Here is a 115,343-nt window from a genome sequence, read left to right as displayed (position 1 = left end):
ATCTTACCACCAGCGTAGGCAATCAACTTATGATCATTTTCTAACGTCACACGATAACGCGAATCTGGTAACACCTCTGTTACCACACCATTCATCTCAATTAATTCTTCTTTAGCCAAATAACTCTCCGAAATCTTTCAAATTGCTTATAATTAGGGACGAAGTATAGGCTTAGATGCCATGTTTAGCAACAAAAACACCAAAAAAGCGGCTTTTTTATGCTTTTTTTGCAAAAAAATGCAATTTCCACTTGTTTTTATTCTTATTTGCGTGTACAAAGCGTACTAAGGCGTTGGATTTTTCAATTTTAAGTCAGTAGGCATTAGATTTTAAAACCCAAGTTTTCAGGGTGCCTCCCTATTTAAAGTATGAAAGATATAAGACATGGCAACAGGAACAGTAAAATGGTTTAATGATTCAAAAGGTTTTGGGTTTATTACGCCAGATGAAGGTGGTGACGATTTATTCGCTCACTTTTCAGCAATCGTTGATAGCGGTTACAAAAGTTTGAAAGAAAACGAAAAAGTAACATTCGACGTTACTGATGGTCCAAAAGGTAAACAAGCTTCTAACATTCAAAAAGCTTAAGTTTGCAATAAAACCTGAGGTGTAAAAACCTCAATTAAAATGACCCATTAATTGGGTCATTTTTTTTGCTTCAGATTAACGATGGTATTGTAGACTGTGTTTGCGCACAGCCTCCAAAAAAGCAGCGGCATTTTCTGGGGGCGTCCATTGCGTAATGCCATGACCTAGATTAAAAACATGTCCGTTACCATGACCATAGCTAGATAAGATATTAATCACTTCTTTTTCTATCGCTTGTGGTGTTGATAATAAAACTGCAGGGTCTAAATTACCTTGCAGTGCTACTTGCTTACCCACGCGCACTCTCGCTTGACCAATATCTATCGTCCAGTCTAGTCCTAATGCATCGGCACCAGACTCGGCTTGTGCTTCTAACCACAGGCCACCACCTTTGGTAAACATCACAGCAGGCACTTTTCGACCATCTGCATATTTGGTTAAACCAGCAATAATCTTTTTCATATAATGCAGCGAAAATTCAATATAAGCATGGTGTGAAAGTGCACCACCCCATGAATCAAAAATCATCACGGCTTGCGCGCCAGCATCAATTTGTGCATTCAAATATTGAATGACGGTTTGTGCCGTTGTTTCTAAAATGTGATGCAATAAATCTGGGCGTGCATACGCCATTTTTTTTGTTGTTAAGAAGTCAGTACCGCCTTTTCCTTCAATCATATAGGTGGCTAGGGTCCAAGGGCTACCAGAAAAACCAATCAAAGGCACGCGCCCATTTAATGCTTTACGAATGCTAGATACCGCATTAAATACATACTGCAGATCAGCCATATCTGGCACAGTCAGCTTTCTAATATCGGCTTCTTGTTGTAACGTTTTCTCAAACCTTGGGCCTTCACCTGCCTCAAATGATAAACCCAAACCCATAGCATCAGGAACAGTTAAAATATCTGAAAATAAAATAGCCGCATCTAGCAATGGATATCGATCTAATGGTTGTAATGTCACATCTGTCGCAAATTGTGCGTTTCGACACAAATCCATAAAACTACCTGCATCTTGCCGCGTTGCTTTATATTCAGGTAAATAGCGTCCAGCCTGACGCATCATCCAAACGGGCGTGTAGTTAGTTGACTCACACATGAGTGCTTTTAAAAATGTATCGTTTTGTAATGCTTGCATATTGACTCTTTTCAAAAAAATTGGGGATACCGCTTTCGTATCCCCATTATCGTACCGCTATTATTTTTTGTTGCGTAATTTGGTTATTTAGCGTGGTAACACTGATGAGCCCATTAAATACTCATCTACCGCTCGCGCGCACTGTCTGCCTTCACGAATAGCCCATACAACGAGTGATTGACCACGACGCATATCGCCAGCAGCAAATACTTTATCTTGACTGGTGTGATAGCAACCATCACCATCAGTTGTTGCTTTTGCGTTACCGCGATTGTCTTTTTCTACACCAAATGCATCAAGCACATTTTGTAACGGTGAAACGAAGCCCATTGCCAATAAAACTAAATCTGCTTTGATGATAAATTCTGAGCCTGGTACTTCAGCCATTTCGCGACCTTCCCACGCTAGCTTGACACCTTTTAGACCAGTTACTTTGCCGTTTTTACCAATTAATGCTTTTGTGCCCACAGACCAATCACGCTCTGCACCTTCTTCATGCGAGCTTGATGTGCGCATTTTAAGCGGCCAATTTGGCCATGTTAATGCACGATTTTCTTGAACTGGCGGTTGTGGCATCAATTCAAACTGGGTCACACTCGCTGCACCATGACGGTTAGAGGTGCCCACGCAATCAGAGCCGGTATCACCGCCGCCAATCACCACAACATGCTTGCCCGTGGCTTTTATTTGGTTGGGAATATGATCGCCAGCGACGACTTTATTATTAGGTGCTAGAAAATCCATGGCAAAATGCACACCGTCTAAATCGCGCCCAGGCACAGGCAAATCTCGGGGGTATTCTGCACCACCAGCCAATATAACAGCATCATAGTCGTTCAATACATCACTTGCTTTAACGTTTTCACCTACGTATTGATTTGTTTTAAAAGTGACGCCTTCTGCTTGCATTTGTGCCATACGGCGGTCAATATGCAACTTTTCCATCTTAAAGTCAGGAATACCGTAACGCAATAATCCACCTATACGATCATTCTTTTCAAGCACTGTAACATCATGACCAACACGCGCTAATTGTTGTGCGGCAGCTAATCCAGCAGGGCCTGACCCTACTACGGCTACTTTTTTACCCGTTTTATGAGGGTTGATTTGTGGAATAACCCAATCGTTTTCCCATGCTTTATCAATAATGGCATGTTCGATGGATTTAATACCAACTGCATCATCATTAATATTTAAGGTGCAAGCTGCCTCGCAAGGCGCGGGACAGATGCGTCCTGTAAACTCTGGAAAGTTGTTTGTGGAATGCAAGACATCAATCGCTTGCTTCCAGTCTTGCTGATAAACCAAGTCATTGAAATCGGGGATAATATTGTTGACTGGGCAGCCAGATGTACAAAATGGAATACCGCAATCCATACAGCGTGCGCCTTGTACTTTTGCTTCTTCATCACTCAAATGCAGCACAAACTCTTTGTAATTTTTTACGCGCTCTTGAACGGGAATATTAGCTTCCGCTAGTCGCTCAAACTCTTTAAATCCTGTTACTTTACCCATTATGCGGCTTCCTTACTGGCTAGTGCAGCTAACTCGGTTAGTGCACGTTTATATTCAATTGGCATTACTTTAACAAATTGCGCTCTTTGCTTATCCCAATCTGCCAAAATAGCTTTAGCACGTTGGCTACCTGTTAATTCTGCATGATGCTGAATTAAGCGTTTTAAGATGTTCTCATCAGGCTGACCTAAGTGTTGTACCTTGCCAATATCAGCATCAGCCGACTCAACCTTTTCTAATGCCACCATGCTCATGTTGCAACGTTTAGCAAATTGACCATCTACATCATAAACATAGGCCACTCCACCACTCATGCCAGCTGCAAAATTTTGTCCTGTCAAACCAAGGACAACAACTGTACCACCAGTCATATATTCACAGCCATGATTACCAACACCCTCAACAACGGTTGATGCGCCTGAATTACGGACACAGAAACGCTCACCTGCTACACCGCTAAAATAGGTTTCACCCGCTGTAGCGCCGTACATGACCGTGTTGCCAACAATAATATTTTCATGTGAAATACCGCGGAATGCAGCAGGTGGTTTAATAATAATGCGACCGCCGCTCAAGCCTTTTCCGACGTAATCATTACCCTCACCTATTAAAGTAAACGTAATACCTTTGGCTAAAAATGCAGCAAAGCTTTGACCTGAAGTACCCGTAAAATTAATATTAATGGTGTTGTCAGGCAGTCCAGCGTTACCATATTTGCTTGCAATTTGATTGGACAGCATGGTACCTACTGTGCGATTGGTATTCACTATTGGTGTATCAATCACGACTTTTTCGCCGTTTTCAATGGCTGGTTTTGCTTTTTCAATTAGACGATTATCGAGTGCATTAATTAATCCATGATCTTGATCATCAACATGGTGTCTGGCTACACTGGCTGGCATATCTGGTAGATGGAAGATTTTGCTAAAATCCAAACCATTAATTTTCCAATGATCAATACCAGCTTGCATATCAAGCAAATCTGCACGTCCAATTAAATCGCTGAATTTAGCAATGCCGATGCTTGCCATTAATTCGCGAATCTCTTCAGCGACGAAAAAGAAATAATTAACAACATGTTCTGGCTGGCCGGTAAACTTCTTGCGCAACTCTGGATCTTGTGTTGCAACACCCACTGGACAAGTATTTAAATGACACTTGCGCATCATAATACAACCTTCAACAACCAACGGCGCTGTTGCAAAGCCAAACTCATCAGCACCTAATAAAGCGCCAACCACTACATCGCGCCCTGTTTTCATTTGACCATCGGCTTGGACAATTACACGTCCACGTAATTGGTTTAAGACCAAGGTTTGTTGTGTCTCAGCAAGGCCTAGCTCCCATGGTGTACCCGCATGCTTCACCGAAGTGAGTGGCGAGGCGCCTGTTCCACCATCATGGCCAGCGACCACAATGTGGTCTGATTTTGCTTTTGCTACACCAGCTGCTACAGTACCGATACCCGTTTCAGAGACCAACTTAGTCGAGATAGTTGCATTTGGATTTGCATTTTTTAAGTCATGAATCAATTGCGCCAAATCTTCAATCGAATAAATATCATGATGTGGTGGCGGAGAAATCAACCCAACGCCCGGCACACTAAAACGTAACATCGCAATATACTGGCTCACTTTATGGCCTGGTAATTGACCACCTTCACCTGGTTTTGCGCCTTGCGCCATTTTAATTTGAATTTGATCAGCACTTGCTAAATATTCAGCCGTCACACCAAAGCGACCACTAGCGACTTGTTTAATGCGAGAACGCATTGAATCGCCTGCTTTTAATTTAACATCAGCTTCAATAAATTCTTGACCAAATACTGCAGACATGGTGGTGTCTGTCGCAACAGGAATATAGCGCTTTTTATCCTCACCACCCTCACCAGTATTGGATTTACCACCAATACGATTCATTGCGATAGCCAATGTTGCATGTGCTTCTGTTGAAATTGAACCCATTGACATTGCACCGGTTGCGAAACGTTTAACAATTTCTTTGGCTGATTCAACCTGCTCTAAAGGTATCGCTTTTCCTGCAGGTTTAATCTCAAACAAACCACGCAACGTCATATGACGACGTGTTTGATCGTTAATTAATTTTGCATATTCTTTATAGGTTTCATATTGGTTGGTGCGTGTCGCATGTTGCAATTTAGCGACCGATTGCGGCGTCCACATATGCTCTTCGCCACGCACACGATAAGCATACTCACCGCCTGCATCTAACGCGTTGCTAAGAACGGGATCATTACCAAAAGCGGCCTGATGTAAACGCAACGCTTCTTCCGCAACTTGCTCTAGGCCTATCCCTTCTATTTGTGTTGTCGTGCCTTTAAAGTATCTATTAATAAATTGTGAATTTAAACCAATCGCTTCAAAGATATGCGCGCCACAATATGACTGGTAGGTAGAAATACCCATTTTTGACATCACTTTATATAAGCCTTTGCCAATGGCTTTAATAAACTTCTCGCAGCTTTCTACTGGTTGATCAGCAATACTCGCAATGGTTTTATACGTTAACCATGGGAATACTGCTTCCGCGCCATAACCTGCTAGCAAAGCAAAATGATGTACTTCACGTGCAGATCCTGTTGAAACGACTAATCCTGTTTGCGTACGCAAACCAGCTTCTACCAAATGCATATGCACTGCCGACGTCGCTAATAAAGCAGGAATAGCCACCATATCGGCATCCATATTCATGTCATTCAACACGATGATATTAAAACCATTTGCTACTGATTGCTCGGCTTTTGCACACAACGCACTCAACGCAGCCGACATGCCAGCAACGCCTTGCGAAACTGGATAACAGATATCCAATGAGATTGCGTTGTAATCGCCGTTCGTAATGGATTTAATCGCCATAATTTTGGCAAATGCGTCTTCGCTTAATATCGGCTGACTACCTTCTAAGCGCGGATCTGGCTTGGTTTCATTCATCTCCAGCAAGTTGGGTTTTGGCCCTAAGAATGTCACTAAAGACATCACCATTTCTTCACGAATCGGATCGATTGGTGGGTTAGTGACTTGTGCGAATAATTGCTTAAAGTAGTTGTATAACACTTTAGGTTTGCTTGATAACACCGGCAGCGCTGCATCATTACCCATAGAGCCAGCAGCCTCTTCACCGTTTTTAATCATCGGCTCGAGCAAGAATTTAATATCTTCTTGCGTCATGCCAAATGCTTGTTGCGTATCTAACAAGCTTGCTTTCAAATCAAACTTTGCTTCCACTTTTGGCAAATCAGCAATATTGTAACGGGTTGCGTCTATCCATTGACGATAAGGCTTGGCTGTTGTTAATGTACTTTTGACTTCTTCATCGTCAATGATACGGCCCTGTTCCATGTCAATCATCAACATCTTGCCTGGCTGTAATCGCCATTTTTTGACGATTTTTTCTTCTGGGAAAGTTAACACTCCCATTTCAGAAGCCATCATCACGATATCATCATCTGTCACTAAATAACGCGCTGGTCGTAAGCCATTGCGATCGAGTGTGGCACCAATGATTTTGCCATCGGTAAATGCTACTGCCGCTGGCCCATCCCATGGTTCCATAATCGCAGCATGGTATTCATAGAAAGCACGCCTATCATCATCCATAATGGTTTTTTCACTCCAAGCTTCTGGAATCATCATCATCATGGCATGCGGCACACTATAGCCGCCTGCAACTAATAACTCTAAACAGTTATCAAAACAAGCAGAATCTGAACGACCTGGCACAATTAATGGCCACACTTTTTCTAAATCTTCACCCAATAACTCAGAATGCATTGCCGCATGGCGTGCAGTCATCCAATTCACATTGCCTTGCACAGTATTAATTTCACCATTGTGCGCAATCATGCGGAAAGGGTGTGCCAAATGCCATGATGGAAAAGTATTTGTTGAGAAACGTTGGTGCACTAACGCCAATGCAGATACCACACGCTCATCTGTCAAATCTTGGTAATACACACCCACTTCATTGGCTAATAACATGCCTTTATAAACGATGGTACGCGAAGAAAGAGAAGGCACATAAAAATAAGCATTGTCTTGGATATTCAATGCACGTACTGCATGTTCGATACGCTTACGCATCACATAGCATTTACGTTCAAATGCATTTTGATCATCAAAACTACTACCAATAAATAATTGACGCATCATCGGTTCAACATCGCGCGCTGCTTGTGCAATGTTGCTATTGTCTACAGGCACGTCACGCCAACCGATCAGTTGCTGCCCTTCTTCTTGCAGAATATTCTCAATCACGCCTTCGCATTGCGCTCTATTGCTTGATACTTGCGGCAAAAATAAATTACCAACAGCATATTGCCCAACGGGTGGCAACGTAATGTTTAATTTCGCCATTTCATCGCGCAAAAATGCATCTGGAATTTGCATTAACAAGCCAGCACCATCACCTAACTTAGGGTCATAACCTGTTGCACCACGGTGTGTTAAGTTTGTGAGTAGCTCCAAACCCTGTTGAACAATTTGATGACTCTTTTTGCCTTTAATGTGTGCAACAAAACCTACGCCACAGGCGTCGTGTTCATTATTCGGGCTATATAAGCCTTGTTTTGCTGGTGCTAATTTAGCGATTGCTGGTCTTGTCAATTTAGAATCCTGCTGATTAATTGAATTGTTTATATCCATACTCTATTCTCAAGCATTACTGTACATTTAGCGGAACCTTCAATAATACCGTTAAATACGCTTGCTATCAATCACATAGCGCACGTTAAGACTGTTTTGTCGCTAAAATAGTTTGAAAAGCTTTTTCTGCTGCTGCTAACGTTGTTGCAATGTCGGTATCTGTATGCGCTGCAGAAACAAACCCAGCCTCAAAAGCAGACGGCCCGAGATAAATACCACTCTCTAGCATGCTGTGAAAAAAAACATTAAAAGCGGCTTTATCTGATTTCATTACTTCATCAAAGCAGGTTGGACAGACCTCACTAAAATATAACCCAAACATACCGCCAACGCTTTGCGCACTGAAAGTAACACCTACTTTTTTAGCTGTTGTCATTAATCCATCAACCAATTTTTGTGTCTGTGCTGCCAGCCGTTGATGAAAATGAGGTACTTGAATTAATTCTAATGTTTTAAGCCCCGCTGTTACTGCCACTGGATTGCCGGACAAGGTACCAGCTTGATACACCTTACCTAATGGAGCTAAACCAGACATAATATCTTTGCGTCCGCCAAAAGCGCCAACAGGCAGGCCACCGCCAATTACTTTACCTAATGTTGTCATATCAGGCTTAATGCCATATAGCGCTTGGGCGCCGCCAAGATGTACGCGAAAACCTGTCATGACCTCATCAAAAATCAGTACTGATCCGTACTTGGTGCATAAATCACGCAAGGCTTTTAAAAATGCTTCTTTTGGTTTAACCAAATTCATATTGCCAACAACGGGCTCAATAATGACGCATGCAATTGCATCACCCGACTGCTTGAATAAGGCTTCTAACTGCTCAATATCGTTATAAGGTAATGTTAATGTATTTGCTGCCACTTCGGCTGGCACACCCGCTGAATCTGGCTCACCGAACGTCAGCAAGCCAGAACCCGCTTTAACCAATAGCGAATCCGCATGGCCATGATAACAACCTTCAAATTTGACGAGTTTGCTGCGTCCGGTAAATCCTCGCGCAACACGTATGGCGCTCATGGTGGCCTCAGTGCCTGAGCTCACCAAGCGTATTTGCTCCATACTAGGCACTAATTTGTTAATGGTTTCTGCCATTTCCAACTCTAAGCCTGTAGGCGCGCCGAACGATAAACTATTCGCAGCCACTGCTTGTACGGCTGCGATGACTTCAGGATGGGCATGACCAAGTATCATCGGCCCCCAAGAGTTAATATAGTCGATGTATTCTTTGCCATCCACATCCCAGAGTTTAGCCCCTAACCCTTTTTTAAAGAAAATAGGGGTGCCGCCCACACTACGAAAAGCGCGGACTGGCGAATTAACGCCACCTGGAATGAGACGTTGTGATTGTTCAAAAAGTATTTGATTTTGTGAATTCATGGTATTGATTATATCGTTATTGCTTAAAAGTTAAATGAAATTGTTGACTGGTTTCAGTAATCGAATCTGCATTAAAAACTGCGCTAATAACAGCGATTACGTCCGCCCCAGCTTGCTTTACTTGTTGGGCATTTTTTAGCGTAATACCCCCTATAGCAACAATAGGTATGTGTAATTCTTGCTTTGCTTGAGCAAACAAGCTTAGTGGTGCGATTGGTGCCTTGGGCTTGGTGCTAGATGCAAAACATGCACCAAAAGCAACATAATCTGCACCATCAGCTTGCGCTTTTTTTGCTAACACTAATTGGTTGTAGCATGAAACGCCAATGATCTTATGCTGACCAAGCAATTTTCGCGCCTCTATCAATTGATCATCATCAGCACCAAGATGCAAACCATCTGCATCAATTTCTGCACACAAAGCGACATGATCATTAATAATCAAAGGCACGCTATACGAATGGCAAAGTCTCAGCAATGCGTTGGCTTGTTGCAGTCTTAGCGCCGCGTCAGCAAGTTTATTACGGTATTGCAACAAACAAACACCACCTTCTAATACACTTTGTACTTTTGCGATTAAGTGTTCGGTATCAAGCGTATCTGGTGTAATGGCATATAACCCTTTAATGTTGGATAGGGGATGGCTTTTCAACATCTTTTGCTAGCGCTTCCGCTTCTTCTCTCGCCCAAAAAAAACGATCTGGAATAAATTGTCCCATACCTGGTCTGAAGGCGTTTTTAAGTGTTTGCCAGGTATATTCTTGTGCTTCTTGTAGTGCTTCTTCTAGGGTTAAACCATGTGCCATACAAGCAGCAATCGCACTTGTTAACGTACAGCCAGAGCCGTGATAACTGCCGATTAACCGCTCCCAATGGTACTCTCTAATTAAGCCTTCTGATCCATATAATACGTTTGCAACATCTAGCGATCGTTCATGTGTGCCCGTAATTAGCACGTATTCTGTGCCCATGCTCAATAAACGCTGGGCAGACTCTTCTAATGATGTATGTTTAATCTCATCACCTTCATCATAAAAGGCTAAACGACGTGCTTCTATACTATTTGGGGTAATCAGCGTTGCTTGTGGAAACAACAATTCGCACATTGCCGCTTGCATTTCTTCGTTGGTTAAATCATCCCCTCTACCCGAAGTTAAGATAGGGTCAATCAACAATGGTACATCAGGGTAATCCGCCATAATTTCTGCTATGACAGCAATATTTTCCACACTACCAAGCAAGCCCAATTTAAAGGCAGCCACTTCCACATCTTCTAAAATTGTTCGCGCTTGATCATTAATCCAATCTGCATCTAACGCCATCACGCCTTCTACCCCTACGGTATCTTGTACCGTCACCCCTGTCACAACGGAAAGGGGGTGGCAACCGATGCTTACCAAAGTCAACATGTCCGCTTGTAAACCAGCGCCGCCGCTAGGATCAGTCGCAGCAAATGTCATCACACAAGGTGGTGTTTTTGTCATATTCTCTCTATATTCTGGGTAAGGCTTTAAGCAATTTTATACTGATTTAAGTAAAACAGATAAATTAAGCGTTAACCAAGTCTTGATGACAACTGAAATAAACTCAACCGTGTTATTGGTTTTCATCATATCGCTTACCCAATTAAATAAATAAATTACATTCTGTAGACAACGATATAACGCAATTGTTACTTTTTAATTCGTTAAAACTCAATTGGATCAATATCCACAACCCATCTCACTTTATTAGCCAGTTTATGACTACGCAGCATAGGTATCCATTGTGTTAATAATCGATGTAACACGCCTCGGTTGTTAGCTTGTAGCAGTAATTGACCACGTTCCATGTTGTTCAATCGTGCCATTTGCGGTCTGAGTGGGTCATAAATCATCACATCATTAGGTATTTGCTTTGCTAGCACAACGGCTTCATTTAAAAAAAGCAAAACCTGTTTGTAAGTACTTGCTTCTGCTTTTAGCAAAGCAAAATATGTGATTGGTGGAAATTGCATGACGCTACGCTCATCAAGCAGTGTATCAGCGTATGTTGCATAATCTTGGGCACGCAAAGCATGAAACAATGCATGTTGGGGAAATGTGGTTTGTATCAACACTTCACCCGCTTTTTCTGCACGACCTGCTCGACCAGACACTTGCATTAGCTGCGAAAAATGCCGCTCGCTTGCACGGAAATCTGGGCTAAACAATGCTGTATCAGTATCAATCACACCAACTAAAGTTAAATGTGGAAAATCATGCCCTTTTGCCAACATTTGGGTGCCAACTAAAATATCGACTTCTTTGCGTTGCACTTTTTTTAATAAATCGGTCAGTGCATCTTTATTAGGCACGCTATCGCGATCAACTCTAGCAATATTTGCTGTGGGAAATAAATCCATTAAAGTCTGTTGCAAACGCTGGGTAGCTTGTCCAACAGGGCTTAAATCTGGATTCCCACAATCTGGACATTGTAGTGGGATGGGTTGCTCATGCCCACAATGATGGCATTTCAGTTGACGTTGACCCAAATGCACAACCAGCCTTGCAGAACAACGTACACAAGGCGCAATCCATTGACAGACATTGCAATGTAATACTGGTGCATAACCACGCCGATTAAGAAATAACAAACTCTGCTCACCACGCTTTAATCGCTCTTGCATCGCATCAATCAATAAAGGCGACAGGCCTTTTTCTGTTGGTGATTTACCAACATCAATACAATGAATCTTAGGCAATTGTGCCTGCTCAACTGCGCGGCGCTTAAGTGTCAGTAAGCCATATTGTTGCTTCTTCGCCAAATACCAAGTTTCTAATGAGGGCGTTGCGCTACCCATGACAATCGGAATATTCAGTTGTTTTGCTCGCATAATAGCAATGTCACGTGCGTGATAACGCATACCATCTTGCTGTTTATAAGAACCATCATGCTCTTCATCAATCACGATCAACTTCAAGGTTGGCATTGCACTGAAGACACTTAATCGTGTACCAATGACAATTTTGGCAGCACCAGAGCTAGCTGCTAGCCACGATTGCAAGCGCTCACTTTCGCTCAAATGGCTATGTAAAGTCACTAATGGATATTGATTTAAGCGAGTTCTAAATCGTGCTTCTAATTGTGGCGTTAAATTAATCTCTGGGACTAAAATGAGCGCTTGTGCATCTTTTTCTGCCAATACTGATTGTAATAGTTGAATATACACTTCTGTTTTACCACTGCCGGTAATGCCATATAACAGCCACGTTTTAAAATGGTTTATTTCAGCTAACACAGCTTGAATCACTTGCTGCTGTTCTTCGTTTAGGGTTGGTATGATGGCAGAGGATTGTAAACCAGGTTTGATAGCCACCACTTCTGTTTGTTGTAGACAATCCATGGTTTTTAACGTCGCTATCGCTTTGCGCCAACTGGGTGCAATTGCCGATAATTGTATTTCACTCAGGCGATCGTTTTGCTCTAAGGCTTGCACAATGCGTTTCAACACGATTTGTCGATTTGATATTGCCGCCATATCAATTGACCCATTGAGCCTGTACACATAATGTTTACGTGCAACAGCAGGTTTAATTTGACGCAAGCGTAACGGCAACGCTGCAATCATGGTTTGTCCGAGCGGATAGTGATAATAGTCAGCACAAAATTTTAGCAATTTAAACAACTGTGCATCAAATACGACATCATCAAACACATGTTGCACGGGTTTCAATTTGTCGAATGGCACATCCGAGTCGTTCACAATATCGACTATCACCCCAATCAAACGCCTACCAGCAAAAGGAACCACAACACGCGCACCAATCTGTGCCGTAAATCCCGCATTGATATAATCAAATAAACGATTTAACGGTACATCAAGTCCAACTCTGAGGATTTGCATTGCCATCGTAATTTTGTTTTGTGTCTTCTGTTTTGTCACTGTAAATAGATAATTTTAGTGTAATCGTTTATTGGGTTAAAATACTGGCTTCGCAAAATTAATGCAATCTATTCACAATAAGCAGCTTATTTTTAAGAAACGACCTTGAAAGATATTATCTCAGACCTACTCTTGCATGCGGCTAAAACCTTGGTTGCCGATACTGCTGGTATCAATATTATTTTAGAACGCCCAAAATCCGCGGCTCATGGCGATTTTTCATGTAATCTGGCGATGATATTAGCAAAACCATTGCGCCAAAATCCGCGCGCGATTGCTGAGCAATTGATTGCAGCATTACCAGAAAATAAGCAGATTGAGAAAGTGGAAGTCGCTGGTGCAGGTTTTATTAATTTCTATTTAGCCGCCAACACTAAGCACGATATTGTTAAAACAATTTTACTAGCTGGTGAGCAGTATGGATATAATCAAACTGGTAAAGGTGAACAAGTACAAGTCGAGTTTGTTTCTGCTAATCCAACAGGACCGCTGCATGTGGGTCATGGCCGAGGTGCCGCTGTTGGTGATTGTTTGTCACGTTTACTAACAGCAAATGGCTGGAATGTCACTCGGGAGTTTTATTATAACGATGCTGGCGCGCAAATTGATAATCTAACAAAATCGGTTTTGGCTCGCGCCCAAGGCATTGCACCAAATGATGATCAGTTTCCAGAAAATGGTTATCACGGTGAATATATTGCAGATATTGCAAAAGCCTATTTAGCCAAAGAAACAGTCGTGGCAGATGATATTAAAGTGACGGCAAAAGGTGATTTATCAGATCTAGAATCTATTCGCCATTTTAGTGTGGCTTATTTGCGCCATGAGCAGGATTTAGATTTGCGTGCATTTCAAATCCAATTCGATGTATTTTCACTAGAAAGCGCATTGTATGCTTCTGGCAAGGTAGAGGAAACCGTTCAAGCATTAATCAACAGCGGCCATACTTATGAAGAAGAGGGTGCGCTTTGGTTGCGCACGACCGATTTTGATGATGACAAAGACCGTGTGATGCGCAAACAAGAGGGTGGCTATACTTACTTTGTCCCCGATGTTACTTATCATGTCGATAAATGGAATCGTGGATTTACAAAAGTGATTAATGAGCAAGGCGCTGACCACCATAGTACAATTACTAGAGTGCGAGCTGGGTTGCAAGCGTTGGACATTGGTATTCCAAAAGGTTGGCCGGATTATGTGTTACATCAGATGGTCACCGTGATGCGTGGTGGTGAAGAAGTCAAACTCTCTAAGCGTGCGGGTAGCTACGTCACTTTGCGTGACTTAATCGAAGAAGTCGGTTGTGACGCAACGCGCTACTTTCTGGCAGCGCGCCGTGCTGATTCACAATTGGTGTTTGATATTGATCTTGCCCGTGCACAAACCAATGATAATCCAGTGTATTACATTCAATATGCACATGCACGTATTTGTAGTGTGCTCGCTCAGTGGGATGGCGATACTGCAACACTTGCATCTGTCGATTTAAGCATATTGACTGCAGCACGCGAAACTATCCTTATGCAAAAGTTAAGTGAATTTCCAGATATTGTGCTTAGCGCTGCGCATGAGTTAGCACCGCACATGGTGGCTAACTATTTAAAAGAGTGTGCAAGTGAGCTACATGGTTATTACAATGATACGAAATTCTTAGTTGATGATGCGTCAACTAAACTTGCACGACTGGCATTAATCACTGCAACTAGGCATGTGTTAAAAAATGGATTAGATTTACTTGGCGTTAGTGCCCCCATACAGATGTAAGCGCGTTTAGACATCACCTCAGTAAAGTGTAATTATTAATGGATCAATATCATGAGTAAAGACTATAAACCCAGATCAAGTAATACCAATAATGGCAATCCCTTTTTAACAGGGTTTCTTGTCGGATTTTTATTCGGCATTATGATTACAGTGGCCTTAACAATGTATATTCAAGGTGATACTAGCCCTTTTCGTGATAGTAAGACCTCGACATCCATTAAACCGTTAATTGAGCCAGTTGAAGACGAAGAGAGTACAGAGAAGGCAGATTCTAAAGATAAGCTTGATTTTTATACCATCTTGCCTAAAACAGAAAGTACCGTAACAGAGCAAGAGATAAAACAAACCAATGTGACAACTAAAAAAGAAGATTATTTCTTACAAGTTGGCTCTTTTCAAAATGAAGATGATGCAGACAACCTTAAAGCAAAACTAGCTTTACAAGGTTTTGAGGCAATTGTACAAACAGCAACAATAGCAGAACAAGGCACATGGCATCGCGTGCGCGTTGGTCCTTTAAGCGATATTGAAGCCATTAATAATGTTCGTAAAGAATTGTTAGCCAATGGCTTTGGCGCTGATCTCATTAAGGTAGAAACTGAAATGAATGCAGACTAGTTAACATGATGACGGAATTAATCGTCATCTTTTATTGTCTGTTATACGTTATTTGAATAAATCATTTACTCAACCAAAAAATTAGGATAAAAAATGAAAAAGTTATGGCTTGCTTTCGCCCTATTGCTCAGCACGATGAGTATTAGCACCCCCTTGTTAGCTGCACCACAAATTGGACAAGATTTCGATGCTGTAGCACAAACAGTAGCAACAGAAAACAATAACAAAATCGAAGTGATGGAAATTTTTTGGTATGGCTGCTCACATTGCTATCATATGGAACAGCCTTTACATGCTTGGCTCAAACAGTTACCAGATGATGTGCAGTTTAAGCGTATGCCTGGCCTGCCTAATCCAAGTTGGACACCGATGGCGCAAACGTATTTCACCATGGAAGCTTTGGGTATTGTTGATCAATTACACAATAAACTTTTTGAAGCCATCCATAAGCAAAAATCTCTGAATCCTACTGATCAAAAAGCAGCCCTTAACTGGCTTACCAGCAATAGTGGCTTAGATCGTAAAAAAGTAGAAGATACGTTCAATTCGTTTACAGTCAGCACTAATCTTAAACGCGCAGCGCAAGTGTTTCGGTCTTCAGGAGCTACAGGCGTGCCTAGCTTAATGATAGATGGTAAATACATCACTTCTGGCACTATGGCTGGCGGTAATACAAAAGCACTAGAAGTTGTCGACTATATTGTGAGCAATATTCGCGCAACTAAGCAGAAATCACCTACAAAAAAGTAATCAAGGCAACTAATAAAATTGCGTTGCCTTCTAGACTCAAATAACTTTACCCGCTATAGCAATTGCTTAGCGGGTTTTTAGTTACATGAAAACAATATTTATTACTGGCGCATCAAGTGGCATTGGCCTGGCATTAGCTCGCCAATATGCTATTCGCTATGCTAACGATAGGCTGGTGCTTGGTTTAGTCGGTCGACAATTATCAGCCTTGCAAGCAATAGCAAAAGAGCTTGAATCTGTCCATCATACAACTTGTACTATTTATGCGCTTGATGTGCGAGATAGCAATGCGCTTAATTCAGCCGCAAAAGATTTTATGCTGCAATACGGCGCACCCCACGTTGTGATTGCAAGCGCTGGCGTTAGTCGCGGCACACTGACTGAATATGAAGCAGATATCACTGCTTTTCAAGCGATTATCGATATCAATCTAATGGGCATGGTCCACACATTTAGCCCTTTTATCACCGCGATGCAAAATTCAAAAGCTAGGCAAACACAGCTTGTCGGGATTGCTAGTGTTGCTGGCATTCGTGGCTTACCCGGTGCAGGTGCTTATAGCGCTAGTAAGGCTGCTGTAATCACTTATCTAGAAAGCTTGCGAGTTGAGATGCAAAAGTATGGCATTAACGTCACTACAATAGCGCCGGGCTATATACGCACCCCGATGACTAGTATCAATACATATAAAATGCCATTTTTGATGGAGGCTGATTGCTTTGCCAAACAATGTATCGCAGCCATTGCGCATAAACGTCGCTTTATTGTCATTCCCTGGCAAATGGGTTGGTTAGCGAAATTACTACGCTTTATTCCGCCTGTTGTTTGGGATTGGCTGATGCGCAACGCACCACATAAAGAAAGAACAGATTGGGATTGGCTGTAACTATTCTACGGTCACGCTCTTAGCTAAGTTTCTAGGCTTATCAACATCTGTGCCTTTTAACAAAGCAACATGATAAGCCAATAACTGCACAGGCACAGTATGTAATATTGGTGAAAGTACACCAACATGCCGTGGCGTTCGAATAACGTGTACGCCCTCAGATTCAGTGAAGTGGCTATCGGCATCTGCAAACACGAACAACACGCCACCGCGCGCTTTCACTTCTTGCATATTAGATTTTACTTTTTCTAACAAAGTATCGTTGGGTGCAATCACCACTACCGGCATATTACTATCAACCAATGCCAATGGGCCATGCTTTAACTCACCAGCAGGGTAGGCTTCTGCGTGAATATAGGAAATTTCTTTTAGTTTTAGCGCGCCTTCCAATGCGATTGGATAATGGACGCCACGACCCAAAAATAAAGCATGTTCTTTATCGCCAAAAGCCTTTGCCCACTCTCTAATTTGCGGCTCTAAATTCAAGGCATACTGCACACTGACAGGTAGGTGACGTAGCGCATCTAAGTAGGCCGCTTCTTGCTGTTTATCGATTAAACCACGTTGTTTTCCGAGCACAGTCGCTAATGTAAATAATGCAACCAGTTGTGTTGTGAACGCTTTGGTTGAGGCAACGCCTATTTCTGCACCTGCTCTCGTGTAAAAGACCAATGTTGAAGCACGTGGAAGTGCACTTTCTTGTACATTGCAAATAGACAATGTCAGTTGCTGCCCTAAACTTTGCGCGTGTTTAAGGGCTTCCATTGTATCTAGTGTTTCTCCAGACTGCGAAATGGTCACAATCAATTGCTTGGGATTAGGCACTGATACGCGATAGCGATATTCACTAGCAATTTCTACATTGGTTGGTAAGCCTGCAATACTTTCTAGCCAATATTTAGCGGTTAGGCCAGCGTAATAACTAGTACCCGCTGCCAGTATTAACACACTGTCTATTTGCTCAAAAACCGCTTTAGCACCATCGCCAAATAAGGCAGGTGAGAAACTTGCATCATCAATTAATGCTTCTATGGTATCCGTTAATGCACGTGGTTGCTCATAGATTTCTTTTTGCATAAAATGTGCATACGGACCTAGCTCCAAGCTGGCTAATGAAACATCGCTTACATGCACTTCACGTTTGACTATTACATCTGTTTTATCCCAGATTACAACGCCGTTTGCTTTTACTTGGGCCACATCACCATCTTCTAAATAGATCACTTGGCGCGTTTGTGATAAAACAGCTGAAACATCCGATGCAATATAGTTTGCCTCTTCACTTAATCCAATCAGTAATGGGCATCCTTGTCGAGCGGTAATCATGCTATCCGATTCTTTTACTGAAATAACACTAATCGCAAAAGCACCCGATAACTCTTTAATGGCGAGTTTTACAGACGATAGTAAGCACTCACCTTTTTCATGATAATAGTGAATTAAATGGGCAATGACTTCGGTATCTGTTTGCGAAGTAAAGGTATAACCTAAGGCGATTAAACGTTCACGTTGCTCATCATGATTCTCAATAATACCGTTATGCACAACCGCAATTTGATCTCTTGAAACATGTGGATGTGCATTACTTTCAGTTACACCGCCATGGGTTGCCCATCGTGTATGTCCAATACCTACCAAGCCAGATAAGTGTTCACTTTCTGCTTTCGCTTGCATCTCACTGACGCGACCAACTGCACGTACGCGTTTAATGTTGCCATCTAAAATAGCAATGCCTGCAGAATCATAACCACGATATTCAAGTCGGCTTAACCCTTCTATTAACGTTGAAACGACGTTCTTTTTTGCAACAGCGCCTACTATGCCGCACATATTATTCTTTCTTTGCTTTAACTGGTCGCTTCCAACCAGCAATTGATTTTTGTTCTCTGGCACGACATAAAGTCAGTGCCTCAGCTGGCGTATTTTTGGTAATCGTTGAACCAGCGGCTATGGTGCCACCTTGACCAATAGTGACTGGTGCTACTAATTGACTATCCGAGCCAACAAATACATTGTCTTCAATCACTGTTCTAAATTTATTAGCGCCATCATAGTTACAAGTAATTGTACCAGCACCTATATTGACTTGTTTGCCAACGGTTGCATCACCCACATAGCTTAAATGATTAATTTTGCTACCGGTATCCACTTGGGTATTTTTAAGCTCAACAAAATTACCTACATGGGTATCGTCACTTAATATAGTGCCTGGGCGTAATCTTGCATAAGGCCCGATTTTATTATTCTGGCCAATTGTTGTGCCTACAATATGCGTAAACGGTGCAATTACCGTTCCAGCACCAATCGTGGCATCCTTGATCACACAATACGCACCAACTTTTACACCTTCGCCTAAGCTTACATCACCTTCAAATAGACAACCAACATCAATTTCCACTTCTTTAGCTGTTTCTAAATGTCCGCGTATATCTATACGCAATGGGTCAAATAACGTAACACCTTTTTGCAATAATGCCGTAGCTTGCCGTTGTTGATAGACACGTTCAATCAATGCCAAATCTTGTTTGCTATTAATCCCTGTTACTGACCACTCGTCTTCAATGACAGTTGCATTTACTTGTACATGGTCTGCGACTGCAAATCCTACAATATCCGTTAGATAATATTCTTGTTGTGCATTATGGTTAGTTAATCGACCCAACCAATTTTTTAAATGCTTAGTCGGCATGGCCATAATGCCAGTATTGACTTCATTAATCGCTAATTGTGCTGGCGTTGCATCTTTATGTTCAACAATAGCATTCACCAATCCAGCAGCATTACGCACAATTCGGCCATAACCAGAAGGGTCTGATTTTTTGAATGATTGTATGATGAGTCGATTATCTGCTTGTTCAAGCAATGTTTGACAAGCCGTGACACTGATTAACGGTACGTCGCCTAATAGTATCAACGTGTTTGATTCAGCATCTAAATACGGTAGCGCTTGCTGAACTGCATGGCCGGTTCCCAGCTGTTCTTTTTGTTCTGCCCAGATAATGTTTTGTTGGTGGATGGCTTTTTGTACCTGGTCGCCACCATAACCAAACACAACAATAATCTTGGTGGGTTTTAACTGATTAGCACCATTAATCACGTGCCATAAAATAGGCTGTCCACCAATTTCATGCAATACTTTTGGCCGACTGGAATGCATACGCGTCCCTTTACCAGCAGCAAGAATCAGAATATTTAATGGTTTTTTTTGCATAAGTAATCTATTTTACTACTATTTTTAATAGTGCTTACTGCACTTTACGTTAGGCAACAAATACTAATAAAAAAAGCGACTTAAAAGCCGCTTTTTGTTATTTTGATATTACTTAGTTTTTCGTAATTTATTGATGGCTTGAATTTGTGCAACCGCTTCTGCTAACTCTGCTTGCGCCTTTGCATAATCCATATCTGAAGCTTTATTTTTCATGGCTTCTTCTGCTGCTGCTTTTGCGGCTAACGCTTTTGCTTCATCTAAATCATGACCACGTATTGCTGTATCTGCTAACACAGTTACCAAACCAGGTTGCACTTCTAACATACCACCCGATATAAAGATTAAATTTTCTTCTGCCGTGTCAGGTAACTTAATACGTAATGCGCCTGGTTTAATTGTTGTTATCATTGGCGCATGATGTGGGTAAATACCCACTTCACCTGCCGATGCCGGAGCTGCAATAAACTCAGCCTGACCAGAAAAAATTTCCTCTTCAGCGCTTACTACGTCAACACGAACTGTATTTGCCATTATTAACTCTCTATTAAACTTAGTTTAAAGTTTTGGCTTTTTCAACAGCCTCTTCGATACCACCAACCATGTAGAAAGCTTGCTCTGGCAAATGATCATATTCACCTGACACAATCGCTTTAAAACCTTTGATTGTTTCTTTTAATGGCACGTATTTACCAGGCGCACCTGTAAAGACTTCCGCCACGTGGAATGGTTGTGACAAGAAACGTTGAATCTTACGTGCACGCCCCACCGCTAATTTATCTTCTGGTGATAATTCATCCATACCCAAAATAGCAATAATATCGCGTAGTTCTTTATAGCGTTGTAATGTTTGTTGCACGCTACGTGCTACCTCGTAATGTTCTTCACCAACAATTAATGGATCTAACTGACGTGATGATGAATCTAGCGGATCTACCGCAGGATAAATACCTAAAGAAGCAATATCACGTGACAGCACAACAGTTGAATCCAAATGTTGGAATGTTGTCGCTGGCGATGGATCGGTCAAGTCATCCGCTGGCACATAAACCGCTTGGATAGATGTAATAGAACCTGTTTTAGTTGAGGTAATACGCTCTTGTAGTTTACCCATTTCATCAGCTAATGTTGGTTGGTAACCCACCGCTGATGGCATACGACCTAACAACGCTGATACCTCAGTACCTGCCAATGTGTAACGGTAGATATTATCAACGAAGAACAACACATCACGACCTTCATCACGGAATTTTTCCGCCATGGTTAAACCTGATAACGCAACACGTAGGCGGTTACCTGGTGGTTCATTCATTTGACCAAATACCATCGCTACTTTTGATTCTTTCATGTCATCAAGTTTAATGACGCCAGCTTCTGCCATTTCATGATAGAAGTCATTACCTTCACGCGTACGCTCACCCACACCGGCAAATACAGATAAACCTGAGTGCTGTTTAGCAATATTGTTAATTAACTCAAGCATGTTAACGGTTTTACCAACACCCGCACCACCAAATAAACCAACTTTACCGCCTTTAGCAAACGGGCAAACGAGGTCAATCACTTTAATGCCTGTTTCTAACAAATCAACAGATGGAGACAACTCTTCAAAAGCAGGTGCTTTTTGGTGAATAGAACGACGTTCTTTAGAATCAATTGGACCAGCTTCATCAATAGGACGACCCAATACGTCCATAATACGGCCTAATGTGCCTGTACCAACTGGCACAGTAATTTGTGAGCCTGTTGTTTTAAACGCTGTGCCACGTGCTAAACCATCGGATGAACCCATGGCAATGGTACGAACAATGCCATCACCCAACTGTTGTTGCACTTCTAAGGTTAAGCCTTTTTCAGCTTGTGAGTCTTTATCATCAATAATCAATGCATCATATACTTTTGGCATTTGATCACGTGGAAACTCAACGTCTACAACCGCGCCAATACATTGAACTACTTTACCTACTACTGCTTGATTTGCTTTTGCCATCTTTTTTCCTAACTCAATATTTAGTCAGATACTTTTTAATATAAATAAAATCTTAATTTGAAACCGCTGCTGCACCGCCAACAATTTCTGAAATCTCTTTAGTAATTGCAGCTTGACGCGCCTTGTTATATACCAATTTTAAATCGCCAATGACTGTTTTCGCATTATCGGATGCAGACTTCATCGCAACCATTCGCGATGATTGTTCTGATGCCATATTTTCTGCCACGGCGCTATAAATTAATGATTCGATATATCGTGTCATTAATTCGTCAATCACTGATTCTGCATCAGGCTCGTAGATATAGCCCCAATTGCCTTCTGGGCTACCCATTTTTTCACCCGATAATGGCAACAATTGTTCCATAACGGGCTCTTGCTTCATGGTATTAATAAACTTGGTATAACAGATGAATAGCTGGTCAATTTCACCTGCCTCATAGGCGTTCAGCATCACTTTGATTGAACCAATTAATGTTTCAAGATGTGGAACATCACCTAAACCCGTTGCGTGAGATTGAATATCTGCACCCACACGCGTCATAAAGCTTAAGCCTTTGTTACCAAACGCAGTCACTTTAATGCCTTTACCTTCTGTTTCCCACGTTTTCATTTGGTTAACAGATAATCGCAACATATTAGTATTTAAACCGCCACACAAACCTTTGTCTGAACTGACAATAATTAAACCCACATTGTTTACTAAATCACGCTTAATTAAAAATGGATGCTTGTAATCCGGTTGTGTATAGGAAAGATGTGCAGCAACATTTCGGATTTTCTCTGCATATGGGCGGGCAGCGCGCATTCTATCCTGCGCTTTACGCATTTTAGAAGCGGCAACCATTTCCATTGCTTTGGTGATTTTGCGGGTATTTTCTACCGACTTAATCTTGGTTCTAATCTCTTTACTACCAGCCATTGTTTTATCCTAAAGTCTTATACTTATTTTAGAGATTAATATGCGCTTGTTGCTTTAAAATCTTTAATCGCATCTTCAACTGCTGCTTCTTCTTCAGCGGTCATTGCTTTATTTTTCTCTACCGCATCCATTAGTTTTTTGTATTTAGATTTCATGTGGCCATGCAAACCACTTTCAAAAGCCAATACTTTTGCTGTTGGTACGTCATCGAAGTAGCCTTTATTAGCCGCTAATAAAGTGACTGCCATGTTGGAAACACTTAAAGGTGCATATTGTGCCTGTTTCATTAACTCAGTAAACATACGACCGCGGTCTAGTTGTTGGCGTGTCGCTTCATCCAAATCAGAAGCAAACTGCGCGAAAGCAGCCAACTCACGATATTGCGCTAAAGCCAAACGAACACCACCACCTAATTTTTTAATTACCTTAGTTTGCGCAGCACCACCGACGCGTGACACAGAAATACCTGCGTTAATTGCTGGACGGATACCGGCATTAAACAAGTCTGTTTCTAAGAAAATTTGACCATCAGTAATCGAAATCACGTTGGTTGGTACGAAAGCAGACACGTCACCTGCAGCTGTTTCAATCACTGGCAATGCTGTCAATGAACCTGTTTTACCTTTTACTTTGCCTTTAGTGAATTTCTCAACATACTCTTCGTTTACTCGAGCAGCACGCTCTAATAGACGTGAGTGAATATAGAACACATCACCTGGATAAGCTTCACGGCCTGGTGGACGGCGTAACAGCAACGAAATCTGACGGTAAGCAATCGCTTGTTTTGTCAAATCATCATAGACAATCAATGCATCTTCACCGCGATCACGGAAGTATTCACCCATTGTACAACCCGCATACGGCGCCAAAAATTGTAGTGCTGCAGAATCAGAAGCAGTTGCAGCCACGACAATGGTGTATTCCATCGCGCCGTTTTCTTCTAATTTACGCACTACGTTAGCAATGGTTGATGCTTTTTGACCAATCGCCACATAGACGCAAGTCATATTTTCGCCTTTTTGGTTGATAATCGCATCAACCGCAACCGCTGTTTTACCTGTTTGTCGGTCACCAATAATCAATTCACGTTGTCCACGACCAACTGGCACCATAGAGTCAACTGATTTCAATCCAGTTTGCACTGGCTGTGAAACTGATTTACGATCAATCACACCTGGTGCCACTTTTTCGATTTTATCGGTTAATTTTGTTTTAACAGGGCCTTTACCATCGATCGGTTGACCCAATGCATTAACAACACGGCCAATCAATTCTGGGCCAACTGGAACTTCTAAAATACGACCTGTACATTTACAAATGTCGCCTTCAGTAATATGTTCGTAATCACCTAACACCACAGCGCCAACTGAGTCGCGTTCAAGGTTAAGTGCCAAACCGTATGTATTACCTGGGAACTCAATCATTTCGCCAGACATGACGTTTGAAAGACCATGAATACGTACAATACCGTCAGTTACTGAGATGACTGTACCTTGAGTGCGCGCTTCATTGCTGACCTCAAAGTTGTCTAATCTGCTTTTAATCAGTTCACTGATTTCTGATGTAGATAATTGCATTAATAACTCCTAAAGTTTTTATCGCTTGCTTACGCTGTTAACGAATAAGCTAAATTTTGTAACTGACCTTTTACGGACGCATCAATCACTGTATCGCCCACAATAATTTTCATACCACCAATAATCTCTGGATCCACCACCACTTCAGCTGATACTTTTTTACCAAACTTAGCCTCAAGCTTTTTGACGATGTCTTTTGTTACTGTTGCTGTTGGATTAACTGCAGCAATAATTTGTGCATCCAATGTGCCTTCTTCGACTGCTCTGAGTGTTTCAAACGCACTGCTTATCGCTGGTAAAATAGACAATCGTTTATATTCAACCAAGACTTTAATGAGGTTTTGTCCACCAGCATCTAGTTGATTGCCACATACTTTTAAAAAAGCGTCTTGCAATGCTTGGCCACTCATTTTCGGATCATGAATACAAGCAGCAAATTGCTCATCACTACTAATCGCACTTGCCAAAGACAACATTTCTGACCATTTAGCCAGCATTTTCTTCTCTTTGGCTAGCTTAAAAGCAGCTACTGCATAGGGCCGCGCGATAGTTGAAATTTCAGCCATGTTTTATAGCTCCGCCGCTAGTTGAGTAAGAATAGCTGTATGCGCCTTAGCATCAATCTCTTTACGCAAGATTTTTTCAGCACCAGAAATAGCCAATACCGATACTTGCGCACGTAAACCTTCTTTTGCACGATTTACTTCTTGTGCAATCTCTGATTTGGCTGTTTCTTTGATGCGATCAGCTTCAGCTTTGGCAGTGATTTTAGCTTCTTCAACAATTTCGTTGGCACGCTTTTCCGCTTGTCCAATAATATCGCTGGCTTTTTGCTTTGCCTCACTTAGCGTTACATCTGATTTTTTAGATGCATTTTCTAAAGCACTTCTGCCTTGTTCTGCTGCCGCTAAGCCATCTGCAATTTCTTTTTGACGCGCCTCAATTGCTTTTAAAAGCGGTGGCCAAACGAATTTGACAATAACAAAAATCAATATTGCAAACGTAGTTGCCTGTGCAATGAGCGTTAAATTAAAGTTCATGTTTGCTCCAAGTTTTAAAACTTAATCACTTGGGTTAATCCAGCGACCAACCCAATCTACTAAGCAATCTTAAAATTACGCTACTGCGCTTAACAATGGGTTTGCGAATGCAAACAATAGTGCCACACCAACAGCAATAATGAATGACGCATCGATTAAACCTAGTAATAAGAACACTTTACCTTGTAGTTCTGGAATCATTTCTGGTTGGCGAGCTGCACCGTCCAAGAAGCTAGAACACATGTTACCAATACCGATACATGCGCCTGCTGCACCAATACCAACCATCAAACCAATGCCAATCGCCGTATATGCTTGAATCATTTCCATTTTGTTACCCTCTCTTATTTAAAGATTTACTAATTAACTAAAACTACTTCATTAAACTCAATTTTAGTGTGTTTCATGTGCCATTGATAAATATACAACCGTCATCATCATGAAAATAAATGCCTGTAACGGCACCACTAAAATATGGAATATTGCCCAGACAGAACCTAAAATTACTGCACCAAACATACCGGATATACCCGTTGCTGCTAATAAACCGATCAGTAAAAAGATGACTTCACTGGCATACAAATTACCAAACAAACGCATTGAATGTGACAGTGGTTTTGAAATGTATTCAATCATGTTGAACATAAAGTTTGCTAGGAATAATAAAGGACTTGCTATTAAACCTATTACACCCATCAAGGTTTTAGGCTTAAACAATTTTGGCATACCAAAAGGAGCACCAAAAATTTCATGTATCCAACCACCAACACCTTTGGCTTTAATTGAGAAGAAAATCATTAATATCCAAACTGATAAGGCCAAAGCAAATGTTGTGTTGACGTCAGAAGTCGGCAAAGGACGGAAGGGCGCGTGAGAATCACCAAACAAACCAGTGAATTTAGCGAACCAATCGATCGGCACCAAATCCATTAAGTTCATGGCCAATACCCATAAGAAAATGGTAAGGGCAGTGGGCGCAATAAAAACATGGCGATTACCATGAAACATGCCTTTCACTTGCCCATCAACAAAATCAAAAATCAGTTCTACGAAGGCTTGCGTTTTACTTGGCACCCCAGCGGTTGCTTTGCGCGCTACTAGCCACACCGCACCGGCAACCAACGCACCTAGCACGAATGAAATAAAAAACATATCAAAATGAATCACATTCCAGAAGCTGTGACCTGCATCGCCTACTGGTTGCACGTTAAAAGTTAAATGGTGATTGATGTAATCAGTTGCAGTGGTCATTTCACCCGAATGTTCTGTTGCGTGTTCTGCTGTATGCTCTGTTGCCATAATGATTTATATCTTTAAATGTTTGTTTCGTTTGCCCATTGCGGCACCAGAAATAATTGCCGCTACCGCTAATCCTATAATCAATGCCCATGGCACCAATGCTTTAAACCCTTTAATCGTGATAAATAAAAACAAAATAATTAAAAAAATCTTAATGAGTTCTGCCTTTAACATACTGCCTAACACTGACACTGCATCTTGCCGCTTACTGACAGCCACTTTTGAAGCAATGTAAGCGGCTATTATCACTGATAAACCACCAGCCAGTGCAGACAAACTTGCATTTACTCCGGATACCACTAAGGCTAAAAGTGCCACAACTACAGTTGCTGACAACTGTAATCGCAACATTTCTTCGACAGTATTTTTTGCGCTTAAGCCTGTATCTTTATCATTCATATTTTAAATAGACTAAAAACAGTTAAATTTAAAATTTGGCTTTTAGCAAAGCCGCGATTTTGAATTAAACCCTTGCTTTAGTCAAGCGTTATTGCCTGATGAAAACTGACATAGACTAACTTGAAACTTTTTTAATAATCTCATCAAGCTCATCCAGATTGCTATAATTAATTTTCAAAGTGCCAGCGCCGTTTGCTTTAGCAACAATACTGACACTTGTACCTAGTTTTTCACTCAAGCTATTTTGTAATGCCATGACGTCTTGGTTGACATTGGTTTTTGGCGTTTTAGGTTGCGCATTAACGCCTCCTTTTTTCACCAAATGCTCAACTTCACGTACAGATAGATTTTCTTGCACAATTTTGTTCGCTAGCATCACTTGCTGTGCAGCATCCAAACCCACTAATGCACGTGCATGGCCCATATCTAACTTAGCTTCCATCAACAGGTTCTGTACGCCATTAGCTAATGTTAATAGTCGCAACAGATTAGAGACTGCTACCCGTGAACGTCCAACGGCATGCGCCGCTTTTTCATGCGTCATTGCAAATTCTTCTATCAAGCGCTTGATACCTAGCGCCTCTTCTACTGGATTGAGATTTTCACGCTGTATATTCTCAATCAATGCCATCTGCAACGCTGACTCATCTTCAATTTCACGAATCAAAACAGGCACTTGTTCCAAACCAGCCATTTGACTTGCGCGCCAACGCCGTTCTCCAGCAATAATTTCATATTGATCTGGTGCTATTTCTCTAACCAGTATCGGCTGCATAATACCTTGCACCTTAATTGAATCAGCTAAGGTTTGTAACGCCGCCTCGTCCATGTGTGAGCGTGGCTGATATTTACCTGACTGCATTTGCCCCACAGCCAACATACGTAAGCCATCAACACCATTAACCGCTTCTTCGTCGCCAGCCAATAATGCGTCCAATCCTCTGCCTAATCCCTTTTGCTTTGCCATCAAGTGTTCCTATATTGTATTAACCCTTTGTTTTTACAGGTTTATTTTTAGAAATTATTTCTGCAGCCAAATCTAAATAAGCGACTGCGCCCTTAGATAACTTATCATACATCAACGCAGGTAAACCATAGCTTGGCGCCTCTGCTAGGCGAATATTGCGTGGAATAACCGTTTTATACACCTTGTCGCCAAAATGATTCTCTAATTGTGCTGATACTTGTTGTGCCAGCATATTACGCGTATCAAACATGGTACGTAATAACCCTTCTATCTCTAGTTTGCTATTGAGATGCGCTCGCACTTTCTTAATGGTATTCACCAAATCTGACAATCCTTCCAAAGCATAGTATTCACATTGCATAGGAATCATCACTGTATTAGCGGCTGTTAATGCATTAACGGTGACCAAATTGAGGGCAGGGGGGCAATCTAATAGAATATAGTCATAAGTCTCAACAAGCTTCAGTGCTTGTTTTAGCCGCGTCTCACGTGCAATCTCATTAACCAACTCCACCTCAGCACCAGCAAGCTCGCGATTTGATGGCGCAACATCAAAGCCGCATTTTTCACTCCTCACAATAACCTCTTTCAAGGTTTTACTATTGATTAAGACATGATAAATACTGAACTTGACTCGCGCTTTATCGATTCCGCAACCAGTCGTTGCATTCCCCTGCGGATCTAAATCGATTAGCAATACTTTTTTCTGATTCGCGGCCAAACTTGCGGCCAAGTTCACACAAGTCGTTGTTTTTCCAACACCGCCTTTTTGATTGGTAATTGCTAATATTTTCATCACTCTTTTTTCAATATAATTGCTAAAATTGTTGAATGACAGCCAAATGTCGCTCAGCTTCCAATCCAGCCACAAACAATGGATAAACCGCACCACTTTTTACCTTCAGCGCCTCTAATTCCGCCTGCGGAGAAACACCTTTCATTGCGAGCCACTGCCCCTTTTCATCCAGTAAATGCCGTGTCAACGCAATAAATAATTTCAGCTCAGAAAACGCACGCGAAATAATCAGATCAAACGGCAGGGCCTCATACTTCTCGACCCGCCCATGCACAACTTGCAGATTATCCAAGCCTAATTCACCTTTTACTTGGCGCATAAAAATAGCTTTCTTCTGGACGGTATCAATTGTTGTCACTTGGAGTTCTGGCAAACAAACCGCCAATACGATACCAGGCAAGCCGCCGCCACTTCCCACATCTAACAGACGCCTACCTTTGATATATGGCAACACACTCAGACTATCCAGCAAGTGTAACGTGACCATTTCCAAAGGGTTACGTACCGCAGTTAAGTTATACACCTTATTCCATTTATTTAACAAGGTTAGATAAGCCAACAACTTTTGTTGCATTTCAGTAGAAACCTGCACACCCATGAGCGTAATGCCATGCGCTAATTTGTTAGCTAAATCACTCATGCCGCTTCACTATTTGTTGGCATGGATTCCTTTTTGCACTTGCGCTTCATATAAATCATTAGGATAGAAATCGTCGCTGGAGTAATGCCAGAAATTCGACCCGCTTGACCCAGTGTTTCTGGTTTTAGTTGTTTCAGTTTTTGACGCGCCTCTATGCTCAACCCATGGACTTCGTCATAATTAATCGCTTCACCCAGTTTAATATGTTCACTGTCTTTTTGTTTGGCTATTTCCTCTTTTTGTCTATCGATATAGCCTTGGTACTTTGCCGCGATTTCTACCTGCTCTTTTACATCATCCAAAAGCACTTCATCAGCAGGCACCAAATCTAACAAGCCTTGGTAGCTTACCTCTGGACGGCGTAACAGCTCAAATAAGCTATATTCATGATCCAATACTTTACCCAACACAGCTTGCTGTGTTTCACGTGAAACATTGGCGGGCTGAACAAAGGTTTTTTTCAAGCGCTGCTGTTCTTTAGCAACTGCCTCTTGTTTGCGATTAAAAATCGCCCAACGGTTATCATCGACCAATCCAAGTTTGCGCCCGATTTCAGTCAAACGCATATCAGCATTATCTTCACGCAATTGCAAACGATATTCGGCGCGACTGGTAAACATACGGTATGGCTCAGTGACGCCAGTTGTAATCAAATCATCCACCAACACACCCAAATACGCTTCATCACGCGCTGGGCACCAACTTTCTTTTTCTTGGGCGTACAGCGCCGCATTAGCACCCGCCAATAAGCCTTGTGCCGCCGCCTCTTCGTAACCTGTGGTCCCATTAATTTGGCCAGCAAAAAATAGACCATTTATCGCTTTTGTTTCTAATGAGCTTTTCAATCCACGTGGATCATAATAGTCGTATTCAATCGCATAGCCAGGACGTAAGATATGTGCATTTTCTAACCCTTTAATTGAGCGCACCAAATCGAGCTGCACATCAAATGGCAAGCTAGTTGAGATGCCATTAGGATATACCTCGTTAGTATGCAGGCCTTCAGGCTCGATAAAGATTTGATGCGAATCTTTGTCTGCAAAGCGATGAATCTTATCTTCTATACTTGGGCAATAACGCGGCCCAACCCCTTCAATTACCCCAGTATACATAGGCGAACGATCTAAACCACCACGAATAATGTCATGGGTTTTTATACTGGTATGGGTAATCCAACAAGATAACTGTGCGGGATGTTGCGCCACATTGCCCAAAAATGAAAACACAGGCAGTGGATTGTCACCGGGCTGTTCAATCATTTCAGCATAATTAATGGTTCTACCATCAATACGAGGTGGTGTGCCTGTTTTTAAGCGTCCAGCAGGCAATCCAATTTCACGCAATCTTGCAGCTAATGAAATGGCAGGTGGGTCACCAGCACGTCCAGCACTATAATTTTGCATGCCCACATGAACCAAACCACCTAAAAAAGTACCCGCTGTTAATACCACAGCCTTGGAGGAAAACTTAAGACCAATTTGCGTTACCACACCAACAGCCTTATCACCCTCAAGCGTAATATCGTCTACCGCTTGCTGGAATAACCACAAATTAGGCTGATTTTCTAAGGTGCGGCGTATGGCTGCTTTATATAAAATCCGATCCGCTTGTGCGCGTGTTGCGCGAACCGCCGGCCCCTTACTAGCGTTTAAGATACGAAATTGAATACCGCCTTCATCCGTTGCCATTGCCATTGCACCGCCTAGCGCATCAACCTCTTTAACAAGATGCCCCTTGCCGATGCCGCCAATCGAAGGATTACATGACATTTGACCTAAGGTTTCTATATTGTGTGTTAGCAATAGTGTTTTTTGCCCCATACGCGCAGCAGCCAAAGCCGCTTCGGTACCCGCATGACCACCACCAACAACAATCACATCAAATTTATCTGGAAACTGCATAACTAAATCGCAATATAAACCAATTTAAAAGAAAATAGAATTTTAACGTATATTGCTGTTTGACGTTACTGAAACTTCACTGTTTCACGTGAAACAGTGAAATGACAAAAAATAGCCGATGACAATTAAAGCAAAAATGGTATGTTTCACGTGAAACATCACGTCAAAAACCGCAGCAGATCGACAAAAGCCTATTTCTTTGTTGCCTATAGCATGATAATCTGCTTACCTATCTTTTGTTTGCATTTTAAATATTATGGCTAATGATATTATTTATACAAAAACCGCTAGGGGTGAGAGTGCGCTGATCACAGAGTTGCCTGATACTACAGGGCAATTACTCAGTATCATCAATGGTCATCTAACCGAACAGGAAATATTCGCCAAGCTAGATAATGTCAAAAAAACCGTATTTCACGAGGCAATGACTTGGCTGCTGGAAGGTGGCTTTATTAAAGTCATTGATTCAGCGTCATTGGCTTCAAGCACATCCAACATAACGCGGGCAAGTCACATTCAAGTTGATGAAATTAGTTTAGATGAGTTTGATGCGCTTGCGGATGGCGTCATTCATCATCAAAATGATTGGGGAAAAAGCAGCTGAAGAATCGATACAAGCAGAGCTTCGTGCAAGAAAACAAAAGGACCGCTTGGAAACAATAGAAACAGCCAAACGAATTACAGCCGCTAAAGCAGAAGAGGTGGCGCGCTTAAACATTGAAACTGAAGCGCAAAAAAAAGCCCAAGTAATTGCTAAAAAACAGCAGTGGGCCAAAATAAAAACACGAGCTGATACTAAGGTGGCTGCAACAAACCAAAAGCAGGAGCCTGCAGTTGAACAACACACAAAAAATAGTGCGGCAGATGCATGGACACAGTTAAAAGCTGCGGCCAAGGCCAAAACAGAAGAAGATAAAAGGTTAGCCGCTATCGCAAAAGTGGAAGATGGAATAAAACGTCAACGGTTGGCTAATAAAACTTGGCGTGAGAGTCGCGTTAGACAAGGTTTTGTTTCTATATTTAGTGGCGTTAAACACTATTTAAGTTGTTTTTTGTTGTGTTATGTATCACCGTCATTGGCGCACATTATATCAACATTCCCATGCTAGCAAATTCAATTGAAGCGAGGGTTTTAGATAAAACACAACAGAAAGTGAATATCCAATCTGCTCATATTTGGTTGTTTCCAAAGCCACATTTGTTATTAAAAAGCGTTGGTATTGCTGATAGTAGTACAACAAATGCCCAATCAATTCGTATCTATCCAGATTTCAAGCGTCTAAAAAATAAATTGATGGCTCTATTGACCATACCAGATACAACACCGTATATCATGCGCACCATTAAGATAGATGGTTTATCAATGTTACAAAGTGATTTATTTCATGTTGCTAACTGGCAAAAAGCAATCGCGAACAGCCCAGATTATGTTATTGAGCGTTTGATTATTGAAGATTTCAATTTATCAGTGCCAGGACTTTCATTGCCATCCCTACAAGCAGATATTCATCTAAATAATACTAATACAATGGGTCTGGCCAAGCTTTACACAACAGAACAGGATATTAAACTTATCATTACCGCTGTTAATACTCACTATATGGTTAAAATCGATGCTATCAATTGGCGAGCGCCGCTGGCACCTTTTCCGACTTTTAAAAAATTACAAGGCAGCGGCACCATTAACAATAGCATGTTGACTTTTCCTAATTTGGTCGGCCAACTATACAATGGTCGCATCAGTGCCGATCTACAAACGAACTTAGTATCGCCTGATTTGGTAACAAAAGGCAACTTCGCCATTGATAAAATGGTGATTGATAAAATGGACAAAGATCTGCGCTTCAATAGCATCATCAACGGTTTTTTAAGTGGTAAAGGCACTTTTTCTTTTGCTATAAATTAAGCCGGCTATCTAAGCAATTCTCCGCAACTGAATGCCACCTTTAATATAAAAAATGGTGCACTTAAAACAATCGATATCGCTGAAGCAATGCGTACCCAGCATATTAGCGGCACCACCAGTTTTGTGACGTTGACTGGTACAGCCTCGCTGAACAATAGCCGTCTTGAATTAAACAATCTCATCCTGCAAAACAAACAACTACAAGCATATGGACAAGCCACTGTTTCATCAGATCAACAGGTTTCAGCCTCTGTTGCATCAACTATCGCCATACAAAACAACCCCATTAGCGCAAATTTAATGATAACAGGTCCAATAAACGCACTTAGATTGATTAATTAATTTTTGTTAAATGCTAAACGAAATAGCCAATAAAACATCGATAGCATTATAATAATAGCCTGAAACGTAGATTAGATAAGGATTTCAGGCTATGCTTGCTGCGTGAGGTAAGTTTTATGTTAAACCTTACGGTAAACAGTTTGAAATTAATTAACATCAATCACTAGGGGGAAGAAAATGGCTGATATTAGCTAATACAAAGCATCACTTGCAAAATATACTACAAACATCAACGAGGCCGCTTTAACAACAATGGCATCGACATACAAGTTAGTCATGTCTAATAAAGATGCTAAATTTGTATCTTGTGGTGATGCGAGCGAAAAAGAAACTGTGCGTGAAAACTTTCTGAAGAAAAAGCTAGCACTCACACTCTCTAACACCGAGCTAGATCCAGCAATTGATGCTGTATGTGTCACCATGCAAGAAGAACGTATGAAAAATCGTGTGGTATTTTATTATCTACTTGCAGAAAAATATAATAAGTTAGGTGTATTTGCTTAATTAAAACAATTTAAATAGGTTTTAATTTTTAACCCCTAGTAATGCTACTAGGGGTTTTTTTATGAGTTTTTTTAATAAAAAATCATCAATCAACAATGTCATTTAACCGTAAACACAGGTTAGTAGGAAGAGTAATTGCGAGAAACACACCTCATATCAACTAGTGTAACAAATTAAACTAGCCCAAATGACGGGTGAGGTAAGTCTGATGAGCGGTGCTATTTTGTAAATCTGTAACAGCTAAACTATAAAAATGATACACAGACCTTACACTTTAGAAATAAATACTTAACACTCAGAGATTAGAATGCACTTGAATTGTTCAATCTATCTATAGGGAATATGAAATGAAAAAAACGACATTAATCATTGCAAGCTTACTAAGCTTTACCGTTATAAACGCACACGCAGATGTTATTAACGCACAGACGTTAATGGATAAATATACTGCTTCAGCTCAATTGGTTGATAAAGATTTCAGTCCTTCAGCTATTGAAGGTAAATTATTCTTCAACCGTTCCTTTAAAAATAACGGTCATGAAGCAGCTTGTGCATCCTGCCATACACAAAACCCAGCAAACTATGGCAAACATATTGTAACTAAGAAAGAAATTAAACCATTGTCGCCAATGGTAAACCCTAAACGCTTCACAAAAATTGATAAAGTTGAAGAGCAATTTACAGAGCATTGTAACGACATTTTGGGCGCAGATTGTAGTGCACAAGAAAAAGCAAACTTTATTAAGTATTTGTTTACTGAGAAAGCACCTTCTTAAGAAATAGCCAATGCAACGTTATATATGGGATCCATTTGTTAGACTGTTTCACTGGTCGCTTGCCATCGCTTTCGGTGTAGCCTTTTATACCCACGCCTCTGAGTGGGATAGAATGACACACATCCAAGCTGGTTATGTCGCAGGTGGACTCATTATTGCGCGTATTATTTGGGGTACGGTTGCAACAGGGTATGCCAATTTTAAGACTTTTCCGCCCAATATTATCTGGGCAGCAAAATATTTGTATAAACTCATTCAAGGCAATGCAAAACATTATGTTGGGCACAATCCAACCGGCGCATTGGTAATTTATGCCATGCTTGGCATTGGATTAATTGCTGTTGGCTCTGGTATTTTAGTGTTTGAAGATGGGTTGATATTTGGTGACGCGTATATAGATGCCTATAAAACAATTCACCATTATGCAACTTGGGGATGGCTGATATTGGTTGGTGGTCATGTTATCGGTGTACTTACTGAAAGTGTCCTACATCGTGATAACCTCATCCTTGCTATGATTACCGGCTGTAAGCGTGTCTGTAAAATTAAACCTAAACAAAAGAAACAATTATTACAAGCTAAGCATGAGTTAGCCTATAAAAAAATGCAGGCAACCAAACAATCACATTGAACCACTTAGGCGCTATATGCGCCTTGTAATGAACGTGTTATTTACCGATACAAAATTTTGAAAAAATCTCACCGAGTAAATCATCAGGGGTAAATTCGCCAGTAATACTACTTAATGACTCTTGTGCTAACCGTAATTCTTCTGCTACTAATTCAGGAAAATGAATTTGCTTACTCGCTTGTTCTAAATGTAGCTTCACTTGATCCAATGCTGCTAAATGTCTCGCCCGTGCCATAAAAACACCTTCCGCATTTTGCCGGTAGCCAACCAGTGATAACAAATGACTTTTTAATAGATCCAAGCCTTGGCCTGTTTTAGCTGATAAGTAAATATGTGAGGCATCATCAATTTCCACAACTTGCGGCTGCTCATTAGAGACATCAATTTTATTATGCACCCATATTTTGCTAATTTCTTGCGGTAAGCGCTCTATAATCAACTTTTCTTGTGCGCCAATACCATGAGCAACATCAACCAATAATAATGCGATGTGTGCCGTTTCTGTCGCTTGATATGTACGGGCAATCCCAATTTTTTCTACCTCGTCATCGGTATCACGAAGCCCGGCCGTATCAATGATATGTAAGGGCACACCATTAATTTGAATTTCACTTTTAATGGCGTCTCTTGTAGTACCTGCAATTGATGTCACAATCGCCACCTCTTCTCCAGATAGCGCATTCATTAAACTAGATTTACCAACATTGGGCTGACCAATTAAAACGATGTTGACACCATCACGCAACAAGACACCTTGTTTTGCTTTGCTAAAAATAGTTTCTAATACCTGTTGATTGTTGGCTATTTTTTCAGCAACGCGTCCTTGCGTTATAAAATCGATTTCTTCTTCCGGAAAATCCAAACAAGCCTCAACAAATAAGCGCAAATTAATTAACTCACTTAAGAAGGCGTGAATCGTCTGTGAAAACTCACCTGAAAGAGAACGCACTGCACTTTTTGCCGCTTCTGCTGTTGCTGCATTAATCACATCGGCAACCGCCTCAGCTTGTGCCAAATCAAGTTTATCATTGAGATAGGCACGCCTCGTAAACTCACCAGGTGTTGCTTGACGCGCGCCCAGATCAATACAGCGGGCAAGTAAAATTTGCATCAGTGCGGTGCCACCATGTCCTTGAAGCTCTAAGACATCCTCACCAGTGTAGGAGTGTGGTGCATTGTAATAAATGGCAATACCACGATCAATCAACTCACCATCTGCTTGTTTAAAGTCGAGGTAAGCCGCATAGCGCGGTGAAGGACAGTGTCCCAGAATGTGAGTAGCAATCTCAGCACATAAGGCACCAGAAACACGGACTATACCAATGCCGCCAGCGCCACTTGCTGTGGCAATCGCGGCAATTGTGTCTTGTGAATTAACGTTTACCACTGCCTTTTTTGGCTAATGTTTCAGCATGAATGGTTTTATTGATATACCACTGCTGTGCAATCGATAAAATGTTATTAACCAACCAATATAAAACCAAACCAGCCGGGAAAAAGAAGAAAAATATACTAAACACAACAGGCATTATTTTCATTATTTTTGCTTGCAGTGGATCAGCAGGTGCAGGATTTAAATACGTCTGCACAATCATAGAAGCACCCATTAAAATCGGCAAAATGTAATAAGGGTCTTTTGCAGATAAATCAGTAATCCAACCAAAAAATGGTGCATGACGCAACTCAACAGAACCTAACAGCACCCAATAAAGCGCAATAAAAACAGGGATTTGCACCAAAATAGGCAAACAGCCGCTTAAAGGATTAATTTTCTCTTTGCGATACATTTCCATCATCGCTTGTTGCAGTTTCTGCTTATCATCACCAAACTTTTCTTTCAAGCTTTGCATGCGCGGCGCCATTTCACGCATGTGCGCCATGCTACGATAACTAGTGGCAGATAACTTAAAGAAAGCCGCTTTCAGCAAAATAGTCAGCACAATAATGGCAACACCCCAGTTACCAATAAATCCATGGATATTTGAAAGTAACCAAAATAATGGTTTAGCAATGATAGTGAGCCAACCATAATCAACTGCGTACTCTAAACCAGGCGCAGCCGCTTCTAAATCAGCTTCAGTTTGTGGGCCTGAAAATAATGTTGCGCTTATCTCATTGGTAGCAGCGGGTGCAATCTTACCAATCGGGTTAACAACACCAACTGCATATAAATTATCGGTTAATTGTTTTGTATAAAACTCTTGTGACGTTCCCGCTTTAGGAATCCAAGCACTAGCAAAGTAGTGTTGAATCACACCAATCCAACCATCTTTTGTTTTTAGTGATAAATTTCGGTCTGCCATTTCAGAAAACTTAATTTTCTTAAACTTATCTGCATCCGTGTAATAAGCACCACCAGTAAAGGTTGGCATAAAAGTTGAGCCTTGATTCGACTCACTATCGTGCGTAATTTGATAATAAACTGATGGCGCCACTTCACCGCCAATCGCGTTATTTATACGATGCGTTAGATCAATTTCGTAGCGATCACGATGAAACGTATATATTTTTTCAACCTTGGTACCATCATTACCCAACCAAGACAGCACTACTTGAAGGGTATTTGAACCACTTGCCATCACATAGCGACTTTTTTCTGCAGTAAATAACGTTTTATGATTAGGTAGATCTTTACCAATTAAGCCACTTTGCGCAACGTAAAACATCGGTTTAGCAGCATCATCCATTAAAACAAAACGTCCTTGTTCCTTACCATCCGCACGATGCTTATTGAGTGTTAAATGACGTATATCGCCTCCAAGCGTACTAATTTCTGCTTGGTATAAATCTGTACTGACTTTAATCCGCTCACCAGATACTTGGGTTTGATTGCTATCTGCTGTAACAACAGCCTGTGATGAGGCGGCTGGAATAACATCTGCACTGGTTTCGGCCGCAGTTGATGTTTCGCTCGCTGTGTTATCAGCATTAATAGGACGATCTTTAACTTGCCAAGCATCCCACAACATCATGATAGAAAATGAAAATACAACAAATAAAACTAAACGTTTGGTATCCATTACAACTCTTTATTCTTTATAAAATTGACGGTTCAAAAAAACGGTTAATAACCATTAAGGCACTGGATCATGTCCACCATCACACCAAGGATGACAACGACCCAATCTTAATATCGCAAGATAACTACCTTTCATTGCGCCATGCTTGTTTATTGCCTCAATAGCATAGGCAGAACAACTTGGATAAAAGCGACAATTGGCACCTAAAAAAGGGCTTAAACATAACTGATAGATTCTAATCAAACCAATAAAAAGTTTACGCATTATCAACACAATGTATTATGCCTCACTCATTTTCTACTGTTTTGTGCATTAGTTTATGCTGTATTTTATCAAATAGCATAGCAAGCTCTTGTTTCAATAATAAGAAATCGCGATTTTTAAACGGTTTTCTTACCTGTATCACAATATTAACACCAGTTAACACGTGTAACTGTTGACGACATAACTCGCGTAACACACGGCGCATATAGTTTCTATCAACGGCTAATTTAGCAACTTTTTTTGCAACAACAAAACCAACCTTGGTTTCAAATGCGGCGTTAGGTTGGTAATGTACCACGAGAAAATCAGTTGAGAATCGTTTTCTAAAACTAAAAACGGATGAAAATTCATCCGTTTTTCTAATCATAACCAACTTCGTTATTACTCGTTTAGGCATTGCTGGCTTAGATATTACTGGCTTTTAATCTTGCCAGCTGTATTTGGTACTGGGCAAGTTTAACACAAACAACGTGCTAAAATTATAGACCTAGACGTTTACGGCCTCTTGCACGGCGCGCCGCAATAATTTTACGACCACCTTTTGTTTTCATGCGTACTAAGAACCCGTGCGTACGTGCGCGGCGTGTTTTAGACGGTTGATAAGTACGTTTCATTTAAATCTCCAATTGCGAATGCTACAAAGCCCTCCATTAAACCCGATAACTCACTATCTTGTCAATCGCTATTTCGCTAAAATAAAAATGTAATTGCCTGTGGATAAGTCGTACTAAACAGGTTAAAATCATTAGCTAGTATTTGGCAAAAAAATTCAAAACGCCAACGTCGTCTTTTCTTCAACCATTAATTAACTGGGGTATTGGTAAACCGATGAAAAAATTTTGGCCTGCCTGCCTTAGCCGTTTTGAGCAAGAGCTGTCCGCACAACAATTTAATACTTGGATTAAACCGCTTAAAACTGAAATAACAGATAATAGCTTTATTGTTGTTGCGCCTAATAAATTCGTGCAGCAATGGGTAAAAGATCGTTTTTTGAGTAAGATTGAACAAATAGCCGAAGAGTTGTTTTCAGAAATCATTTCCATTCAAATCACCACCAGCAATAAACCCGCTTCTACTGCACAAGCTAAAAACAATCCTTCATCTGCAAACCGTCAAAGCGCGCAATCTAATGTAGAGCAATACACAAGAAAAGAAAACCGAAACGGGTCAACTCAGGCCGAAATTAACAAAACCAGTGTTAATAACAAAAAAGCAGTGAATAAAAGTGAAGTAGTGACTGGCTTAAACCCGGCTTTTAATTTCAATAATTATGTCACTGGTCGCGCCAATCAGTTGGCGCGTGCTGCGGCCATACAAGTTGCCGAAAATGCGGGTCAAGCTTATAACCCGCTTTTTATCTATGGTGGGGTTGGGTTGGGTAAAACCCACTTACTACAAGCCATTGGTAATCGACTTAAGGAGCAAAATCCCGAGGCAAAAATTCGTTATTTACATGCCGAACGTTATGTGTCTGATGTTGTAAAAGCCTATGAAAACAAAGCGTTTGATGCTTTTAAAAAGCAATACCATTCTTTAGACTTATTGCTTATTGATGATATTCAGTTCTTTGGCAAAAAAACACGTACGCAAGAAGAATTCTTTTATGCTTTTAATACCTTAATCGAAGAAAAAAAGCAGATTGTCATTACTTGTGATACTTATCCAAAAGAAATTACCGATGTTGATGAGCGATTACGTACCCGGTTTAGCTGGGGATTAACGGTAGCGATTGAGCCGCCAGAGCTAGAAATGCGCGTGGCAATTTTGCTTAAAAAAGCAGAAGAGTCTAAAATCAATCTTGATGAAGATGTAGCGTTTTTTGTGGCAAAACAAATACGCTCTAGTGTCCGTGAGCTAGAAGGTGCACTTAACCGTATCGTTGCAATGGCTAAGTTTACTGGCAAAGCCATGGACATCCATTTAGCAAAAGATGCATTACGTGATTTAATTGCTGTTCGCGGCCGCCAAATCACCATTGAAAATATACAAAAAACAGTGGCAGATTATTACAAAATAAAAGTGGCCGAAATGCATAGTAAAAAGCGATCACGAAATGTGTCCAGGCCAAGACAGGTGGCTATGTCGTTAGCGAGAGAGTTAACCAATCATAGCTTTCCTGAAATAGGTGAAGCTTTTGGTAATCGTCATCACACAACTGTGATGCATGCTTGTGAAGAGATTGAACAATTAAGATTGAATGATCAAAATATCGCGCGTGATATTGGTTTTTTAACCCAAGTCATACGTGATTAATCGGCATAAAACGGGTGTGGATAATCAGCTAGAAAAAGGTGTGGATAAAAGTTGTGTAAAACAGCACTTTAGTAAAAAGCAAAATGCATACACATTTAATCCACAGCAACAAACAAGGTTTTAAACAGGCTTTAAATGGTATTAACTGAATGATTTAATTAGATAATGAAGATAATGCACAGAAAAAAAAGACATTACTATTACTATTAGTTTTATATATATATTAAATACATAATTAGGCACAACGATGAAAATAAATAGAGAGGTTTTATTAAAACCATTAAGCAATGTCACAGGCATAGTTGAGCGTCGCCATACGCTACCTATCCTTTCTAATTTGTTGTTGGAAGCAAAAGATAACAGCATACAACTCACAACAACCGATTTAGAAATGCAAATTTCATTGACAATAAAAGCTGCGCTGCAAGAAACGCTATCCACCACAATATCGTCAAAAAAATTCTTAGATATCTGTCGCTCTTTGCCAGAAGGCATTGATATAGATTTGATGAGTAAAGATAGTCGCATGACGGTTAAAGCAGGCAAAAGCCGCTTTAATTTACAAACATTACCAGCCGCAGATTATCCAGTAATGACAAAAACAAATGGCGATGCTATCCAAATTCAATTGCCACAAATCCAGTTAAAACGCCTGCTCAAACAAGTAGAGTTTGCCATGGCACAACAAGATATTCGCTATTATCTAAATGGTTTGTTATTAGAAGTAAACGAAAATAAGCTGAATTTAGTGGGTACAGATGGCCATCGCTTAAGCTTTACTTCTGCAACTCTAAATAAAACATATGAAAAAGCCGATGTTATTTTGCCGCGAAAAACGGTCATAGAACTGATTAAATTACTAGAAGATAACGATGAAGAAGTGATGATTGAAATCGCAACAGGCCAAGTGAATTTTGCTTTTGGTGATATGCGTTTAATCTCTAAAGTGATTGATGGAAAATTCCCTGATTATCATCGCGTTATTCCAACTGCACATACCAACACGTTTACCGCTAATCGCCAAGCCATCTTAACAGCGATGCAACGCGCTTCCATTTTATCCAATGAGAAATATCGCGGCATTCGTATGGTATTAAGCGAAGATAATATCAAACTCATCAGCACCAATACTGAGCAAGAAGAAGCAGAAGAAGAACTAGAAATTAGTTATAAGCAAGATAGTTTAGATATTGGCTTTAATGTGACATACTTGATTGATGTGCTGAATAATACACAACAAGAAAATATTAATTTCTCATTCGCAGATGCCAATAGCAGCTGCTTAATCACAATACCAGAAGACAATGATTACAAATATGTCGTCATGCCAATGCGTATTTAAATAACACCCACATTATTGATAGAAAACAACAGAAGCGAAAAATTATGGCTAAAGAAGAAGGTTACGATTCATCCAGTATTAAAATTTTAGAAGGGCTAGATGCCGTTCGTAAAAGACCAGGTATGTATATTGGCGATACTTCAGATGGATCAGGTTTACACCATATGGTATTTGAGGTGTTAGATAACGCCATTGATGAAGCATTAGCAGGCCACTGTAACGATATTAAAGTCATCATTCACCCAGATAATTCTGTGAGCGTGAGTGATAACGGCCGCGGCATTCCAACCGACATTAAACCAGATGACAAACACGAGCCAAAACGCTCTGCAGCAGAAATTGTCATGACCGAGCTGCACGCTGGTGGTAAGTTTGATCAAAACTCATACAAAGTGTCTGGTGGCTTACACGGCGTGGGTGTTTCGGTGGTTAACGCGCTATCTGATTGGTTACGTTTGAAAATCTATCGCAATGGCGAAGTACATCAAATGGAATTTAAACGTGGCGTGCCACAAGCACCGCTAAAAATGACCGGAAAAACAGAAAAAAAAGGCACAGAAGTTCACTTTTTAGCCTCAGTAGAAACCTTTGTTTTAGTCGAGTTTCATTTTGAAATATTAGCCAAACGCATACGTGAGCTTTCCTTTTTAAATAATGGTGTCAAAATTGAGTTGATTGATCAGCGCCCAAATGGAAAGTCAGAAAATTTTGCTCACTCTGGCGGCATTCAAGGGTTTGTGGAATACATGAACCGTTCTAAAAACGTACTCCATCCGAAAATATTTTATGCATCAGGCGAAAAAGATGGCATGACGGTTGAAGTATCTATGCAATGGAACGACTCATATTCCGAAACCGTGCAATGTTTTACCAATAATATACCGCAACGCGATGGTGGAACGCATTTAACAGGCTTGCGCACCGCCATGACGCGCACGCTTAATCAATATATTGAGCAAACAGATACCGCCAAAAAAGCCAAAGTCACCACCACAGGCGACGATATGCGCGAAGGCATCACCTGTGTATTATCAGTAAAAGTGCCAGACCCAAAATTCTCATCACAAACCAAAGATAAGCTGGTTTCTAGTGAGGTGCAACCCGTTGTCTCTGAAGTGGTTGGCGCCAAGCTAACCGAATTTTTAGAAGAAAATCCAATCGATGCCAAAATTATTTGCGGCAAAATTGTCGATGCCGCGCGTGCGCGCGAAGCCGCCAGAAAAGCACGTGAAATTACCCGCCGTAAAGGCGTAATGGATAGCATGGGTTTACCTGGAAAATTAGCCGATTGCCAAGAAAAAGACCCAAGCTTATGTGAAATATATCTGGTCGAGGGTGACTCTGCGGGCGGCTCTGCCAAACAAGGGCGCGACCGCAAAAACCAAGCGATTTTGCCACTTAAAGGTAAAATTTTAAACGTCGAAAAAGCACGATTTGATAAGTTATTAGGTTCGCAAGAAATTGCCACCATGATTACCGCGTTAGGCACCAACATCGGCAAAGCCGATTTTAATGTCGAAAAACTACGCTACCACCGCATCATCATCATGACCGATGCTGACGTCGATGGATCGCACATCCGTACTTTATTACTCACTTTCTTCTATCGTCAAATGACCGAATTAGTCGAACGTGGCCACATTTATATCGCACAACCTCCTTTGTATAAAATCAAACAAGGCCGTGACGAGCGCTATATTAAAGACGACCAAGAACTAGATGAATATCTACTGGGCTCTGCGTTAAAAGATGCAGAACTGCTCACCAAAACAGGTGGCGAAACCTTAAAAGATGACACGCTTAATAACATCGCCAAACAAATGGTATTAACAGAAGCGGTTATCCGCCGTATTGCAAGACTATATGACGAAAGCGTATTGCGCGCCATTCAAGAAGTCGGCCATGTTGATTTAAGCACAGAAGCCAGTGTGAATGCCGTCGCCGAAAAATTACGCCCCATCTTAGGCGCCGTTGGCTCAGAAGTCATCGTCGCTTTTGATGAAGAAGAAAGCGCCTATCGCCTAGAAATCAATAAATATGTACATGGCAACTTACAAAGCTGCGTAATCGATGCCGAGTTTGTTGGCAGCGGCGACTACAAACAAATCAACCGCATGTACACCATGCTAGATGGCTTAATCGGCCCAGGCGCCATTATCAAACGTGGCGAAAAAGAAAATAACGTAGCCAACTTTAAACAAGCGTTAGACTGGCTATTAAGCGAAGCAAAACACAATCTAAACGTACAGCGCTACAAAGGCCTAGGCGAAATGAACCCAGAACAACTATGGGAAACCACCATGGATCCAAAAGTCCGCCGCTTGCTCAAAGTGCAAATTGACGACGCCATTGCAGCCGATGAAATTTTCAGCACACTCATGGGTGACAATGTAGAGCCAAGAAGAGCGTTTATTGAAAATAATGCCTTAAATGTGGGGTCGTTGGATATTTAACATGTGTAGCTATTTAAGAGTTTAATTACAAAAGCCCTCCGGGGCTTTTGTATTTTGCAAACCTATCAAATAAGAATGATATATATTTGATAAGTGAAAAATTGTTGTAATTACTAATAGCTTTTTAGCGATAAGTATCTAGGAGTGCAACTCAAAAATTATTATGGCTGTATTTAATTTTTATAGGTTAGGACTGTAGCTTAAATACAATAAATAATGTAAGTAATTGAATTAAATGATAATAATTATCTAAGTTACAGAGCTGTTTTTTTGATTTAGAATTGTATCAACATAGTTGGTAATGTGAATTGAGGTTCTTGAACGAATCAAGGCGGTATTTCTGCCAATTAAATTTATAAACTACAAAGTTGTTATCGAAAAAATGAAAAAAACAATTGAGGCTTTAATCAAATTTCGTGATGAAAGAAATTGGGATCAATTTCATAATCCTAAGGATTTAGCCATCGCTTTGAATATCGAAACAAGTGAGTTGCTTGAGCTGTTTCTTTGGAAAAAAGCTGATGAAGCAGATTGCGAAAAAGTAAGAGAAGAGCTTGCTGATGTTTTCGCATATGCTTTATTAATTGCAAATAAATACAATCTAGATGTCGAGGAAATTGTATTGGAAAAAATTCAGAAAAATGCAGTTAAGTATCCAGTGAGTAAGTCAAAAGATTCTGCAAAAAAATATAATGAATTATGACTAGTACAGTTTCATTTCAGCTTAATAGATACGAATTCACTAGAGAGTCGCTAAATGATATTGCATCACAAACCTCGATTGTTAATAACTGGCCTCTCGTTTATATTTTAAGTGATGAAAATTCAAAGATTGCTTATGTGGGTGAGACTTTGGACACTGTTAATAGGATGAATACGCATTTAAAAAACGAATACAAAAAGAAGCTTACAACAGTACATCTTATTGACAGCGAGTTATTCAACAAATCAGTAACCTTAGATATAGAATCTAGCCTAATTAGATATTTCTCCGCAGATCAAAACTTCTCTCTTCTCAACGGTAATTTGGGTTTAGTAGAACATAGCTATTACCAAAAGAAAGAGCTTTACAAGGACTTATTCTTAAAGCTGTGGGATAAATTGAGAGCCAACGGGCTTGCAAAACACTCAATAGAGCATCTTAATAACTCAGACCTATTTAAGTACTCCCCCTATAAAAGTTTGTCATCTGATCAAAGGCAGAGTTTGCTCGGAATACTTTATGCATTGTTGGACAAAGATGTAAAAAGCCTTGTTGTTCAAGGAGGTGCAGGCACTGGTAAATCTATTCTTGCAATTTTCTTGTTCAAACTGCTCAACTCGGATAATGCTGATGTTAACTTTCGAGAGTTTGCGAGTGAAGAGACAGAGGTTTTAGATATATTAACTCAAGTGAGAAAAACATTTCCAAATCCCAAAATGGCGTTAGTTGTACCAATGAGCTCCTTTCGAGAGACGCTCAAAAAAACTTTTAGGAATATTTCTGGGCTGAATCCCAGTATGGTAATTGGTCCTGCTGAACTTGCAACTCAATCATATGACATCGTTTTGGTTGATGAGTCTCATCGCCTCAGAAAGCGAGTTAATTTAGGAGCTTACTTTAGAAACTTTGATATAGCATGCAAGGTGTTGGGTTTTGATAAAAATAGTTGTAGTGAACTAGATTGGGTAACCAAACAATCTAATAAGGCCATATTATTTTATGATCAAAATCAGACTATAAAACCCTCTGATGCTAATCAAAGTGATTTTGATAAACTTATGCGACAAGAAAATTGCCAAGTTCAAAAATTGGTCTCGCAGTTCAGGGTTGGTGGAGGAAACGCATACTCAGCCTTTATTAGTGATTTGCTAAATAAAAAACTAGCAGACAATCATGTCTATAAATCAAAGGCATACGATTTTATTTTGTTTCATTCCATTGAAGCATTTGTTGATGCTATTAAAAATAGAGATCAAGAGCACGGTCTTTCTAGAATGATTGCAGGCTATTCTTGGCCATGGATTTCAAAAGATGACCCATCCAAGTTTGATATCCAAATTAATAACATGCAACTAAAATGGAACAGGACAAATAAAGACTGGATTAATAGTGAGACTTCACCGAATGAGGTGGGTTGTATTCATACGACGCAAGGATACGATCTTAACTACTCTGGGATCATTTTTGGTGAGGAGATTTGCTTTGATGAAACCACCAATCAAATTATTATCAATAAAGATAAATATTTTGATAAAAATGGTAAGCAATCGATTAACGATCCTCAAGAGCTAAAACAGTACATCCTAAATATTTATCAAACAATCATGCTTAGGGGCATTAAAGGAACATATGTATATGCTTGTGACCCAGGGCTAAGGAAGTATTTTTCAAAGCATATCCCCATCGCTGATCAGCCAAAAGGTAACGTTGTTCCAATAACTAGAAACTTAAAGATATTTGAGAACGCGGTTCCTTTGTACGATATGCATGCAGCAGCAGGAGGCTTTAGTGATGAGCAGGTTGTAATTGATGATTATGAGTTGATACCTGTACCATCAAATATTAGGCTAACTGAAGACTACTTTGCGTTTAGGATTGAAGGTGAATCGATGAATAAAATAATACCGAACGGTTCAATCTGTCTGTTTCGTAAAGAACGTGGTGGGTCAAGAAATGGCAAACTGGTTTTGGTTGAGCTAAGGGACATTTATGCTGACACATCGTCGCGATTTACCGTCAAAGAATACAGAAGTGTTAAAGCGCAGAGGCATGATAGTTTCGAACACATAAAAATTGAATTGCTACCTAGAAGCTACGATGATCAATTTGAAGTAATTACCTTTACAGACGAAGACGTGCACGAACTTAAGGTTGTTGGAGAGTTTGTGCAGGTTATCTGAAGATCAACAGGTATAAAGTAAAAAAATCATATACAAATCACAATTTCATCAGTGGTTTCCGCCTTTTAAGCCTTTAGTTAGGGCTTTGTACCTCAGCCCAAACTACGAACTAGCTGAATCAGACCTTGTAGAACTCGTAGGGCGGACTCGTTTACAGTCCGCCGAATGTTAAGTTTCAAATACGGCGCACTGCGCTTTGCGCGAGTGACGCCCTACTTTTGCAGGCTATGCTGGCTCTTGAATCCTCATTGAACTTCATTTGTTTAGTTTCTTATATTTTTATTAACATAATTTAATACTACATCATTTTAATCAAGAAGAATTGTTTAGGCGATACTAAAAGATTATTTTTAATAAAATCAGTGATTTAAATCACTAATGCTTGGAGAAAATGTATGAATGAAAATAAAAAGGACTAGTAAAGATCCATTTACCAAACAAAAAATAGCGAGACGCAAAAGCAAAACTACGTGATAGGCTAAACTATTGTTTAAATGAATAACGGAGAGATAGATGCCACTTATCAGAATAGATGTAACAGAAGGGCGTTCCGACGCTCAAATTAAAGCGTTGATGGATACGGTGCAAGATTGTGTTTTAGAGGCGTTTAAGGTGCCGGTTAGAGATCGATACCAAATTGTGACTGAGCATAAGCCTGGCAGAATGATTTTGCTGGATACTGGTTTAGGGTTTGAGCGGACGGATCAGGCGATGGTGATTCAGGTGTTTACTAGCCCGCGCACGACGGTGAATAAAAATAAGTTTTATCAGTTACTAGCGAAAAATTTAGAAGCAAAGTGTGGGTTAGACCCAAAAGATTTGCTGGTTTCTGTGATGACCAATACCGATGTGGATTGGAGTTTTGGTTTTGGTAAAACGCAGTATTTAACAGGTGAGTTGTAAGGTTACTCACCTGTTATTGATTATTTATTTTGGCTAATTAATCCGCGCCAGCCCTTTTCGCGCATGCAAATGGCAAAGCCTCTGGTGAAGGTGAACGTTACTTTATTGGGTTTATGTGCTTCGCCTAATGCTGCGCTGCATTCGTCCATGTTTTTTTCTAATTGCGTTGCGTTGCCGCCCATTTTCCACCACGATTTAATTTCATAAATATCGAATATATTGTGCGCTGGCTTGATAGCCGGTTCAGTTGCCGTTGGCTTAACTTCTTTTTTTATGGCCGATTGTAAGGCGATTGTTTCTGTTGGTTGTGCACTGGCTTTTACTGGTTTAATCACTGGTTCAGCTGGTTGTTCAGTTGGTTTTATATCGGGCTTTACAGCAATAGACTTGGGTTCAATTGGCTCAGCAGTGCTAGCCACGACTGACGTTTTGTTGGTTGTTTCTTCGCTATTAATACTATCGCTTGCAATACTATCTGTTGTTTTCAAAGTGCTAGGTTTTGTTGGCTTAGCCGTCACTTGTTTATTATCACTCACGCTTGCTGTTGCAAATAAATCATCATCTGATAGCCATTTTTCACCTAATTTTTGTACTGCCCAGCCGTTGTCTTTTAGACATTGATTAAAAGCTGCTTCATTAGCGGCTTGTTCACAGGCGGCTTTGTTGGCTTGTAAATCTCTTGCTGACGCGCCTTGTTTGTAGGCGATTTCTGCTCCACATCCACAGACCAATGTTGCTATTAAGACGATTAAAGTAAGCGTTATTTTGTTCATTGCTGCTTTCAAATGGATATTTTGAAACTGAAAAATAGCATAAAAACCATATTTTTGCGTAAAACATACACTACGTAATTTGACGTATATGCGCAATTCTGGCTTGTCGTTATTCTCACCTTTAACAAATTTGGCCTTGTATTGATTGACTTTATAGGGCTTTGAGCAATGGTTTACAGTAATTTTTTTTAATTTAATTAGGGGGTAAGAAAATGACTTTTAAGCTTAACAAAAGCCTATTAACAATGTCACTTGCAATTGCAACAGCATTTCCTGCAATGCAAGCCAACGCAGGTGCAACCATCTCATTTGGTGAAGATAAATCGATTACCGCAGGTTTTGGTTTTATTACCAGCTATCTTTCACAAGAAGATGGTGCGCCAAATGGTAGTGATCGTTCAAATGATTTTAATCTAAACAGTGCTCGTTTGTATTTATCAGGTTCTTTAAATAAATACATCAAAGGTATGTTGAATACTGAGCGTTCAGGTGGTGGAAGTGGCCTTCAGGCTAGTGGTGCGAATGTTGAAGTGATTGATGCTAACGTACAATTGCAAATTACACCAGAAATTGCCATTTGGGCTGGTCGATTCTTGCCACCAAGTGACCGTGCCAATATGGCAGGTCCTTACTACTCATCTGGTGGCGGTGGTGGCTATTGGGCCAACATTTCATCACGCTATGGTTGGAATGGTGGTGTGATTGGTCGTGATGATGGTGTGGCGGTAGTGACTAGCTTTTTAGAAGATAAATTGGCGATCTCTTTTGGTGCTTTTGAAGGTGCTAATTTATTCAGATTTAGTGGACCACGCGGAACTACATTAGATGAGGGTGAGAACAGTACTGCGGCGTCAACTTTAGGCGCAGATGATAATCCAATGTATGCTGGCCGCGTACAGGTGGCTTTCTGGGATTCTGAGCCTGGTTACTATGGTACCGGTAATTATTTTGGTGCTAAAGATATTTTAACAGTTGGTCTTTCGGCTAAACATAAATCTGATGGCGTCATTTCGACAACTGCTGTTGGTGATTATAGTAACTACAGTATCGACGTTTTAATGGAAAAGAAAAATGTAGGTCCTGGAACGCTGTCGCTTGAAGCTGCTTACTATGATTATGATACAGATGGTGTGTTTTTATCTGAAGAAGGTGATGCTTATTATGTTGGTGCTGGTTATTTGTTTAATCAACAAGTCGGCTGGGGTAAGTTTATGCCGTTTGCACGTTATCAAGAGTTTGATGCAGATAACAATATTAAAACAGAGCGTATGGACTTTGGTGTGAATTATGTGATGGCACCATACAATGCAATTATTTCTGCTGAATATCAAAAAACAGAAGTGACTGGTGCAAGTGATACAGATGCCGTGTTGATCTCAATGCAGTATCAGTTCTAATCATCACTGAACAAAAAACCTCGCCATGGATAAACAATGGTGAGGTTTTTTTGTATAAAAATACAGCTTATTGAACGCTTGCACCACCCAACATTTGATGCACTTGGCAGGTGAGTTGGCCAATTGAAAATGCATCGGTGTTGCTTACTAATTTTTTAAACTGAGCATTGATTTTAAATGTTTTGATCGGCTTACTTTTTTTATCTAGCAGTTGAATAGCACGCATTCTATATACGGGTTTTTCACAGTTATATTGTAGCGTTGCGATGCTGATTGCATATTTGATGGTTTTATTCGCTGATACAAAAGATTGCGGCTGTTGATAAATGGTTTTTGCCACTAAATAAGGCAATTGATCGCTGACGTTATAGGAATCAATATCCACAAAGACTTCATGTTCAGCATCTTGAATGATAGAGGTCCATTCAGTGGCCATTACATGGCTGTAATTAAATAATAATGCTGCCAATATACCCAATTGTTTGTGCATGCTGAATCTTCTTTGCTCATTAAAAATTGACACTGAAAGTTAGCACAAATCAATCAAGCAATACCAGCCAAAAACTACGCAATTTGACGTATTTCTTTCATCACTTCAACACCATACACTTTGGTCATGGCTAAGTACTCGTGGCTACATCCATATGCACTTGATACTTGGCTACATTATTTTATAACGTTTAACCGAAATTCTTAGTAGGAGGAAGCTGATGAAAACAATTGTTAAATTAGATTTGGACAAAAAGCCCTGGGAGCAAAATGGTCAGATTCACAACCGCTGGCATCCGGACATTCCGATGATTGCCATGGTTAAGCCTGGTGATGAATTCCGTGTTGAATGTATGGATTGGACAGGTGGCCAAATTGGTGACAATGACAGCGCAAATGATGTAAGAGATGTGGATTTGACACAAGTGCATTATTTGAGTGGCCCAATTGGTGTTGAAGGCGCAGAGCCTGGCGACTTAATGGTTGTTGAGATTTTAGATGTGGGTACTTTTGAAGACAGCCAATGGGGTTTTAATGGTATTTTTGCTAAAGAAAATGGTGGCGGCTTTTTAGTTGATCACTATCCAGAAGCGCGTAAATCGATTTGGGATTTTCATGGTATTTATACCACTTCTCGCCATGTGCCTAACGTGAGATTTGCCGGCATTATGCATCCTGGTTTAATTGGTTGCTTACCCTCTAAAGAGCTATTGGCTACATGGAATAAACGTGAGGGTGATTTGATTGCAACCGATCCTGACCGTGTGCCGGCACTGGCATTACCACCAGAGCCAAAATCTGCGGTTGTTGGAAAGTTAACAGGCGAAGCAGCTGAAAAAGCCAAAGCAGAAGGCGCGCGTACTGTGCCGCCACGCGATCATGGTGGTAACTGTGATATCAAAAACCTGACCAAAGGTTCTACTGTTTATTTCCCTGTGTATGTAAAAGATGGTGGCTTATCAATGGGCGATCTTCATTTCTCACAAGGTGATGGTGAAATTACCTTCTGTGGCGCGATTGAAATGGCTGGTTATTTAGATTTAAAAGTGAGCCTGATTAAAGATGGCGTTAAAAAATATGGCGTGAAAAACCCTATTTTCCAACCAAGTGTACTGACACCAACTTATAAAGATTACATCATCTTTGAAGGTATTTCAGTGGATGAGCAAGGCAAACAACATTATTTAGATGTGCATGTTGCGTATCGTCAAGCTTGCTTAAACGCGATTGAGTATATGAAGAAATTTGGTTACACCGGTGCGCAAGCCTTGTCTATTTTGGGTACTGCGCCAGTTGAAGGACATATTAGTGGTGTTGTGGATATTCCAAATGCTTGTGCCACTTTATGGTTGCCAACTGAGATTTTTGACTTTGATATGAAGCCGAATGCAGATGGCCCAAAAATCATGGTTAAACAAGGTTTTGATACCGCAAAAACCAGTTAAGGAGTCGCAATGCCAGTCTATGAATATGAATGTAAAAGTTGTGGTGTGTTTACTGCGTTACGCAAAATGAGTGAATCAAGTGATGCGGCATTTTGCCAAGCGTGTGGTACTGAAAGTCATCGCATTATTTCAGCACCGCGGTTGGCTATTCTTGGTAAAACACAACGTTTGGCGCATGAGCGAAATGAAAAATCTGCCAATGAACCCAATGTTGGTAGACGCTCAAGCTGTGGATGCACAGGCACACACACGTGTAAAACTGCAACAAAAGTAAATCCAGAAACTGGCAAAGCAGCATTACAGATGCAGACTAAAAAGACGGCAAGACCATGGATGCTCGGTCACTAGTTGGTCAGTAGAGTGGGTGTAGCAAATTGATTTCAGAAGTACGAAGTGTAGTTTTGGTTTTTTTGATTTTTATAAAGGAGAGTAAGTAATGGCTATTTTTAATAGACGTGGTTTTATGAAAGCAAGTGGTGTGCTAGTCGGCGCACTGTTATCTGCAGGTCTCATTTCGACCAGTGCTTTTGCAGCAGATTATCCAACAGCTAAAGTAAATACAACTGGATTGGCAGTGACCGATACAGAAGTAACTGTTGGTATTTTACATTCGGCAACAGGTACGATGGCGATTAGTGAAACAGGCTCTATCCAAGCTGAGAAATTAGCAATTGAGCAAATCAATGCCATGGGCGGTATTTTGGGTCGCAAAATTAAAGTGATTCAAGAAGATGGCGCATCTGATTGGCCAACATTTGCTGAAAAAGCAAAAAAATTGTTGGTAAGCGATAAAGTGGCTTCTGTTATGGGTTGCTGGACATCAGCTTCACGTAAAGCGGCTTTGCCAGTGTTTGAAAAAGAAAATGGTTTATTGTTTTACCCAACTTTTTACGAAGGCTTAGAAGAATCTAAAAACGTGTTCTACACAGGTCAAGAGGCAACACAGCAAATTCTTGCTGGTTTAGATTGGATTGCTAAAGAGAAAAAAGCGAAAAAATTCTACCTCATTGGTTCTGACTATATCTGGCCACGTACATCAATGAAAATTGCGCGTAAGCATATTGAGCGTAATTTAAAAGGCACAGTAGTTGGTGAAGAGTATATTGCTTTGGGTGATACACAATTTGGTTCTGTGATTAACAAAATCAAACTGAAAAAACCGGATGTGATTTATGCCGCTGTTGTTGGTGGTTCTAACGTTGCTTGGTTTAAACAGTTGAACGCAGCTGGTTTGAACTCTAAAAAACAAACAATGTTAACTATCTCAGTAACAGAAGATGAAGTGCTTGGTATTGGTGGTGAGAACTTGGAAGGTTTCTACTCAGCAATGAAATATTTCCAATCGCAAACGAATCCTGAAAACGTGAAATTTGTAGCAGCTTTCAAAAAACGTTGGGGTAAAGATGCTGTGATTGGTGATGTGACGCAAGCTGCTTATTTAGGTCCATGGTTGTATAAAGCAGCGGTTGAGCGTGCAGGTAGCTTCGATGTTGACAAAGTACAAGCAGCATTGCCAGGTTATGTGTTTAAAGATGCACCAGAAGGCCCAGTAACTGTTGAGAAAAACCATCACTTAACAACTAAATTGCGTGTTGGTAAATGGAAAAAAGATGGTCAAGCAGAAGTGGTTTACACCTCTGATTACATCAAACCTGATCCATTCCCAAAAGGTTATCAATAGTCTGATGGCTTGATGTAGTGGTTTGTCTGCCGCTACATCAGCTCGCAAACTAAATGTGGTGTGATTGCATTTAGTTTGCTTTTCTAAGGTTGCTTGGCGTGTAAGAGTGATTTTAGAAAAGTAAGAGTTCATATTCGTAATAATGTTTAAAGGGGATTAGTATGTTCGAATACACCGCAGCAGAAATGACAAACATTTTTGTCATGCAAAGTTTTTCCGGCCTCAGCATGTTTAGTGTGTTGTTGCTAATGGCGTTAGGGCTTGCCATTATTTTCGGTCAAATGGGTGTGATTAATATGGCGCATGGTGAGTTTATGACCATTGGTGCTTATACCACTGTCATGTTATCGCAGCTTGCAGAGACTTATGGTGCGGTGAATTACTACTTCATGTTTGCGATTATTTTGTCGTTTTTAATTGCTTTTGCTGTGGGCTACTTTATCGAATTTATTATGATTCGGCATCTCTATAAGCGGCCATTAGATACCTTGTTGGCAACCTGGGGTTTGAGTTTAGTGATGCAACAAATCTTTCGGTCTAGCTTTGGTGCTAAAGAAGTTAGTGCGCATTTGCCAGAATGGTTGTTGGGTTCTTTTGCCCCAACAGAAGCCATTGATATTCCTTTAAACGGTTTGTTTGTGATGGCGCTGGCTGCTGTGGTAACGGGTGGCGTTTATCTCATTATGTTTCGTTCACGCTGGGGTTTAAATATGCGAGCTACCGTTCAAAACCGCACAATGGCAGGCTCTGTGGGCATTAATACTAAAAGAGTCGATCGTATGACTTATGCCTTAGGTTGCGGTATTGCAGGTATTGCAGGTGCTGCCTTTACCACGATTGCTTCAACTGGCCCTACCAGTGGCTCGCTGTATATCGTAGATAGTTTTATGGTGGTGGTATTTGGTGGCGCTGCTAGTTTAGTCGGTACTATTGCCTCTGCCTTTGGTATTGCACAAGCACAATCAATTTTACAGTTTTTCCTCAGTAGCTCGATGGGCAAGATGGCCACATTATTGTTCATTGTTGCTGTATTGATGGTAAAACCAGAAGGTCTGTTTGCTTCTAAACTGCGTAAGTAATGTGATTAGTCACGGCGCTTATTGACTGCGTTGTGACTGATATTAAGTATTAAACATCAGGTTTTAAACAATAGTTAAGTAATTTTAAGGAGAGTTTGTATGAACACAATAGCAAACAGATTGTTTGGCGGTAAGGAGGGCACGCTGGGATTAATTGTTCTAGCCGCACTCATTTTGATAGTGCTGCCCTTAGGGTTGGATGTGTTCCGTCTCAATTTAGCAGGCAAGTATCTGACTTATGCTTTTGTTGCAGTGAGCTTGGTGTTGCTATGGGGTAATGGGGGTATTTTAAGTTTGGGTCAAGGTATTTTCTTTGGTTTGGGTGGTTATGCCATGGCGATGTTCATGAAGTTAGAGGCATCCGATCCCGTTGCCACTGCGATTCAGACTACGCCAGGTATTCCAGATTTTATGGATTGGAACCAATTAACTGCACTACCCACTTTTTGGTTGCCGTTCCAGAGTTTAACGCTGACGATTATTGCTATTCTTGTTGTGCCTACCGTGTTTGCTTACATTATTGGTTACGCCATGTTTAAGCGGCGTGTTGGTGGTGTTTACTTTGCGATTATTACGCAAGCGATTGCCTTGATTTTAACGATTTTGATTGTTGGACAACAAGGCTATACCGGTGGTGTGAACGGGATTACTGACCTTAAAACAGTGTTGGGTTGGGATACCAGAACCGATACAGCTAAATACATTTTGTATTATCTAAATGCGGTATTGTTGTTTGGGGTGATATTTCTTTCACGTTATATTTTGACTAGCAAGTTTGGCATGATTTTATTAGCCATGCGCGATAAAGAGGAACGCGTTCGTTTTTCTGGCTATGATGTTTCAAATTACAAAATATTTGTATTTTGTCTAGCAGCCGCTATTTCTGCCATTGGTGGTGCCATGTTTACCTTGCAGGTAGGTTTTATGTCAGCGTCTTTTATTGGCATTGTGCCTTCGATTGAAATGGTTATTTTCTGTGCCGTTGGCGGTAGAGCCTCGTTGATTGGTGCGATATACGGCACCTTGCTGGTCAACTACGGTAAGACCTTTTTCTCTGAAACGTATCCAGAACTTTGGTTATTTTTAATGGGCGGTTTATTCATTGCTGTGGTGATGTTTTTCCCTGATGGTTTGGCTGGTATTTATAACAAAAATAAACATAAGCTTAAATTTTTGAGTAAATTTATCGCGGCGGAGCCAACATCTGCTGAAATTAAAGGAGCAAAAGCATGAGTGCGAATACAGATTTTGTGTTGGCGATTGAGGATTTAACAGTCTCATTCGATGGGTTTAAAGCAGTCGATGCTTTGAATATGTATATCGACCAGAATGAATTGCGGGTGGTGATTGGGCCTAATGGTGCTGGTAAAACAACGGTGTTAGATTTGATTTGTGGTAAAACAAAATCAACGGCGGGTAGTATTAAGTTTTTGAACAAAGAGCTGACCGATATGGCGGAGCATGAAATTGTGCGTGCCGGGGTTGGTCGCAAATTTCAAACGCCGTCTATTTATGAAAACTTGACTGTAGATCAAAACTTAGAAATTTCTTACCCAAGAGGTAGGAATGTCTTGAAAAGCTTAACATTTAAGCGCACTGAAGCGGTTGATGCACAGGTGAAAAAAATTGCTGCAGAAATTATGCTCACTGATTTTTTACAAATGGAAGCGGCTTTATTAAGTCACGGTCAAAAGCAATGGTTGGAAATAGGCATGTTATTGATGCAAGACCCTAAATTGCTCATGTTAGATGAGCCTGTTGCCGGCATGAGTGCTAAAGAGCGTGATGACACGGCAGAATTGTTGCGCAAGATTTCAGCTAATCGTTCGGTGCTTGTGATTGAACATGATATGGATTTTGTGAAAAAAATTGCAGATAAAGTCACTGTGTTACACCAAGGCAAAATTTTAGCTGAAGGTTCAATGGAAAAAGTGCAAGCAGACGAAAAAGTCATTGAGGTTTATTTAGGCCATTAACGAAAGTTGTCAGGAGATTAAAGATGATTGAAATAGAAGATCTACACGTTAGTTATGGTCAAAGTGAAGTGATTCATGGCCTTAATTTTAAAGCAGAAAAGAACGAAACCTTGGCCATTATGGGCCGTAACGGTATGGGAAAAACGACGCTGTTTAAATCGCTAATGGGCATTTTGCCAAGCAAAGCGACTAAAGCAACGGTTGATGGCGTTAGTGTGCAAGGTGACGAAAGTTATATGCGCGTGAATAAAGGATTGGCTTATGTGCCGCAAGGCCGCATGATTTTTCCTGCGATGACGGTACAAGAAAATATTGAAACAGGATTAAGTAAATCTGAAACGGGAGAAATTCCAGAAGATATTTATGCGCTGTTTCCTGTATTATTTGATATGCGTAAACGCAAAGGCGGTAATTTATCTGGTGGGCAACAACAGCAATTGGCGATTGCACGTGCATTAGTGACCAATCCAAAAGTGTTGTTACTGGATGAGCCGACAGAAGGTATTCAGCCTTCAATTATTAAAGATATTGCAAAAGTATTAAATGAGATTCGTAAAATGCGTGAAATTACGATTATTGTTTCTGAGCAAGTATTGAGTTTCACAATGGAAGTAGCCGATCGCATTATTGTGATTGATAAAGGCAAGTTTATTCATGAGGATTTGCGCGAGAATGTGGATGCTAAAAAGATTAAAGGGTATTTGTCAGTTTGATGATATGCATGTAAATGATGCATGATGGTTTTATCGTTGTAGCGGGCCAACCAGCGCTTAATCATTCCCTTATTCAGACTCCTATTAAGCGCTGGGAAGCACGTTTAGATTTAGATTTTAGTGTCTCTAGCGGACGCAGTTATTTAGCTAAAAAATGTCATGTTGGCCCTTTGGTCTTACAAAAAACCTTGCATCCTGAGGGTGAAGCGGTGTGCCATGGCGTGGTGATACATCTGCCAGGAGGTGTTGCTGGTGGCGATGAATTAACATTGAATGTTCGTTTGGCCGCAAATGCCAAAGCGCTGCTGACTACCCCAGGTGCAGGAAAGTGGTACAAAGCAAATGGGCCATTAGCACAACAACATTTGCAGTTTGATTTACAAGATAACGCTTGTTTTGAATGGTTGCCGCAAGAAAATATTTTGTTTGATGGATCAAAAGTGCGCCTTTCAGCCACTGTTAATCTGGCACCAACAGCCAAATATGCGGCTTGGGAAATACTCTGTTTGGGACGGCAAGCGCAACATGAGCAATGGCGCACGGGTGAGATGCAACAGCTGTTAACAATTCGTCGTAATAATGAATTGATATGGAATGAGCGTGCATTTTTTGCACCAACACAACGCATCGTTAAATCCATGATTGGTTTGCATGGCAATGTAGTGAGTGCTAGTTTTGTGATTGCTGCAGGTCAGGTGCCCTCAGCTGTGTTGGATGCTTGTAGAATGATCAAGCCAACTTTTGAGTTAGATTGTTCGGCACAGTATGGCGTAACAGCATTACCAGCAATATTTGCAGCGCGATATGTTGGACAATCTTCACAAAGTGCAAAACACTATTTTGAAATGCTTTGGCAACAGTTGCGACCTTGGTATGCTGAGCGTAAAGTGGTCAGGCCCAGAATTTGGAATACTTAGTTTTGAATAAAAGTGAAGAGTAGATAATATGGAATTAACCCCAAGGGAAAAAGATAAATTACTCATTTTTACTGCTGGATTGTTGGCAGAACGACGTAAACAGCGCGGCCTAAAACTCAATTATCCAGAAACGATTGCTTATATCTCTGCCGCTATTATGGAGGGTGCTCGCGACGGTCGGACAGTGGCAGAACTCATGAGTTATGGCGCCACTTTGCTCACGCGTGACGATGTAATGGAAGGCATTGCCGAGATGATTCCAGATATACAAATTGAGGCTACGTTTCCTGATGGCACAAAATTAGTCACAGTGCATCACCCTATTCCCTAAATAATGATTAGCCTATTCGCATACAGGGTTGCTTATCAAAAAAGTGCGCTTTACTTAATGCCTATAGGCTGCGTTGGGGGTTTTATGGGTGCGTTCCATCGACTTATTACAAATGCGCCTAGTAAGATTAGCGAAGCGCTATGCGGGCTTGTCTGGCCTAATGCTGATCATTTTTTCTTAGAGAGGTAGTGATGATTCCAGGTGAAATGAAAATTGATGCGGGCGAAATTACGCTAAACGAGGGGCGTGAAACAGTCACTTTGCATGTGTCAAACAAAGGTGATAGACCCATCCAAATTGGCTCGCATTATCATTTTTTTGAAGTGAATGAGGCGCTGGTGTTTGATAGGCAAATCGCTTATGGGTTTAGATTGAATATTGCTTCTGGCACTGCTGTGCGTTTTGAGCCAGGGCAAACGCGGACGGTACAATTAGTTGCCTTAGCAGGTGACAGAAAAGTGTATGGTTTTGCCGCAAAGGTCATGGGGAGCCTTTAGATGATGACTAAAAAGGATGCGTTAACAATAGATAAGCAGGCTTATGCTGAGATGTTTGGCCCAACGGTGGGTGACCGCGTTAGATTGGCTGATACTGAATTATGGATAGAGGTTGAAAAAGACCTGACCACGTATGGGGAAGAGGTTAAGTTTGGGGGCGGTAAAGTAATTCGGGATGGCATGGGTCAGGGGCAGCGTGTTTCAGCTGATGTAGCGGATACGGTTATTACCAATGCGCTGATTGTGGATCACTGGGGCATTATTAAGGCCGATATTGGTATTAAAGGCGGTTATATTTCAGCCATTGGAAAAGCAGGTAATCTTGATATTCAACCGAATGTGGATATTGCGATTGGTGCTGGTACTGAAGTGATTGCAGGCGAAGGCATGATAGTGACTGCAGGTGGCATTGATAGCCATATCCATTTTATTTGTCCGCAACAAATTGAAGAGGCACTTATGTCTGGCGTGACGACCATGCTGGGTGGTGGCACAGGGCCAGCGACAGGCACTTTTGCAACGACGTGTACGCCAGGCCCTTGGCATATTCATAAAATGTTGCAAGCAGCAGATGCTTTTCCGATGAATTTAGGTTTTTTGGGCAAAGGCAATGTCAGCTTGCCTGAGCCGATTCGAGAGCAAGTAGAGGCCGGTGTCATTGGTTTAAAGCTGCATGAAGACTGGGGAACAACGCCAGCTGCCATTGATAATTGTTTAACGGTGGCTGAAGAGATGGATGTGCAAGTGGCGATTCATAGTGACACGTTAAATGAGTCTGGCTTTGTGGAGACAACCATAGGCGCATTTAAGGGCCGCACTATTCATACTTTTCATACCGAAGGCGCTGGTGGCGGGCACGCGCCAGATATTATTAAAGCAGCAGGCTACCCTAATGTCTTGCCATCTTCGACCAATCCAACCAGACCTTTTACGATTAATACCATTGATGAGCATTTAGATATGCTGATGGTATGCCACCATTTAGACCCTGCAATTGCAGAAGATATTGCGTTTGCTGAGAGCCGCATTCGGCGTGAAACCATTGCAGCAGAAGATATTTTTCATGATTTGGGTGCTTTTTCGATGATGTCATCAGACTCACAAGCCATGGGCCGCGTGGGTGAAGTGATTATTCGTACTTGGCAAACAGCGCATAAAATGAAAGTGCAACGCGGCGCTCTGGAAGAGGACAGTGAGCGCAATGATAATTTTAGAGTGAAGCGCTATATTGCTAAATACACGATTAATCCAGCACTTACCCATGGTATCTCGCATGTGGTTGGTTCTATTGAGGTTGGAAAATTAGCAGATTTAGTGATTTGGCACCCCGCTTTTTTTGGGGTGAAGCCATCGACTATTTTAAAAGGCGGCATGATTGCCGCAGCAGCGATGGGGGATCCTAATGCTTCTATTCCAACGCCACAACCCGTGCATTATCGCAATATGTTTGGCGCTTACGGTGGCGCATTAAAAACGTCTGTCACTTTTGTATCGCAAGCGGCATTAAGCAATCCAGCAGTGGCAGCGTTGGGTTTGCAAAAACCATTAGTTGCAGTGAAAGGTACGCGCGATGTGAAGAAAAAAGACATGGTACATAACACGTGGATGCCCAATATTGAGGTCGATCCTGAGACGTATCGTGTGTTGGCAGATGGGATGGATTTGATTTGCGAGCCTGCGACTGAATTACCAATGGCACAACGTTATTTTTTATTTTAATTGTTTATGTTAACAATCACCCAACGCATATCGGTTGCCCATAAAATAGATGAGTATATTGAGCTACCTTTTTTATTAAGGCAAAAAAGTCGTTTGAGAGTCATCACCCAATCTGGGCTAGAGGCTGGCTTATTTTTAGACCGCGGTATTATTTTGCGGGGCGGTGATTTAGTGCAATCAGTCGATGGTTTGGTGATACAAATTATCGCGGCACAAGAGCCTGTTTACGATGTGACCGCAAGCACCCCGCAAGCCTTAATGTGTGCTGCTTATCACTTAGGCAATCGTCATGTGCCTTTACAAGTAGGTGATGGTTGGTTGCGCTTAGAGCAAGATCATGTCTTGAAAGCAATGTTGCTTGGTTTAGGGATGGAAGTGGTTGAGAAAAATGCGCCATTTGAGCCAGAAGCAGGTGCTTATGGGGGCGGGCATCGTCACGGCAGTGATGACGATCATATCGTTAATTTGCGTGCACCAAAAAGGCGGCAACGTGGATAGCCAATTGGCATTAAGTCGATTACTGCAACTGGCGAGCCCTATGCTGCCCGTTGGTGCTTATAGCTATTCTCAAGGGTTGGAATGGGGAATAGAGTATGGCGACGTCAAAGATGAAGCGACAGCCAAGGCTTGGATTAGTGACGTATTGCATGTATATCAAGCAAATTTTGAGCTACCTATCGTTTATCGACTTTACCAAGCATGGTCAAATAACGACACCCAAGCGCTACATGAATGGGATGATTTTTATCAAGCAGGTCGCGATACGGCAGAAGCGCTTGCTGAAACCCGCCAGATGGGCTATTCCTTGTGTCGCTTGTTGAATGATTTACATGAATTACCAGCAGATTTTTTGGCGCAAGTGAATCAATTTAAGCAACCAGCATTTAGCACCATTTATGCAGGCGTGGCGCAAGTGTGGCAAATTCCAGCGCAAGATGTCTTACATGGCTATGCTTGGGGATGGCTGGAAAATCAAGTCAGTGCTGCCATGAAAGCGGTGCCATTAGGTCAAGTGGCTGGGCAGAAAATTGTATCTGCTTTGGGACAAGAGTTGGTGCAGGTTGTAGCGCAAGCGATGACGCTAAAAGACAGTGAAATCAGCAATTTTAACCCTTTGTTAACAATTGCCGGTTGCCGACATGAGACGCAATATAGTCGACTTTTTCGTTCTTAACAATAATTGCTTACAGTCTTAAATTGAATAGCATACTTAAATAAATAGATGAGATGACAATGACAACAGCAGCATTAAAACAAACAGCAACAGATATTGCCACGCAAAAAGAACCTTTACGCGTTGGTATTGGTGGTCCAGTTGGTTCAGGCAAAACAGCGTTAACGCTAGCCCTCTGTAAACGGTTGAGAGAAACCTATAACCTGGCGGTGGTAACCAATGATATTTATACCAAAGAAGATGCACAATTTTTGACAAAAAATGAAGCGTTAATGCCTGATCGTATTATTGGCGTAGAAACAGGTGGCTGCCCACATACTGCCATTCGTGAAGATGCTTCGATGAACTTGGAGGCAGTTGCACAATTAAGTGCGCGCTTTGCACCGTTGGATATTATTTTTATTGAAAGTGGTGGAGATAACTTAGCCGCAACTTTTAGCCCAGAACTATCCGATTTGACGATTTATGTGATTGATGTTTCAGCTGGGGAAAAGATTCCACGCAAAGGTGGACCTGGTATTACCAAGTCAGATTTATTGGTGATTAACAAAATTGATTTAGCACCAATGGTTGGCGCGTCTTTAACCGTGATGGATGAAGACGCAAAACGGATGCGTGGTGAGCGGCCATTCATTTTTAGCAACTTAAAAGTGAATCAAGGCCTAGAAGAGATTGTGCAGTTTATTGAAAAACAAGGTTTAATGCTTTAAGGGGATATCATGAAAAAACAATTAATCGCTGCTATTGCAACTTCACTTTTTTCAACATGCATTGTTGCCCATCCAGAGCATGGTTTGGTTAATGCGTATGCTGGGTTTATGCACCCATTCATGGGGTTGGATCACTTACTCATGATGTTAGCAGTTGGTTTTTGGGCAGCAAAACTAACAGGCCGGCTACGCTGGCAATTGCCCATGACATTTATTGGTTTTATGGCAGTAGGCGCTAGTCTTGGTTTGATGGGGTTTGCGGTTGCAGGGGTAGAAACGGCTATCGCAGCCAGTATGATGGTGATGGCTGTTTTGCTTGCGATGCGTTTGCCCATATCGCCCATTGGGCGCATTGGTATTATTGCCATTTTTGCAACTCTGCATGGATTGGCGCATGGCCTTGAATTAGGCGCAACACAACACACGTTATTGCAAGAGTCTGGTGTGCAAACGGTGGGTGTTTTGTTCGGTATTTTAGTGGCAACTGCCTTGTTACACGGGCTTGGTTTTGTTGCTGGTATACAGCGCCATCTAGTGACAAAATGGACAAACACAGGTTTGGTTATCGTGATGTTTGTTGCGGGCGGATTTTTACTGATCAATTAAACCAAGCTTTACAATCAACAAGATAGTTGTTTTAGCCAATCTCTGCAAAGGGGATTGGCTTTTTTGTGCTTATTGCATTTGCCTTATACGCAAAATTACGTACATCTTTACAAAGTTTAATTAATTAAAATACAAATGGGATACTTTTAAATTTTCAAAGGTACAATGATTGCTTGTTAACATTTCCCTCATATTAATAAATGCTATGGAATCTTTGAATTGACAACCGACAGTCTAGATTTACCTGTAGCAGGTAACACGAATGCAACCCAGCGAATTGTCAAAATTCGACGTGATTATAATACTTGGGTTGCTAATGAATCGATAGAAGATTATGCCTTGCGGTTTACCCCACGGTCGTTTCGTAAGTGGTCTATTTTTCGTGTCTCGAATACGGCATTAAGTGCAATATCATTTCTTGTATTAGAGGCAATTGGCGGCACGATAGCTGTTAATTACGGCATGATCAATGCATTATGGGCGATATTAGCGGTAGGTGTGATTATCTTTTTTACTGCTTTGCCAATTAGTTTTTATGCTGCCAAACATGGATTAGATATGGATTTGCTCACACGCGGATCCAGTTTTGGATATATTGGCTCCACCATTTCTTCGTTTATCTACGCATCCTTTACCTTTATTTTATTTGCGCTTGAAGCCGCGATTATGGCTTATGCCTTAGAGCTTTATTTTGGCTTGCCTTTGTATATTGGTTATTTAGTCAGTGCATTGGTGATTATTCCATTGGTGATTCATGGTGTGACTTTAATCAATCGGATTCAGATGTTTTCTCAGCCAATATGGATGCTATTAATGAGCTTGCCATTTATTGCCGTGCTTTATGAAGATCCACTGGTGATTGCACGTATGATGGAATTTGCGGGTATTAGCGGTGAGCGGGGTGATTTTAATTTACTCTTGTTTGGCGCAGCGACGGCGGTTGGGATTGCGCTCATTCCTCAAATTGGCGAGCAAGTTGATATTTTGCGCTTTATGCCAGAAAAAACGCCAGAAAATCGCTGGCGCTGGAATCTAGGCGTATTGATGGCAGGGCCCGGTTGGATTTTTATGGGCATGCTCAAAATGGTAGCGGGTGTGCTATTGGCTTATTTGGTTATTCAAAGTGATATGTCCTACTTAGAGGCAGTTAATCCAACGCATATGTATCTCGTTGGTTTTGGCTATGTATTTAGTTCAAAAGAGCTTGCACTGGCGGTGACGACATTATTTGTTGTTATTTCTCAGGTGAAAATTAATATGACCAATGCTTATGCAGGCTCCCTTGCTTGGTCAAACTTTTTTGCACGTTTAACACACAGTCATCCAGGCCGTGTGGTTTGGGTGGTATTTAACGCCATCATCGCTATTATTTTGATGGAGTTGGACGTGTTCCATGTGCTTGAAGAAGTGCTTGGTTTTTACTCAAATATTGCAATTGCATGGATAGCGGCAGTGGTTGCAGATTTGGTGATTAATAAGCCATTAGGTTTAAGTCCTCCAGGTATTGAGTTTAGGCGTGCTTATTTATATGACATCAATCCTGTTGGTGTTGGCACGATGTTGATTGCCTCGTTATTATCCATTTCTGCTTTTGCTGGTGTTTTTGGTGCGGAAGCGAAGGCGTTTTCGGTGTTTATTGCACTGGGCAGTGCTTTCGTTATTTCGCCGTTTATCGCATGGCTGACCAAAGGAAAATATTATATAGCGCGCAAACCTTATGTGTTCTCAGCAACACAACGCGTGCAGAAGTGTGTGCTGTGTGAGAAAGAATATGAAACAGATGATATGGCAAATTGCCCAGCCTATCAGGGATTTATTTGCTCATTATGCTGTTGTTTAGATGCGCGTTGTAATGATGCATGTAAGCCAAAAGCACGCTTATCTAGTCAATGGTTAGATGCCATTAGATTTGTATTACCAAGATGGGTGTGGCCCTATCTAAAAGGCGGTGTTGCGCATTACTTATTATTGATGTTTATTGCGCTGGCATTTTTTGGCGTCATGTTAGGTTTGATTTACTCGCATGAAATATCGACTTTAGGCAATTTATCATCAACCTTACTGCCCTATATTAAAGCAGGCTATTTAAAGGTGTTTGCGGCGCTTGTTTTTGCCAGTGGCATTATCGCTTGGTGGTTGGTGCTGACTACAGAATCCAGACGTGTGGCACAAGAAGAATCAAATCGACAAACAGGCTTGCTCATGCGTGAAATTGCTTTACATAAACAAACCGATGCTGAATTGCAATTAGCGCGATATTTGGCCGATCAAGCTAACCAAGCAAAAAGTCGTTATATTACGGGTATTAGTCATGAGCTAAGAACGCCACTGAATAGCATACTGGGCTACGCCCAGTTGTTGGATAATGATAAAACAATCCCTAACAATCGCAAGCAGGCAATCCGAGTGATACGCCGTAGCGGTGAGCATTTACTCTCTCTGATTGAGGGCACTTTAGATATTGCACGAATCGAAAGTGGCAAATTAACGTTTGAAAATAAATTGGTTAATTTTCCCGAATTTATTAATCAAATTGTGAGCATGTTTGAGTTGCAAGCCCGCAATAAAGGATTGGAATTTAAATTCGAAACGCAGGGCGAGTTACCAGCTGTTGTTAAAACAGATCAAAAACGGCTGACGCAAATTTTGATTAATATTTTAGGCAATGCCCTCAAATTTACGCAATCAGGCGCGATAACATTCCGCGTCAGATACGCACGTGAACTGGCCCATATTGAAATTCAAGATACAGGACCCGGTATTGCAGAATCGGAATACTATAAAATATTTGAGCCGTTTTCACGCGGCACAGCTGCCAATCAGATTAATGTTGGTGGTACTGGATTGGGGTTGACCATTAGCAAATTACTAACCGAGTTAATGGGCGGTGAGCTAACCTTTACGAGTAAGCTTGGTGTCGGCACTACTTTTAAAATTAATTTATTTTTACCACAAAGCGATCGTGGCGATAAAAATGTATCCGTGATTTATACGTCTAGAGTAGGCTATCAGGGTCAAAAACGTAAAATACTGGTTGTTGATAATGAAGAAGTTGATCGAGAACTACTGATCAATATTTTGGAGCCGCTTGGATTTGAAATGGCACAGGCAGCAAATGGACAAGAATGTTTAGATGTGTATCAAGTATTTAAACCCGATCTGATTCTAATGGACTTGGCGATGCCTGTGATGGATGGTTGGGAAGCTTCTTATATTATCCGTAAAATACATCAGTCAAACACGGTAATTGGTATTGTGTCTGCTAACGCGTATGATAAAAATCTAGACAATTCGGCTGGCATAGACTCCAATGATTTTATTGTCAAACCAGTTAGTGTGGAAGAGTTGTTAGATTGGATTGGACAAAGACTATCGCTCACATGGGTAAGCAGTGAAATGGATGTTGCAGATAAGTTGAGTGGTATTGTGGACCAAAATCTGCATACATTGACTGCGCAGGAGATGGCGCTTCCGCCAAAAGAAATGCTTAGCGAGTTATTGGCGCTGATAGAGATTGGCTATGTAAAAGGAGTGAATAATAAGCTCGATCTAATGCTGCAAGCAGATGCACGATATTTGGTATTTGTAGAGCATATGCGGCTATTATCTAGTCAGTTTGAAATTGAGAAAATGAAATTATTTTTACAAGAAATCACCACATGATTCAGCCTATTCAAACCCAATCTTTAGTGGTACTGATTGTTGATGATGTGCCAGACAATGTTGCCGTTCTTCACGATGCGTTAGATGAATCTGGCTATACCGTGCTGGTGGCAAACAATGGGCAATGTGCATTAGAGGTTGCAACGAAAGCAGAGCCCGATGTTATTTTATTGGATGCAATGATGCCTGGCATGGATGGATTTGAAGTGTGTCGAAAATTGAAAGCCAATAATCAAACCAGTCAAATTCCTGTTATTTTTATGACAGGTTTAACCGAATCAGAACATGTGGTTGCCGCATTTAAAGCGGGTGGTACTGACTACGTTACCAAACCAGTGCGTGTTAACGAAGTGTTGGTCAGAATGATGACCCACATGCAAACATCGCGTCAAGTGCATGAAGCCAGAAGTGTTTTGGATGCGTTTGGGCAGGCGGCGATTGCCATCACGCCACAAAATGGCAAAATTGTTTGGCAAACGCCACTTGCTCGTGATTGGATGAACAGCTATTTTCTGGATGAAAATGGCTTATCTGAAGTGGCTGAAGCCAACACCCCATCAAAAATCATTGAGTGGGTTACAACCGCATATCAACTGGATAAATCAGGCAACACCTTAGAACCACTGAGCATTATTCAAAGCGCAAAGCGACTGATATTAAGCCCTGCCGATATGACGACTGAAGAGCAGTGGATGATTGTGTTGCAAGAAGAATCAGACGTGGCACAGATTGAGGCGCTCATGGCTATCTTTAAGCTTACTAAGCGCGAGTCAGAAGTGCTTTATTGGACGACTAAAGGTAAAACCAGCCGTGATATTGGCGACATTTTAGGCTCGAGCTCTCGTACAGTAAACAAGCACTTAGAGCATGTGTTTATTAAGCTTGGTGTTGAAACCAGAACAGCCGCCGCTTCTTTGGCTATCTCAAAATTGAGAATAAAGTAGCCAGTTAAACAATTATCCGCGTGACTTAACGCTTGCGTGTTATCAATGCCAAACTGATTAAATTGTGTAGTATGCTATTGATTATCAAGTAAACTCGATGCGTTAAGCCTATACAATGAAAATTCAAGATTTACAGACTACCTTGCATAATATGGTAGCGAAATTAGACACTATTTTCTCGCAGGTGGAAACCTACAGCCAAATTGGACTGATTATTGCAACTTATATTGTTGCCTATTTCGTGACCCGTCAATTGCGGCGTTATATTCCTTTTTTAAATAACAATACATCAAACAATCATGCGCCAACCGGCTTTGATGTGGCTGGTAAGTTATTGTTTCCAGTGATAGCGATTGTGTTACTAAGAATGTTGGTTGAGTTCAGCCAATACATTATTCACGATAGTTGGGTGATGCAAGTGGCGTTAGCGATAGCCATTTTATTATTGGCGAACACCACAATTAATATGTTGGTAAGGCAGCCTATTTTAATACTTGCTTTCCGCTGGGTTGGCATGCCAATACTCTTCTTTCATTTTGTTGGTATTTTGGATCATGTCATTAAGGTGTTGGATGCCATGGCGATTCAGGTTGGTGATATCAGACTGTCTGTGTATGGTTTCTTACGTCTATTTGTATTTGGCTCAATATTATTTTGGTTAGGCCGATTGTCAAACAGAACTGGGCAAAATATGATTCGCAACCACGAATCATTGGATATAAAAACCAAAGAGCTACTGGCTAAGCTATATGAAATCATTCTGATTTTTATCGTTGTATTATTGCTCTTAAAATTGATGGGCATTAATTTAACTGCTTTAGCTGTTTTTGGTGGAGCCCTTGGTGTGGGGCTAGGCTTTGGTTTACAAGCCATTGCTTCTAATTTTATCTCCGGTGTGATTATCATTTTGGATAAATCAATCACGGTTGGCGACCATGTAGAATTAGAGGATGGCAAATCTGGTTTAGTTACACAGCTAAACATGCGCTCAACAACGCTAGAAACATTCGATGGTAAAGATATTGTGGTGCCGAACGAAAAGTTTATCACATGCACTTTTACCAATTGGACACATAAAAACAAAAAGCAACGTTACCGTGTTGATTTTTCAGTGTCATATAAAACCGATGTACGCAGTATGGTGGAATTGATTAAAACCGCAGTAGCAAAACATCCCCAGGTGCTGAGTGGTGAAGGCTACCCTATTGAAGAGCAACCAGATTGCGAAATTGATCACTTTGGCGATAATGGTATTCATATGTTTGTTGAGTTTTGGATGGAAGGCATTGATGATGGTAAAAATCGCGTTGGGGGTGATTTATATTTAATCATTCTCGAAACCTTGCAACAACATCATATAGAGATTCCGTTCCCACAGCGTGATGTGCGGATTATTGATGCAGACAATCAACAACAAAACTAGCTTATGCGAATACCTTTAATCATTGGTAACTGGAAGTTGAATGGTCGTTTAGCGGAGAATGCCACTCGTCTACGGGCTATCGTTACAGCTGTAAAAGACATCAATCAGGTCGATATTGGACTCTGTTTACCTTATGTGTATTTATTCCAAGCGCAACAAATACTAAACAATACTAACGTGATGTGGGGTGCGCAGAATGTGAGTCAATTTGAGCAGGGTGCTTATACTGCTTGTGTGTCAGCAGCGATGGTGGCGGATTTTGGTTGTCAGCTAGCGATTGTTGGACATTCTGAACGGCGGCATTACAGTGCGGAAAATTCAGCAAAAGCAGTGATGAGAATTAAAAGAGCAGTCGATGCACAGATGACACCGGTTTATTGTATCGGTGAAACGCAGGCGGAGCATGCGGCAGGCGATGCAAAAAAAGTAATACAAGCGCAGGTGATGGCTTTGTTTGATAGCGATACAGCAAGTCTTGAGACAATCAAATCATTTGGTTTAGCCATTGCATATGAACCCATTTGGGCGATTGGGGCAGATCAAGCGGCAACACCAGCACTCGCACAAAATAGGCATGCCTTTATTCGTGATTTATTGGCAAAGCAAGATGCAGCATTTGCAGCGAAAACACGTATTATTTATGGTGGCAGTGTTACACCAGATAACGCAAAAGCGCTGTTTGAAATGCCCGATATTGATGGCGGGTTAATTGGTCGCGCCTCATTAAACCCACATACTTTTGCAGCTATTTGCGCGGCAGCCGACAATCATCAGATTGCACATTGATGTGTAAAGTATTAGTCATTGGCTATGTGTGGCCAGAACCCAATTCATCCGCCGCTGGCTATCAGATGCTGGCTATTTTACGGGCTTATCGACAACAAGGATGGCAAGTGACTTTTGCTACACCTGCACAAAAAACAGAACATATGGTTGATTTATCCGATGATGGGATAGTCAGTCAAGCCATTACACTCAATAGCGATAGTGTTGATGATTACTTGAAATGTTATCAACCAGATATTGTGCATTTTGACCGTTTTATGATGGAAGAACAGTTTGGTTGGCGAGTGGATCAACACTGTCCAAATGCGCTAAAAATATTGGATACCGTCGATTTGCAATTTCTACGCGGTGCTCGGCAAGCAGCGCACAAAGCAAACCGCGAAGTGAGCCAACAGGATTTAGTCAGTGATGTAGCCAAGCGTGAAATTGCGGCTATTTTACGCTGTGATTTGTCCTTAATTATCTCGTCTTATGAAATGCAATTATTAATCAGCCAATTCAATATCAATGCCAGCTTATTGCACCATTTGCCTTTTTTGGTTGATTTGGATGCTTTACCAAGGACAACAAAAAGCTTCGAACAGCGACAACATTTTATGACGATTGGTAATTTTCGGCATGCGCCGAATTGGGACGCGGTGTTGTATTTGCAATCTATTTGGCCATTGATTAGAAAACGATTGCCTCAAGCAGAATTGCATATTTACGGTTCTTATCCGCCACCAAAAGCAACTGCGTTAAATAATGTGAAAACGGGATTTTTAATCAAAGGCTGGGCGGAGAATGCTGATACCGTGATGGAAAGCGCACGCGTTTGCTTAGCCCCGCTTCGCTTTGGCGCTGGTTTAAAAGGCAAATTATTAGATGCGATGATGGTGCAAACGCCGAGTGTGACGACGTCGATTGGTGCTGAAGGCATGTCGATACCAGAAGTGCCATGGCCTGGCGTTATTGCTGATGATGGTGCAGATTTTGTTGATGCGGCAGTACGATTATATGGAGACAAAAAGGCGTGGCAAGTCGCACAAAGCCATACATTACCGCATTTACAACAGCTGTTTGATGGTGAAAAAATAGCCAAACAACTCATTGAAAAAATCACTCAAGTGCAACAAAATCTTGTACCGCACCGTTTACACAATTTTACTGGCGCGATGCTCAAACACCACACCATGACCAGCACCAAATATCTATCACAATGGATTATGGAAAAAAACAAAAGTGCTTAATCAGTCATTCACTGAATGCATTTGCAGCAGTGTCATCTGGATTGCTTCGTCACTACGTTCCTCGCAATGATGAAGTCTCACAGCACTTATTGTTTGATTCCCACTATGCATGATTATTCTTACTAAGCACGAAAGCCGAAGTACCTTCTGGAAATAAACAAAGCTATTACCCCCACGACGTCATCGCGAGCGTAGCGCGGCGATCCAGACTGACGCGCATATCAGTAGTAACTCAGAACTCAATGCCAATTCACCAATTTCCCAAATGCGAATGTATGAGACGACTTTTGAAAAAGTTAACTCTTCTTTTGTTGCCATTGGGCTTTTAGCAAACGTTCATGACGATTAGGCTCTAATCGCTTAATAAAGCTACAGTGCTGACGATGCACCGTTACACCACGATCACGGGTGACATACGCAATAATGGCATCGGGATAGACGGGATTACAACATCTGGCTAGATTGGTTTGTAGGTTGCCAACACCTTCTAATATGACTTCTGTTGGTGCAGTGTGAGCGAATGTTTTGTGCGCGACTTGATGCGTGGCCTTCTCAGTCGACTTTGGATTGACAACCTCTTGAATCGCGTTGGCGATTTGATGCTCGCTTATATCGCCTCGTCCAATTGCATTTAAGCAATCATCAAGCTTATTAAAATGTAGCTTTTGCGCAATTTTTTCTTGATTAATCGCACCAACACCAGAACGATGCAGTTCTTTGTCTAGTTTGGTACGACCTTGAGAAATATGTTCTTCGGCATGTTGATGTTTAAACCAATAACGCACTTTTGCACGTGCACTACTTGTTTTTAAATAACCGAGCGTTGGACTCAACCAATCACGACTTGGCGCCCCTATTTTATGCGTCAAAATTTCTACATGTTGTGCATTTTGCAATTTGTAATGCAGAGGCACAATATGCCCATCCACTTTGGCACCGCGGGTGCGATGGCCTAAATCAGTATGCAATGCGTATGCAAAATCAACGGGCGTGGCATCTTTTGGTAAATCAATCACCTTACCTTGCGGGGTAAAAACATACACATTTTCTTTAAAAAGCGCCGTATTAAATTGTGCTAATAAATCATCGCTATCTTTAGGCTCTTCTTTCCAAGACAGGATTTGGCGCAATAAAGCAATCTTTTCATCTAATGCGATATCGGTTTTACCACCCTCTTTATAGCGCCAATGCGCTGCCACACCAAGCTCAGAAAACGCATGCATTTCATGCGTCCTAATTTGTACTTCTAATGCCAGTCCCTCCGGGCCATGAACGGCAGTGTGTAGAGAGCGGTAGCCATTGCTTTTGGGTTTAGCAATATAGTCGTCAAATTCACCAGGTATGGTCTGCCATAACGCTTGAACAATACTCAGTGCGGTATAACATTGCTCAATATTGTCAACCAATATGCGAACAGCACGCACATCATACAATTGCTCAAAATGCAGATTTTTGCGGCGCATTTTATTAATAATGCTATAGATATGTTTGGGTCGTCCAGAAACCTCAGCTGTTATACCAGCTTGCGTCAACTGTTGTTTTAGCTGTTGCTCAACATGTTGAATATATTGCTCGCGATCTAAGCGGCGCGCATCCAATGATTGGGCAACTTGTTTGTATAGTTGTGGCTCGAGATAACGTAGCGAAAGATCTTCCATCTCCCACTTTAATTGCCATACGCCTAGCCGATTAGCCAGCGGGGCATAGACACCCTGAATTTCTTTGGCCGTTTGCTGTTGCAGGCTTTTGTCTGCCTTGGTCAGGCTGCGTAAAGTTTGTGTGCGTTCTGCCAATTTAATCAACACTACCCGAATATCTTGCACCATTGCCAATAGCATTTTGCGCAGACTTTCTACCTGATGGTTTTGGTCATTTTTACCTTTGTCTTTTTGGTTAATTGTGTCTATCGAACCAAACGCCTGCACTTGTTCTATCTGCATTAAGCCAGCGACTAAGTTGCTAATAGATGAACCAAAACGGCTGTTAAGTGTTTCCTGCCAATTATCGATATGGCGAGGAGTGGCATACAAAATAGTAGCAGCAATGGCTTCTGCATCAAGATTTAAGCTCATCAGAATAGCCGCTGTCCCAGTTGCATGATGCATGAGAGGCGCGCCCGTTTTTTCTGTATTGTTGCTATAAGCCAAGCTTGCTAGCTGACAAGCTTGGCTAATGACTTCTACCTCTGAAGCTGTGAAGCTATTGGATAAAGATGCTATCCATGCCTGCGTATCTTCATCAGATAATGCAGGAATTTGTAGTGCACTAGAACCGTGAATCATAGGGTGTTAATCTGCAATTCTAAAACCTATTTTAAGTGTGACTTGATAATGCGCAATGTTACCATCCACAATATGACCGCGCGTTTCTGTTACTTCAAACCAATCCATGTGCTTGATGGTTTTAGCTGCTTTGGCAATGGCATTTTGAATCGCATCGTCAGTGCCAACCGTTGAGCTACCGACGAGTTCGATTTTCTTATAAGTATGTGCTGTAGACATGTGCTTCTCCTAAAGGGTTAACTTCACCGAAATGGTGATAACTATCATCATTACCTTTTTATGCAATGATGACCAGTATAATTTAACAGTTGTTAAATGTGCATGATACAAATAGCCAACCCAGGCATGCTATGCTGATGCTTTTGATGACTTTAATGATAACGCCATGACAACCACTGCCAATCAAACCTTTATTCCTAGCAAAGATGCCTCGTTAGAGTCTTCCATTAGCACCCTGCAAAGCAAGTTATTAGCGCTTGGCATTCATGTCGAAGAAAAGTCATGGCTAAATGAAGTTGAAGGCATTTGGTCTGTGCATATTACCAATCGTGATTGTCCACGTTTATTTACCAATGGCAAAGGCGCGTCCCAATTAGCCGCGCGCGCCAGTGCCTTGGGTGAATTTTTTGAGCGCTTAGGCACTAATTATTTATGGACAGATTTTTATCTGGGCGAAACCATAGCCAATGCTGATTGGGTGCATTATCCAAATGAACAATGGTTTCTATTACAAGGCGATGCCTGGCCAACTAAGATACTGACGCCAGAATTACAACAATTTTATAACCCAGAAGGTAGCGTTGCTGCCAGCCAATTGATTGATTTAAATTCTGGCAATCAAAAGCGTGGTATTTGCACCATTCCTTATACGCGTTTGCGTGACGGCAAAACCGTTTTATTTCCAGTTAATTTAATTGGCAACATTTATGTGAGCAATGGCATGAGTGCGGGCAATACAATGAAAGAAGCACGTACTCAAGCTTTAGCAGAAATTTTCGAACGTAACATTAAAAACAGAATTATTGCAGAAGCCATTTGTTTGCCCGATGTGCCAGAAGAAGTGATTGCTCGCTATCCACGTATAGCAGCAGGCATAAAGGGTTTGCGTGATGCGGGTTATGGCATTTTAGTTAAAGATGCATCGCTTGGCGGTCAATATCCTGTGATGAATGTGACTTTATTACATCCCGAAGATCAAGGTTGTTTTGCCAGTTTTGGCGCACATCCGCGTTTTGAAGTGGCATTAGAGCGTTCACTGACTGAGCTCATTCAAGGCCGCGCTTTAGATAGCTTAACTGGATTTGTTAAACCGGGTTTTGATAGGGAAGAAATTGCCGATGCACAAAATTTAGAAATTCACTTTGTGGATTCTAGCGGTGTCATTAGCTGGGAGTTTTTACGCAGCACACCCGATTATGATTTTGTTGATTGGAACTTCGGCACCACGACGGAAGAAGATTACCAGTGGAGCGTCAATAAGATTCAGGAAAGCGGACATGATTTATATATTGCCGATTTTGAACATTTAGGGGTGTATGCTTGCCGTATTTTTGTACCCGGCATGAGCGAAATTTATCCAGTAGAAGAATTGGAATGGCAAAATAATACGGTTGGTAATCTAGTGCGACCTTATGCCCAACGCTTACAGGATTTAACAGAAACAGAGTCTGCTAAGCTATTGGAAGTATTGATGGACATTAATTTTCAAGATGACTTGCACGTTTATATTTTGATTGGCCTGTGTGCCGATGCCAATATGCCGTGGCAAGATTTACGAATTGGTGAGCTGAAAACGCTAGCCGCCATTGCAGCAGGTGATGTAGATGAAATTTTAGATGGCTGTGAGTGGATTGCACAAATTAATGATTTGCCAACGGCGCGCTTGAAAGTGTATAGCTGTATTGCCGACCTTGTGCAAATTGCCCAAGACACCGAAAGCGGCGACATTGCTTTATTTGAATCTAATCTAGCGTTGATGTACGGCCAAGAAACCCTACAACTAGCACTGAGCTTATTTAATCAAGAAACCCAATATTTTGGCCTCAATAATTTAGGCGCCAATTATGAAGGTAGCAAGATGCATCAACAATTATTAGCGGCTTATCAAAAAGTGAGAGCGCCTCAGCAGGTTTAATTGGATTTGAAACCCACGCAAATAAAAACTGCATTACATTTACGTAATCAACATCGCGATCGCTATGATTTGGATTTGTTGATGACGGCAAATTCCGCTCTAAAGCCGTTTGTTAAAGCAAATAAGTTTGGCGATGCATCCATTGATTTTGCTAATCCGCAGGCAGTGAAGGCATTGAATCAAGCGTTGTTAAAGCAATATTATGACGTGGCGGTTTGGGATATTCCGCCACAGTACCTTTGTCCACCAATTCCAGGTCGTGCAGATTATGTGCATTATTTGGCTGATTTGTTGGCAGAAAATCCCCATCAACCATCGCCAATTCGCGTCTTAGATATTGGCGTTGGTGCCAATATGATTTATCCATTAATTGGTCAATACAGTTATGGTTGGCAGTTTGTAGGAGCGGATATTGATGTGAATGCGATTAAGCATGCACAACAGATTGTTGATGCCAATAGCTTAAATGACAAGATAGAACTGCGATTACAAGAGAATAAAAACCACTTTTTTAGCAGCATAATTAAAAAAGGTGAGCATTTTGCATTGAGTATGTGTAATCCGCCTTTTCATGCTTCTTTAGCCGAAGCGCAAGCGGGGACACAACGTAAATGGCGTGGTCTTGGTAAAGGTGGTCAGTCCGCATTGAATTTTGGCGGACAAAGCAATGAGCTGATTTGTGAAGGTGGTGAAGAGGCGTTTGTGATTGCGATGATGAAGGAAAGCAAGCAGGTTGCAACACAATGTCGGTGGTTTACCACATTGGTTTCTAAAGCGACTACATTGCCTAGTGTGTATCGTGCATTGCAAAAAGTAGGCGCGCAACAGGTGAAAACCATCGACATGCAACAAGGTCAAAAACAAAGCCGAATAGTGGCATGGACTTTTGTTGTGTCATCAGTTAATAATTAGATCAACAGAGGAAAAAGCATGATGAAATTAATAATCGTAATAGGCATTATTATCGCGTTAATGATTAGCTTAAAGCTATCAACAGTGTTGGTCGATAAATCGGGCTTTGGTAAATCGGTCAGTATTTATCGCATGAAATATATTAAAAAGACCATTCATATCGCTTTGCTGTTTATTTACTCAGCCATATTGGTGATGTTTTTGAGTATTGAATATTCGCAAGTCTTGATTTTTATCTCGTCTATTTTTGCGGTATTAGGCGTTGCCTTATTTGCCCAGTGGTCGATTCTCAGCAATATCACCGCCAGTTTAATTATCTTCTTTGGCTTTCCTTATCGGGTTGGCGACTACATTACCGTGGTGGATAAAGAAGCGGATATTAGTGGTGTCATTGAGGAAATCTCACTTTTTCATGTCTTGATAAAAAGAGAAGGACAGCTTATTTCCTATCCAAACACCATGATTTTGCAAAAGCCAGTGGTGCAGAATATTCGAGTAGAAGAAATACCGCCACCAACCGATGCCAGTTAAGCTTTAACAGCGCTGGGATGGCGACTTTCAGGATTTATTTGCCTTAGGCGTCATAGTGTAACAAAACGGAAACGTAAAAAACGTCTACGATATTCTGGGAAGTCCAGGTTTACTTTTAGCCAAACATAAGAAAATGAAGTTTACTCATGCGGTCTTGTTAACTTTTGATAAGAAAAAAGATTGGAGTAAAGGAAAAGTTAGCCACCCTATCCTTGCTGCAGAAATACAAACATTAGTCGGCGTTAGTATAGAGTTTTGGGATTTAGATCAATTCGTTAAAGCTTTCCTACCCCAGCCAGAACTGGAGATCGGAAAAGGGTTAAAACCTGGTGCTACCCCAAAAGCAGAAGACACTGCAACTGCCTAACTTGAGAAAAAAGTAATATGATTCGCTTGTAATAAAGCCAGTAATTCCAATTCAAAATACCCATCCATAAAGCAGGACGCTGGACTTGCCTTAATAAAATAGATATATCTAAGGAATAAGAGCAGCATTTTTGTTTAGGGTAATGACCGCTTTGGGGATTCTGCGGATATTTGCTTAAGTTTATTTGCCACATTGGAATTGTCTTAGTAAAATAACCATTTTAAATGGTGTCATTTTATGATACCATTTTTTATTATGAACGCTACTCACAAAAAGACGTTAGAAATCATCTTCACAATTCCAGTATCAAAGTCTCTTGAATGGCGTCGAATTGAAGCATTGCTGGTTGCTATGGGTTGTCAAGTGATTGAAGGTAACGGCTCAAGAGTAAGATTTGAGAAAGATGGATTGATTGCGACATTTCATAGGCCGCACCCAGCAAAGGAAGCGAAGCCTTACCAGGTGCATGATGCAAGACAATTTATTGAAAGTTTAGGAGTAAAACCATGAATACAATGACTTATAAAGGTTATGCGGCACGCGTTGAATATAGTGATAAAGATGAGTGCTTTGTAGGGCACATTGCTGGTGTTCGAGATGTAATCGGATTCCATGGCAATAGTGTTGCTGAGTTAAGGGCGGCTTTTGAAGAAGCGGTCGAAGATTATCTAGCTACATGTCTAAAACTAAATCGGGAACCAAATAATTCTTACTCAGGCCAATTTAGATTGCGCTTAAAACCTGAGTTGCATGCAAGAGCGGCAATCGCAGCTGAGACTAACGGAAAAAGCCTTAACGCATGGGTTTCTGAAGTTATCGAACGAAACGTAGTGGCATAGCACTTAAACATTTGCCACTCTAAAGAAACATTAAGGGATAAGCCACGAATTATTAATAATCCGAGTTCTGAAGGGCAGGTTTGGTGATTAAGCATCAATAAATGAACAGTTACTTAGGCAATACAAGGCATGTTTTATGCAAAATTACTAATAATTTCTCCGCCTCTGTTTTGCATAAAGGTTTGAAAATTGGTTGCCATCGCTGAAGTCAGTCGATTATTAAGCGACACCACATGCCAAGCGCGGATGACTGGCGTGTCTTCTATGTCCAAGACAATAATTTTTTTTGTCCTAATCTCTTCCGCAACCGTATGTAAAGACATAAACGAGATGCCTAAGTTGGCTGTTACGGCCAGTTTAATTGTTTCATTACTGGACATTTCCATACTGATTAATGGTGAAATATTATGTTCAGATAAGAATTTCTCCATAATAAATCGGGTGCCAGAGCCTTGTTCTCGTGAGATGAGTTCACACGTGTTTAATGTGCTTGCGCTCACCTTGGTTTGAAATGCGAGTGGGTGTTGAGGACTGGCGACAAATCCATGTGGATGTATTGCAATTGGCGCTAGGTCATTGTTGATTTCTTTAGGTGGCCTGCCCATGATGGCAACATCAATGTCGCCTTCTTTTAGTAATTGGATTAATTGTTGGCGATTACGGACTTCAATCTTAATTTGAACGGTTGGATATTCTGCTTTAAATGCCATCAGCAGATGGGGTAAAAAGTGCTGTGCGGTGCTAACTAAGCCAATCTTGAGTGTGCTAAATGCAGTGCCTTGTAATGTGCCCATGATTAATTCTGCTTCATGTAGGGTGCTGACAATACGTTTTGCATAAACAAGAAAGTATTCACCTGCTGACGTTAGGCTGATTTTTTTATTGCTTCTATTGAATAATTTCACTCCAATATCATTTTCCATTTCTTTAATTTGGAGTGACACTGCCGGGGATGTGATGTGTAGTTCTTTGGCCGTATTTGAGAAGTTTAAGTGGTTTGCTGCACTAAGAAAAATGCGTATTTGACGTAAGCTGATGTTTTTCATGTTAAGTAAAACTTAATATAAACTAATAAAATATTATAGTATACATTAACATCATTAATGACTATATTGTTAAAGCTTCCCTGTGGTGATTTAAATAATCAATGATGGATTAAACGATGAGCACTGCCAATATCAGCTTGTTTCAGCATGTCTCTGCGCAAACTATAGCGCAATCAAATGATGACTGTTTGGCACGCCTGCTAGATGCCATAGCAACGGCAACTATCGATATTGCCACATTGGTTGCAAAAGGTGGAACAGCTGAAGTGACCACTAAGCTAGCTAGTCAAAATGTGCAAGGTGAAACGCAAATGCAATTGGATGTGTTGAGCAATGCGATCTTTATTGACGCGTTGAGAGCGACGCAATTGGTGGCAGGACTGGTGTCAGAAGAGATTGATGAGGCAATGCCGTTATCAGCACAAAGCAATGCTGCGCTATTTTTAGTTTATTTTGACCCGCTAGACGGGTCATCTAATATCGAGGTTAATGGTTGCATTGGATCGATATTTTCAGTTGTAAACGCACCCAAAACACGTCCGATTGAAACAGCCCATTATTTGCAACAAGGCAATGCGCAAGTTGCAGCTGGTTATGCGCTATATGGGCCAAAATGTATGTTAGTGCTTACTGTTGGGCAGGGCACGCATGGTTATACATTGGATAGCAATACCAACAGTTATCAATTAACCCATCCTAATATGCGTATACCACAAACAGCAACCGAATTTAGTATCAATGCGAGTAATGAACGATTTTGGGAGACGCCAGTGCAGCGCTATATCGCAGAGTGCAAGGCCGGTAATGATGGTTTGCGGTTGCAAGATTTTAATATGCGCTGGGTTGCCAGTATGGTGGCAGATGTGCATCGCATTTTAATGCGTGGTGGGATTTATTTATATCCAAAAGATAACAAATTGCCATTAAAAGCAGGGCGCTTGCGGTTGCTTTATGAGGCAAATCCAATGAGCTTTATTGTCGAGCAGGCGGGTGGGGCAAGTTCCACTGGCCGGCAACGCCTGATGGATATCACGCCAACTGATATCCATGAGCGTGTGCCCGTTATATTGGGTTCAAGCGCAGAAGTGAATGTCGTTGCGCAATATCACAAGCGATTCGATGACGACAACCCAGCATGAGGCGCGAAGTTGTAGTGTTTGATGATGGCATCAACAATCAATGGTTATTAAGGAGTTTAGGTGATGGCATTAGTCACATTAAGACAATTACTTGATCATGCGGCGGAACATGATTATGGTTTGCCCGCGTTCAATGTAAATAATATGGAACAAATACATGCGATCTTATTTGCGGCAAATGCTGTTGATAGCCCTGTCATTTTACAAGCCACAGTAGGCGCACGTGATTATGCTGGCGAAGTGTTTTTACGCAAAATGATTGCGGCGGCCATTGAGCAGTATCCGCATTTACCTATCTGTATGCATCAAGATCATGGTGTTTCTGCTACGGTTTGTTTAACCGCCATTCGGAGTGGTTTTTCTAGTGTCATGATGGATGGCTCTCTGAAAGAGGATGGCAAAACGCCTGCGAGTTATCAGTATAACGTTGAAGTAACAAAGCGAGTGACGACGCTAGCGCATGCAGTCGGTATTTCTGTTGAAGGTGAGCTGGGCTGTTTAGGTTCGTTAGAGACAGGAGAAGCGGCTGAGGAAGATGGCATTGGTGCTAGTGGTGTGCTAGATCGAGAACAATTATTAACTAGCCCAGAGGAAGCGGTAGCCTTTGTGAATGAAACACATGTTGATGCGTTAGCCATTGCGATTGGTACGAGTCACGGCGCCTATAAATTTAGCCGACCACCAACCGATGATGTGTTATCCATTGCTAGGCTAAAGGCTATTCATGAACGTTTGCCCAATACGCATTTGGTGATGCATGGCGCATCGAGTGTTTCTCAGGATTGTTTGGCTACCATTCGCCAATATGGCGGCGATATTAAAGAAACCTATGGCGTGCCTATTGCCCAAATTGTTGAAGGCATTAAACATGGTGTGCGTAAAGTGAATATTGATACAGATATTCGATTGGCGATGACGGCTGCTATTCGACAATTTATGGGTGAAAATCCAGCAGTGTTTGACCCAAGACAATATTTTAAAGCGGCAACATTGGCCGCTCAGCAGGTGGCTCAGGAGCGATTTGAAGCATTTGGTAGTGCCGGGCATGCTAGTAAAATTAAGGCGATTCCAATTGAAGCAATGGCCCATCAATATGCGCAATTGCATCATGATATCGCCAGTTAAAACAACCACATGTTAAGGTGAAATGGGTAATGCAAACACGTAAGCAGCTGGTGGTTGGAAACTGGAAATTACATGGCAATTTACTAGAAAATGAAAGATTATTATTGGCAATGGCAATAGACTTAACACAGCTGAGCAATGTAGATTGTGGCATTTGCTTGCCTTATCCCTATTTGTTCCAAGCACAAAAAATATTGGCTGATACGCGCATAGGGTGGGGCGCGCAGAATGTAAGCCAGTTTGTACATGGGGCTTATACGGCTTCTGTATCAGCAGAGATGATTGCAGATTTTGACTGCTCATACGTGATTGTGGGCCACTCGGAGCGACGCACATATAGCCATGAAAGTAACCAAACGGCGGTCACTAGAATTAAAAGAGCGGTTGATGCAGCAATAACACCCATTTATTGTGTTGGGGAAACGCTGGAAGAGCATGCCGCTGGCCAAACTAAACAGATGATAGAAGCGCAGGTGTTGGCGATATTTGATTTAGATGAGACAACTTTAAGTCAAGCAAAAGCAGTGAACTTAGTTATTGCGTATGAGCCTGTGTGGGCAATTGGTACGGGCTATGCGGCCGACCCAGACCATGTACAAGCAATTCATTCATTCATTAGACGATTAATCAAGCAATATGATGCGGATTTTGCAAAAAAAGTAAGGATTATTTATGGTGGTAGTTTGACGCCTGACAATGCTTGCAGTATCTTGACCTTGCCAGATATTGATGGTGGTTTAGTGGGGCATAGTGCACTAAATGTGCTAGCCTTTACACAGATTTGTCGTGTGGCATCAAACACCGGCGCATGTCAGACGCTCACGCCAGTAGAGATCAATTAATGCGTGTACTTGATATGAATCAACATCAGAAGCGCCGCTATATTTTATTATGTTAAATCTGCGAACTATAGACGCTTAACAAGACTCAATATAATCATGGATAACCCATCAGTTACATTCAGTAAATTACCTGCGAACAGTGATGAAATAACTGACACTGATAGCATTTTGCTTGCGCTGGATGAGCCCGATGAATGGTCAAGCTTTAGCACCAAGTTACCAAATGTTGAGCACACGTGGGAATCCCATTTGGCAGTGGAGGGCATGCATTGTGCTTCATGTGCGCTGAATATAGAAAAGACAGTCAAAGCTTTGCCAGGCATTGTGAGTGCAGAGGTCAATGCAACCAGTGGCCGCGCACGTTTAGTGTGGTCTTCAGAACATACAACCCCCTCAATATGGATGGGGGCGATTAATCAGGCAGGTTATCGTGCTTTACCAGCAGCCGATGCACTGGTGCGTAATGATAGGCGTAAGAGTCAGCGCTTGATGCTTTGGCGTTTGCTGGTTGCTGGTTTCTGTATGTTGCAAGTCATGATGTATACCATGCCAGCCTATTATGCGAGCCCCGGCGAGATGACACAAGACACGCTTAATTTGATGCGCTGGGCTTCGTGGGTGTTAACCTTGCCTGTGATGCTTTTCTCAAGCGGCCCATTTTTTAAAAGCGCACTAACCGATATTAAACAGCGTCAAATTAGTATGGATTTTCCCGTGTCTCTTGGGATTTTGATTGCTTTTTTGGTCAGCTCTGCGGCAACGTTTGAACCAAATGGATGGTGGGGATCAGAAGTCTATTTTGATTCGTTAACCATGTTGGTGTTTTTTCTGCTTACTGGGCGCTGGATAGAGTTACGCATGCGTAATAAAACTGCAGGGGCACTGGATGTATTGATGCGGCGCTTACCCAGCATCATCGAGCGTCTCAATGCTGATGGCCAATTTGAACGTATTGCGGTAAGGCGCTTGATGGTAGGCGATGTGGTGCGTGTGCTGCCCGGTGAGGCATTTCCAGCAGATGGCATCATTACATTGGGAGATACCAAAGCAGATGAATCATTACTGACAGGAGAATCTCGTCCTGTCTCAAAAGCCTTGGGCGTTGAAGTGATTGCAGGCAGTCATAATTTAAGTGCAGCGGTGCAAGTGCGTATTACACAAATTGGAGACAATACGCGCTATGCCCAAATAGTCGCATTAATGGAGCGTGCGTCAGTCGATAAGCCGAGATTAGCTATATTGGCCGATCGTATTGCGCAACCATTTTTGCTGTTGGTATTGTTGGCGGCGGCTGGTACTGCGCTTTATTTATGGCAAGTCGATCAAAGTCGTGCGTTAATGACGGCAGTAGCGGTACTGATTGTGACCTGTCCTTGTGCACTCTCTTTGGCCACGCCCGCAGCAATGTTGACTGTGTCTGGCAAGTTGGCGCGCACGGGTATCTTAGTACGTAAAATGCAAGCGCTGGAGGCATTAACCAATATAGATACCATTGTGTTTGATAAAACGGGCACGCTAACATTGGATAAAATGATAGTGGGCAACATTTCAGTTAGTGGTATTTTGAGTGAGACGGAAGCCTTGCAAATCGCCGCCGACATGGCACGACATTCATTACATCCAGTTTCACGTGCCTTGGTAGAGGCGGCAAAATCGGTAGCGCTCAATAATACTAAGTTAGTCAGCGCCGTACAAGAAGTGTCGGGAGCAGGTTTAACAGCAAAGTCAGCGTGGGGAAATCTAAAATTAGGCAATACAAGATTTTGTGATTTGACTGCCGATGAGATGGCAAACAGCGAAGGATCTATGGTGCATTTAGTGTCCGATAAGGGCTGGTTAGCCAGTTTCGCAATAGTTGAATCAATTAAACCAAGCGCGGCATCTTGTGTGCGTCATGTCACAGAACACGGTTTGCATGTTGCTGTATTATCTGGTGATAAATTGGCTTCGGTGCAACGTGTTGCAGAAGCTGTTGGTATTCAGGCTGTGTTTGGTGATTGTAGTCCGCAAGATAAATTGGCGCATATTCAAGCCTTGCAACAACAAGGCAGAAAAGTATTAATGGTCGGTGATGGTTTAAATGATGGACCAGTATTGGCGAGCGCACATGTTTCAATCGCGATGGGGCAAGCTGTGCCATTGGCGCAAGCGCAATCTGATTTTGTTGTGATGAATGGCGATCTTGCAATGGTGCCCTATTTAATCGGGCAAGCGAAGCGAACCATGCGTATCGTTAAACAGAACTTAACATGGGCGGCTATCTACAATGCAACCTGCGTGCCGCTTGCGGTTGCTGGTCTGTTGCCAGCATGGTTGGCAGGATTAGGCATGGCGCTGAGTTCACTATTGGTGATTTTGAACGCGGCGCGCCTGGCAAATATTGATACAATTCAGGGCTAGTAGTTTTCATGGACATTCTCTTTTTACTCGTTCCTTTGTCAGTCATTTTGGTTTTAATCATTTTGGGTGGTCTTTGGTGGGCAATCTATTCAGGTCAATTTGAAGATATTGAAGAAGAGGGTGAGCGTATATTGCACGAAGATTGATTTGTATCAAATTGGGATGGGGGATTTTCAGCATAATCCCTCAATGTCGTTAAAAATGAGGGTAAAAAAATGCAAAGTTTAGGAAGTGAATCGTTGACTTATCACGATACAGCGGTAAGGCAGTTTTCTATTATGGCGGTTGTTTGGGGGGTTGTTGGCATGCTGGTTGGGGTGATTATTGCTGCCCAGCTTGTTTGGCCTGAACTGAATTTGGGCTTGCCATGGACCAGTTTTGGTCGGTTACGTCCGTTACACACCAATGCTGTGATTTTTGCTTTTGGCGGTTGTACGCTGTTTGCGACTGCTTATTATGTGGTGCAACGTACCAGTCAAGTCAGTTTATTTATGCCAAAACTGGCCGCTTTTACCTTTTGGGGTTGGCAAGTTGTCATTGTTGCCGCTGCCATTTCACTGCCATTAGGCTTTACGCAAAGTAAAGAATATGCAGAACTAGAATGGCCAATTGATTTATTAATTGCCGTGGTTTGGGTTTCTTTTGCAGTTGTGTTTTTTGGCACGATTGCCAAGCGTAAAGTAAGACATATTTACGTTGCAAACTGGTTTTTTGGTGCTTTTATTATTGCAGTTGCTTTGCTGCATATCGTCAATAGTGCAGCTATCCCAGTGAGCTTTATGAAATCTTATTCTGCTTACGCTGGTGTGCAAGATGCCATGGTGCAGTGGTGGTATGGCCATAATGCCGTTGGTTTCTTCTTAACCGCAGGGTTCTTGGGCATTATGTATTACTTTGTACCTAAGCAAGCAGAGCGCCCAGTGTATTCATATAGCTTGTCCATTGTTCACTTCTGGGCATTGATTTTTACCTATATGTGGGCAGGTCCGCATCATCTACATTACACAGCGTTGCCAGATTGGACACAGTCATTGGGCATGGTGTTTTCATTGATTTTATTAGCACCAAGTTGGGGCGGTATGATTAATGGCATGATGACCATGTCGGGTGCATGGCATAAATTACGTACGGATCCTATCTTACGTTTCATGATTGTTTCATTATCTTTCTACGGCATGAGTACGTTTGAAGGCCCAATGATGGCGATTAAAACGGTTAACTCACTTTCTCACTATACTGATTGGACAATTGGTCATGTGCATTCAGGTGCTTTAGGTTGGGTTGGTTTAGTTTCGATGGGTGCGCTTTATCACTTAGTACCAAAATTATTTGGCAAAGAAAAAATGCATAGCATTAAAGCCATCGAATTACATTTCTGGATGGCAACAATAGGTATCGTACTTTACATTGCAGCCTTGTGGATTTCAGGTGTGATGGAAGGCTTGATGTGGCGTGCAGTGAATGCTGATGGCACATTGGCTTATACCTTTGTTGAAAGCGTAAAAGCCAAGTTCCCATACTACTTTATTCGTTTACTGGGTGGTCTACTTTACCTTGGTGGTATGGTCGTTATGCTTTGGAATGTATTGAAAACAGCGACGAGTGGTCAGCCAGCAACGGCAACTATTCCACCTGTTGCAGCTCACGTTTAAGGAAAATGTTATGTCAGATTTAAATGATAAAAAAACAGGCTTCAGTCACGAGAAGATTGAAACCAATAACTTTTTGATGATTGTATTGATATTGGTCGTGGTGTCGATTGGTGGGCTGGTAGAAATCGTGCCTTTGTTCTTTCAAAAGTCGACAACTGAACCTATCAAAGGCTTGGAGCCATACACACCGTTACAATTAGTTGGGCGTGATATTTATCAGCGCGAAGGGTGCTATAACTGTCATTCACAGATGATACGACCACTAAGGGCAGAAACATTGCGCTATGGCCATTACTCTGTTGCAGGTGAGTTTGTTTACGATCACCCGTTCCAGTGGGGCAGTAAGCGTACTGGTCCTGATTTGCATCGTGTGGGTGGGAAGTACAGTGATGAATGGCAACGTATTCATCTAATCAATCCGCGTGATGTGGTGCCAGAATCGATTATGCCAGCGTATCCATGGTTAGAAAACGCACCAGTGAATGCCGATATTGGAAAAAATATGGCGGCATTGCGTAAAGTGGGTGTGCCATATACCGACGAACAGATTGCAGGTGCGGCGGCAGAAGTGGAAGGCAAAACAGAGCTAGATGCCATTATTGCTTATATGCAAGTGTTGGGCATTCATCTTAAATAAATAAAGAATGGAGCACCTGATGGATATCAACTTATTACGTATATTAGTCACATTGATTAGTTTTATTGTATTTGTTGGCATTATTGTTTGGGTATGGCGCCATCGCCATACTGCAGATTTTGAAGAGGCAGCCAGACTGCCTTTTGATGAAAAATAAAGGAACGTAAAATGAGTGATTTTTTCAATAATTTTTGGCCTTACTTTATCGCCATTATTACGGTTGTTGGCATTATTGGTTGTGCATTCTTATTATGGTTCACAAGCAAAATGAAAATCGTGAGTAAGAACGGTGACAATACCAGTGGTCATGTATGGGATGAAGATATAACCGAAATGAATAATCCACTACCAAGATGGTGGGTGTGGTTATTTATTATTACCATCATTTTTGGTTTTATTTATTTGGCACTTTATCCCGGTTTAGCCACCTATGATGGCTCAAAAAACTGGACGCAAGAGAATCAATATCATGCAGAAGTTGCTGAAGCAAATGAAGCATTGAAGCCACTTTATGCTAAATTTGACGGCGTGTCAGTAGAAGCGTTATCCGCTATGCCAGCGGCAAAAGCAATTGGAGAGCGCTTGTATATGAATAATTGTGCACAATGTCATGCTTCTGATGCGCGCGGCGGCAGAGGATTTCCTAATCTTACTGACCATGATTGGCTTCATGGCGGTAGCCCAGAAAAAATTGAAGAAACCCTAATCAACGGCCGTAACGGTATGATGCCGCCAATGGGTGCCATGGTAGGCAGTGATGAAGATATAAAAAATCTGGCTAACTACGTACTCAGTCTTTCTGGCAGTATGCACGATGCCGCGAGAGCGGGTTTAGGTGAAGCTAAATTTGCAACATGTGCAGCTTGTCATGGTCCTGATGGAAAAGGCAATCAAGCATTAGGCGCACCAAATTTAACTGATAATATTTGGTTGCATGGTGCTGGTGAGGCGGCGATTATTAGTCGTATTAAAAACGGTATTGTTAATCAAATGCCTGCGCAAGAAGATAAACTCACCCCAGAACAAATAAAAGTATTAACGGCTTATATTTGGGGATTATCAAATGGAACAAAACATTAATATTAATCGTGAGTTTGTAAAAAAAGCATATGACTGAAACTAATAACGCCGTTATTGAAGAAAAAGCCACCTCGCCGCAAGAGGTGGTTATTTCTTTATATAAAGCAGAAGATAAGATATATCCGCGCAGTATTTTTGGTTATTTTGCTAAGTGGCGATGGGCAATGATTTGGCTCACGCAACTGTTTTTTTATGGTGTGCCTTGGTTAGAATGGGGTCAAAGACAAGCACTATTGTTTGATTTGCCAGGCAGACGCTTTTATATTGCTAATCTGGTTTTATATCCACAAGATTTAATTTATCTAACAGCCATTTTAATTATTTCAGCACTGTCCCTGTTTTTATTTACGGCAATTGCGGGCCGTTTGTGGTGTGGCTATACCTGTCCGCAGACCGTTTATACGGAGATTTTTCTTTGGATAGAAAGAAAAATTGAAGGTGACCGTGCCAAAAGAATGCGATTAGATGCGGCGAAAATATCGCTAGAAAAGTTATCGAGAAAGTCTGCTAAACACTTTGTTTGGATTGCGTTTGCCGCTTGGACAGGCTTTACATTTGTTGGATACTTTACGCCAATTCGTGAACTTGCATCAGAAATGATGCAGCTTAATCTTGGTTCATGGGCAACGTTCTGGGTGATTTTCTATGCCTTTGCAACCTATGGAAATGCCGGTTTTATGCGTGAGCAGGTTTGCAAGTATATGTGTCCTTATGCCCGTTTTCAAAGCGCGATGTTTGATGATGACACGCTGATTGTGACCTATGATGAAGCGCGCGGTGAACCAAGAGGGGCAGGCTCACGTAAAAATACGACTAAAACGGAATCATTAGGCGCTTGTATTGACTGCAGTTTATGTGTGCAAGTCTGTCCTACCGGGATAGATATTCGTGAAGGCTTGCAGTACGAATGTATTGGCTGTGGCTTGTGTGCCGATGTTTGTGACGATGTGATGGATAAAATAGAACAACCTAGAGGCTTAATCAAATATACCACACAAAATGCGATGGATAATCACTGGACACGCAGTGAAATGCTGAAACGTATTTTGCGACCACGGGTGCTGATTTATTCAGCGATATTATTTCTATTAATCGCGGCTTTATTAACAAGTTTATGGTTCAGAACACCGTTTAAAGTCAACGTTGTTCGTGATCGCTCGGTACTCGCAAGGCTGGTAGAAGGCGGTATGTTAGAAAATGTGTATCGCTTACAAATCATGAATGCCACCGAGAATAGACACCAGTATCGTCTCAATGTGAATGGCTTACAAAACGCAAAAGTTGGATTTAAAGGCAGCGATAGAAACCCACTGATTACAGTAGAGCCGGCTGAAGCGCGTTGGATAGTGGTAGATGTGACATTACCCGATGGCTCGCTAGAAAGCGGTAAACATAAAATTGAATTTGAAATCGAAGAAGTAGATAGTCAAGAAACATTGATTGAGAAGTCGATATTCCTGGTGCCTAGATAATTGTATTGCCGTTAACAAGGAAACGAAATGATAGTTGAAGATACAAAGCCGTGGTGGAAGTTTGGGTATGTGTGGATGGTCATAGGCGGGCCTTTGGTGGTGATCATTGCGTCTTTTATTACCTTTTATTTTGCAATAAAAACCCCTGATCCTGTGATTGAAAACTATTATGTTAAAGGCATGGAAATTAACAAAACGCTTGCCGCAGAAGCGCTGGCAACAGAAGAATTAGCACCTGCAATGAAGGCGCGTAACCATGCTGCCACTGGTATCAAAAAACCGATAGATTAAGCGCTCACATGCACAGCAACGCCTAGCCCAGCAATCTGCGCTGCTAAATCGTCTAACCACGTTGCAGATACTTGACCGATTCTAGCCGCTTCAGCTTGCATAGATTGGCGCGCAACTCCATACAGGTGTACACCTTTAATCACGTTGCTGACTGATGTGATGCGCGTTAAATAAGCGGCTATTTCCTGTACTGAAGGCGGCGCCCCGTCTAAGGTAAAGACGCATGTTTGTATAAAAGTAGGACATGCTACCGCACATTGTTTTAAACGATTCATGTGACTATTGGGATCGATATCTACATCATTGATACGCATTATTCCAGCTTTAGTGCCCGCATCTAATTTAAACCACACTTCGCCATTAGCATAAGATAATTGGTGCAGACTAGCCAAAACGGATGGCTTGTTTATCAGACTGCCATTGGTGATAACACGAATTTTGATATTGCCCAGCAAATTAACGTCACTCAATATCTTAATGACTAAGGGCACGATGCATGGAAATTCAGGTGCGCTTGTTGGTTCGCCATTGCCTGAGAAAGCAATATCTTGTAGTTGTCTATCTGACTGGCTCACTTGCCTTTGCATAAAGTTACCATGCAGTATGTCATTTAAAAAAGTGCGAAGCTCTTGTTCTAATAGCACCAAATCGATTGGCGTTGGTTTGCCGCGCGTTAAGTTGGGGACATTGCAATAGATACAGCGCCAGTTACAAACATTATTCACATTCAGATTGATGCCGATAGAAACACCACCTGCTCGTCGGGATACGACTGGATAAACATAATGGTAACCGCTGTCGCGATTATGGTCGGTGACGGTTAAGACTTTTTTCAATGTATTGTCATGATTAAACAAGTAGTAGACAACAATTAAAGTTTGGCGGCAGTTTAATTACAACTAGATAAATTAAAAATTTTCTTCAATTCGTCTGCTTTAATTATATGCACATAGCGCTGTTTAACTTCAATAATGCCTTCTTCACTAAACTTTGAGAAAGTACGGCTGACTGTTTCTAGCTTCATGCCGAGATAACTACCAATCTCCTCACGCGTCATTCTTAAAATGATTTCTGATTGCGAGAATCCACGCGCATGTAAACGTTGTAGTAGATTCAACAGAAACCCAGCTAATCGTTCTTCTGCCCGCATATTGCCCAGTAACATCATGACGTTATTTTCGCGCACAATTTCACGACTCATGATTTTGTGAATATGACGTTGCAATTGCGGAAATTCTCGAGAAAGCGCTTCGATATTGGCAAACGGCATCACACACACCTCAGCATCTTCTAATGCAATGGCATTGCAACTATGTAAATCATTCACAATACCATCAAGACCAACAATTTCACCCGCCATCTGAAAGCCAACCACCTGCTCTCGACCATCTTCAGTAGAAATGCTGGTTTTAAAAAAACCAGTACGAATAGCAAATAAAGATGAAAAAGCATCGCCGTTACCAAATAATAATTCACCTTGTTTAACTTTGCGACGCGTCTTGACGACTTCGTCAATTTTTTTCATGTCTTGATTGGTGAAGCCTAACGGCATACATAACTCTCTCAGATTGCAATTTGAGCAAGCAGTTTTGAGGTCTTGGGAGATTGATGCTGCATCCATGTTTTATCTAATTTAAGTGGCTAATTGAGCAACACTAATATGCGCTTAATAGACATTAAAGTCTAGTGTAACGCCAATTATTGTTACTTTTAACTAATGTTGATTTGTATCAAAGCTAAACATCTATTTTATTTGAATAATAGCATTTAAATGAGGAGTAATAAATGATTGAAGTCGACAATGGCCATATAACAAAGGTATCAACAGATCTGCTGCAAAAATATGATATAGCAGGGCCAAGATACACCTCTTATCCTACGGCAGATCGATTTGTAGAAGCGTTTACAGAAAAGCACTACAAGCAAGCGTTGCAGATACGCGAAATTGGCCGCGCCTCCTTACCGCTATCACTTTACATCCATATTCCTTTTTGCGAGTCTCTTTGCTTTTTTTGTGCATGCAATAAAATGGTCACCAAGCATCACCGGCACAGCACCACTTATTTGCAGTATCTAAGCAAAGAAATGGATCTACATATCGCCCATTTGGGTAAAAAGCCCAGTGTTTCTCAATTACATTTAGGGGGTGGCTCACCAACATTTTTTACCGATGTAGAGTTGACTCAATTGATGAGCGAATTGAGAAGAAAATTTCTTATGTCGCCAGTTGGGGAGTATTCAATTGAAATTGATCCGCGAACTGTGGATAAAACACGGCTCAATAATCTGCGCGCTTTAGGATTCAACCGATTGAGTTTTGGTGTGCAAGATTTTAATGCGGATGTGCAGAAAGCAGTGCATCGTATACAGCCATTTGAGCAGGTAATGGCGTTGGTGAAAGAGGCGCGACATCAACAATTTGAGTCACTCAATGTGGATTTAATTTATGGTCTACCGCAACAAACAGCGGATACCTTTTCACATACAATCGATCAAGTCATTGCCATTAAACCAGACAGAATCGCCTTGTATGCATATGCCCATTTGCCAGAGCGATTTAAACCACAGCGCCGTATCCAAACAGAGGCTTTACCAGCGGCAGCTATAAAATTAACAATGCTGTCTACTGCGATTGCTAAATTGATTGCAGCAGGTTATGTCTATATTGGTATGGACCATTTTGCGTTACCAGAAGATGCATTGGCAGTGGCAAAACGACAAGGCCGCTTGCATCGTAATTTTCAAGGATATAGTACACAACCGGACTGTGATTTGATTGCGCTGGGTGTTTCTTCAATTGGACGGATAGGTGCCACCTATAGTCAAAACGCAAAAACAATCGAAGAATATTACGATACCTTGGATCAAGGCCGATTACCGATTGTACGGGGTTTAGCATTATCAAGTGATGATTTGATAAGGCGTAGCGTTATCATGTCTATTATGTGTCAAGGCGAAGTGCAATTTGAGCCAATAGCATTGGCCTATATGATTGACTTTAAGCATTATTTCTCTAACGAGTTGGCAGCATTACAACCATTACAACATGCCGGCATGGTGACTTTTGATGAGGAAGGCTTATACGTAACAGAAATAGGGTGGTATTTTGTGCGTGCCATTGCAATGGTGTTTGATCAATATTTACAAGTTGATCAAACACGCGCACGATTCTCAAAAATAATTTAAAATCCTTAGATGGAGACACCGCTAGCACTGACGACACTTTTAATGGGCTTAGCGGGTGGGCCGCACTGTATTGCAATGTGTGGTGCTGCCTGTGGTGGCATGCAAACAAGTAATATCGGTCTGCAAACAGCCAAATTTCATAGTGGGCGCATCATTGGTTATGCTATTTTAGGCGCCATTGCAGCAGCTTCGGTTAATACGCTGGCTTGGTTTTCTGAACAAACCGCAGCGCTACACCCACTCTGGACATTTTTTCATGTATTGGTCTTTGCATGGGGCCTCATGTTAATGATATTTGCTCGTCAACCTGCATGGGCTGATCGTTTTGGCCGTCACATTTGGGGCCGCGTTCGTCAATTTTCACAATTATCAGGTGGTGGTTTTTTGACAGGTGTACTGTGGGCACTTATGCCATGTGGTTTGCTATATTCTGCATTATTGGTGGCTTCCCTACATGCAAATCCAATACAAGGCGCATTCAGCATGGCTACATTTGCATTGGGCACTAGTGTGTCATTGATGATTGGACCGTGGTTTTGGTTTAAGCTAAAAAATGGATTCAAATGGATAGGCGATAGCAATAGTATGCGCTTGGCAGGTTTTTTTCTAACGGCAGTTGCTGCCTGGGCAATTTGGATGGATGTGATGCATCAAACTAAAGTGTGGTGTAATTAAATGTGATAAAAAAATCCCTACCGCAAGCGGCAGGGATTAGGGAGGGACCAGCAATCGTTATCTGTATGCGTGATGGTATGGTTAGAATTTTTTACCTACACCAAAACCAATCACCCATGGATTAATATCTAAGCTGTCAATTTTTCTCCAGACATTGCCTGTAACAGCGCCACGTAATTTAACATCAGTATCAATGGTGACGTATTTAACATCTGCATTGAGTAACCAACCATCTTTCAGATTAATGTCGACGCCAGCTTGTAATGCCCAGCCCCAACTATCACTATCTACTTTAATTTTGTCGCCATTAATAGCACCTGCACGGCCTCTTAAATTGCGGTCAAGAAAGGCCGTGTAATTAACACCAGCACCAACATAGGGGTCAATCATTTGGTCGGGATTAAAATGCCATTGGGCGGTTAATGTTGGTGGTAATAAGTTGACACTACCCAAACCTTGATCGCCAACAACGCCAGCTGCGTCGCCTGAGATGCTTACATTATGGCGAGTACCCAATGCTAAAATGAGTTCTGCTGCAATATGCTTGGTAAAGTAGTAAGAGATGTCTAATTCAGGTATCACTTTATCACTGACTTTTAACTCCGCACCTGGTGACATCACACTAGCGCCAAGTAGTGTGTTGACATCTTTACCTAGGCTACTATCTTCATTTGGGCTGACATTCACTGCACGTACACGGACTACCCAATCACCCGCTTCAGCTTGGGCTAACATTGGCGCTGCCAATGTGGCTACCATTGATATTGCAAATAGTCTTTTTTTCATTTCATTCTCCATAAATGATTGTTTTTAACTGTTGATGGAGGAATGATAAGAGCAGGCTAGCTTGGGCGCTTTGATGTAAATCAACAAAGCTTGATTAGCAGTCTTGATGGCGCTTTTGAGGTTTTATCTAGGTCTCTAACCAATAAAAAGACAGTGGCGGAATAATGAGTGCATCATTGTTGATGGTTAATATGTCACCGGTAGCCATATTTTTTGCCACTGCATATTTCAAAAAGCCGTTTTCTTTTAAAGGGCTTACTTCTAAACCTTGTTCAACATCACTAAAATTGCAGACAACTAATACCCGTGTACTAGCAGATGCGTAGTTGAACCTAGCGTAAACTAACAAATGCGGGTTGTTTGTTGCGATGAGTTCGCGATTGTTTTTGTCGGCAAAGGCCGGAATCTCTTTACGGATGGCAATCAACTTTTTGAGCGCATTGAAAATACGATATTCAACTGTACCTGTTTGTTTTCTTCTCTCTATTTTGTCCCAATCCAATTGCGGGCGATGCGTCCATCGGTTGTCATTGCGTTTGTGAACGTCATTCAAATAGGAATCATCATTCAAGGTACCAGTGCTATCACCATAATATAAAAGGGGAATGCCACCAAAAGAGAGAATGACACTGTGCAATAAAATAATGGTTTTAATCGCGGATGCTATTGCTTCTGGATTTGCTTCTTCTAGTGCTGTTTCTAAGCCAGCTAACGAAGCTAATGAGCCAGAGATACGGGCATCACCAGTTTTTTTATTAACACCAAAAGCAAACCCCTTGGCATTAGACATGCCATAGTTACCTGTATAGTAATCGACCAAAAATCGTCTATGCAAAGTAGGATCATAGCCTGTATCAATAATGTCAGTGTCACTAAATCCCCAGCCAATGTCATCATGACAACGAATATAGTTGAGCCAAGTCGCGCGCTCTAGTTTTTCGGGAATACTGTGAATGCCTTTATTGAGTAGCGTTGTGTTTTTTGTGGCAACAGCCTCCCAAAGCAATGCCATTAAAGTGGCGTTGTAAGCAATTTCACACTCTTTTGCATTAATGGCATCTTCGCCAAAATATTTAACTATTTCAGTGGGTGCAACAATTGCTTCAGCAATGAATAACACGCCTGGTGCCGTGACTTGGCAGCAGTCTTTAAATAACTGTAATATCAAATGGGCTTCTCGTTCATTTTGACAGCTACTACCCATTTTTTTCCATAAAAAAGCAACTGCATCAAGGCGCAAAATATCAACACCATGATTTGACCAATACAATAAAACATCCAGCATCTCTATAAATACAGCAGGGTTCTTATAATTTAAATCCCATTGAAAATGGTTGAACACCGTCATCACCCATTTCTTAGATTCTGCATCCCAGGTAAAACTATTAGGCGCAAATTCTGGAAATACCTCAGGCATGGCTTCTTCATAAATATCCGGTATCTGCCTGTCATCAAACATGTAGTAATAATCTTGATATTGCTGATTACCTTGTCGCGCTTGTTGTGCCCAAGCGTGCTGGTTCGATGTATGATTGACTACAACATCCAAGGTAATGAGTGTTTCGCGCTGCTTTAAATTCTTGATCAGCGCGTCAAGCTCGTCTAGCGTGCCATAACTGTCATCAATTTTGCGAAAGTCTCTAACTGCATAACCACCATCATTTTCAATTTCAGGGCAATCACAAATGGGCATAATATGAATCATATTGATACCTAGCTCTTGTAAAAAATGTAGCTTAGATTGCATACTGTTGAGGTTTTTAGAAAATCCATCGCAATATAGAGCCATGCCTACCCATTTTTGACTTAAAAACCAGTCGTGATCTTTTTCGCGGGCTAAGTCAGATTCTTTTAGTGCTGGTGCACGCCTAATGTATTGTTGTGCCATCGTTTGGACAAGAGACTGTAACTGCTGTTCAACATCATCTCGCTCACCATATAAATGATGAAAAATTGAATAAATAGCAAAAAAGTTAGCGCCTAATCGTGTATAGAAATGTTGTAAATCAGCATCATTATTTTTAATATCGATATTAATAAGAATATCGTTCAGTAACGCATGTGAAACTTGTTCATACATAGTCAATAACCAATTTTATTAATTTATTGTGCATTTATTTGTCCGAATTGATAGTGTTGTATACCTTCGAGAATACCTGCAGCATAATGACCTTGCGCAAAATACACTTGATCAAGCCCGCGCAGATTGTCTAGTTCCTGGCTGTGATTACCAACAACAACACCCAGGGTATCACCCACCAACATTTCACTGTCGTTGCCTGAATCGCCAGCGGTTAAAAATTGTGCCAGCGGCAAATCCCACTTATAAGCTAAATAGCGAATCGCATGTCCTTTAGAGGCTCTAATTGGCAAAATATCCAGAAACTCGTTGTGTGAGTAAATCACTTGCGCATGCAGTTTTAATTGCTGCAGGTGTTCATTAATGACTGCCAGCGGCGGTAGTGCATCAGGCGTGACTAAATAGCTAATTTTGAATTCACGTTGGTTTTCATCTGTTTGCAATCGGATGCCACTAATACTGTTCATCGCCGCCACTAAATCATCGCGACGCCACAAATGTTTGATGTGATTAGACCAACCAGTATCCGATTTTAATGTGGTGCCATAATTAATTTCACTGCCAACAGAAGTAATAAAGACATCAGGCATGGGGACATTATTTTTTTGTAATATTGCCACTGCGCTTTCCAGTGGTCTGCCCGTAGCAATACCAAATGCTAAATCACCAGATTGGCCGCGTAGCCATGAAATTAATGTTTGTAAACTATTTTTATCGCCTAATAACGTATTATCAATATCGGTAATCAGCGCAAATTTAGCTAATGGCATGGTTGATTTTCCTGCATTTAATGCTGTTTTATATTGGCGTTTAATTCTTTTACGGTCTCTGTGCAGTAAGGTGCGCACTTCTTTCATATACTTTTCTACATGCTTTTCCCAAGTGTAGTGGCGCTTGATATTACTCAACCCATTTTTAGACAGTAAGCGCCATTGTTTACTGTCAGAGAGCGCTACTGCTAAGGTGCTGGCAATGGCGTTGCTATCAAGCGTATCTGTTAAAAAACCACTGCGACAGTTACTGACGATATCTCTTGGTCCACCATCATTGGATGCGACAAAGGGTAAGCCACTCGCAACGGCTTCAATCAAAGTTAAACCAAATGGTTCTGTGAATGCAGCATTGATAAAGATGCCTTTTCTCATCGCAGCGTAACGATACAGTTCAGGAATCTCGTCTTGAGAAATGCTTTTTGGAATAGCCACTTTCCCCCACAAATCATATTTATCGATATCCAATAACAAGTCATTCATGACTTGTTGCTGAGATTCCTCTAATGCATTTATATCATCACGTGTGCCAGCTACAATCACCAAATTAGCCATTGTTTGTAATGTTTGGCTCTGTCCATAAGCGGCCATTAAACCGCTTAGATTTTTACGTATATCAGGTCTACATATGGTGAGAATCATCGGCTTATCTTTTTTGAGAATAAACCGATCAATGGCTAACTTTAGCGATTCATTTATACGATAGCCTCGCAACGGAGGTGAAAATCTAGAGGTATCAATACCTGGTGGAATCACTTTGTAACGATTGTCATCATGGTTGCGGTACATGCCGTATTGATCATCTATTTCTTGACGGGTACTTGTGACAATTAGTGAAGCATCTTGAATAATATCTTCTTCTACTGCGATGCGATGTTGCAGATTGAATTGCCGCTCAACGGCAGATGCTTTCTTACCCGATTGTAGCAAACGATCGCGCTTAGGACGGCCGAGTGAGTGGCCAGTAAAAATTAGAGGGATACCCAATAAATTAGAAAGCTGTCTACCAACATAACCCGCATCTGCATAGTGCGCGTGAATGAAATCTGGAAGCTGACCTTGCAACCGTAAAAACTGTAAGCACTTGTCCACCATTTGATCCAAATGCTTCCATAATAATTCTTTACGGATATATTTTCTTGGCCCAGCTTCTAGCCGAATGATTCTTGTGTTTTCACTTAGCTGTTCTTCCGCGCGCGCATAGTCAGCAGCCACACTATCATCATCAATTAAACGGGTAAGCAAATCCACTTTGCCAACTTGCGGATGCTTGGCAAGTGCTTTTGTCATTTCGACGACATATTTCGTTTGCCCGCCAGTATCAGCATTAATGCCTAACTCCATGTCATTTGCACGAATCAAACCATGCACACTGATCATTAAAATATAGAGTGGATGGCCTTGATCATCATTTGAGAATGCTTGCATTAAAACCAGCGCTCAATGTAGGGCAAATAAAACGCATGCGTCTCTGGCGCTGCTCCTCTAATCGTACAAATAGCAGAGGCAAAAATATTGGCACGCATCAGAATTTGTTCCATAGGCCAGTGATGGAGTAAACCTAATATACAAATTGCGGCAAATGCATCACCTGCACCAACCGTATCAACGATTGCTGCTGTCAAAGCCGGCGCTGCTACTTTGATTTCTTCGCCATTACTCGACAATACCCAGGCGCCTTTTTCACCACAAGTCACAAATAAGTGTTTTAAATCAAACTTTTTAATGAGAAATGATGCGCGCTCTTGATTATTGCTGAGCGCAGGCTCGAACATATCGCAAACGATGGCTAGCTCATCATCATTCATTTTGACAATTTCTGTGCGCAACAGCGAACGTCGAATCATGTGCTTGTTATACCAAGGTGCACGTAAGTTAATATCTAAGAATCGTGGGCATTTGGCACCACTTAAAAACGTATCTAGCGCGAGACGAGATTGAATGCCGCGTTGGGCTAATGTGCCAAAGTAAGCCAAATCTGGTTGGTTAGCCAGTGTTGTTAAGTGAGCCATACCAGTATGAATATGGTCATAAGCTTGGTCGGGTTCTATTTCAAAACGATGTCGGCCGTTTTCTATCTGTACTATGACCTGCCCAGTTGGGTAAATCGAATCCAATTGAATCCCTGATTGATCGATATCGAGAGCAGATAGTTCTGCAAACAGTGTTTTTTTAAGGGCATCATTGCCCACTCTAGAAATCAACACAGGGTGCTGCTGGAAAGCGCGTAAGTGTCTGGCAACATTATATGGCGCACCGCCAAGCACAGTGGCATCGGGGAATATGTCTGCTAACACCTCCCCAAAAATAGCAACGGTAAATTTGGTCTTGTTTAAATGACTAGACATGTATTTTCATTCTAACATTTAAAAAGAATGCATAACGCTTTAAAAAATTCTGATACTGATAGATGGTGTTTCCTTGTGATGAAAGTTGTTGTTAAATAGTGAAGAGAAACGCTACCTATTTAAAATAGACCATTTAGCTTTAAAATTCAACCATTTCAAACTCAGCCTTAGATACACCACACTCAGGACACATCCAATCAGAGGGCACATCTTCCCATTTAGTGCCTGCGGCAATACCATCTTCAGGCCAGCCTTTTTCTTCCTCGTAGATTAAACCGCATACCTTACAAATCCAAGTTTTCATGACGCCTCCTTTAAAGTGAACAATGTATTTATTGTAAGGTAGTTTGCACGTATTAGCCGCTTATGTAATTAATAAACAAATAAAAAAACCCGCTTACGCGGGCTAGAGAGGGGGAGTTACATCAATACCTAGTATATGCCCGATTAATGACAGTAATATGTCAATAATGGTTAATTATTGAGTTAAGCTTAATCGTGCAATCAATTGCTCATCAAACGATTTGCGTATGGGTTGTGAGATTGGGCAGGTCTATTGTATGGCAAAGCCAATATCACTTCATGCGTTGGACAATTGCTATAGTGTATGTAAGCAAACGTTGATCAAAAGAGATGACCAAAAAGCCCGCGTGAGCGGGCTAAAATGGCCTGTTGATCTCAACATCACATTAGGTTAAATCAATCGATCGGCATTCATCACTTTTACCCAAGTGTCGACAAAATTTTTCATCAATATGCAACATCTAAATATGATTAATTTTAACGCTAAACAATTACTTAACGAAGCTAATAAGGAGGCTAGGCCTCCTTATATTCATTCAGAAAATGGCTGTGGTCTTGGTGTAGCATCTGATGATGGTGGGAGTAGCGGCAATTGGAATGTTGGTTGATCGCCTGTTAAAGTTTTTAAGAATGCAACAATCTGTGCATTTTCCTCAGCACTAAATGTTCTGCCAAGTTGCAATCTGCCCATGATATCAACGGCTTGCGTCAGCGTGTCAGCTTCACCATCATGAAAGTAGGGATAGGTTAACTCCACATTTCGCAAAGTTGGTACTTTAAAATTAAAGCGATCCGCATCATTACCCGTCACTGCAGAGCGGCCTTCTGAAGGGCTGGAAGCATGATATGGCTCAACTATACCCATTTTTTGGAAAGAATTTCCACCTACAGCAGGCCCATTATGGCAGGCAACACAACCGCTACTTTTAAAGAGGTTATAGCCAGCAAGCTCGGTGGGACTGATAGCCTCTTTATCTCCTTTTAGCCACTGATCAAAGCGCGAGTTGGGTGTAACCAATGTTTCTTCAAAAGCGGCAATAGCGAGTGTCACTTCATTGATCGTAATTTCCCTGTTGCCAAAAATATCTTTAAATTCGTCAACGTAACCAGGTATTGAACGCAACATGTCAACGGCAAGCTGATGGGTGAAAGCCATTTCACCAGGGTTGGCAATTGGTCCTGCGGCTTGTTCTTGCAAATCAGCGGCACGACCATCCCAAAATTGCGCTAGGTTCAAGCTCGAATTCAGTACAGTAGGCGAATTAATGGGTCCTTTTGACCAGTTGTGACCAATCGATGTTTTTAAATTATCGGTGCCACCTGCGGATAAGTTATGACAAGAGTTACAAGAGATAAAGCCTGATTTGGATAATCGAGGATCAAAATATAACTTACGGCCTAAATCGACATATTTTTGATTTTTAATCACTGCTGGTTGTATAGGCTTAATCGGTTCATTGGTTTCAAATTCAACTGCCATTGTTGTAGTTTTATCGTTTGCAGTATGTTCTATATTTTGATTATTGTCTTCACACGCCGCCACTAAAAAAGTAGAGCCTATTAACAATAATATCAATTTCTTATCCATATTTAACGCCTTTTCTTTTGTACTAAATCAATATGGATAATGTATTACGAATAAAAAATTGCATATTGATCTATGTCAAAACGCTGCTGCTTCAACCATAAATTAAAGCATGTTCATGTATTTCATGACTTGGTTTGAGTTGCAGGCCGTTATTTTTTATTATAAAAATAAAAAAACGGACACTTTAAACATAGTAAAGTGTCCGCTAATTTAAGATAAAGCTTAACGGTTACCGATCAAATCAAATCGATCAGCATTCATCACTTTTTCCCAAGCACTAACAAAGTCTTTTACAAACTTTTCTTTTGCGTCATCTTGCGCATACACTTCAGCATAAGAACGTAAGATGGAGTTTGAGCCAAACACTAAATCAACGCGAGTGGCTGTCCATTTCACTTTGCCTGTCTTACGGTCACGAATGTTGTAGAGCTGATTGCTGGTTGGCTCCCATACATTGCCCATATCCGTTAGATTGACAAAAAAGTCATTGCTCAATACGCCTTCACGCTCAGTGAAAACGCCATGTTTAGTGCCACCATGATTGGTGCCAAGTACGCGCATACCACCAACTAAAGCCGTCATTTGGTAGGCAGTTAGCCCCATTAATTGGGTGCGGTCTAGCATCAATTCTTCTGTGGACACAACATAATCTTGCTTGACCCAATTGCGATAGCCATCATGGATAGGCTCTAGGACGGCAAATGACTCTACATCTGTCATGTCATCTGTTGCATCCCCACGACCAGCAGCAAATGGCACAGTTACATTAACGCCAGCCTCTCGTGCCGCTTTTTCAACCGCCGCTGTACCTCCCAACACAATTAAGTCGGCCATGCTTACTTTTTTACTAAGACCTGCTTGCACATTAGCGAGCACATTGAGCACTTTTTCTAGTCTGGCCGGTTCATTGCCTTCCCAATCTTTTTGCGGTGCCAAACGTATGCGTGCACCATTTGCACCACCACGATAATCTGAACCGCGGAAAGTACGTGCGCTATCCCAAGCGGTAGAGACCAGCTCTGGGATGCTCAAACCACTGTTTAATAACTGGGTTTTAAGGTCTGCAATTTCTGCCTCAGTTAATTGGTAATCTACCTGCGGAACAGGATCTTGCCAGATTAAATCTTCTTTAGGGACGTCTGATCCTAAATAACGGCTCTTAGGTCCTAAATCACGGTGTGTTAATTTAAACCAAGCCCGCGCAAAGACTTCAGAAAAATAGGCTGGATCTTTGTAAAAGCGCTCAGAAATTGCTCTGTAGATAGGATCTTTAATCATGGCCATATCAGCATCAGTCATGATGGGATTGTAGCGAATAGATGGATCCTCTACATCAACAGGCTTATCTTCTTCTTTAATATGGACAGGTTCCCATTGCCATGCACCTGCTGGGCTCTTTTTGAGTTCCCACTCGTGGTTCAATAACATCTCGAAGTAACCGTTATCCCATTTGGTTGGATGCGTTGTCCAAGCGCCTTCTATGCCGCTCGTAACAGTATCTCTTCCAAAGCCTTTTCCTTTTGGATTATGCCATCCAAATCCTTGCTCATGCACATCAGCCGCTTCTGGGTTATCTCCTAGTAGCGTGGCATCACCGTTGCCATGACATTTACCCACGGTATGACCGCCGGCAGTCAGTGCAACCGTTTCTTCATCATTCATTGCCATACGCTCAAACGTGATGCGTATATCATGGGCTGTTTTAAGTGGATCTGGATTGCCATCAACGCCTTCTGGGTTAACATAAATTAAGCCCATCATGACAGCGGCTAATGGATTTTCCAAATCACGTTCACCTGAATAGCGACTATTAGCACTGCCAGTAGGCGCCAACCATTCTTTTTCCGAGCCCCAGTAAATATCCTTTTCTGGATGCCAAATATCAGCGCGGCCACCTGCAAAACCATACACTTTCAAGCCCATTGATTCATAGGCGATGGTGCCTGCCAATACGATTAAATCAGCCCAAGATAATTGATTGCCATATTTCTTTTTAATTGGCCATAATAAACGACGTGCTTTATCAAGATTGACGTTATCTGGCCAACTGTTGATTGGTGCGAAGCGTTGGTTACCAGTGCCAGCGCCACCTCGACCATCAGCAATACGATAAGTGCCTGCAGCATGCCAAGCCATCCGAATCATTAAGCCGCCATAGTGGCCCCAGTCTGCTGGCCACCACTCTTGACTATCAGTCATTAAGGCATGTAAATCTTGCTTGACTGCGTGTAAATCTAATTTCTTAAATGCTGAAGCGTAATCAAAATCTTCACCCAAAGGGTTTGTTTTGCTATCGTGTTGATGAAGGATGTCTAGATTGAGTGATTTCGGCCACCAATCCATATTTGCTGTGGCCGCTGTTGTATTGCCGCCATGCATGACTGGACACTTTCCAGCAGAAGTAGTAGATGGTTTATTTTCCATATTAAAATCCTTTCAGTTAATCAAGTGAGTATTAACAAGTATGTCCATATTGTGCGAGTAGTTCAGTCATCATAGCACTGATAATTTCATATTGATTCATGTTTATCTCCAAAGAAACATCGCTAACTACGATGCATAAAAACGATTGTAGGGTGATTTTTTTGATTTGGATAATTGTATATTCTGATTCTATTGATAAGAAAAATTAATCAATGTATGATAGTAACACTATTTGATGAAGACAATGTGATGACATTTATTGAATTAAAATTTGTACTGGCCGTTGCCCAGGAACGAAACTTTAGGCGAGCAGCGGAAAAATGTTTTGTGACACAGCCCGCTTTAAGCTTGGGGATTAAAAAATTAGAAGAAGAGCTTGGTGTCTCCATTTTTGAGCGCAGTAGAAGCGAGGTAAGCATCACAGAAATTGGTGGGAAAATTATCGAACAAGCGCAAGTGATTGTAGAAGAAGCCACTCGGTTAAAAGAGATGGCTAAGCTTGGTAATAATCCGCTGCAGGGTTTATTTAAGCTTGGCATGATTCATTCAGTGGGCCCTTACTTATTGCCTGAGATTATTCCTATTTTGCGCCAAACCGTGCCAAATATGCCGTTAGAAGTAGAGGAGAATTTAACAGCCAATCTAGAAATACAATTGAAAACAGGTGTGATTGATGCCGCTGTGGTGGCGCTCCCGTTTAATGTGCCAGGTATTGAGGTACGTAATTTGTACGATGAAGATTTTTCTGTGGTTGTGCCGGCTAACCACCGTTGGGCGCATAGAAAACAGATCAATCCTGAAGAATTATCTGAAGAAAAAGTATTGTTGCTCAATAGTGGTCATTGCTTTAGTAATCAAGTGACACAGGCGTGCCCTGAATTGTCACGCAAAGGAGAGGTGCTGCAAGGTAACTCCTTAGAAACCATTCGCAACATGGTGGCTTCAAATTTAGGCATCACAGTATTGCCAGCAACAGCCACTGTTGCAAGATATGACAATCCCCTATTGAAGGTAATTCCGTTTACTAAACCCATTCCAACAAGAAGAATTGCGATAGTTTGGCGTAAAAGCTATGTGAGAATAGAGGCGATTGAAAAGTTAGTAGAGGCAATTGTGCAAGTGAATCATGCATTATTGCAATCTGATAGTTAGTAAAACAATAAAATGCGGTAGCTGGCAACGCTAGGGTCAGCAACATGCAACAATAGCGTTAGCGCTGCAGTTTCCTGCGGTGCAAGTCCGTTTTTAATGTTATCAATAGAGCTTAAGTAATTTTTTGGCGTAATTAATTTTTTAATAACAGCACGATCATCACTGTCAGTTAGCGTAAGCTCTATATTTGGATAAGCTTGTGGATAATGCGCATTGTTGGTAATAGAGCTAGAAAACTTAATCACAGATTGATAGGTGTCATCTTCTTGCATGTCAGAATCACCAATACTGATTAAGTCTAAATGCTTTGATAAATCAATGGTGCATTTCAGCGGGATGCACGCGCGTTCAAGCAACGGTTTGATGACGGGAAACTGTCTGGCAACAGCATGTCTTAAAAAATAAGTAGCTTGTATAGCCGCGAGGATGATGAGTAAAAAGCAGATGAGTTTGATTAGAGAAGAATACTGACTAGGCTTATTAGCAGGCCTTGTACTCAAAAAAATAGTGTCGACATTAACGGCTGGTTCTTGTATTTCAGCTTGTGATGCCAGCTTGCTATCCAGCTCAGCCTCATCGTTTGGTGAGCTAATATAATAATCAACGTCGGATGAAGATATAACATCTGACGCTGTTGTATCAGGCTGTTCAATTAATGAATGAGATTGCGTTAATTCATCAGTATTCTCTTGCTTATGCTCAGTGGCAATCTCCCCTTCAGTTGTCAATGCATGCGCACTTTCAACATCTGCTTCACTCACGCTTGCTGGATAATCCTCAGTACTGCCGTTTTCATCGGTCACTTCCGTCAATCTATTTTTAGCATTAAACACATGGTCGCAGTGACCACACTGCACCTTGCCTCGATGGGCTTGAATGAGCGTATCATCGAGTAAAAATTGGGTGCCGCAGTTAGGACAAGCAGTAACGTATTTCATTTTTTAATGCCAGTAAGCAGTATCCATGCATCTTTTTGTCTTGGAGCATCCATTGTAAACCATTCAGAATAACGAGCAATAAGCCCATCAGTTTGCTCTGCTAAAATACCAGATAATGCAATTTTGCCACCCGTTTTACAATATTTTGCAAGTGCAGGCGCTAGCACCATCAGTGCGCTAGATAAAATATTAGCCACAACAATATCGAATGTTTGATTGCTAAAATCATTTGCGTCATAAAAAGCAATATCTGTCGTTGCATTTTGATCTGCATTAAACCGACTAGCAATCAACGCTTGATTGTCTATGTCTACCCCCACGGTATTGTGAGCACCTAGTTTTTTAGCAGCAATAGCCAAAATGCCCGAACCGCAACCATAATCTAATACATCACCTAAATCGTGCTGCCGCGTTAGCCATTCTAAACACAAGTGGGTGGTAGGATGACTGCCGGTACCAAATGCAAGCCCAGGATCGAGAATAATATTAATAGCCTGCGTATTTGGGCTAGTATGCCATGTTGGCACAATCCACAAGTTATCGGTGATATGAATCGGATCAAACTGGGCTTGTGTCGCGCGCACCCAATCTTGCTCTTCTATGGTTTCAGTGACATAACTAAATTGCTGAATGTTTGTCTGTTGTTGCAGCGCATGCAATAGCGCTGTGACGTCAGTCGATTCATCCAGCATTGCTGTCACAATATTTTGTTGCCAGATACCTGGTGGCGGATCGCCAGGCTCGCCAAAGATAGCCTGCTCTGCAACCGTTTCTGCATGGGCATCTTCAATACTGGCAGACAGCGCGCCTAAGTCCATTAGAGCATCACTAATGGTATCTGCATTTTGGTCGTTTGCTTGAATTTTAAGTAATAGCCAAGCCATTACTATTTGCTCGAAATACCCAGTTTCTCTTCAAGATAATGAATGCTGGTGCCGCCTAAATGAAAAGCTGCATCTGCCATTAAGTCTGAATGTAACGCAATATTGGTTTTAATACCCTGCACAGACATCTCAGATAGAGCAATACGCATACGGGCAATGGCTTGTTCGCGTGTTGCGCCGTGAGTAATCAATTTGCAAATCATTGAATCGTAATAGGGAGGAACTACGTAACCGCCATAAGCGTGAGTATCAATACGCACACCAGGCCCGCCAGGCATATGGAACCGATCAATTTTGCCAGGTGACGGCACAAAAGTATATGGATCTTCTGCGTTAATCCGGCATTCAATCGAATGACCATTTAGTTGCACATCTTTTTGACGAATGGTTAATTTTTCACCAAAGGCGACTAGAATTTGTTGCTGTACTAAATCCATGCCAGTGATCATTTCAGTCACGGTATGCTCAACCTGTAAACGGGTATTCATCTCAATAAAAAAGAACTCACCGTTTTCATACAGAAACTCAAAGGTGCCGACACCATGATATTTAATTTTGCGACAAGCTTCAGCGCAACGCTCACCAATTTTGTCGCGCAAACGCGTGGCTAGTAATGGCGAAGGCGCCTCTTCAATGATTTTTTGATGACGACGTTGCATAGAGCAATCTCGGTCACCCAAGAAAACAGCATTGCCAAATTTATCTGCAAGTACTTGAATCTCGATATGACGTGGATTTTCTAGATATTTTTCCATGTAGACAACAGGATTGCCAAAAGCACTTTGTGCTTCTGCTTTTGTCATATTAACCGCATTAATAAGCGCTGCTTCAGTGTGTACAACGCGCATACCACGACCGCCACCGCCACCAGCTGCTTTAATAATAACGGGATAACCAACTTTTTTTGCCGTTGCTATAATCGTAGCAGGATCATCAGACAGTTCGCCATCAGATCCGGGTACACAAGGGATGCCCGCTCTTTTCATTGCATCTTTGGCAGAAACTTTATCACCCATCAGTCGAATGGTTTCGGCTTTGGGTCCGATAAAGGTAAATCCACTTTGCTCTACCCGCTCTGCAAAGTCGGCATTTTCAGATAAAAAGCCGTAGCCTGGATGAATGGCTTGTGCGTCAGTCACCTCTGCTGCGCTAATAACAGCAGGAATATTTAAATAACTTAAATTAGAAGCAGCAGGTCCGATGCAGACAGACTCATCAGCTAGTTTGACATATTTTGCTTCTTTATCGGCTTCCGAATGCACGGCGACCGTTTTAATTCCCATTTCTCGACAGGCACGTTGCACACGCAGTGCAATCTCACCTCTATTTGCAATCAATATTTTTTCAAACATACATTAACCAATCACAAACAAAGGCTCACCATATTCAACAGGCTGGCCATTTTCAATTAATACTTTCTTCACCACACCAGCTTTATCGCTCTCGATTTCATTCAGCAATTTCATGGCTTCGATAATACAAAGCGTATCGCCAACTTCAACTGTATCGCCCACTTCTACAAATGCCTTTGCCTCAGGGGAAGAGGCGCGATAGAAAGTGCCAACCATCGGTGACTCTACTACGTGACCTTGTATCGCTTCTGGCGCTGATTCTGTAGTGGTTGATGTAGCAGCCACAGGTGCTGCAACTTGTTGTTGTGTAGGTTGTGCAGCGTATTGTATGGGCTGCGGTGCAAATTGTTGTGTTGCACGGCTAATACGAACTTTTTCTTCTCCCTCGGTAAGTTCGAGTTCAGAAATGCCTGACTCTTCAACCAAATCGATTAGTTTCTTTAATTTACGTAAATCCATGGTAACTCCTCAAATAAACTTATTTTTATCATTTGCTATTTAGTCGATTAATCGCAAAACGTAGTGCCGCATCATAGCCATCCGCGCCTAAGCCGCTAATGACACCTACTGCTATATCGCTAAAATAAGAATGATGTCTAAAACTTTCGCGGGTGAACACATTCGATAGATGGACTTCAATAAATGGGATATTAACAGCGGATATTGCATCTCGAATAGAAACAGACGTATGCGTAAACGCAGCAGGGTTGATAATAATGAAATCCACCTTTTTGGTGGCTAATTGTTGAATTTTTGTGACAATATCAGCTTCTGCATTACTTTGATACGTTTCTAGAGCAATATTTGCGGCTTGCGCTGTTGCTTTGAGATGATCATTGATATTGTCCAATGTTGTGTGACCATAGTGTTCAGGCTCACGCACACCAAGTAGGTTTAGATTGGGGCCGTGCACTACCAAAATTGATTTTGCTGCCATTTTCTATTACCTGGCCACTCGTTGAATATTAATCATAATGCGCAAGTTTGACGAAGTTAAGCCATTTTGTCCAGCTTATTTACAACATTTGAGCGAAGTTAAAGTACTGTTTATCGTTTGAAGATTAAGCTAAGCAGTTGAATAAAAAAGTGAAGTGTTAGGGCAGTAATTGAAGCAATGCTTGTTCCAAAAGTGCTTTAGAAATGCGGCCAAAATACGTTTGAGCAATTGTACCATCGGGTTTAATAATCACTGTATAAGGTAGTGCACTTTTATTATTACCTAGCTGAAATGCCAGATTAGCCCCCGTATCTTCTGCTGCCAGCAATGGGTAGCTTATCTGATGTTCTTCAGTAAACGTTTTAATCAACTTCACATCATCTAATGCAATACCAATAACAATCACGTTTTTATCTTGATACTCGGTATTGAGTGCAGATAATTCTGGCATTTCTTCGCGGCAAGGTGGACACCATGTTGCCCAAAAGTTAAGGACAATGGTTTTGCCTTGCCATTGGTTTAGCGCCTGAGGCGTGCCGTTTTCGTCAGGAAGCGTGGTAGCGAACAGCTCGGCAGTGGGTGACATGGCCTCCTTTATATCCATTTTTTCAGAGATAAAATAGCCAGTTACTGCGATGATTACGAATAAAACAGCAGTGCTTAAAGGTGAGATAAGTTTGTTTAGCATAATGATTGATGGCTTAAAATGTATTCAGGTTAACAAGTAATCAGTGGGTTACATTCATCCGCTTTTAGCGCATTTACGCGTTGCACAGTGGCTAAAAATCGAGAGGCATCTTCATAGCCAATCACACGAATGGTTTTAATTTCTTGCCCAGAACGGTTGAAGAAAATAATGCCCGGCGGGCCAAACAAATTAAACCGTTGTAATAAAGCCAAGTCTTCTGGCGTGTTGGCTGTCACATCGGCTTGTAATAATACAGCATCTTTAAGTGCTGTTTGCACCGCAGGATCGCTAAACGTTAATAAATCCATTTCTTTACAAGCGGTACACCAATCAGCATAAAAATCGAGCATGACAATGTTGCCCTGCGCGTTATCGATGCGTGCATCCAGCTCTGCGGTATTCTTCACACGAATAAAGGGTAAATGTGACTCGGCTGGTTTATTGCTTGATAAGCTCAGACCAGCAAGCGGTTGTAAAGGTGATTTTGCGCCTGACACTGCGCCAATTAACATCGCGATGCCAAGAATTAACAGCATGATGCCAATCCCTTTCCAAAAACGCATCCAGGGATGTGATCTGCCAGTATTGCTGTCTAACGGTAAGCTATCCAATGCGTGTAAATAGATAGCAGGAATAATCAGTAAAGCTGACCATAACAGCATGGCTACACTGGTTGGAATAATGGGTGAAACGATAAAAATAGCAACAGCTAGCATGATGACACCAAACAAATTACGTACCGCTGTCATCCATACGCCCGCTTTGGGTAACACATGGCCAGCTGATGCACCAATGAGTAATAATGGCACACCCATACCAATGGATAGTGAAAATAACGCCACACCGCCTAATACAATATCGCGTGTTTGACTAATGTAAATTAACGCACCCGCTAATGGCGCGGCAACGCATGGGCTAACAATTAAGGCAGAAATAATACCCATTACAAATACGCCTAGAAATTGGCCGCCTTTGAGTTTATTTGACGTCTTCACCATGCGCTCTTCGATTGCGCTTGGCAAACGTAACTCATAAAAACCAAACATAGAAAAAGACAAAATAACAAAAATGAATGCAGTCGCTGTGAGCATCCATGCACTTTGTAATGCGTTACTGAGTAGTTGACCTGACAAGCCGGCGGCAATGCCGGCGATGGTATAACTGAGCGCAATACCTAATACGTAAGCCAGTGAAAGATTAAAGCTATGTAGCCGACTAGTTTCTTTTTTATGCGATTTTTTATCACCAACAATAATGCCCGATAAAATAGGAATCATCGGTAGTACGCAGGGGGTAAATGACAGCAGTAAACCAAAGCCGAAAAACCCTGCGGCGATTAACCATAGTTTGCCGCTTTTTAATAAGCTGGTGGCTTCATCTTCTTCGCTCACTGGCACGCTGGCAGTCTGGCTGCTGATGACCGCTTCAGATAAATCAATATTGAACGTTTTTAGCTGCGGCGCGTAGCAAAGTCCTTTCTCACTACAACCCTGAAAACGCGCTTGCATCACGACATTTTGCGCGGCCTTATTAATGTTAATTGTGGCAACAAAATCATGGTGATACACTTCCTGCCGTCCAAAATTAGGGTCGTCTTTAATATCGCCTGCTGGCAAATTGACCGTGCTAATGGTGCCTGAAGTTGCCTCTTTAATTTCAAATTGAATGCGGTCTTTATAAAGATAATAACCCGGCGTAACGGTAAATTTTGCTGTTAGCGTATGACTATCGTTGGCTGTCACATTCAGCTGAAAAGCTTCATCGGGATGCAAGAATTTTTCATCTGCATCATCAGTAAACAAACTAAAGCCGCTGCCACTTTCAGCATGGCTATTGCTAACAAAGCCGAGCTGGATCACTGCCAACAAAAGCATACTAAAAGAAACTACTAAAGCAGAAAAGCGTCTTAACATCGTTATCCTATTGAAAGTTGCGCACTCACCCATTGTAAATAAGCATGATAACCACCATGTACATTGAGTGCGATGATGCCAGGAAGTTCGTATGGGTGCATCTCTAAAATAAGGGCTTCCACTGCTTGATAGCAACGTTGATGTGTTTTAATCTCGAGTGGAAACTCAGTTTGTGTTTCTATTGTACCTTGCCATTCATAAACGGATTGACAGGCTGCACCAATATTGACACAGGCCGCTAGTTTAGCGGTAATCAGTGCATTTGCAATATGTTTAGCACAATCTAAATCTGGCACATGTACCAGCACCACTATGCTATTATTTTTTTTGCCTTTATTCTTGTCTACAATAGGCTGTTTTGAAATACGATGTTTAGACATTGTTTATTGTAATCAATCTTTTCATCTATTAAGGATCTGAATGCGTTTATTTATCTTACTCATTTTACTGTCTTTTCCCATAGCAGAGATTTATCTGCTACTTGAATTGGCTGACGAATATGGCTGGTGGCTACTATTATACTTAGTCGTCATTACCTACCTTGGCTTACAACTCATTAAAGGTGAAAGACAAATGATGTCTGCCAAAATGATGCAAAGTTTACAAACAGGCGGCAATCCTTTTAAAACGATTATGGGTAGCGCCCGCAATTTAGTAGCGGGGATTTTATTGGTTATCCCGGGCGTGATTACCGATATTATTGCCGTTATTCTCCTACTCATCCCCATTCAACAGTCTCGTATCGATAGCAATGCTGGCAGTTATCAATCGGGCGGTTCAGGAACAGACAATCATGGATTTGAAGGCCATTATCGAAAAACCAATACTCGCTCAGCCAATGATGACATTATTGAGGGCGAATACGAGGAAATAAAAGAACCTAAGCCCGATGCAACCATTATTTCTATCGACAAAGAGACGGACAAATAAGCGAACAAATTTAGGAACTCAATATGGCAAAAGTCACTATACAATCCAGCGGCCATGTGTTTGAAGTCAAGCCAAGCCAAACCGTGTTAGAAGCCGCCATTGAAAGCGGCATTAATTTACCCTATGGCTGCCGCACAGGCGCTTGCGGCTCTTGCAAAGGTCAATTAATTTCAGGCAAAGTCATGCACGATGACTATCAAGGCAGCGCCATGACCGAGGCAGAGCTAGCACAAGGCAACGCATTATTTTGTTGCGCAAGACCATTAGAAGACTTAGTGATAAACGTACGCGAATCGATGCAAGCAAGCATAAAACCGCGCATCTTACCCGCTAGAGTCTCAAAAAAAGAATTACTAGCGCCTGATGTAATGGCGCTGCATTTGCAACTACCGAGCAGTGAGCGCTTACAATTTCAGCCAGGCCAATATATCGAATTTATTTTAAGAAATGGCAAACGCCGCGCGTTCTCTATTGCCAATGCACCGCACGCCGATTACGGATTAGAACTCCATTTACGTTTAGTGAAAGGTGGTGAATTTACTGAATATGTCTTTAATGAGCTAGCAGAAAAAGCCATCATGCGCATAGAAGCGCCATTTGGCAGCTTTCATCTTAGAGAAGAATCAAACAAACCCATTATTTTCGCCGCCACAGGCACAGGCTTCGCACCGATTAAAGCCATTATTGAACACATGCTTTACAACGACATTCAACGCCCGATGACCTTGTATTGGGGAGGTCGCCAACCAATTGATTTATATATGGATGATTTATGCAAACGCTGGCAACAACATGTGCCCACGTTCACCTACGTCCCAGTCCTTTCAAAACCACCTATTGATTGGGCGGGTAGAACAGGTTA

110 protein-coding genes and 1 pseudogene (2 of these 111 only partly in view) are annotated in these 115,343 nt (G+C 41.4%); 61 read left to right on the top strand and 50 right to left on the bottom strand.

Going from position 1 to position 115,343, the window contains the following annotated elements; translation table 11 throughout:
* Window positions 1–119, bottom strand: partial view of a translation initiation factor IF-1 gene (infA, locus tag KFB94_05640; GenBank protein ID QVL44797.1) — the start only. The gene continues 142 nt to the left of window position 1, outside the view; the window shows 119 of its 261 coding nt (coding positions 1–119); it begins with the start codon at window positions 117–119; its stop codon lies beyond the left edge, outside the window.
* 265 nt (window positions 120–384) lie between these two features.
* Between infA and KFB94_05635 the strand changes: the two genes are divergently transcribed.
* On the top strand, window positions 385–588 hold the full coding sequence (locus tag KFB94_05635) for a cold-shock protein (protein QVL44796.1): 204 nt from the start codon (window positions 385–387) through the stop codon (window positions 586–588).
* Window positions 589–663: 75 nt separating this feature from the next.
* On the opposite strand, the gene KFB94_05630 is transcribed toward KFB94_05635, so the two are convergent.
* The 7 genes from KFB94_05630 to KFB94_05600 all read right to left on the bottom strand — a co-directional run bounded on the left by KFB94_05630 (window position 664) and on the right by KFB94_05600 (window position 13,159).
* Window positions 664–1,728, bottom strand: a complete 1,065-nt coding sequence (locus tag KFB94_05630; GenBank protein ID QVL44795.1) for a uroporphyrinogen decarboxylase — start codon at window positions 1,726–1,728, stop codon at window positions 664–666.
* Window positions 1,729–1,815: 87 nt separating this feature from the next.
* Window positions 1,816–3,243, bottom strand: a complete 1,428-nt coding sequence (locus KFB94_05625; GenBank protein ID QVL44794.1) for a glutamate synthase subunit beta — start codon at window positions 3,241–3,243, stop codon at window positions 1,816–1,818.
* Window positions 3,243–7,904, bottom strand: a complete 4,662-nt coding sequence (locus KFB94_05620) for a glutamate synthase subunit alpha (protein ID QVL44793.1) — start codon at window positions 7,902–7,904, stop codon at window positions 3,243–3,245. The genes KFB94_05625 and KFB94_05620 overlap by 1 nt, the downstream gene beginning before the upstream one ends.
* 85 nt (window positions 7,905–7,989) lie before the next feature.
* The gene (gene hemL, locus KFB94_05615; protein QVL44792.1) at window positions 7,990–9,288 is read right to left on the bottom strand and encodes a glutamate-1-semialdehyde 2,1-aminomutase; all 1,299 of its coding nucleotides are present in this window, start codon (window positions 9,286–9,288) and stop codon (window positions 7,990–7,992) included.
* Between the two features lie 16 nt (window positions 9,289–9,304).
* Window positions 9,305–9,943 carry a thiamine phosphate synthase gene (locus KFB94_05610; GenBank protein QVL44791.1) on the bottom strand — a complete coding sequence of 213 codons (639 nt, stop codon included), beginning with the start codon at window positions 9,941–9,943 and terminating at the stop codon, window positions 9,305–9,307.
* Entirely contained in the window at window positions 9,912–10,772 is an 861-nt protein-coding gene (locus KFB94_05605; GenBank protein QVL44790.1) for a hydroxymethylpyrimidine/phosphomethylpyrimidine kinase, read from the bottom strand. Before KFB94_05605 ends, KFB94_05610 begins: the two co-directional genes overlap by 32 nt.
* A gap of 203 nt (window positions 10,773–10,975) precedes the next feature.
* Window positions 10,976–13,159 (bottom strand): primosomal protein N', encoded by a 2,184-nt coding sequence (locus KFB94_05600; protein ID QVL44789.1) that lies wholly within the window; start codon window positions 13,157–13,159, stop codon window positions 10,976–10,978.
* Between the two features lie 138 nt (window positions 13,160–13,297).
* Here KFB94_05600 and KFB94_05595 point away from each other — a divergent pair, with 138 nt between their 5' ends.
* From KFB94_05595 to KFB94_05580, 4 genes are all read left to right on the top strand, one after another.
* A complete protein-coding gene (locus tag KFB94_05595; GenBank protein QVL44788.1) occupies window positions 13,298–14,956 on the top strand; it encodes an arginine--tRNA ligase in 1,659 nt (552 codons plus the stop codon).
* 51 nt (window positions 14,957–15,007) lie between these two features.
* Window positions 15,008–15,574, top strand: a complete 567-nt coding sequence (locus KFB94_05590; protein QVL44787.1) for an SPOR domain-containing protein — start codon at window positions 15,008–15,010, stop codon at window positions 15,572–15,574.
* 93 nt (window positions 15,575–15,667) lie between these two features.
* Window positions 15,668–16,324 (top strand): thiol:disulfide interchange protein DsbA/DsbL, encoded by a 657-nt coding sequence (locus KFB94_05585; GenBank protein QVL44786.1) that lies wholly within the window; start codon window positions 15,668–15,670, stop codon window positions 16,322–16,324.
* An 85-nt stretch (window positions 16,325–16,409) separates the two neighbouring features.
* Complete coding sequence (locus tag KFB94_05580) at window positions 16,410–17,210, top strand: SDR family oxidoreductase (protein ID QVL44785.1); 801 nt, start codon at window positions 16,410–16,412, stop codon at window positions 17,208–17,210.
* Here KFB94_05580 and glmS read toward each other — a convergent pair whose 3' ends face one another.
* The 15 genes from glmS to mnmG all read right to left on the bottom strand — a co-directional run bounded on the left by glmS (window position 17,211) and on the right by mnmG (window position 31,949).
* The gene (gene glmS / locus KFB94_05575) at window positions 17,211–19,040 is read right to left on the bottom strand and encodes a glutamine--fructose-6-phosphate transaminase (isomerizing) (protein ID QVL44784.1); all 1,830 of its coding nucleotides are present in this window, start codon (window positions 19,038–19,040) and stop codon (window positions 17,211–17,213) included.
* Window position 19,041: 1 nt separating this feature from the next.
* A complete protein-coding gene (glmU, locus tag KFB94_05570) occupies window positions 19,042–20,421 on the bottom strand; it encodes a bifunctional UDP-N-acetylglucosamine diphosphorylase/glucosamine-1-phosphate N-acetyltransferase GlmU (protein QVL44783.1) in 1,380 nt (459 codons plus the stop codon).
* 108 nt (window positions 20,422–20,529) lie between these two features.
* Complete coding sequence (locus KFB94_05565) at window positions 20,530–20,952, bottom strand: F0F1 ATP synthase subunit epsilon (GenBank protein QVL44782.1); 423 nt, start codon at window positions 20,950–20,952, stop codon at window positions 20,530–20,532.
* A gap of 19 nt (window positions 20,953–20,971) precedes the next feature.
* Window positions 20,972–22,408, bottom strand: a complete 1,437-nt coding sequence (gene atpD, locus KFB94_05560) for a F0F1 ATP synthase subunit beta (GenBank protein ID QVL44781.1) — start codon at window positions 22,406–22,408, stop codon at window positions 20,972–20,974.
* Between the two features lie 52 nt (window positions 22,409–22,460).
* Window positions 22,461–23,330, bottom strand: coding sequence for a F0F1 ATP synthase subunit gamma (atpG, locus tag KFB94_05555; protein QVL44780.1), 870 nt, complete (start codon window positions 23,328–23,330; stop codon window positions 22,461–22,463).
* Window positions 23,331–23,365: 35 nt separating this feature from the next.
* Window positions 23,366–24,907: a F0F1 ATP synthase subunit alpha gene (gene atpA, locus KFB94_05550; protein ID QVL44779.1), complete on the bottom strand. Its 1,542-nt coding sequence runs from the start codon at window positions 24,905–24,907 to the stop codon at window positions 23,366–23,368.
* Window positions 24,908–24,936: 29 nt separating this feature from the next.
* The gene (locus KFB94_05545; GenBank protein QVL44778.1) at window positions 24,937–25,473 is read right to left on the bottom strand and encodes a F0F1 ATP synthase subunit delta; all 537 of its coding nucleotides are present in this window, start codon (window positions 25,471–25,473) and stop codon (window positions 24,937–24,939) included.
* A gap of 3 nt (window positions 25,474–25,476) precedes the next feature.
* A complete protein-coding gene (locus KFB94_05540; protein QVL44777.1) occupies window positions 25,477–25,947 on the bottom strand; it encodes a F0F1 ATP synthase subunit B in 471 nt (156 codons plus the stop codon).
* A 75-nt stretch (window positions 25,948–26,022) separates the two neighbouring features.
* Window positions 26,023–26,277: a F0F1 ATP synthase subunit C gene (gene atpE, locus KFB94_05535; GenBank protein QVL44776.1), complete on the bottom strand. Its 255-nt coding sequence runs from the start codon at window positions 26,275–26,277 to the stop codon at window positions 26,023–26,025.
* 63 nt (window positions 26,278–26,340) lie between these two features.
* Window positions 26,341–27,246 (bottom strand): F0F1 ATP synthase subunit A, encoded by a 906-nt coding sequence (gene atpB / locus KFB94_05530; GenBank protein ID QVL44775.1) that lies wholly within the window; start codon window positions 27,244–27,246, stop codon window positions 26,341–26,343.
* 6 nt (window positions 27,247–27,252) lie between these two features.
* A complete protein-coding gene (locus tag KFB94_05525; GenBank protein QVL46582.1) occupies window positions 27,253–27,597 on the bottom strand; it encodes an ATP synthase subunit I in 345 nt (114 codons plus the stop codon).
* A gap of 163 nt (window positions 27,598–27,760) precedes the next feature.
* Window positions 27,761–28,612, bottom strand: coding sequence for a ParB/RepB/Spo0J family partition protein (locus tag KFB94_05520; GenBank protein QVL44774.1), 852 nt, complete (start codon window positions 28,610–28,612; stop codon window positions 27,761–27,763).
* Window positions 28,613–28,631: 19 nt separating this feature from the next.
* Window positions 28,632–29,411 carry a ParA family protein gene (locus tag KFB94_05515; protein QVL44773.1) on the bottom strand — a complete coding sequence of 260 codons (780 nt, stop codon included), beginning with the start codon at window positions 29,409–29,411 and terminating at the stop codon, window positions 28,632–28,634.
* Window positions 29,412–29,430: 19 nt separating this feature from the next.
* Complete coding sequence (rsmG, locus tag KFB94_05510) at window positions 29,431–30,048, bottom strand: 16S rRNA (guanine(527)-N(7))-methyltransferase RsmG (protein ID QVL44772.1); 618 nt, start codon at window positions 30,046–30,048, stop codon at window positions 29,431–29,433.
* Window positions 30,045–31,949, bottom strand: a complete 1,905-nt coding sequence (gene mnmG / locus KFB94_05505) for a tRNA uridine-5-carboxymethylaminomethyl(34) synthesis enzyme MnmG (GenBank protein QVL44771.1) — start codon at window positions 31,947–31,949, stop codon at window positions 30,045–30,047. Before mnmG ends, rsmG begins: the two co-directional genes overlap by 4 nt.
* 256 nt (window positions 31,950–32,205) lie before the next feature.
* On the opposite strand from mnmG, the gene KFB94_05500 reads away from it, so the two are divergent.
* The 7 genes and pseudogenes from KFB94_05500 to KFB94_05470 all read left to right on the top strand — a co-directional run bounded on the left by KFB94_05500 (window position 32,206) and on the right by KFB94_05470 (window position 36,108).
* Window positions 32,206–32,553 (top strand): hypothetical protein, encoded by a 348-nt coding sequence (locus tag KFB94_05500; GenBank protein QVL44770.1) that lies wholly within the window; start codon window positions 32,206–32,208, stop codon window positions 32,551–32,553.
* Window positions 32,531–33,058, top strand: a complete 528-nt coding sequence (locus KFB94_05495) for a hypothetical protein (GenBank protein QVL44769.1) — start codon at window positions 32,531–32,533, stop codon at window positions 33,056–33,058. Before KFB94_05500 ends, KFB94_05495 begins: the two co-directional genes overlap by 23 nt.
* Complete coding sequence (locus KFB94_05490; protein ID QVL44768.1) at window positions 33,052–33,855, top strand: hypothetical protein; 804 nt, start codon at window positions 33,052–33,054, stop codon at window positions 33,853–33,855. The genes KFB94_05495 and KFB94_05490 overlap by 7 nt, the downstream gene beginning before the upstream one ends.
* Before the next feature lie 87 nt (window positions 33,856–33,942).
* A complete protein-coding gene (locus tag KFB94_05485) occupies window positions 33,943–34,197 on the top strand; it encodes a hypothetical protein (GenBank protein ID QVL44767.1) in 255 nt (84 codons plus the stop codon).
* Window positions 34,198–34,374: 177 nt separating this feature from the next.
* Window positions 34,375–34,701, top strand: a pseudogene (locus tag KFB94_05480) (DUF2853 family protein).
* 347 nt (window positions 34,702–35,048) lie between these two features.
* Entirely contained in the window at window positions 35,049–35,477 is a 429-nt protein-coding gene (locus KFB94_05475) for a DUF1924 domain-containing protein (GenBank protein QVL44766.1), read from the top strand.
* A gap of 10 nt (window positions 35,478–35,487) precedes the next feature.
* On the top strand, window positions 35,488–36,108 hold the full coding sequence (locus KFB94_05470; protein ID QVL44765.1) for a cytochrome b/b6 domain-containing protein: 621 nt from the start codon (window positions 35,488–35,490) through the stop codon (window positions 36,106–36,108).
* Window positions 36,109–36,145: 37 nt separating this feature from the next.
* Here the strand turns inward: KFB94_05470 and mnmE are convergent, their stop codons facing one another.
* From mnmE to rpmH, 5 genes are all read right to left on the bottom strand, one after another.
* Complete coding sequence (mnmE, locus tag KFB94_05465) at window positions 36,146–37,495, bottom strand: tRNA uridine-5-carboxymethylaminomethyl(34) synthesis GTPase MnmE (GenBank protein QVL44764.1); 1,350 nt, start codon at window positions 37,493–37,495, stop codon at window positions 36,146–36,148.
* Window positions 37,482–39,128: a membrane protein insertase YidC gene (gene yidC, locus KFB94_05460; protein QVL44763.1), complete on the bottom strand. Its 1,647-nt coding sequence runs from the start codon at window positions 39,126–39,128 to the stop codon at window positions 37,482–37,484. Before yidC ends, mnmE begins: the two co-directional genes overlap by 14 nt.
* A gap of 54 nt (window positions 39,129–39,182) precedes the next feature.
* Window positions 39,183–39,392, bottom strand: a complete 210-nt coding sequence (gene yidD / locus KFB94_05455) for a membrane protein insertion efficiency factor YidD (protein ID QVL44762.1) — start codon at window positions 39,390–39,392, stop codon at window positions 39,183–39,185.
* Window positions 39,393–39,414: 22 nt separating this feature from the next.
* Window positions 39,415–39,789: a ribonuclease P protein component gene (rnpA, locus tag KFB94_05450; protein QVL44761.1), complete on the bottom strand. Its 375-nt coding sequence runs from the start codon at window positions 39,787–39,789 to the stop codon at window positions 39,415–39,417.
* A gap of 82 nt (window positions 39,790–39,871) precedes the next feature.
* A complete protein-coding gene (rpmH, locus tag KFB94_05445) occupies window positions 39,872–40,006 on the bottom strand; it encodes a 50S ribosomal protein L34 (GenBank protein QVL44760.1) in 135 nt (44 codons plus the stop codon).
* A gap of 214 nt (window positions 40,007–40,220) precedes the next feature.
* Here rpmH and dnaA point away from each other — a divergent pair, with 214 nt between their 5' ends.
* The 6 genes from dnaA to KFB94_05415 all read left to right on the top strand — a co-directional run bounded on the left by dnaA (window position 40,221) and on the right by KFB94_05415 (window position 49,226).
* Window positions 40,221–41,645 carry a chromosomal replication initiator protein DnaA gene (gene dnaA, locus KFB94_05440; GenBank protein ID QVL46581.1) on the top strand — a complete coding sequence of 475 codons (1,425 nt, stop codon included), beginning with the start codon at window positions 40,221–40,223 and terminating at the stop codon, window positions 41,643–41,645.
* A 247-nt stretch (window positions 41,646–41,892) separates the two neighbouring features.
* Window positions 41,893–42,987, top strand: coding sequence for a DNA polymerase III subunit beta (locus tag KFB94_05435; GenBank protein ID QVL44759.1), 1,095 nt, complete (start codon window positions 41,893–41,895; stop codon window positions 42,985–42,987).
* Between the two features lie 44 nt (window positions 42,988–43,031).
* Window positions 43,032–45,440 carry a DNA topoisomerase (ATP-hydrolyzing) subunit B gene (gene gyrB, locus KFB94_05430; protein ID QVL44758.1) on the top strand — a complete coding sequence of 803 codons (2,409 nt, stop codon included), beginning with the start codon at window positions 43,032–43,034 and terminating at the stop codon, window positions 45,438–45,440.
* A 373-nt stretch (window positions 45,441–45,813) separates the two neighbouring features.
* Window positions 45,814–46,143, top strand: coding sequence for a nucleotide pyrophosphohydrolase (locus tag KFB94_05425; GenBank protein QVL46580.1), 330 nt, complete (start codon window positions 45,814–45,816; stop codon window positions 46,141–46,143).
* The gene (locus KFB94_05420; protein QVL44757.1) at window positions 46,140–48,323 is read left to right on the top strand and encodes a DUF2075 domain-containing protein; all 2,184 of its coding nucleotides are present in this window, start codon (window positions 46,140–46,142) and stop codon (window positions 48,321–48,323) included. Before KFB94_05425 ends, KFB94_05420 begins: the two co-directional genes overlap by 4 nt.
* Window positions 48,324–48,836: 513 nt before the next feature.
* Window positions 48,837–49,226 carry a tautomerase family protein gene (locus tag KFB94_05415; protein ID QVL44756.1) on the top strand — a complete coding sequence of 130 codons (390 nt, stop codon included), beginning with the start codon at window positions 48,837–48,839 and terminating at the stop codon, window positions 49,224–49,226.
* Window positions 49,227–49,246: 20 nt separating this feature from the next.
* Here KFB94_05415 and KFB94_05410 read toward each other — a convergent pair whose 3' ends face one another.
* Window positions 49,247–49,999 (bottom strand): hypothetical protein, encoded by a 753-nt coding sequence (locus KFB94_05410; protein QVL44755.1) that lies wholly within the window; start codon window positions 49,997–49,999, stop codon window positions 49,247–49,249.
* 212 nt (window positions 50,000–50,211) lie between these two features.
* On the opposite strand from KFB94_05410, the gene KFB94_05405 reads away from it, so the two are divergent.
* A complete protein-coding gene (locus KFB94_05405; protein ID QVL44754.1) occupies window positions 50,212–51,396 on the top strand; it encodes a porin in 1,185 nt (394 codons plus the stop codon).
* A gap of 67 nt (window positions 51,397–51,463) precedes the next feature.
* Here the strand turns inward: KFB94_05405 and KFB94_05400 are convergent, their stop codons facing one another.
* Window positions 51,464–51,886 carry a hypothetical protein gene (locus tag KFB94_05400; GenBank protein QVL44753.1) on the bottom strand — a complete coding sequence of 141 codons (423 nt, stop codon included), beginning with the start codon at window positions 51,884–51,886 and terminating at the stop codon, window positions 51,464–51,466.
* A 220-nt stretch (window positions 51,887–52,106) separates the two neighbouring features.
* Here KFB94_05400 and KFB94_05395 point away from each other — a divergent pair, with 220 nt between their 5' ends.
* The 20 genes from KFB94_05395 to KFB94_05300 all read left to right on the top strand — a co-directional run bounded on the left by KFB94_05395 (window position 52,107) and on the right by KFB94_05300 (window position 72,778).
* The gene (locus KFB94_05395; protein ID QVL44752.1) at window positions 52,107–53,330 is read left to right on the top strand and encodes an acetamidase/formamidase family protein; all 1,224 of its coding nucleotides are present in this window, start codon (window positions 52,107–52,109) and stop codon (window positions 53,328–53,330) included.
* A gap of 9 nt (window positions 53,331–53,339) precedes the next feature.
* Window positions 53,340–53,678, top strand: coding sequence for a zinc ribbon domain-containing protein (locus tag KFB94_05390; protein ID QVL44751.1), 339 nt, complete (start codon window positions 53,340–53,342; stop codon window positions 53,676–53,678).
* An 88-nt stretch (window positions 53,679–53,766) separates the two neighbouring features.
* Window positions 53,767–55,011, top strand: a complete 1,245-nt coding sequence (urtA, locus tag KFB94_05385; GenBank protein QVL44750.1) for an urea ABC transporter substrate-binding protein — start codon at window positions 53,767–53,769, stop codon at window positions 55,009–55,011.
* 161 nt (window positions 55,012–55,172) lie between these two features.
* Window positions 55,173–56,090 (top strand): urea ABC transporter permease subunit UrtB, encoded by a 918-nt coding sequence (urtB, locus tag KFB94_05380; GenBank protein QVL44749.1) that lies wholly within the window; start codon window positions 55,173–55,175, stop codon window positions 56,088–56,090.
* A gap of 99 nt (window positions 56,091–56,189) precedes the next feature.
* Window positions 56,190–57,323 (top strand): urea ABC transporter permease subunit UrtC, encoded by a 1,134-nt coding sequence (gene urtC, locus KFB94_05375; GenBank protein ID QVL44748.1) that lies wholly within the window; start codon window positions 56,190–56,192, stop codon window positions 57,321–57,323.
* On the top strand, window positions 57,320–58,066 hold the full coding sequence (gene urtD / locus KFB94_05370) for an urea ABC transporter ATP-binding protein UrtD (GenBank protein ID QVL44747.1): 747 nt from the start codon (window positions 57,320–57,322) through the stop codon (window positions 58,064–58,066). Before urtC ends, urtD begins: the two co-directional genes overlap by 4 nt.
* 23 nt (window positions 58,067–58,089) lie before the next feature.
* A complete protein-coding gene (gene urtE, locus KFB94_05365; protein ID QVL44746.1) occupies window positions 58,090–58,779 on the top strand; it encodes an urea ABC transporter ATP-binding subunit UrtE in 690 nt (229 codons plus the stop codon).
* 17 nt (window positions 58,780–58,796) lie between these two features.
* Complete coding sequence (locus KFB94_05360; protein QVL46579.1) at window positions 58,797–59,696, top strand: urease accessory protein UreD; 900 nt, start codon at window positions 58,797–58,799, stop codon at window positions 59,694–59,696.
* Window positions 59,697–59,724: 28 nt separating this feature from the next.
* Complete coding sequence (gene ureA / locus KFB94_05355) at window positions 59,725–60,027, top strand: urease subunit gamma (protein QVL44745.1); 303 nt, start codon at window positions 59,725–59,727, stop codon at window positions 60,025–60,027.
* Window positions 60,028–60,218: 191 nt separating this feature from the next.
* A complete protein-coding gene (locus KFB94_05350; GenBank protein QVL44744.1) occupies window positions 60,219–60,524 on the top strand; it encodes an urease subunit beta in 306 nt (101 codons plus the stop codon).
* Between the two features lie 3 nt (window positions 60,525–60,527).
* Window positions 60,528–62,243: an urease subunit alpha gene (gene ureC, locus KFB94_05345; protein ID QVL46578.1), complete on the top strand. Its 1,716-nt coding sequence runs from the start codon at window positions 60,528–60,530 to the stop codon at window positions 62,241–62,243.
* Window positions 62,244–62,249: 6 nt separating this feature from the next.
* Window positions 62,250–62,741 carry an urease accessory protein UreE gene (gene ureE, locus KFB94_05340; protein ID QVL44743.1) on the top strand — a complete coding sequence of 164 codons (492 nt, stop codon included), beginning with the start codon at window positions 62,250–62,252 and terminating at the stop codon, window positions 62,739–62,741.
* On the top strand, window positions 62,689–63,417 hold the full coding sequence (locus tag KFB94_05335; GenBank protein ID QVL46577.1) for an urease accessory protein UreF: 729 nt from the start codon (window positions 62,689–62,691) through the stop codon (window positions 63,415–63,417). Before ureE ends, KFB94_05335 begins: the two co-directional genes overlap by 53 nt.
* Window positions 63,418–63,476: 59 nt before the next feature.
* Window positions 63,477–64,127, top strand: a complete 651-nt coding sequence (gene ureG / locus KFB94_05330) for an urease accessory protein UreG (GenBank protein QVL44742.1) — start codon at window positions 63,477–63,479, stop codon at window positions 64,125–64,127.
* 9 nt (window positions 64,128–64,136) lie between these two features.
* A complete protein-coding gene (locus tag KFB94_05325) occupies window positions 64,137–64,733 on the top strand; it encodes a HupE/UreJ family protein (protein ID QVL44741.1) in 597 nt (198 codons plus the stop codon).
* 219 nt (window positions 64,734–64,952) lie between these two features.
* Complete coding sequence (locus KFB94_05320; protein QVL44740.1) at window positions 64,953–68,396, top strand: response regulator; 3,444 nt, start codon at window positions 64,953–64,955, stop codon at window positions 68,394–68,396.
* Window positions 68,393–69,340 (top strand): response regulator transcription factor, encoded by a 948-nt coding sequence (locus KFB94_05315; protein QVL44739.1) that lies wholly within the window; start codon window positions 68,393–68,395, stop codon window positions 69,338–69,340. The genes KFB94_05320 and KFB94_05315 overlap by 4 nt, the downstream gene beginning before the upstream one ends.
* Window positions 69,341–69,455: 115 nt before the next feature.
* Window positions 69,456–70,763: a mechanosensitive ion channel gene (locus KFB94_05310; protein ID QVL44738.1), complete on the top strand. Its 1,308-nt coding sequence runs from the start codon at window positions 69,456–69,458 to the stop codon at window positions 70,761–70,763.
* A 3-nt stretch (window positions 70,764–70,766) separates the two neighbouring features.
* The gene (gene tpiA, locus KFB94_05305; GenBank protein QVL44737.1) at window positions 70,767–71,549 is read left to right on the top strand and encodes a triose-phosphate isomerase; all 783 of its coding nucleotides are present in this window, start codon (window positions 70,767–70,769) and stop codon (window positions 71,547–71,549) included.
* Window positions 71,549–72,778: a glycosyltransferase family 4 protein gene (locus KFB94_05300; protein QVL44736.1), complete on the top strand. Its 1,230-nt coding sequence runs from the start codon at window positions 71,549–71,551 to the stop codon at window positions 72,776–72,778. The genes tpiA (KFB94_05305) and KFB94_05300 overlap by 1 nt, the downstream gene beginning before the upstream one ends.
* Before the next feature lie 296 nt (window positions 72,779–73,074).
* Here KFB94_05300 and KFB94_05295 read toward each other — a convergent pair whose 3' ends face one another.
* Both KFB94_05295 and KFB94_05290 read right to left on the bottom strand, forming a co-directional pair.
* Window positions 73,075–75,060, bottom strand: a complete 1,986-nt coding sequence (locus KFB94_05295; GenBank protein QVL44735.1) for a bifunctional (p)ppGpp synthetase/guanosine-3',5'-bis(diphosphate) 3'-pyrophosphohydrolase — start codon at window positions 75,058–75,060, stop codon at window positions 73,075–73,077.
* A gap of 6 nt (window positions 75,061–75,066) precedes the next feature.
* Complete coding sequence (locus KFB94_05290; protein QVL44734.1) at window positions 75,067–75,279, bottom strand: dodecin domain-containing protein; 213 nt, start codon at window positions 75,277–75,279, stop codon at window positions 75,067–75,069.
* Between the two features lie 166 nt (window positions 75,280–75,445).
* Here KFB94_05290 and KFB94_05285 point away from each other — a divergent pair, with 166 nt between their 5' ends.
* The 6 genes from KFB94_05285 (at window position 75,446) to KFB94_05260 (ending at window position 79,843) form a co-directional block, all read left to right on the top strand.
* Window positions 75,446–77,194, top strand: coding sequence for a YcaO-like family protein (locus KFB94_05285; protein ID QVL44733.1), 1,749 nt, complete (start codon window positions 75,446–75,448; stop codon window positions 77,192–77,194).
* A gap of 6 nt (window positions 77,195–77,200) precedes the next feature.
* A complete protein-coding gene (gene rlmF, locus KFB94_05280) occupies window positions 77,201–78,106 on the top strand; it encodes a 23S rRNA (adenine(1618)-N(6))-methyltransferase RlmF (GenBank protein QVL46576.1) in 906 nt (301 codons plus the stop codon).
* An 18-nt stretch (window positions 78,107–78,124) separates the two neighbouring features.
* Window positions 78,125–78,637, top strand: coding sequence for a mechanosensitive ion channel (locus KFB94_05275; GenBank protein ID QVL44732.1), 513 nt, complete (start codon window positions 78,125–78,127; stop codon window positions 78,635–78,637).
* Between the two features lie 133 nt (window positions 78,638–78,770).
* Window positions 78,771–79,004: a hypothetical protein gene (locus KFB94_05270; GenBank protein QVL44731.1), complete on the top strand. Its 234-nt coding sequence runs from the start codon at window positions 78,771–78,773 to the stop codon at window positions 79,002–79,004.
* Window positions 79,005–79,259: 255 nt separating this feature from the next.
* Window positions 79,260–79,514, top strand: coding sequence for a type II toxin-antitoxin system HicA family toxin (locus KFB94_05265; protein ID QVL46575.1), 255 nt, complete (start codon window positions 79,260–79,262; stop codon window positions 79,512–79,514).
* Complete coding sequence (locus tag KFB94_05260) at window positions 79,511–79,843, top strand: type II toxin-antitoxin system HicB family antitoxin (protein ID QVL44730.1); 333 nt, start codon at window positions 79,511–79,513, stop codon at window positions 79,841–79,843. Before KFB94_05265 ends, KFB94_05260 begins: the two co-directional genes overlap by 4 nt.
* 134 nt (window positions 79,844–79,977) lie before the next feature.
* On the opposite strand, the gene KFB94_05255 is transcribed toward KFB94_05260, so the two are convergent.
* Window positions 79,978–80,889 (bottom strand): LysR family transcriptional regulator, encoded by a 912-nt coding sequence (locus tag KFB94_05255; protein QVL46494.1) that lies wholly within the window; start codon window positions 80,887–80,889, stop codon window positions 79,978–79,980.
* A gap of 116 nt (window positions 80,890–81,005) precedes the next feature.
* Between KFB94_05255 and KFB94_05250 the strand changes: the two genes are divergently transcribed.
* The 11 genes from KFB94_05250 to KFB94_05200 all read left to right on the top strand — a co-directional run bounded on the left by KFB94_05250 (window position 81,006) and on the right by KFB94_05200 (window position 91,527).
* On the top strand, window positions 81,006–82,028 hold the full coding sequence (locus tag KFB94_05250) for a class 1 fructose-bisphosphatase (protein QVL46493.1): 1,023 nt from the start codon (window positions 81,006–81,008) through the stop codon (window positions 82,026–82,028).
* A gap of 63 nt (window positions 82,029–82,091) precedes the next feature.
* The gene (gene fba, locus KFB94_05245; protein QVL46492.1) at window positions 82,092–83,153 is read left to right on the top strand and encodes a fructose-bisphosphate aldolase class II; all 1,062 of its coding nucleotides are present in this window, start codon (window positions 82,092–82,094) and stop codon (window positions 83,151–83,153) included.
* Window positions 83,154–83,182: 29 nt separating this feature from the next.
* Window positions 83,183–83,995: a triose-phosphate isomerase gene (gene tpiA / locus KFB94_05240; GenBank protein QVL46491.1), complete on the top strand. Its 813-nt coding sequence runs from the start codon at window positions 83,183–83,185 to the stop codon at window positions 83,993–83,995.
* Between the two features lie 96 nt (window positions 83,996–84,091).
* Window positions 84,092–86,395 carry a cadmium-translocating P-type ATPase gene (cadA, locus tag KFB94_05235; GenBank protein ID QVL46490.1) on the top strand — a complete coding sequence of 768 codons (2,304 nt, stop codon included), beginning with the start codon at window positions 84,092–84,094 and terminating at the stop codon, window positions 86,393–86,395.
* Between the two features lie 8 nt (window positions 86,396–86,403).
* Window positions 86,404–86,541, top strand: coding sequence for a cbb3-type cytochrome oxidase assembly protein CcoS (gene ccoS / locus KFB94_05230; GenBank protein QVL46489.1), 138 nt, complete (start codon window positions 86,404–86,406; stop codon window positions 86,539–86,541).
* A 69-nt stretch (window positions 86,542–86,610) separates the two neighbouring features.
* On the top strand, window positions 86,611–88,047 hold the full coding sequence (gene ccoN / locus KFB94_05225) for a cytochrome-c oxidase, cbb3-type subunit I (protein ID QVL46488.1): 1,437 nt from the start codon (window positions 86,611–86,613) through the stop codon (window positions 88,045–88,047).
* A gap of 10 nt (window positions 88,048–88,057) precedes the next feature.
* Window positions 88,058–88,684, top strand: a complete 627-nt coding sequence (gene ccoO / locus KFB94_05220) for a cytochrome-c oxidase, cbb3-type subunit II (protein ID QVL46487.1) — start codon at window positions 88,058–88,060, stop codon at window positions 88,682–88,684.
* 19 nt (window positions 88,685–88,703) lie between these two features.
* Window positions 88,704–88,841, top strand: a complete 138-nt coding sequence (locus KFB94_05215; protein ID QVL46486.1) for a cbb3-type cytochrome c oxidase subunit 3 — start codon at window positions 88,704–88,706, stop codon at window positions 88,839–88,841.
* An 11-nt stretch (window positions 88,842–88,852) separates the two neighbouring features.
* Window positions 88,853–89,764, top strand: a complete 912-nt coding sequence (gene ccoP, locus KFB94_05210; GenBank protein QVL46485.1) for a cytochrome-c oxidase, cbb3-type subunit III — start codon at window positions 88,853–88,855, stop codon at window positions 89,762–89,764.
* A 29-nt stretch (window positions 89,765–89,793) separates the two neighbouring features.
* Window positions 89,794–91,236 (top strand): cytochrome c oxidase accessory protein CcoG, encoded by a 1,443-nt coding sequence (gene ccoG / locus KFB94_05205; GenBank protein QVL46484.1) that lies wholly within the window; start codon window positions 89,794–89,796, stop codon window positions 91,234–91,236.
* Window positions 91,237–91,263: 27 nt separating this feature from the next.
* On the top strand, window positions 91,264–91,527 hold the full coding sequence (locus tag KFB94_05200; GenBank protein QVL46483.1) for a FixH family protein: 264 nt from the start codon (window positions 91,264–91,266) through the stop codon (window positions 91,525–91,527).
* Here KFB94_05200 and KFB94_05195 read toward each other — a convergent pair.
* Both KFB94_05195 and fnr read right to left on the bottom strand, forming a co-directional pair.
* On the bottom strand, window positions 91,524–92,363 hold the full coding sequence (locus tag KFB94_05195; GenBank protein ID QVL46482.1) for a radical SAM protein: 840 nt from the start codon (window positions 92,361–92,363) through the stop codon (window positions 91,524–91,526). The two genes, KFB94_05200 and KFB94_05195, sit on opposite strands and share 4 nt — an antisense overlap.
* A gap of 53 nt (window positions 92,364–92,416) precedes the next feature.
* A complete protein-coding gene (gene fnr / locus KFB94_05190; protein QVL46481.1) occupies window positions 92,417–93,148 on the bottom strand; it encodes a fumarate/nitrate reduction transcriptional regulator Fnr in 732 nt (243 codons plus the stop codon).
* 164 nt (window positions 93,149–93,312) lie between these two features.
* Between fnr and hemN the strand changes: the two genes are divergently transcribed.
* Window positions 93,313–94,713: an oxygen-independent coproporphyrinogen III oxidase gene (gene hemN / locus KFB94_05185; protein QVL46480.1), complete on the top strand. Its 1,401-nt coding sequence runs from the start codon at window positions 93,313–93,315 to the stop codon at window positions 94,711–94,713.
* A 9-nt stretch (window positions 94,714–94,722) separates the two neighbouring features.
* On the top strand, window positions 94,723–95,388 hold the full coding sequence (locus KFB94_05180; GenBank protein ID QVL46479.1) for a sulfite exporter TauE/SafE family protein: 666 nt from the start codon (window positions 94,723–94,725) through the stop codon (window positions 95,386–95,388).
* A gap of 81 nt (window positions 95,389–95,469) precedes the next feature.
* On the opposite strand, the gene KFB94_05175 is transcribed toward KFB94_05180, so the two are convergent.
* The 7 genes from KFB94_05175 to katG form a co-directional block, all read right to left on the bottom strand.
* Window positions 95,470–96,174 carry an OmpW family protein gene (locus tag KFB94_05175; protein ID QVL46478.1) on the bottom strand — a complete coding sequence of 235 codons (705 nt, stop codon included), beginning with the start codon at window positions 96,172–96,174 and terminating at the stop codon, window positions 95,470–95,472.
* Window positions 96,175–96,301: 127 nt separating this feature from the next.
* Complete coding sequence (locus KFB94_05170; GenBank protein ID QVL46477.1) at window positions 96,302–98,254, bottom strand: alpha-amylase; 1,953 nt, start codon at window positions 98,252–98,254, stop codon at window positions 96,302–96,304.
* A gap of 23 nt (window positions 98,255–98,277) precedes the next feature.
* Window positions 98,278–100,452, bottom strand: a complete 2,175-nt coding sequence (locus KFB94_05165) for an HAD-IIB family hydrolase (protein QVL46476.1) — start codon at window positions 100,450–100,452, stop codon at window positions 98,278–98,280.
* Entirely contained in the window at window positions 100,452–101,372 is a 921-nt protein-coding gene (locus KFB94_05160) for a carbohydrate kinase (GenBank protein QVL46475.1), read from the bottom strand. Before KFB94_05160 ends, KFB94_05165 begins: the two co-directional genes overlap by 1 nt.
* A 139-nt stretch (window positions 101,373–101,511) precedes the next feature.
* Window positions 101,512–101,676 (bottom strand): rubredoxin, encoded by a 165-nt coding sequence (locus tag KFB94_05155; GenBank protein QVL46474.1) that lies wholly within the window; start codon window positions 101,674–101,676, stop codon window positions 101,512–101,514.
* 531 nt (window positions 101,677–102,207) lie between these two features.
* Window positions 102,208–103,155 (bottom strand): cytochrome-c peroxidase, encoded by a 948-nt coding sequence (locus KFB94_05150; protein ID QVL46574.1) that lies wholly within the window; start codon window positions 103,153–103,155, stop codon window positions 102,208–102,210.
* Window positions 103,156–103,485: 330 nt separating this feature from the next.
* Entirely contained in the window at window positions 103,486–105,687 is a 2,202-nt protein-coding gene (gene katG / locus KFB94_05145) for a catalase/peroxidase HPI (GenBank protein ID QVL46473.1), read from the bottom strand.
* 249 nt (window positions 105,688–105,936) lie between these two features.
* On the opposite strand from katG, the gene KFB94_05140 reads away from it, so the two are divergent.
* Window positions 105,937–106,839, top strand: a complete 903-nt coding sequence (locus KFB94_05140) for a hydrogen peroxide-inducible genes activator (GenBank protein ID QVL46573.1) — start codon at window positions 105,937–105,939, stop codon at window positions 106,837–106,839.
* Here the strand turns inward: KFB94_05140 and KFB94_05135 are convergent.
* From KFB94_05135 to KFB94_05100, 8 genes are all read right to left on the bottom strand, one after another.
* Window positions 106,836–107,777, bottom strand: coding sequence for a zinc-ribbon domain-containing protein (locus tag KFB94_05135; GenBank protein QVL46472.1), 942 nt, complete (start codon window positions 107,775–107,777; stop codon window positions 106,836–106,838). The two genes, KFB94_05140 and KFB94_05135, sit on opposite strands and share 4 nt — an antisense overlap.
* Window positions 107,774–108,661 (bottom strand): 50S ribosomal protein L11 methyltransferase, encoded by an 888-nt coding sequence (prmA, locus tag KFB94_05130; GenBank protein ID QVL46471.1) that lies wholly within the window; start codon window positions 108,659–108,661, stop codon window positions 107,774–107,776. The genes KFB94_05135 and prmA overlap by 4 nt, the downstream gene beginning before the upstream one ends.
* Window positions 108,662–108,663: 2 nt before the next feature.
* A complete protein-coding gene (gene accC, locus KFB94_05125) occupies window positions 108,664–110,013 on the bottom strand; it encodes an acetyl-CoA carboxylase biotin carboxylase subunit (GenBank protein QVL46470.1) in 1,350 nt (449 codons plus the stop codon).
* A gap of 3 nt (window positions 110,014–110,016) precedes the next feature.
* Entirely contained in the window at window positions 110,017–110,472 is a 456-nt protein-coding gene (locus KFB94_05120; protein QVL46469.1) for an acetyl-CoA carboxylase biotin carboxyl carrier protein, read from the bottom strand.
* 28 nt (window positions 110,473–110,500) lie between these two features.
* The gene (aroQ, locus tag KFB94_05115; GenBank protein ID QVL46468.1) at window positions 110,501–110,950 is read right to left on the bottom strand and encodes a type II 3-dehydroquinate dehydratase; all 450 of its coding nucleotides are present in this window, start codon (window positions 110,948–110,950) and stop codon (window positions 110,501–110,503) included.
* A gap of 157 nt (window positions 110,951–111,107) precedes the next feature.
* Window positions 111,108–111,638, bottom strand: coding sequence for a TlpA family protein disulfide reductase (locus KFB94_05110; GenBank protein QVL46467.1), 531 nt, complete (start codon window positions 111,636–111,638; stop codon window positions 111,108–111,110).
* A 29-nt stretch (window positions 111,639–111,667) separates the two neighbouring features.
* Window positions 111,668–113,551: a protein-disulfide reductase DsbD gene (dsbD, locus tag KFB94_05105; protein QVL46466.1), complete on the bottom strand. Its 1,884-nt coding sequence runs from the start codon at window positions 113,549–113,551 to the stop codon at window positions 111,668–111,670.
* Between the two features lie 2 nt (window positions 113,552–113,553).
* Window positions 113,554–113,931, bottom strand: a complete 378-nt coding sequence (locus KFB94_05100) for a divalent-cation tolerance protein CutA (GenBank protein ID QVL46465.1) — start codon at window positions 113,929–113,931, stop codon at window positions 113,554–113,556.
* Between the two features lie 40 nt (window positions 113,932–113,971).
* Between KFB94_05100 and KFB94_05095 the strand changes: the two genes are divergently transcribed.
* Together KFB94_05095 and KFB94_05090 are read left to right on the top strand one after the other, a co-directional pair.
* Entirely contained in the window at window positions 113,972–114,481 is a 510-nt protein-coding gene (locus tag KFB94_05095; protein QVL46464.1) for an FxsA family protein, read from the top strand.
* 23 nt (window positions 114,482–114,504) lie between these two features.
* Window positions 114,505–115,343, top strand: partial view of a CDP-6-deoxy-delta-3,4-glucoseen reductase gene (locus KFB94_05090; GenBank protein ID QVL46463.1) — the 5' portion only. It continues 163 nt past the right edge of the window; only the first 839 of its 1,002 coding nucleotides appear in the window; the start codon lies at window positions 114,505–114,507; its stop codon lies beyond the right edge, outside the window.

It is taken from the genome of Methylophilaceae bacterium (assembly GCA_018398995.1).
Taxonomy (GTDB): domain Bacteria; phylum Pseudomonadota; class Gammaproteobacteria; order Burkholderiales; family Methylophilaceae.
Note: the sequence above shows the minus strand (reverse complement) of the source record. Positions and strands in the feature narration are given on the sequence as shown.

What these genes read in the sequence shown, in the direction of transcription:
- KFB94_05520 (QVL44774.1), bottom strand. Translation starts at nt 28,612, where the DNA reads ATGGCAAAGCAAAAGGGATTAGGCAGAGGATTGGACGCATTATTGGCT.
- KFB94_05600 (QVL44789.1), bottom strand. Translation starts at nt 13,159, where the DNA reads ATGGCAATGCAAATCCTCAGAGTTGGACTTGATGTACCGTTAAATCGT.
- fnr (QVL46481.1), bottom strand. Translation starts at nt 93,148, where the DNA reads ATGGATGCAGCATCAATCTCCCAAGACCTCAAAACTGCTTGCTCAAAT.
- KFB94_05405 (QVL44754.1), top strand. Translation starts at nt 50,212, where the DNA reads ATGACTTTTAAGCTTAACAAAAGCCTATTAACAATGTCACTTGCAATT.
- KFB94_05540 (QVL44777.1), bottom strand. Translation starts at nt 25,947, where the DNA reads ATGAACTTTAATTTAACGCTCATTGCACAGGCAACTACGTTTGCAATA.
- dnaA (QVL46581.1), top strand. Translation starts at nt 40,221, where the DNA reads ATGAAAAAATTTTGGCCTGCCTGCCTTAGCCGTTTTGAGCAAGAGCTG.
- urtB (QVL44749.1), top strand. Translation starts at nt 55,173, where the DNA reads ATGTTCGAATACACCGCAGCAGAAATGACAAACATTTTTGTCATGCAA.
- rnpA (QVL44761.1), bottom strand. Translation starts at nt 39,789, where the DNA reads ATGCCTAAACGAGTAATAACGAAGTTGGTTATGATTAGAAAAACGGAT.
- ureG (QVL44742.1), top strand. Translation starts at nt 63,477, where the DNA reads ATGACAACAGCAGCATTAAAACAAACAGCAACAGATATTGCCACGCAA.
- gyrB (QVL44758.1), top strand. Translation starts at nt 43,032, where the DNA reads ATGGCTAAAGAAGAAGGTTACGATTCATCCAGTATTAAAATTTTAGAA.
- fba (QVL46492.1), top strand. Translation starts at nt 82,092, where the DNA reads ATGGCATTAGTCACATTAAGACAATTACTTGATCATGCGGCGGAACAT.
- KFB94_05415 (QVL44756.1), top strand. Translation starts at nt 48,837, where the DNA reads ATGCCACTTATCAGAATAGATGTAACAGAAGGGCGTTCCGACGCTCAA.
- urtC (QVL44748.1), top strand. Translation starts at nt 56,190, where the DNA reads ATGAACACAATAGCAAACAGATTGTTTGGCGGTAAGGAGGGCACGCTG.
- KFB94_05410 (QVL44755.1), bottom strand. Translation starts at nt 49,999, where the DNA reads ATGAACAAAATAACGCTTACTTTAATCGTCTTAATAGCAACATTGGTC.
- KFB94_05475 (QVL44766.1), top strand. Translation starts at nt 35,049, where the DNA reads ATGAAAAAAACGACATTAATCATTGCAAGCTTACTAAGCTTTACCGTT.
- KFB94_05110 (QVL46467.1), bottom strand. Translation starts at nt 111,638, where the DNA reads ATGCTAAACAAACTTATCTCACCTTTAAGCACTGCTGTTTTATTCGTA.
- KFB94_05215 (QVL46486.1), top strand. Translation starts at nt 88,704, where the DNA reads ATGGATATCAACTTATTACGTATATTAGTCACATTGATTAGTTTTATT.
- ccoN (QVL46488.1), top strand. Translation starts at nt 86,611, where the DNA reads ATGCAAAGTTTAGGAAGTGAATCGTTGACTTATCACGATACAGCGGTA.
- KFB94_05120 (QVL46469.1), bottom strand. Translation starts at nt 110,472, where the DNA reads ATGGATTTACGTAAATTAAAGAAACTAATCGATTTGGTTGAAGAGTCA.
- KFB94_05100 (QVL46465.1), bottom strand. Translation starts at nt 113,931, where the DNA reads ATGTCTAAACATCGTATTTCAAAACAGCCTATTGTAGACAAGAATAAA.
- KFB94_05565 (QVL44782.1), bottom strand. Translation starts at nt 20,952, where the DNA reads ATGGCAAATACAGTTCGTGTTGACGTAGTAAGCGCTGAAGAGGAAATT.
- urtE (QVL44746.1), top strand. Translation starts at nt 58,090, where the DNA reads ATGATTGAAATAGAAGATCTACACGTTAGTTATGGTCAAAGTGAAGTG.
- KFB94_05420 (QVL44757.1), top strand. Translation starts at nt 46,140, where the DNA reads ATGACTAGTACAGTTTCATTTCAGCTTAATAGATACGAATTCACTAGA.
- KFB94_05390 (QVL44751.1), top strand. Translation starts at nt 53,340, where the DNA reads ATGCCAGTCTATGAATATGAATGTAAAAGTTGTGGTGTGTTTACTGCG.
- KFB94_05585 (QVL44786.1), top strand. Translation starts at nt 15,668, where the DNA reads ATGAAAAAGTTATGGCTTGCTTTCGCCCTATTGCTCAGCACGATGAGT.
- rsmG (QVL44772.1), bottom strand. Translation starts at nt 30,048, where the DNA reads ATGAGTGATTTAGCTAACAAATTAGCGCATGGCATTACGCTCATGGGT.
- hemN (QVL46480.1), top strand. Translation starts at nt 93,313, where the DNA reads ATGATTGAAGTCGACAATGGCCATATAACAAAGGTATCAACAGATCTG.
- atpG (QVL44780.1), bottom strand. Translation starts at nt 23,330, where the DNA reads ATGGCTGGTAGTAAAGAGATTAGAACCAAGATTAAGTCGGTAGAAAAT.
- KFB94_05395 (QVL44752.1), top strand. Translation starts at nt 52,107, where the DNA reads ATGAAAACAATTGTTAAATTAGATTTGGACAAAAAGCCCTGGGAGCAA.
- KFB94_05175 (QVL46478.1), bottom strand. Translation starts at nt 96,174, where the DNA reads ATGAAAAAAAGACTATTTGCAATATCAATGGTAGCCACATTGGCAGCG.
- KFB94_05335 (QVL46577.1), top strand. Translation starts at nt 62,689, where the DNA reads ATGACGATCATATCGTTAATTTGCGTGCACCAAAAAGGCGGCAACGTG.
- KFB94_05400 (QVL44753.1), bottom strand. Translation starts at nt 51,886, where the DNA reads ATGCACAAACAATTGGGTATATTGGCAGCATTATTATTTAATTACAGC.
- aroQ (QVL46468.1), bottom strand. Translation starts at nt 110,950, where the DNA reads ATGGCAGCAAAATCAATTTTGGTAGTGCACGGCCCCAATCTAAACCTA.
- dsbD (QVL46466.1), bottom strand. Translation starts at nt 113,551, where the DNA reads ATGTTAAGACGCTTTTCTGCTTTAGTAGTTTCTTTTAGTATGCTTTTG.
- cadA (QVL46490.1), top strand. Translation starts at nt 84,092, where the DNA reads ATGGATAACCCATCAGTTACATTCAGTAAATTACCTGCGAACAGTGAT.
- KFB94_05580 (QVL44785.1), top strand. Translation starts at nt 16,410, where the DNA reads ATGAAAACAATATTTATTACTGGCGCATCAAGTGGCATTGGCCTGGCA.
- glmU (QVL44783.1), bottom strand. Translation starts at nt 20,421, where the DNA reads ATGCAAAAAAAACCATTAAATATTCTGATTCTTGCTGCTGGTAAAGGG.
- tpiA (QVL46491.1), top strand. Translation starts at nt 83,183, where the DNA reads ATGCAAACACGTAAGCAGCTGGTGGTTGGAAACTGGAAATTACATGGC.
- KFB94_05160 (QVL46475.1), bottom strand. Translation starts at nt 101,372, where the DNA reads ATGTCTAGTCATTTAAACAAGACCAAATTTACCGTTGCTATTTTTGGG.
- KFB94_05165 (QVL46476.1), bottom strand. Translation starts at nt 100,452, where the DNA reads ATGCAAGCATTCTCAAATGATGATCAAGGCCATCCACTCTATATTTTA.
- KFB94_05350 (QVL44744.1), top strand. Translation starts at nt 60,219, where the DNA reads ATGATTCCAGGTGAAATGAAAATTGATGCGGGCGAAATTACGCTAAAC.
- atpB (QVL44775.1), bottom strand. Translation starts at nt 27,246, where the DNA reads ATGGCAACAGAGCATACAGCAGAACACGCAACAGAACATTCGGGTGAA.
- KFB94_05625 (QVL44794.1), bottom strand. Translation starts at nt 3,243, where the DNA reads ATGGGTAAAGTAACAGGATTTAAAGAGTTTGAGCGACTAGCGGAAGCT.
- KFB94_05260 (QVL44730.1), top strand. Translation starts at nt 79,511, where the DNA reads ATGAATACAATGACTTATAAAGGTTATGCGGCACGCGTTGAATATAGT.
- KFB94_05325 (QVL44741.1), top strand. Translation starts at nt 64,137, where the DNA reads ATGAAAAAACAATTAATCGCTGCTATTGCAACTTCACTTTTTTCAACA.
- ccoG (QVL46484.1), top strand. Translation starts at nt 89,794, where the DNA reads ATGACTGAAACTAATAACGCCGTTATTGAAGAAAAAGCCACCTCGCCG.
- ureA (QVL44745.1), top strand. Translation starts at nt 59,725, where the DNA reads ATGGAATTAACCCCAAGGGAAAAAGATAAATTACTCATTTTTACTGCT.
- yidC (QVL44763.1), bottom strand. Translation starts at nt 39,128, where the DNA reads ATGGATACCAAACGTTTAGTTTTATTTGTTGTATTTTCATTTTCTATC.
- KFB94_05270 (QVL44731.1), top strand. Translation starts at nt 78,771, where the DNA reads ATGAAGTTTACTCATGCGGTCTTGTTAACTTTTGATAAGAAAAAAGAT.
- KFB94_05155 (QVL46474.1), bottom strand. Translation starts at nt 101,676, where the DNA reads ATGAAAACTTGGATTTGTAAGGTATGCGGTTTAATCTACGAGGAAGAA.
- KFB94_05300 (QVL44736.1), top strand. Translation starts at nt 71,549, where the DNA reads ATGTGTAAAGTATTAGTCATTGGCTATGTGTGGCCAGAACCCAATTCA.
- KFB94_05150 (QVL46574.1), bottom strand. Translation starts at nt 103,155, where the DNA reads ATGGCAGTTGAATTTGAAACCAATGAACCGATTAAGCCTATACAACCA.
- KFB94_05495 (QVL44769.1), top strand. Translation starts at nt 32,531, where the DNA reads ATGATTGGGGAAAAAGCAGCTGAAGAATCGATACAAGCAGAGCTTCGT.
- urtA (QVL44750.1), top strand. Translation starts at nt 53,767, where the DNA reads ATGGCTATTTTTAATAGACGTGGTTTTATGAAAGCAAGTGGTGTGCTA.
- KFB94_05290 (QVL44734.1), bottom strand. Translation starts at nt 75,279, where the DNA reads ATGTCTACAGCACATACTTATAAGAAAATCGAACTCGTCGGTAGCTCA.
- hemL (QVL44792.1), bottom strand. Translation starts at nt 9,288, where the DNA reads ATGAATTCACAAAATCAAATACTTTTTGAACAATCACAACGTCTCATT.
- KFB94_05170 (QVL46477.1), bottom strand. Translation starts at nt 98,254, where the DNA reads ATGTATGAACAAGTTTCACATGCGTTACTGAACGATATTCTTATTAAT.
- tpiA (QVL44737.1), top strand. Translation starts at nt 70,767, where the DNA reads ATGCGAATACCTTTAATCATTGGTAACTGGAAGTTGAATGGTCGTTTA.
- KFB94_05470 (QVL44765.1), top strand. Translation starts at nt 35,488, where the DNA reads ATGCAACGTTATATATGGGATCCATTTGTTAGACTGTTTCACTGGTCG.
- ureC (QVL46578.1), top strand. Translation starts at nt 60,528, where the DNA reads ATGACTAAAAAGGATGCGTTAACAATAGATAAGCAGGCTTATGCTGAG.
- katG (QVL46473.1), bottom strand. Translation starts at nt 105,687, where the DNA reads ATGGAAAATAAACCATCTACTACTTCTGCTGGAAAGTGTCCAGTCATG.
- KFB94_05620 (QVL44793.1), bottom strand. Translation starts at nt 7,904, where the DNA reads ATGGATATAAACAATTCAATTAATCAGCAGGATTCTAAATTGACAAGA.
- KFB94_05435 (QVL44759.1), top strand. Translation starts at nt 41,893, where the DNA reads ATGAAAATAAATAGAGAGGTTTTATTAAAACCATTAAGCAATGTCACA.
- KFB94_05135 (QVL46472.1), bottom strand. Translation starts at nt 107,777, where the DNA reads ATGAAATACGTTACTGCTTGTCCTAACTGCGGCACCCAATTTTTACTC.
- KFB94_05630 (QVL44795.1), bottom strand. Translation starts at nt 1,728, where the DNA reads ATGCAAGCATTACAAAACGATACATTTTTAAAAGCACTCATGTGTGAG.
- KFB94_05500 (QVL44770.1), top strand. Translation starts at nt 32,206, where the DNA reads ATGGCTAATGATATTATTTATACAAAAACCGCTAGGGGTGAGAGTGCG.
- prmA (QVL46471.1), bottom strand. Translation starts at nt 108,661, where the DNA reads ATGGCTTGGCTATTACTTAAAATTCAAGCAAACGACCAAAATGCAGAT.
- rpmH (QVL44760.1), bottom strand. Translation starts at nt 40,006, where the DNA reads ATGAAACGTACTTATCAACCGTCTAAAACACGCCGCGCACGTACGCAC.
- atpE (QVL44776.1), bottom strand. Translation starts at nt 26,277, where the DNA reads ATGGAAATGATTCAAGCATATACGGCGATTGGCATTGGTTTGATGGTT.
- KFB94_05525 (QVL46582.1), bottom strand. Translation starts at nt 27,597, where the DNA reads ATGTTGCGATTACAGTTGTCAGCAACTGTAGTTGTGGCACTTTTAGCC.
- glmS (QVL44784.1), bottom strand. Translation starts at nt 19,040, where the DNA reads ATGTGCGGCATAGTAGGCGCTGTTGCAAAAAAGAACGTCGTTTCAACG.
- KFB94_05255 (QVL46494.1), bottom strand. Translation starts at nt 80,889, where the DNA reads ATGAAAAACATCAGCTTACGTCAAATACGCATTTTTCTTAGTGCAGCA.
- KFB94_05590 (QVL44787.1), top strand. Translation starts at nt 15,008, where the DNA reads ATGAGTAAAGACTATAAACCCAGATCAAGTAATACCAATAATGGCAAT.
- KFB94_05610 (QVL44791.1), bottom strand. Translation starts at nt 9,943, where the DNA reads ATGTTGAAAAGCCATCCCCTATCCAACATTAAAGGGTTATATGCCATT.
- KFB94_05265 (QVL46575.1), top strand. Translation starts at nt 79,260, where the DNA reads ATGAACGCTACTCACAAAAAGACGTTAGAAATCATCTTCACAATTCCA.
- yidD (QVL44762.1), bottom strand. Translation starts at nt 39,392, where the DNA reads ATGCGTAAACTTTTTATTGGTTTGATTAGAATCTATCAGTTATGTTTA.
- ccoS (QVL46489.1), top strand. Translation starts at nt 86,404, where the DNA reads ATGGACATTCTCTTTTTACTCGTTCCTTTGTCAGTCATTTTGGTTTTA.
- KFB94_05095 (QVL46464.1), top strand. Translation starts at nt 113,972, where the DNA reads ATGCGTTTATTTATCTTACTCATTTTACTGTCTTTTCCCATAGCAGAG.
- KFB94_05295 (QVL44735.1), bottom strand. Translation starts at nt 75,060, where the DNA reads ATGATTCACGGTTCTAGTGCACTACAAATTCCTGCATTATCTGATGAA.
- atpD (QVL44781.1), bottom strand. Translation starts at nt 22,408, where the DNA reads ATGGCAAAAGCAAATCAAGCAGTAGTAGGTAAAGTAGTTCAATGTATT.
- KFB94_05180 (QVL46479.1), top strand. Translation starts at nt 94,723, where the DNA reads ATGGAGACACCGCTAGCACTGACGACACTTTTAATGGGCTTAGCGGGT.
- mnmG (QVL44771.1), bottom strand. Translation starts at nt 31,949, where the DNA reads ATGCAGTTTCCAGATAAATTTGATGTGATTGTTGTTGGTGGTGGTCAT.
- KFB94_05285 (QVL44733.1), top strand. Translation starts at nt 75,446, where the DNA reads ATGACAACCACTGCCAATCAAACCTTTATTCCTAGCAAAGATGCCTCG.
- atpA (QVL44779.1), bottom strand. Translation starts at nt 24,907, where the DNA reads ATGCAATTATCTACATCAGAAATCAGTGAACTGATTAAAAGCAGATTA.
- KFB94_05605 (QVL44790.1), bottom strand. Translation starts at nt 10,772, where the DNA reads ATGACAAAAACACCACCTTGTGTGATGACATTTGCTGCGACTGATCCT.
- KFB94_05200 (QVL46483.1), top strand. Translation starts at nt 91,264, where the DNA reads ATGATAGTTGAAGATACAAAGCCGTGGTGGAAGTTTGGGTATGTGTGG.
- KFB94_05490 (QVL44768.1), top strand. Translation starts at nt 33,052, where the DNA reads ATGCTAGCAAATTCAATTGAAGCGAGGGTTTTAGATAAAACACAACAG.
- KFB94_05310 (QVL44738.1), top strand. Translation starts at nt 69,456, where the DNA reads ATGAAAATTCAAGATTTACAGACTACCTTGCATAATATGGTAGCGAAA.
- KFB94_05485 (QVL44767.1), top strand. Translation starts at nt 33,943, where the DNA reads ATGCGTACCCAGCATATTAGCGGCACCACCAGTTTTGTGACGTTGACT.
- urtD (QVL44747.1), top strand. Translation starts at nt 57,320, where the DNA reads ATGAGTGCGAATACAGATTTTGTGTTGGCGATTGAGGATTTAACAGTC.
- ccoO (QVL46487.1), top strand. Translation starts at nt 88,058, where the DNA reads ATGTCAGATTTAAATGATAAAAAAACAGGCTTCAGTCACGAGAAGATT.
- ureE (QVL44743.1), top strand. Translation starts at nt 62,250, where the DNA reads ATGTTAACAATCACCCAACGCATATCGGTTGCCCATAAAATAGATGAG.
- KFB94_05275 (QVL44732.1), top strand. Translation starts at nt 78,125, where the DNA reads ATGATGAAATTAATAATCGTAATAGGCATTATTATCGCGTTAATGATT.
- KFB94_05635 (QVL44796.1), top strand. Translation starts at nt 385, where the DNA reads ATGGCAACAGGAACAGTAAAATGGTTTAATGATTCAAAAGGTTTTGGG.
- KFB94_05315 (QVL44739.1), top strand. Translation starts at nt 68,393, where the DNA reads ATGATTCAGCCTATTCAAACCCAATCTTTAGTGGTACTGATTGTTGAT.
- KFB94_05140 (QVL46573.1), top strand. Translation starts at nt 105,937, where the DNA reads ATGACATTTATTGAATTAAAATTTGTACTGGCCGTTGCCCAGGAACGA.
- accC (QVL46470.1), bottom strand. Translation starts at nt 110,013, where the DNA reads ATGTTTGAAAAAATATTGATTGCAAATAGAGGTGAGATTGCACTGCGT.
- KFB94_05360 (QVL46579.1), top strand. Translation starts at nt 58,797, where the DNA reads ATGCATGATGGTTTTATCGTTGTAGCGGGCCAACCAGCGCTTAATCAT.
- KFB94_05250 (QVL46493.1), top strand. Translation starts at nt 81,006, where the DNA reads ATGAGCACTGCCAATATCAGCTTGTTTCAGCATGTCTCTGCGCAAACT.
- KFB94_05545 (QVL44778.1), bottom strand. Translation starts at nt 25,473, where the DNA reads ATGGCTGAAATTTCAACTATCGCGCGGCCCTATGCAGTAGCTGCTTTT.
- ccoP (QVL46485.1), top strand. Translation starts at nt 88,853, where the DNA reads ATGAGTGATTTTTTCAATAATTTTTGGCCTTACTTTATCGCCATTATT.